Source organism: Mycobacterium sp. UM_WGJ, assembly GCF_000455125.1.
Taxonomy (GTDB): Bacteria; Actinomycetota; Actinomycetes; order Mycobacteriales; family Mycobacteriaceae; genus Mycobacterium.
The window spans coordinates 1-115,343 of sequence record NZ_AUWR01000002.1; the positions used below are offsets into that span (position 1 = coordinate 1).

Consider the following 115,343-nt stretch of genomic DNA (forward strand, 5'->3'; position numbering starts at 1 on the left):
TTTCGATGAGCGCGATCAGCCCCTGTTAGCGGCAGTGCTGAACTTCGCTGGTTCCCCGCTGAGCGGTATCGTCATCGGTCAGGTCGGCACCATGCTCAGCCCGGTGCTGCAGTTCCACGAGGACCTCGCCGACATCTCCACGGCGCTGACCGGTGGTGAACCGGACTGGGATGCGGCGCTGCAGAATGTGGCCGACATACCGGCCAACCTCGTCAATGCCTACCTCAACGGCTACGGCGAGGTCGACCTGATGCCGATCCTGGACCAGCTGGGGACCACCCTGCCGCTGCTCGACCTACCCACATACATCACCGAGCTGAATCTGAACGTGGGCGGGCTGCTCAGCGCGGGTGGCTCGATCTTCGATGCCATCGGCATGGGCACCGGAACCGATGCGCTGGGCGAGCCGATGGATCTTTTCGACCTGCCGGGAATCGCGGTCGGGCCGATCGCCTCCATGGTGGCGTTCTCCCAGTCCATCGCGATGGCCCTCGGCTGGGACGGCGCCAGCGACATCCTGAACGGGCTTCTCTGACATTCGCTCAACCGCACCGTGTGGCTCCGCCGGGGCCGCACGGTGCGGTTTTCTTTTCGCCAGCCGCTGCGGTCAGCGCCGCCGGGTCAGCGCCAGCCAATACCAATCGGTTCTCACAGAAGTATTACTGACTCCGCCCGGACGCCTTAAATATCGGCCTTACCTTGGGTTTCAACGGGTCGAAAGCAGTGACTCACACAGCACGTCACCGCCGCCGAATACTCACCCGACGAGCGAAAGGATGAACACGCAATGTTGATCGACTTTCGGTGGCTGCAGTTCATTTTCGACCACCGGGCCCACCAAGGTTCCCGGCACCTGCCGCAGACTCGCGGCGCCATCGCCGGCTGAGACAGCCGGGAACTATCCGCCGCAGGCGGCCAACACCAGTTCTCGCACCCGGGCGGCATCGGCCTGACCCTTGGTGGCCTTCATGACCGCACCGACGATGGCGCCGGCAGCCTGCACCTTGCCACCCCGAATCTTCTCGGCGACATCAGGATTGGCAGCCAGGGCTTCGTCGATCGCCGCCTGGATCACCGAGTCGTCACGCACCACGACCAGGCCTCGGTCGGCCATCACCTGGGCGGGCTCCCCCTCGCCGGCGAGCACCCCTTCGACCACCTGCCGGGCCAACTTGTTGGACAGCTCGCCGGATTCCACCAGCGCCACCACGGCAGCCACCTGCATGGGCGTGATAGCCAGCGCGTCGAGTTCGACACCGGCCTCGTTGGCCTTCTGCACCAGGAAGTTTCCCCACCAGGCCCGGGCCGCCTCGCTGGATGCTCCGGCCGACACGGTGGCGGCCACCAACTCAACCGCCCCCGCGTTGACCAGGTCGCGCATCACCTCGTCGGAGACGCCCCACTGCTCCTGGATCTTCTTGCGGGCCAGCCACGGCAGTTCCGGGATGGTCTCCCGTAGTTCGGCGACCAGCTCCACCGATGGCGCCACCGGCTCCAGATCGGGTTCAGGAAAGTAGCGGTAATCCTCCGCGGTCTCCTTGGCCCGGCCCGGGCTCGTGTAGCCGGCTTCGTGGAAGTGCCGGGTCTCCTGAACGACCGTGCCCCCTGCGGTCAACACCGCGCCCTGGCGTCGCATCTCGTAGCTCACCGCCACCTCGACACTCTTGAGGGAGTTGACGTTCTTGGTCTCGGTCCGGGTGCCGAATTCAGCTGCGCCGGTGGGCTTCAGCGATACGTTGGCGTCGCAGCGCATCGAACCCTGGTCCATCCGCACGTCAGAAACATCCAAGGCCCGCAGCAGATCCCGCAACGCGGTCACATAAGCCCGAGCGATCTGCGGTGCACGTTCCGCGGCACCGGTGATCGGTTTGGTGACGATCTCGATCAGCGGCACGCCGGCCCGGTTGTAGTCGACCAGAGATTCGCTGGCGCCCTCGATGCGACCGGTATCGCTGCCGACGTGGGTGAGCTTGCCGGTGTCCTCCTCCATGTGGGCGCGCTCGATGTCCACCCGCCACACCGACCCGTCCTCCAGCGGCACATCCAAGTAACCGTTGAATGCGATCGGTTCGTCGTACTGAGAGATCTGGTAGTTCTTCGGCTGGTCGGGATAGAAGTAGTTCTTGCGGGCGAACCGGCACCAGGAGGCGATGTCGCAGTTGAGCGCCAACCCGATCCGGATCGCCGATTCGACCGCGGTGGCATTGAGCACCGGCAGCGAGCCGGGCAGGCCCAGACACACCGGACACACTTGGGTGTTCGGCTCGGCGCCGAACGCCGTCGAGCATCCGCAGAACATCTTGGTGGCCGTGGACAGCTCGACGTGCACTTCCAGGCCCAGGACCGGGTCGAAGCGGGCGACGACGTCGTCGTAATCGAGCAGTTCAGCGACAGCAGCGGTCATGGCGCAAAGTCTAGGTGACCCCGTCAGCCGGTCCTTGATCACACCGGCCAGTCCTCCATCCGGTAGGCGGCGTCGAAGAACATCCATTCGTAGCGCGCGGCGGTGTGGAGATGCCGGCGCATCAGCTCCCACTCCGCAGCCGGCACATGTGCGCCGATCCGATCGGTAACGGCCAGTACGGCCTCGACCACCGCCTGGTACTCCTGGCCCGCGTAGCTGTCGATCCAGCGCTGGAACAGTGGCTCCGGCGAACCGTGGCGCTGCAGGTGCTCCCCCACCCGGGCATAGATCCAATAGCAGGGCAGCACGGCGGCGACGGCCTCGGCGTAGGAGCCTGATGCGGTGATCGCCAGCAGGTAGCTGGTGTAGGCCTGGGTCGTCGGGGCGATCGGCAGTGCCGCGGCAGCATCAACGTCGAGGCCCAGATCGGCCAGCAGCCCGGCATGCAGTTCCGCTTCGGCGGTGATCGCCGCGCCGGCGTGCTCGGCGAACATGGTCAGCTCCGATGCGATCGGCGCCTTGGCCGCACACCTCGCCAACGCCTGGGCGTACCCGCGCAGGTAGTGCCCGTCCTGCACGAGGTAGTAGCGAAACTGGTTGCGCCCCAGGGTCCCCTTGGTCAGCCCGGTGACGAACGGGTGCTCGCAGATCTGCCGGTAGATGCCGTCGATGTGCGCCCACAGCCGCTCACGGTTCCGCTCGGTCATACCTCACGGTAGGTGACACCGTCCTAGACTGAGCCACATGCCCGACCGCAACGTACTGGGCGGCCCGCTGGAGCCGTGCGGCAGCGACCCGATCACCGGCTTCTACCGCGACGGCTGCTGCTCGTCAGGTCCCGAGGACATTGGCCTGCATACGATTTGCGCCGTCGTCACCGGCGAGTTCCTGGAACACCAGCGCGCTATCGGCAACGACCTGTCCACACCGATGCCGGCCTACCGATTCCCGGGGCTGACGCCCGGAGATCGCTGGTGCGTCACCGCGTTGAACTGGCTGCGAGCCCACCGCGACGGCTGCGCCGCACCGGTGGTGCTGGCCGCGACCCACGAACGCACGCTGGACGTGGTCAGCCTCGAGGTACTGGCGGACTACGCCGTCGACGTGCCCGATGACCCCAGCGACCTGTGACCGCTACCGGCCACTTGACCGAGCCGGCGATCAGGGTCCCAGTGTTACGCCGACGCCGGAGTTGCTCTGTTCGCGATGTCTTTCGTACCAGACGAATTCGTCGACCAGCGGGCCATCCTCCGGGCAGTCGGCTATGACTGACCCGGCCAGCAGTCGCCCCGTCTGGTCTGCGGGCATGCCACTGGTCGCCAGAATGTGGCTGACCGCGTGCTTGACGCCCGCCAGATTCGGCTGGTCGTTGATGAAGGCGCACACATCGCCACCGTGATCGGTGATGTAATCGCCGATCAGGTCACCGCTGGCGTGGGCCGGTATCGACGGCACCAGCCCCATCGGCAGACCGCACAACACCGCAGCAGACAACACCATCGTTCTCATATCCCACCCCCAGCCTTGATCCATCAGGCAACACGAAGCACAACCTCACCATTGTGAAGCCCTTTCGCGACGTTGTCACGCCACGCGCGAGTCAGCCGAAGAACGCGGCCGCATCGTCGTAGCGGCTCTGCGGCACCACTTTGAGCTGTCGGACCGCGTCGGCCAACGCCACCCTGCCGATCTCCTGACCACGCAGCGACACCATCATTCCGTATTCGCCGGCGTGGGCGGCGTCAGCGGCGTTGACGCCGAAGCGCGTTGCCAGCACGCGGTCGTAAGCGGTCGGGGTGCCGCCACGCTGCACATGGCCCAGCACCGTAGTGCGGACTTCCTTCTTGACCCGCTTCTCGATTTCGACAGCCAGCTGGGCGGCGACACCGGTGAACCTCTCGTGGCCGAACTCGTCGACGCCGCCGGCCCGCAGCTCCATCGAACCGGCAGCCGGTTTGGCCCCTTCGGCGACAACACAGATGAAGTGCGACGACCCGTGCTGGAAGCGCTGCTTGACCAGCCGACAGACCTCTTCGACATCGAAGGGCTGTTCGGGAATCAATGTCATGTGCGCGCCGGTGGCCAGGCCGGCGTTGAGCGCGATCCAGCCGGCGTGACGGCCCATCACCTCGACCAGCATGACCCGCTGGTGAGATTCGGCGGTGGAGTGCAGCCGGTCGATTGCATCGGAGGCGACCTGCAGAGCGGTGTCGTGGCCGAAAGTGACGTCGGTGCAGTCGATGTCGTTGTCGATGGTCTTAGGCACCCCGACCACCGGGACGTTCTCCTGCGACAGCCAGTGCGCCGCAGTCAAGGTGCCCTCACCGCCAATAGGGATAAGGACATCGATGCCGTTGTCATCCAGGGTCTGCTTCACCTGAGCCAGGCCGGCGCGCAACTTGTCCGGGTTTACCCGGGCGGTCCCGAGCATGGTGCCGCCTTTGGCCAACAGGCGGTCGTTGCGGTCGTCGTTGGCCAACTGGACGCGCCGGTTCTCCAACAGGCCGCGCCAGCCGTCTTGGAACCCGACCACCGTGGAGCCGTAGCGGGAGTCGCAGGTGCGCACCACCGCCCTGATCACCGCGTTCAACCCGGGACAGTCACCGCCGCCGGTGAGTACTCCGATCCGCATGTCCCCATCTTGCCGGGTGCCACGTGCCGCCGGGGAGCGGACGCCGAATCGGACAGAACGCGCACGGCCCGCGCCAGGGGGCATGTTGGGGTCCCGTCGGCGCCGCCACCGGCGGCTACCAGCTCGACCTTGGCCGGCTGCTCAGCCAGGAAGGCTCACCGTTCAACTCGATCGGCTGGGACGACCTCGGTAACCAACTCGCGGATCTGGCCAGTCAGTTCTGACCAGCCCCGGCCGCCTAGATCGCGCTGGCAAGCACCCCGCGGGCGGCCTCGTAGGCCGCGCCCACCCGGTACAGCCGGTCATCGGCCAGCGCCGGCGCCATGATCTGCAGGCCCACCGGCAGCCCGTCGTCGCCGGAAAGCCCGGACGGCACCGACATCCCGCAGTGTCCGGCCAGGTTCAGCGGCAGCGTGCACAAGTCGAAGAGGTACATCGCCAACGGGTCGTCGACCTTCTCCCCAAGCCGGAACGCCGTGGTGGGCGTTGTCGGCGAGACCAGTACGTCCACGCTCTTGTACGCCTCGTCGAGATCGCGGGCGATCAGCGTGCGCACCTTCTGTGCCTGGTTGTAGTAGGCGTCGTAGTAGCCCGCCGACAGCGCATAGGTGCCGAGCATGATGCGGCGCTTGACCTCCGGGCCGAAGCCGGCCGCCCGGGTCAGCGCCATCACCTCCTCGGCGCTGTGCGTGCCGTCGTCGCCGACTCGCAACCCGAACCGCATCGCATCGAAGCGGGCCAGGTTGGATGACACCTCCGAGGGCAGGATCAGGTAGTAGGCGCTCAGCGAGTAGTCGAAGTGGGGACAGTCCACCTCGGAGATCTGCGCGCCCAGCGCTTTCAACTGTTCGACGGCGGCATTGAACGAGGCCAGCACGCCCGGCTGGTAGCCCTCGCCGCTGTGCAGCTGACGCACCACCCCGATCCGCACGCCCGCCAGATCACCGGTGGCCCCGGCGCGGGCGGCACCCACGACGTCGGGCACCGCTACATCCAGGGAGGTGGAGTCGCGCCGGTCATACCCGGCGATCACCGAGTGCAGCAGCGCGGTGTCGGCCACGGTGCGTGCACACGGTCCACCCTGGTCCAGCGAGGACGCGCACGCCACCAACCCGTAGCGACTCACGGTGCCGTAAGTGGGTTTGACGCCGACCGTCGCGGTCAGCGCGGCCGGCTGGCGGATCGAGCCGCCGGTGTCGGTGCCGATGGCCAATGGCGCCTGGAATGCGGCCAGTGCCGCGGCACTGCCGCCGCCGGAGCCGCCCGGCACCCGCTCGGCGTCCCACGGGTTGCGGGTCGGACCGTAGGCGGAGTTCTCCGTCGACGAGCCCATCGCGAACTCGTCCATGTTGGTCTTGCCCAGGATCGGGATTCCCGCTGCGCGCAGTCGCGCGGTGACGGTCGCGTCGTAGGGGGCCCGCCAGCCTTCCAGGATCTTCGATCCGCAGGTGGTGGGCGCGTCGACGGTGGTGAACACGTCTTTGAGTGCCAACGGGACTCCGGCCAGCGCCGACGGCGCCTCGCCGGCGGCGATCGCCTTGTCGGCGGCCTCCGCTGCGGCCAGGGCCTCCTCGGCGCCGACGTGCAGGAAGGCTCCGTACCGATCGTCGGTGGCCGCGATCTGGTCGAGGTGGGCGCGGGTGACCTCGACCGAGGACACCTCGCGGGCGGCGATCTTGGCCGCCAGGGTGGCCGCGTCGGACCGGATCAGCTCACTCACTGGCTCTCCCCCAGGATCTGCGGCACCGCAAAGCGGCCGTCTTCGGCGCGCGGTGCGGCGGCCAGCGCTTGGTCCTGGGTCAGCCCGTCGGCGATCTCGTCGGGCCGGGTGACGTTGACGGCCTTGAGCGGGTTGTCGGTCGCCTCGACGCCGGTGACGTCGACGGCCTGAATCGTGCTGACATGGGTCAGGATCGCATCAAGCTGGCCGGCAAATCCGTCCAACTCGGCGTCGGTCAGCGCCAGCCGGGCCAATCGGGCCAGGTGAGCTACATCGTCACGGGAGATCTGGGACACGGGTGAAAAGCCTAGCGTCGGTCGCAAGCGCGGCGAAGCCGGGCGCAGCGGGCCGGCGCCAACGGGACCTGTCGGCCATGCACGTCGACCGTAACGCCAGCGTGCGGTGGCGAACGTGAAGTCAGACTCACTGTCCGCGGGCCACGGGACGCTGTGGGAAGGTTTGCCCATGCCTTCCTATCTGCTGCGCGTCGAACTCGACGACCGCCCCGGCAGCCTGGGGTCGCTTGCCGTGGGTCTGGGCTCGGTGGGCGCCGACATCTTGTCGCTGGACGTTGTGGAACGCGGCAGCGGTTCGGCCATCGACGACCTGGTGGTCGAACTGCCACAGGGATCGATGCCCGATGTGCTGATCACCGCCGCCGAGCGGTTGCCCGGGGTTCGGGTGCACAGCATTCGTCCGCACACCGGACTGCTGGATGCGCACCGTGAGCTCGAGCTGATCGACCATGTCGCGGCCGCCGGTGACCGCAGCGCCAAACTGGCGAAGCTGGCCAACGAAACGCCCCGTGTGCTGCGGGTCAGCTGGTGTGCGGTGCTGCGCGCCGAGGGCGCCGACGGTGGGTTCCGCCGGCTCGCCGGCAGCCCGGGGACTCCGGAGACCCAGGTTGAGACGGTGCCGTGGTTGCCGCTCGAACGTGCCACCGCCCTGGACAACACCGCCACGTGGGTGCCCGCGATGTGGCGGGACATGGACGTCGCATTGGCCGCCGCACCGCTGGGCAACCCGCGCACCGCGATTGTGCTCGGACGCACCGGCGGACCGGACTTCCTGCCCGCCGAAGTGGTCCGTCTGGGCTATCTCGCCGGGATCGTGGCCACCCTGCTGCGCTGAGCAGTCGGCGCGCTGTCACCCGCGGCCCGGTTCACTCGGTGTCTTGCGTCGGGGCCCGCAACGCCTTATGCAGCAACAGTCGGGTCTGTGCGATCGCGTCGTCAGGCGCGACGCCACCGCGGGCGATCAACGTTGCAGCGCCCAGAATCTGGACGCCGAAGTTGGTGGCCGCGACGATGGGCGAAATCCGCTGGTCGACTTCGCCGGCCAACTGGGCCCGGTGCACGGCGCCAGCGAGTACCTCCACCGACTGCGCCTCGGCCACCAACCGGCTGGGATCGGCGATCGGGGCAAGAATCAAAACCCGGTAACGACTGGCGACTTCGATCGTCGGCCCGACCAACTCAATGAGGCTCGGCAACACCGGGGCAGACTTTGGCAACGAGTCATAGAGCTCGCGCATTTTCGTGACGGCGACTTGGTGAATGGCGACAACGAGTCGCTCACGGCTCGGGAAATGCCGGTAGAGGGTTCCGCGGTTGAGTTCGGCGGCGTCGGCGATCTCCTGCATGGACGCGTTCGGATCTCCCGCGAGCACTTGGGTAGCCGCCTCGAGAATCCGCAACCGATTCTCGACTACGTCCGATCGCAGGCGGGCCGTATCGACCAACGAACCCCCACGCGCCATGTTGACAGCCTAATCGACGCGTGCCACATTGCCAGCACCAAAATGCAACATATTGTTGCATTTTTTCTTGCGGGTTGGGCGCCGGGCAGATAGGCCAGATACAGCGTGAAAGCAGTTGTGTGCCAGAACGGCACCTTGTCGGTTTCCGACCTTCCGACGCCACGTCCAGGTCGCGGCCAGGTCCGGCTTAGGGTGCTGCGCTGCGGCATCTGCGGGTCTGACCTGCACGCACGGCACCACAGCGACGATCTCGCCGACGTCGCCGCCGAGATGGGGTACCTGGAGGCGATGCGCTCGCACGAGCGCACCGTGTTCGGACACGAATTCTGCGGGGAGATCCTCGAATACGGTCCGCGGTGCAAGAAGCGCGCTCCGATCGGCAGCCGCGTCGTCGCGTTTCCGTTGCGGCGCGCGGGTGAGGGCATACACCCGATCGGACTCTCGGCGTCGGCGCCGGGCGGCTACGCCGAAGAACTGCTCATCGAAGAGTCGCTGATGGTGCGCGTCCCCGATGAGCTCAGCACCGACGTCGCCGCGCTGACCGAACCGATGGCGGTGGGACTGCACGCGGTGCGACGGTCCAAGATCCGGCGCGGCCAGATCGCCGTCGTCGTCGGCGCGGGTCCCATCGGGCTGGCGGTCGTGCTCATGCTCAAGGCCAAGGGTGTTCGCACGGTGATCGCCAGCGACTACAGCGCGGCACGACGCGAGTTGGCCAGAAGATGCGGGGCCGACATCGTCGTCGATCCGGCCACCGAATCGCCCATCGACCACGTCCGGCAACGGCCCGGCTACTTCACCAGTTCCGCGGCCGCGATGCGCCTGCTGCTTCGCGCTAGCCAAGCGGCGAACACCCTGCCGGTTCCGCAGTGGCAGACCTGGCGGGCGCTCGAGACCATGGGTGTCGGCCCCAAAGCTCCGGTGATCTTCGAATGTGTTGGGGTCCCCGGGATGCTGAATTCGGTGATCACCTCCGCGCCGATCATGTCGCGCATCATCGCGGCCGGGGTCTGCATGGGCGAGGACCGGCTGCGGCCCGCGATGGCGATCAACAAGGAACTCGACATCCGTTTCGTCGTGGAATACACCCCGGTGGAATTCCGCCAGACCGTGAGAATGCTCGCCAAGAAGAAGGTGGACCCCACGCCGCTGATCACCGCGACGGTATCGCTGGCCGAGGTGGATGCGGCGTTCGAGGCACTGGCCTCCCCCGATGACCACGCGAAGATCCTCATCGACCCGACTTCGTGAGTCGTGGCTTCACAGACCTGCGGTCACCGACGGTGATCAACCCGCCGCGGCAGCCGGGGTCACGGTCACGCTGATGGTGGTGGCTCCGGCATCGGAGGCGATGACGAGCACCGGCGCGTTGGGCGCCGACACGACATGGCCGCCGGTGACGCTGACGTCGTAGCCGTCGGGGTAGATGACTTCCGGCACGGAGATGTTGGACTGCGCACCGGCAGCGAAGACGCCCCCGCCGGCCATGTCGGTCGAGTAACTCAGCTGGAACGTGCCGTTGTCGAACGTCCAGGCAGTCGGGATTCCAGCCACCGCCTGCGGGTAGGGCTCGGCCAACACCGCCAGCTTCGCGGCGTCGATGTTGTCGCCGGTCGGCGGCAGGCTGGTGTCATACACGATCGACTCGGCCTCGCGTGATGTGGCGGTGGTGGTGATGTCGTTCTGGCCGGTGTAGACCCAGGTGGCCCAGCCGTATTGATGTCGCTCGGCGGCATCCAGTACCGCGGTGTGCGCCGCGAGGACGTTGCTGGCGCCGAACCCACCGATATGAGCCGGGATGTTGTAGGTGTCCGGGTAGGTCGTCGCGTTGTTGATCGCGATGTCGGCGAAGACGTTGCAGAAGAAGTCGACGCCGAACAGGTCGACCGACGGGCAGAAGTGCTGGAACGAGTAGATGACCCTGTCGTCGTCCACCTCGCCCAGTCGGGTCTGAACACCCAAGTTGAAGAGCACATTCGGCTGTACGAATATCGGCGTATCGGGGTCCACCGACCGGATGGCCGCGACCGACTGGTTGTAAAAGGGTGTCAGCTGCTGGGAGTCGAAGTAGGGGCTGCCGAACAGGCTTGAGAGCCAGTGCGATCCGGCATGCGGTTCGGCGACCACACCGAAGGCGGCCACCGCGGGGTTGTCTTTGAAGTAGTTCGCCACCACCTGCAGCATCTGCGCGTGGTGGGTCTCCAACCCGATTCCATCAGGCGCCGTGGCGTTGCCCCAGAACGCATCCCAGGCGTGGTTCTGCGCGGGGTTGACGAAGTAGCTCCAGGGGAAGCCCACGTCGATATTGGGCAGCCCGCCGGTCTGCACCGCCCACTCCGGCGCCCCCTCGCCTCCGAACGACGTGCTGTAGAGGTCTTGATGCATGTAGATGTTGCTGGTGATGCCATGATTGGCCAGGGTCTGTACGGTCTGGGCGATGGAGGCCAGGTAGTCGTAGTCGAAGACCCCGGGCTCGGGCTCGACCGCGGCCCAGATCAAGCCCAGCTGAACGTTGTTGAATCCGTTAGCAGCTAGGAAGGCCGCGTCGTCGTCGCCGAATCCGTTGGCCGACAACTCGTATGGCGCAACCTTGTTCACGTGGTCGAAGCCGTGCAGGATCACGACGCGTCCGTCACTGTCGATCAACCAGGATCCCGCTGTCGAGAACCCACCGCTGCCACCGCCGCTCAGCGGCACACCGGTGCCGAATCGACCGACGTCGCCGTGGGCCCCGAGCAGCAGAGGGCTGCCGTTGCCGCCGGTGCCGCCCAGAGCGGGCAACCGGGTGGCCGCCCCGCCCACGCCACTATTACCGGCATCGCCCCCGTCACCGCCACTGCCGAACAGGCCGACGGCATTACCCCCGTCGCCACCGCGTCCCCCGTCACCTCCATCACCACCGGAACCGCCGGCACCACCGATGCCGAACAGCCAGCCACCTGCGCCGCCGGAGCCACCGACCCCGCCGATCTCTCCGTCACCGCCGCCGCCACCGGCACCGCCGACCCCCAGCAGCCAGCCGCCGGCCCCACCGGCACCACCGGCCGCACCCGCGCCCCCGGCGCCACCGGCCCCGCCGTCACCGAACCACCCCGCGCTCCCGCCCGCACCGCCGGCCACACCGTCCGCAGTGCTGGAGTAGCCGGCTCCACCGTCACCGAACAGCCACCCACCGGCCCCACCGTCAGGATTCTCAGCGGTGCCGTCCGCCCCATCACCGATGACGTAAGAGCCCAAGAGCTGATTGATCGCTCCGCCCACCTGCAGGCCCAGATCGCTGTTGATCACATTGCCGACGCCGGTGTGGATCGGGGTGTAGATCCACTGATCGAACAAGGTGGTCAGACCGATGGGTGCGGCCAATGCCGGTTGCGCGCTGCTCAGTCCGTCAAGGTCGGCCCATACGGCTTCCTAGTGCGCCGGGTCGAAGAAGGCTTCCCACGCCGTGGAGTCGGTGAACGCCTCCCAGTCGAGGGTGCCGGTAGCCGCGTCCGCAAAGGGCGAGAACAGCTGCTCGAACACGTCCTCGATGTCGGCCTGAGCTGCGGGCGCCGAGGCGAGCGGGAGCATGCCGAAGCACGCAAACGCCCCAATCGCGAGAGGGGTAGTGAGCATCCGCTTGCGGGTGTATCGCCCGATTCCACGCGAGCCGTGCGTGGCGGAGGACTGCCTGTCGGTGCCCCAGAAGGCGCTCTCACCAGTGGTCATCGTGTCCCCGCACTTCCCCAGCGGCCCCACCGAAAACGAACTGCAACATGCTGTTGCACTTCGCTGCGAAACGCTGCCATACTTCGATGACGCTGTCAATAAGCTGAGAGCAGGCTAATCCGGTGCGGTGTTCGGGCCCTCGGCCAGCAAGTTGACGAATCCGTCCTCGTCCAGGACCGGCACCCCGAGTTCGACAGCCTTGTCGTACTTCGAGCCGGGCGCATCGCCGGCCACCACGTAGGCGGTCTTCTTCGACACCGAACCGGCCGCCCGACCCCCCCGGGCGATGATCGCCTCTTTGGCCTCGTCGCGAGAGAAGCCGGTCAGCGAGCCCGTCACCACGATGCTCAGCCCCTCAAGCGTGCGTTCGATGCTCGCATCGCGTTCGTCGGCCATCCGCACCCCGGCGGCCCGCCATTTGTCGACGATCGCACGGTGCCAGTCGACGTCGAACCATTCGGTGACCGCGGCGGCGATGGTGGGGCCGACGCCCTCGACAGCGGCCAACTGCTCAGTGGACGCCGCGGTGATCGCGTCCAGGCTGCCGAACTCGGTGGCCAGCGCCCGCGCCGCGGTCGGGCCGACGTGCCGAATCGACAAGGCCACCAGCACCCGCCACAGCGGTTGAGCCTTGGCCTTGTCGAGATTGGCCAGCAGCTGCCGGCCATTCTTGGACAGCACACCACCCTTGGTGGTGAACAGCTCGGTACGCAGCAGGTCTTCTTCGGTGAGGGTGAACAGGTCGCCCTCGTCGGTGATGACCCCGGCGCTCAACAGGGCGGTCGCCGCCTCATACCCCAGAGCCTCGATGTCGAAGGCGCCGCGGCCGGCGACGTGGAAAACCCGCTCGCGCAGCTGCGCCGGGCAGGACCGCGAATTGGGGCAACGGATGTCGACGTCGGCTTCCTTGGCCGGCGCCAGCAGCGTTCCGCATTCCGGGCAGTGGGTCGGCATGACGAACTCGCGCTCGTTGCCGTCGCGCAGATCGACCACGGGCCCGAGCACCTCGGGAATCACGTCGCCGGCCTTGCGGATCACCACGGTGTCGCCGATCAGCACCCCTTTGCGCTTGACCTCCGAGGCGTTGTGCAAGGTGGCCAGGCTCACCGTGGAGCCGGCGACCTTGACCGGGGTCATGTAGGCGAACGGGGTCACCCGGCCGGTGCGCCCGACGCTGACCCGGATGTCGAGCAGCGTGGTCTGCGCCTCTTCGGGCGGATATTTGTAGGCCACCGCCCACCGCGGCACCCGGGAGGTGGCGCCGAGCCGACGCTGCAGGGTGCGGTCGTCGACTTTGACCACCACACCATCGATTTCGTGTTCGACGTCGTGCCGGTGTTCACCCCAGTAGGCGATACGTTCAGCTACCGCGGCCATGCCCTCGACGCGGGCGGTGTGTGTCGAGACCGGCAGCCCCCAGGCCTGCATCGCTCGGTAGGCGCCGTGCAAGGTGTCGGGGCTGAAGCCCTCGGCGTAGCCGAGGCCGTGGCAGACCATCCGCAGATTGCGCCGCGCGGTGATAGCCGGGTTCTTCTGCCGCAGGGAACCAGCCGCGCTGTTGCGGGGGTTGGCGAACGGCGGCTTGCCCTCGGCGACCAGTCCGGCGTTGAGGTTTTCGAAGTCCTCCAACCGGAAGTACACCTCGCCGCGCACCTCCAGCACCGCCGGGACCGGGAATTCGGTGTCGGTGTTGAGGAACTCGGGGATGTCGGCGATGGTGCGCGCATTGAGTGTCACGTCCTCACCGACCCGGCCGTCGCCACGGGTGGCCCCACTGCTCAACCGGCCGTTGCGGTACACCAGTCCGAGTGCCACGCCGTCGACCTTGAGTTCGCACAGGTAGGCGGTGTCACCGCCTATCTCACTGATCACCCGACCGGCCCAGGCCGTCAGTTCGTCGGTTGAGAACACGTCTTCGAGCGACAGCATTCGCTCCAGATGCTCAGCGGGGGCGAACTCCGTGGTGAACCCGGCGCCACCCACCAGCTGGGTCGGCGAGTCGGCGGTACGCAGCTCCGGGTGCGCCTCCTCCAGCGCGAGCAGCTGGTTGAACAGCTCGTCGAAGTCGCCGTCGGTGATGATCGGCGCGTCTTTGACGTAGTAGCGGAACTGGTGCTCGCGCACCTCTTCAGCCAGATCGTGCCACTGCCGCCGGAGGTCGGGGGGCACGCTGTCGGCCTCTGGACTCACCCCCGCAGGTTATCTGCTCTGACTACCCTGGCGGCATGCCGCACCCGATCATGTACCGCGACGACGACCCTGGTCTGGCGGAGCTGCGACGCATCGCGCTGGGCTTTCCCGAAGCCTTCGAGAAGATCTCCCATGGCCGTCCGGTGTTCTGCGCACCCAAGATGTTCGCGATCTACGGTGGCAACAGCAAAGCCACCGGCACGATGGTGCCCTACCCCCATGCGCTGCTGGTCAAGGTCGACGAGTCCGAGCGACGTGCGCTGGAGCAGGACCCGCGGTTCTTCCTGCCGATGTATCTGGGCCCGTCCGGTTGGCTGGGCCTGGATTTCACTGCAGCTGATGTGGATTGGGATGAGGTCGGCGAGCTGGTCGACACGTCGTTTCGGCTGACCGCGCCGGCGCGGTTGGTCCGGTCTCTGGACCAGGACCAGCGCTCGGCGAATGCCCGCAGCCGCTCAGTCGCGGCGTCCCGGCGGCGCGACAGCCCGGCGAGATAGTCGCTGGCGTCGGCTGCGGCTGCACCGCCCAGATGCGTTCGCGGCTCGATTGCAACCTTCTCGTTGCCTAGATCGCCTCGGGCTCGCTGCTCAGCGCCTCGCCCACCTTGCGCACCAGCCCGAGCGCGGCGCGCGCCCACGCGGCGTCGGCGCCGGCCATCCCGCAGACCGGGCTGATCCCGACCCGCTCGGCCAGCACCGAACGGGCGAATCCGATGCGGTCGGTGATCGCCGCCACCGCGGTCGCCAGCTCTTCGACGCCGGGCGCCCGCGCCGGAGCGAGCGCGGGAACCAGTCCCATCACCACGGTGCGGCCAGAGTCGACGAATGCGCCGATCTGATCGTAGTCAGCGGATTCCAACCCGGTGCAGTCCAGCGCCAGCGCAGCGATAGCGCTGCGCTGCAACACATTCCACGGAAGTCCCGCTGCACAACTGTGCACCAGCACCTCGCCGCCGATGGTGTCGGCGCAGCCGTCGAGCAGCGCCGTGGCCAGCGACTCGTCGATGGCGGCCACCGGGCTCAACGCGGTAACGCCGGCCAGCCGGCCGGTCACCGCGGCGCCCAGGGACGGCTCGTCGAGCTGCACGATCACCGGCGTGTCAAGCCGGCGAGACAGGTCGGCGCGATGCGCCTTGAGGCCCTCGGCCAGCGAGGCGGCAAGGTCCCGCACCGCACCGGGGTCGGTGATCGCCCGGTGCCCATTCGCCAGCTCCACTTCCGCGGCCACGGTCAGCGGGCCGGCCGCCTGCACCTTGACCGGATGACCGCTCCCGCGCAGGCCGGCGACTTCCCACGCCTCTTCCAGCGCGTCGGCGTCCTCACCGAGCAGGCTCACCGCGCGCCGGCTCACCGCTCCGGGTCGCGCGGCCAGCCGGTAGCCTCGCGGGGCGGTGTCGATGGCGATGTCGACCAGCAGCGCGCCGGTCCGACCGATCATGTCGGCGCCGACTCCGCGCCCCGGCAGCTCGACCAGGTGGGCCAGGCTGCCGCCCAACTCACCGACCACCACCTCGGCCGCCGCGCGCGCCGAGGTGCCCGGCCACGACCCCAGTCCGGTCCCAGTGGCGAAAGCACTCACCGGGCAACCGTATTGAAGTGACATGGCCACGGGCACGGCGGGCTAGCCTTCGATGGTGAGAATGTCGCGGCTGGTGCCGATCGGGGCGGTGTCCGCAGCGGTGGTGGGCTGCACCCGGATGGTCGACGGGACGGCGCTGCCACCCGCGGCGCTGCCGGCGCCCGCCGGCGTCGTGGATCTCGGCCGGATCATGCTCGGCACACCCCGGATGCGGGCCATCGTCGGCGCCGACGAGCAGCTGACCGTCATCCCCACCATGGATTCCAGCTCTCCCACCGACATCGACGAGCTGGCCGCCACCATCCCGCCGCCATGCCGTTTCATCTTCGCCGAGACCGCGGTGTTCGGATCCACGGCGACGCGTTTCCACAAAACCACCTACCAGTACCCGCCGAAGGCCGCGATCGTCTCCGAGGGCGCCGCCGTCTACCCCGACACCGAAGCCGCGCACCACGTTCTCGATGCGTTGGTGGCCACCGTCGCCGAGTGCGCCGACACCTCCGCCGGGCCGGGCCTGGTCAGCGACTGGACTTCCGACGACGCGTCGTTGCGTACCCACGCCGGCGACTGCGGACGGGCGTACCAGGTCAAGTCGGTGGTGCTGCTGGAGGTCACCTACTGCGGCTTCTCGGAATCCGACGCCGACCTGGTGGTGACGAACATGGCTTCGGCGGTGCCCGGTTAGACCCGGTTCCCCACGCCGAGCGTGCACTCACGCCGGCAAGCGCCGCGTCGTCGTGCCCAGTACACGTTCGGCGCAACTGGCCGAAGCTACGCGCCGGTGGCGGCGATAGTGGCGCTGGCGATCACTTCGTCGCCGTGCGCGTCCGGGCGGTAACAGGCCAGGGTCTGGCCGCGGGCCACACCGCGCAACGGCTCGCGCAGCCGCACCTGCAACATGTCACCGACCAATCCGGCCACCGCGCCAACCGTCTCGCCGTGGGCGCGCACCTGCACCTCGCACTCGACTAGGCCGCGCCACGGTTGCCCCGAGGTGAACACAGGCGCCCGCCCGGTCAGCTCCGTCACATTCAAGTCGGCGGCCGACCCTACGGTGACGGTGCCGGTCGCGGCATCGATACCGGTCACGTAGCGCGGCTGGCCGTCCGGGCCGGGCCCGGCGATGCCCAGGCCCTTGCGCTGGCCGATGGTGAAACCGTGCACCCCATCGTGTTCAGCCAGCACCGACCCGCCGGTGTCCACCACAGCGCCGGGCCGCACTCCGATGTGGCCGCCCAGGAAGGTGCGCGTGTCGCCGGTCGGGATGAAGCAGATGTCATGACTGTCGGGTTTGCTCGCCACCGCCAGGCCGCGTTCGGCGGCTTCGGCGCGGATCTGCGGCTTGGGGGTGTCCCCGATCGGGAACGCCGCATGACGGAGTTGCTCGGCGGACAGCACCGCGAGCACATAGGACTGGTCCTTGTCGGCATCCACCGCGCGGCGCAGTCGGCCGTCGGCGAGCCGCGCATAGTGACCGGTGGCCACCATGTCGAATCCCAGCGCGACGGCTCGAGCGGCCACCGCGGAGAACTTGATCTTCTCGTTGCACCGCATGCACGGGTTGGGGGTCTCGCCACGCGCGTAAGACTCGACGAAGTCGTCGATCACCTCGTCCTTGAACTGCTCGGAGAAGTCCCACACGTAGAACGGAATGCCCAGCACGTCAGCGACGCGCCGGGCGTCATCAGAGTCTTCCCGCGAGCAGCACCCACGCGAGCCGGTGCGCAGGGTGCCCGGGTTGCGCGACAGTGCCAGATGTACCCCGACCACCTCGTGCCCGGCATCGACCATGCGGGCCGCCGCCACCGAGGAGTCCACTCCGCCACTCATCGCGGCTACGACCTTCATCGCGGCACTCCCGCTGCCGCCAGCATGGCCTGACGAGCCCGGTCCACCGCACCGGGCAACACGGCAAGCACAGCGTCGACGTCACCGTCGACGCTGGTGTGGCCCAACGACAGTCGCAGCGATCCGCGGGCTGCGACCGGGTCGGCGCCCATCGCGGTCAGCACATGCGAAGGCTGCGGCACACCGGCGGTGCAGGCAGATCCGGTGGAGCATTCGATGCCGTTGGCGTCCAACAGCATCAGTAGCGAGTCGCCTTCGCAGCCGGCGAAGGTGAAGTGCGCGTTGCCGGGCAGCCGCTGGCTACGCGATCCGTTGACCCGGGTGTTGTCAATCCGGGCGAGCACTCCCTCGATGAGCCGGTCGCGCAGGCCCGCAACCCGGTCGGCGGTGGACTCCAGCGAGCCCACGGCGACCTGGAGTGCCGCAGCCATGCCGACCGCTCCGGCGACATCGGGTGTGCCCGAACGGATGTCACGTTCCTGGCCCCCGCCGTGTGTGAGCGGGACACAGGTCACGTCACGACGAATCAACAGCGCACCGGTCCCGCACGGCCCGCCGAACTTGTGCGCGGTCAGACTCAGCGCGGACAGCCCGCTGGCACCGAAATCGACCGGCAGCTGCCCGACGGCCTGGACCGCATCGGAGTGCATCGGCACCCCGAACTGCGCGGCGATCGCGGCCAGTTCGACGACCGGCAGGACCGTTCCGACTTCATTGTTGGCCCACATCACCGACACCAGGGCGACGTCGTCAGCGCGACCGCCGTCCAGCTCCTCGCGTAGCGCCTCCGGTGACACCGAACCGTCGGCGTCGGTGGGCAGCCGGGTGATCTCAGCGCCCTCGTGCTCGGCGAGCCAGTCCACCGCATCCAGCACGGCGTGGTGCTCGACCTCGGTGGTGATGATTCGGCGTCGCTGCGCATCGGCATCGCGCCGGGCCCAGTAGATGCCCTTGACGGCCAGGTTGTCGCCGTCGGTGCCGCCGGAGGTGAAGACCACCTCAGAGGGACGCGCGCCCAGCCGTGCCGCGATGGACTCCCGGGACTCCTCCATCCGGCGGCGCGCGGTGCGACCGGCGGCGTGCAACGATGAGGCGTTTCCGACGGTGCCCAAGACAGCTGTCATCGCCTCGATGGCTTGCGGGTGCATCGGGGTGGTGGCGGCGTGATCCAGATAGACCATGACCTGCCCAGGATACCGGGCACCTGCGGCCGCCCCGGCGCTGCGGCGGGCGGCCGTCCTGCTCAACAGGCGACGCGAGCTCGCCGGCGCCGCCGGACCCGCCAGCCCGCCGCCGCCTGGCAACGCGCTGCGAGCTCACGCCGATCGGTTCCCGGCAACTGCAACGCCGCGACATGCACCTGCGCGATGGTGCGGCGCGCGGTGATCAGACGACGAATCGAGGCCAACAGGGTGTCGTCGCCGACAAACGCCGGCACGGTCGACAGCGCACCGTCCCGGTGGTGGTAGGTGAGCTGCAGCGGCTGTACTGGCCGACCCGCGTCCACGGCGGCCTGGAACATCGCCGGATGGAAACGGCCACGGGCACGCCCACACCAGGTGGTGCCCTCCGGGAATGCCACGACCGTACGGCCGGCCCGCAATCGGGCCGCCACCATGTCGACGACCACCGGCAACCCACGCAGACTGTCGCGCTCGATGGGGATGATCCGCATCATGCGGGCCAGCGCACCGATTCCGGGCCAGCTGATCAGATCGGCGCGCGCCACGAACGTGCCCGGCGACACCGCACCGATCACGAACACGTCCAGCCAGGACACGTGCGGGCTGACCACCAATATGCCGCGCAGGTTGCGTACCGGCCCGCCGGTCGTCGTCACCCGCACTCCGAAGCAGCGCAACACCACCCGGCAGGCGCCGCGCTGCAGCCGAACGCGGCCCGGAATCGGTACCGCCAGCAGGGGCAGCAGCGGCGCCAGCAGCACCACCATCGCCAGCCGTAGCGCCACCACCGCCGGGAACGGCCGCTCACTCCCGCCCCGGACGCATCGCGGCGTGCAGACGGCGCGAGGCGCCCAGGCGTTCACGCCCGGCTGGTTCACGCGTGCGCAGCGGTGTCGGCAGCCTCTGGGCCCCCTGCCACCAGCGACGCCGCGGACACTGACCGCAGCCGGCGCAGGTAGCGGGTGTCGGCGTCGCTGCGGCGCAGCAGGGCCGGGAAGTCCCCCACCCCGAAGGCGGGGTCGTGGGCCGGCTCACCGCAGACCCGCGCGCCCAGGCGCAGGTAGCCCCGCAGCAGCGGCGGAATGGTCGGACGAGTCGGCGGCGCGATCTCGTCGAGGCCCTTGCCGTCGACCATCACCGGCCGATACGGGGTCACTCGGTACGTGGAGGCGTGCCGCCGCCGCACGAAGTCGCGGACGCCGCGGATCTGACTGGCCGGGGGGCCCTCGCCGCGCACCGGCACCGAGACGCAGCCGGTGATGTAGTCGTACTGGTAGCGGTCCAGGTAGGCCAGGATTCCGGCCCACATCAACAGCACGACCGCGCCGTTGCGGTGGCCCGGCCGGACCACCGCGCGGCCCATCTCGACCAGCGAGGGACGCAGCGAATCCAGCGCGGTGACATCGAATTCGCTTGCGCTGTAAAGGCCTCCGGCAGCGATAGCCCCGGTGGGAGGAAGCATTCGGTAGCAGCCGACCAGCTCGCCGGAGTCATCGTCGCGGACCAGCAGGTGGTCGCAGTATTGGTCGAAATGGTCGGCGTCCAAGCCGGTGCTGCCGGCGCCGGAGTCGGTCAGGCAGAAGCCCGGCTCGGTGCTGAAAACCTCAAATCGCATCCGCTGCGCGGCTTCGATCATGGTGGGGTCGGTGGACAGCAGCAACGAGTAACGGGGGTTGTCGGTCCCGGAAGCGGGAGAATCGGTGGCGGGCTCGGGGGCGATGAGAACAGAACCAGTGCTCACACTCGCCACGGTCGCGCAGTCAGGCAGCGACGAGGCAAGCACGGCATGACATGTCGGTGCACGCTTGGTGACGAATTGTGCGTGGCCCGCGCGGCGGTCAAGGTCGGTGCAATGGGCGTTCAGATTGCATCCAGGGTCGTGAATTCACGACATGCACAACCATCAGAGCAATCTCAACGCCCACCGCTGAAATAAACGCCCACCGCTGAAATAAGGGTGCGGGTCAGGCCGCGGCTCCGCCGCCGTCGGCGTGCAGCGTCGACCCGGTGATGAAGCTGGACCGTGGCGAGGCGAGGAACAACACGGCCTCGGCTATCTCGGTGGCGTGTGCGGTGCGCCCCAGCGGAAGCCCCCGCCCCAGTTCGTCATTGACGTCACCCCATTCGGCGACAACCCCCTCGGTGGCGGTCGGCCCGGGAGCAACACTGTTGACCCGTACCCCGTGCGGGCCGAACTCGGCGGCCCACGTGCGAGTCAGCGACTCCAACGCGGCTTTGGAGGCGCTGTAGCTCGACGCACCGGGAACACCCTTGAAGGCGACCATGCTGGTGACGTTGACGATGCTGCCGCGCCCGCGCCGCAGCATGCCCGGCGCCAAGGCGGCGACCAGGAAGTAGGCGCCGCGCACATTGGTGTCGAACGTCGACTCGAATGAACCCACATCCTGGTCCACGGTCAGCGCACCCGGGAAGCTGGCGGCGTTGTTCACCAGGATATCCACGCCGCCGTCGCCGCATTGGCGCACCAGAGATCTCACCGAATCGAGGTCGGACAGATCCGCGGCCACGAATCGCGCCGCGCCGTCGAGTTCGGCGACGGCGGCGGCACCCCGCTGCGCCGAGCGACCGGTGATGATCACCTCGGCGCCGTGACGCGCCAGCAGCCGCGCGGACTCGAGTCCGATGCCCGCCGTCCCGCCGGTCACCAGCGCGGTCTGACCCGCCAGCTCACTCATTGTGCCGCCTGCCAATCGGCCAGCCGGGTCACCGCCAACGTGGCGTCGTCGCCGGTGACCAGGCCGGTGTCGCCGATCTTGGTGCCGAAGTAGACCGCGGCCGGGTCGACGACGATCGGGAGGTTCTCGCCCCGATGGGCCAGCACCACGGCGGCCAGTTCAGCGAAGGTCAGCTTCTCCGGGCCACCGATATTGATGATTCCGTCGACCGGCGCGGCCTGAGCGGCCCGGGCCACCTCGGCGGCCACCTCGGCTCCGGCGATCGGCTGGATCAGACCTTCGGGCGCCCGCACCTCACCGTCGACGGTCAGCGATGCGATGATGCCGTCGGCGAACTCGTGGAACTGCGTGGCACGCACGATGGTGTAGGGCAACCCGGATTCGGCGATAATGCGCTCCTGGGCGACCTTGGCGCGCATGTAGCCGCTGTCGGGCAGCCCGTCGCAGTTCACGATGGACAGCGCCACGTAGTGGCCGACGTCAGCGGCTTTGGCTGCGTCCACCTGGTGGGTGGTGGACTTGGTGAAGAAGTCCAACACCGGGCCGTCGGCGAAGTCCGGCGAGTTGACAACGTCGACCAGCACGTCGGCGCCCGAGAGGGCCTCCGCCAGCCCGTCTCCGGTCAGCACGTCGACACCTGAGTTGCGGGCGGCTGCCACGGTGTCGTGGCCGGCGGCGCGCAGCAACTCGACAACCTTGGTGCCGATCTGTCCGCTGGCACCCATCACAGTGATCTTCATCTTGTTCACACCCTCCTGCTCAGCACGATCTCGGTACCTCGACCCTGGCACCGTGCGGCCGGTGGGGGAACCCCGGAAAGTCCGTAGTCTGCGTCTCGGCGGGCGGGGCCTGGAGCCCGGTCAGCGGCCGACAGCGAGGTCGCGCAGTTCCCGGCGGGAGCGGATTCCCAGCTTGGCGAAGACCTTGCGCAGATGCCATTCGACGGTGTGAGCGCTGATGAACAGCTGGGCCCCGATCTCGACATTGGTCAGCCCGGCACCCGCCAGCTCGGCGATCTGCTGCTCCTGCGGCGTCATCACGTCACCGCCGGGCGGGGCGTGGCCGCTGACTTTGTCTCCGATCGCCTGCAGTTCGCGCCGGCTGCGCTGCGCGAAGGCCTGCGCCCCGAACCCGGTGAACATCTCATGGGCGGTGCGCAGCTGCTTGCGCGCGTCACCGCGCCGCTTCTCCCGGCGAAGCCACTCCCCGTACACCAGATGTGCGCGCGCCAGGTCCACGGCGATCCGAGTGCGCTCCAGCCGCTCGACGGCCTCGACATAGTGGTCCTCGGCAGCGAGGCCGTCACACAGCAGCGCGCGCGAGCGGGCCAACACGCCCAGCCCCCAATCGGTCTCGCTGACGGTGGCGCGTTCGTGCAGCTGCGCCAGCGCCTCGGCGGCCAATGACAGTTCGCCGCCGCGCACCCCGGCCTCCACCAGTTCCGCCAGGTTCCACCCGTAGAGGCCGAGATCCTCGTAGTCCAGCACGCGGCGCAGCGCCTCGCAGGCCGACTGGTAGCGACCCAAGCCGTTGTAGAGCACCGCGGAGGCGTAGCCGATCAGTGCGATGATGCGGCCCTCGCCGCGGGCGGCCCCGCTGCGGGCCGCGGCGTCGATCAGCACGGTCGCCGCAGCTTCCTCCCCTGTCCAGGCCGCCAACGCCAGCGCGTGATAGCGCACCGGCGTCTGACCGGACGCCGCGGTCAGGGCGTCGGCGTCGGCGATCAGGGCGCGCGCCGTCGCGAACTCACCGGCCTGCACGTGCACGCCGGCCCGGGTGGTCAACGCGATCGGCAGCATGGCCAGCGCACCGGTGTCGGTCGCGACCCGCACGGCGTCGTTGGCGATCCGATACCAGGCTTCGTCGTCCCACACGTCGTGCACGGCGGCTTCGTATCCGATCGGAAACGCCTGCCATGACCAGGTGTTCGGGGTCAGGGCGGCAATCGCGGCACGCAACGGCTCCAGGCCGGCTTGGCAGCCGGCGCTGATGCGGGCGGTCAACGCCAGCAGCAGCAGATCGGCCGGCCGGTTCGTCCGCACGCCCGCGGCCAGCGCCGCCGCGGTGTGCTGGCGCACCTGCGCCCCGAACGCCCGGCCCGCATACATCGCCGCGCTGACCGCTTCCAACAGGGTTTCTTGCGCCATCACCGGATCAATCGACTCCAGATGGCTTGCCACGGTGAAGAATTGGTGAACTGAGTCAAGGATGGTGGCGGTGTGGCCGCTCCCGCGGCCGCGAGTGAATGCCAACTGCGCGCGCATCCGGGCCAACCGGGCACGCTGCAGCGCGTCCAGCGGCGCCAGCTCGGCGGTGCCCAACAGAATGGCGGCCGCGTCCATTTCAGCCACCGCCAGTTTGGCATCGGCGGCATCGAGCGCACGGGCTCCGCGCCGTCGCGGATCGGGGGTCAGTTCAGTGGCGCGGGCCAAAAATGCTGCCGCCGCCGCGGTCCCGCCGCGCAACGCCGCCCGGTCAGCGGAGCGTTCCAGCTCCGCGGCGACCGACTCGTCGGGGCCGGCTGCCGCATGGGCGCGATGCCACGCCCGCCGGTCGGGGTCGTGTGCCGGGTCGGTGGCCTCGGCCAGGGCACGGTGGGCATCTCGGCGGTCTTCGAGGATCGCCGCGCGGTAGATCGCCGAACGCACCAGTGGATGCCGGAACCGCACCCGCGCGCCGATCTCAATCAGGCCGGCCTCCTGGGCCGGGGCGATGGCCGCCGACGCCAGCCCCAACTCCCCTGCCGCCCGCAGCAACAGCGCCGCGTCCCCCACCGGCTCGGCGGCAGCCAGCAACAAGAGCCGTTGGGCGGCGTCGGGCAACGCCTGAACCCGGGCCAGGTAGTGGCGTTCGATCTGTCCCGCCACCGGCACCACGTCGGGGCGGTAATAGCCGCCGGCCAACTCGGCCGCGGACAGCCCCCGCGGCAGTTCCAGCAGCGCCAGCGGGTTGCCGTGGGTCTCGGCGACGATCCGTTCGGCGACCTGGGGATCGATCCGGCCCGGCAGCGCCGACTCCAGTACGGCATGCGCGTCGGAGTCCGTCAGGCCACGCAGCATCAACTTCGGCAGTCCGGTCAGGCCGTCTACCGGTTCACGCAGTGCGCACACCATCGCGACGGGCTCGGCCCGCAATCGGCGTGCCACGAACCCCAGCGTCTGAGCCGAAACCCGATCGAGCCACTGGGCGTCGTCGATCAGGCACAGCACCGGCCTGCGTGCCGCGATCCCGGCAAGCAGGCCCAACACCGCCAGCCCGACGAGAAATCGGTCGGGCGCCGGCCCGCTGCTCGTGCCGAACGCGATCGCCAGCGCCTCACGCTGCGGTTCGGGCAGGAGGTCGATCCCGTCGGCCACGGGTGCACACAGCTGCTGCAGGCCGGCGAACGCCAGCTCCATGTCGGACTCCACCCCGGCCGCCCGTATCACCTGAAACTCCGATGCGGCGTCGACCAGGTACTCCAGCAGAGCGGTCTTGCCGATTCCGGCCTCGCCGCGCAGCACTAGCACCTGACTATGGCCCTCGCTAGCGGCGGCGAGGGTTTGCCGTAGCTGCTCGCACTCGGTGTCGCGGCCACGCAAAGACGACAAAACCCCCGACACGCCGGGCGTGCGGGGGTTTTGACGACTTGCGGCCGGGCGGGCCCGGCGAACACCCATAGAGGTCTTCTTTAACCCTTGCGAGCCTTGATCGCCTCGGTCAGCTGCGGCGCGACCTTGAACAGGTCGCCGACGATGCCGAAGTCGGCGATCTCGAAGATCGGTGCTTCCTCGTCCTTGTTGACCACCACGATGGTCTTGGACGTCTGCATGCCGGCCCGGTGCTGGATCGCACCGGAGATGCCCAGGGCGATGTACAGCTGCGGCGACACGGTCTTGCCGGTCTGGCCGATCTGGAACTGACCCGGGTAGTAGCCCGAGTCCACCGCGGCACGCGAGGCGCCGACGGCCGCACCGAGAGAGTCGGCCAGCTCCTCGACCACCGAGAAGCTCTCCGCGCTGCCGACACCGCGACCACCGGACACCACGATGGGGGCCTCGGTGAGCTCCGGGCGGTCACCGGCCACGGCCGGCTGACGCGAGGTGATCTTGGTTGCGTTCTCCGCGGCGGCGGGCACCTCCACGGTGACCTGCTCGCCCGCACCAGCGACCGGCGCGGGCTCAACGGCACCCGCACGGACGGTGATGACCGGGAGCTCGCCGGTGGGCTCGGCCTCAACGGTGTAGGCACCACCGAAGATCGAGTGCACCACCTTGGCGCCGGCCTTGACCTCGACCACATCGACCAGCAGACCCGAACCGATGCGGGCCGCCAGCCGGCCGGCGATCTCTTTGCCGTCGGCGGTGGCCGCGATCAGCACCGCAGCCGGGGCAGCCGACTCGGCCAGCCCGGCCAGCACGTCGACAGTCGGGGTGACCAGGTAACCGTCCACCACGTCGGACTCGGCGACGTAGATCTTGGCGGCGCCGGCCTCTTTCAGGCCGTCCACCAACGGGGCGGCGGTGCCGGGGGCACCGACGACGACCGCGGACGGCTCGCCGAGCTCACGCGCGGCGGTGATCAGTTCGGAGCTGACCTTCTTCAGCGCTCCTTCGGCGTGCTCCACGAGCACAAGTACTTCAGCCATGTCTATTTTCTTCCGTCTTCGCTAGGTCCGGGGAGCGCTTAGATAATTTTCTGGGCAACCAGGTACCCGGCGATCTTGGTGCCGCCATCGCCCTCGTCGGTCACCTTCTCGCCAGCGGTCTTCGGCGGCTTCGGCGTCGAAGCAGTCACCTTGGTACCGGCGTTGGCCACACCGACCTCGTCGGCCTCGACGCCGATCTCGGCCAGGCTGAGCACGGTGACTTCCTTCTTCTTGGCGGCCATGATGCCCTTGAAGGAGGGGAAGCGCGGCTCGTTGATCTTCTCGTTGACGCTCACCACGGCCGGCAGCGAAGCCTCCAGGGTGAACACGCCCTCGTCGGTCTCCCGCTCACCGGTGACCTTGCCGTCCTCGACGGTCAGCTTGCGCAGGTGGGTCAGCTGCGGCAGACCCAGGTACTCGGCGATGATCGCCGGCACCGCGCCGCCGACACCATCGGTCGACTCGTTGCCGGCGATGACCAACTCGGTGCCCTCGATGGCGCCCAGCGCGCGCGCCAGCGCCCAACCGGTCTGGATGACGTCGGAGCCCTTCATGCCGTCGTCGAGGATGTGCACGGCCTTGTCGGCCCCCATCGACAGCGCCTTGCGGATCGCCTCGGTGGCCCGCTCCGGGCCGGCGGTCAGCACGGTGACGGTGCCTTCGGCGCCTTCCTTCTCCCGGATCTGCAGGGCCTCTTCGACGGCCCGCTCGTTGATCTCATCGAGCACGGCGTCGGCGGCGTCACGGTCAAGGGTCCAGTCACCGTCACTGAGCTTGCGCTCCGACCAGGTGTCCGGGACCTGTTTGATCAGGACCACGATGTTCGTCATGAGAGTGGTTCGTCCTCCTCAAAGGGGTCTTGCGGCGGCGGGCCACAAGACTGGGCAGCGATTCACGCAGCCGCACAAGCATGTTACTCATGGGTAACTTAATGCGGTTCGCCTGTACAGCGTAGCGGGTCGTGATAATGCCAGTGCGGGGTAGCCGGTTCGTAGAGTGCGCCCTTCGCGTTAGCCTGCCTGTGCAATGAAATTTACGAATGCCGCCGAAGACCCCACCGGCACGCCGGTCAGCGACAGCACGCTGACGCTGACCGGGGAACGCACCATCCCCGGACTCGACGTCGAGAACTACTGGTTCCGACGCCACGAGGTGGTCTACCAGCAACTGGCGCCCCGCTGTAGCGGACGCGTGGTCCTGGAGGCCGGGTTCGGCGAGGGCTACGGCGCCGACCTGATCGCGGGCGTGGCCCAGCGGGTGATCGGCGTGGATTACGACGACGCGGCGGTGGCCCACGTACGAGCCCGCTACCCGCGCGTCGAAGCGCTCCGGGGAAACCTCGCGGACTTGCCGCTGCCCGACGCGACCGTGGACGTGGTGGTCAACTTCCAAGTCATCGAGCACCTCTGGGATCAAGGCCAGTTCATCGCCGAATGTGCCCGCGTATTACGGCCCGGCGGGCTGCTGATGGTGTCCACGCCCAACCGGATCACCTTCTCCCCCGGCCGCGACACTCCGATCAACCCGTTCCACACCCGCGAACTCAATGCCGCCGAACTCACCGAGCTGCTGCTCGAGGGCGGATTCGAGATCGAGGGGGTTTACGGCGTCTTTCACGGGCCGGCACTGCGCGAGATGGACGCCCGGCACGGCGGTTCGATCATCGACGCCCAGATCGCGCGGGCGGTCGCCGACGCGCCCTGGCCGGCCGACTTGCTGGCCGATGTTGCCGGCGTGACCAGCGACGATTTCGACTTAATGGAAGCCGCTGAACGCGATATCGATGAAAGCCTGGACCTGGTGGCGATCGCGGTGCGCCGGTGACCGAAGAATCCAACGGCTCCGTACCGGGCCTGTTCACCCTGGTGCTGCACACCCACCTGCCGTGGCTGGCGCACCACGGCCGCTGGCCCGTCGGCGAGGAATGGCTCTATCAATCCTGGTCGGCGGCGTACCTGCCGCTGGTGCGGGTGCTGCGGACGCTGGCCGCCGAAGGCCGGCAGCACCTGCTCACGCTCGGGGTGACACCGGTGGTCGCCGCCCAGCTCGACGACCCGTACTGCCTGGACGGCATGCACCACTGGCTGGCGAACTGGCAGCTGCGCGCCGCCCAGGCCACCACCCTGCCCGACATCCGTCCGTTCGGGCTGCACGAATGCGCCGCGGCCGAACAGGCTCTCGACGAGTTCGCGCTGCTGTGGCGCCATGGCGCCAGCCCGCTGCTGCGGGAGCTGGTGCAGGCGCAGACGGTGGAACTGCTCGGCGGTCCGCTGGCTCACCCGTTTCAGCCTCTGCTGGCGCCCCGACTGCGCCAGTTCGCACTGCACGAGGGATTGGCCGATGCCCGGGCACGGCTGGCCCACACCCCCAGCGGAATCTGGGCCCCGGAATGCGCGTACACGCCGGGTCTGGAAACCGAGTACGCGGCCGCCGGAATTTCGCACTTCATGGTCGACGGTCCATCGCTGCACGGCGACACCACCCTCGGCCGGCCGGTCGGCGACACCGACGTGATCGCGTTCGGCCGTGACCTTGCCGTCAGCTACCGGGTGTGGTCGCCGAAGTCGGGTTATCCCGGGCATGACGCCTACCGGGATTTCCACACCTATGACCACCGCACCGGGCTCAAGCCGTCCCGGGTAACGGGCCGCAACGTCTCCCCCGAACAGAAGGCGCCGTACGACCCGCAGCGCGCCGACGCCGCGATCGATGCCCACGTCGCCGATTTCGTCGACGTGGTCCGGGGCAGGCTGCGGTCCGAGTCCGAGCGGATCGGCCGACCGGCCCACGTGGTCGCCGCGTTCGACACCGAGCTGTTCGGCCACTGGTGGTACGAGGGACCGACCTGGCTGGCTCGGGTGTTGCGGGCACTGCCCGAAGCGGGGGTTCGCGTCGGCACGCTCTCAGATGCCATCCACGCGGGCTTCGTCGGCGACGCCGTAGAACTGCCGCCCAGCTCGTGGGGGTCCGGCAAGGACTGGCGGGTGTGGTCCGGTGAGAAGGTCGCCGACCTGGTGCAGCTGAACGCCGAGGTGACCGAGACCGCTCTGGGCGCCGTCGACAAGGCCCTGGCCCAGACCGCGGCGCCGTCGGGCCCCACCCCGCGCGACCGGGTCGCCGACCAGATCCTGCGCGAGGCGCTGCTGACGGTCTCGAGCGACTGGCCCTTCATGGTCAGCAAGGACTCCGCCGCCGACTACGCCCGCTACCGCGCGCAGCTGCACGCGCACGCCACCCGGGAGATCGCCGACGCACTGGCCGGCGGCCACCGAGACACCGCACAGCGCCTGGCCGACGGCTGGAATAAGGCCGACGGCCTGTTCGGCGCCCTGGATGCCCGTAGGCTGCCACGGTGACCCCCCACCTCCGGACCTCGCACCACCACGGTGCGCGTCAGAACGGAACCGCCGCGTGAAGATCCTGATGGTGTCGTGGGAATACCCGCCGGTGGTGATCGGCGGGTTGGGTCGGCATGTCCACCACCTGTCGACCGCGCTGGCCGCTGCCGGGCACGACGTGGTTGTGCTGTGCCGGCGCCCCTATGGCACCGACCCGAGTACGCACCCGTCGTCCGACGAGATCAGCGAGGGCGTGCGGGTGGTCGCCGCGGCCCAAGACCCGCACGAGTTCTCCTTCGGCGAAGACATGATGGCCTGGACACTGGCGATGGGCCATTCCATGGTCCGCGCCGGACTGTCGCTGAAGGTCGACGGCGGCCAGAGCGTGTGGCGCCCCGATCTGGTGCATGCCCACGACTGGCTGGTTGCACACCCGGCGATCGCACTCGCTGAATTCTATGATGTGCCTTTGGTTTCCACGATCCACGCCACCGAGGCCGGGCGTCACTCCGGCTGGGTCTCGGGAGCGTTGAGTCGTCAGGTGCACGCGGTGGAGTCGTGGCTGGTCCGCGAATCCGATTCGCTGATCACCTGTTCGGCCTCAATGCGCGATGAGATCACCGACCTGTTCGGTCCCGGACTCGCCGAAACCACGGTGATCCGCAACGGCATCGACGCCGCACGGTGGCCGTTCGCCCCCCGACAGTCTCGTAGCGGCCCGCCGGAGATTCTGTTCGTCGGGCGACTCGAATACGAGAAGGGCGTGCACGACATCATCGCGGCCCTGCCGCGGATCCGGCGCGCCCACCCCGGAGCCACGCTGACCATCGCCGGTGACGGCACCCAGCAGGACTGGCTGGTCGAGTGCGCCCGAAAGAACCGGGTGTTCAAGGCAACCCGGTTCATCGGCCGGGTCGACCACGACGAACTCTTGGCACTGTTGCACCGGGCCGACGCCGCGGCGCTGCCGAGTCACTACGAACCGTTCGGCCTGGCGGCACTGGAAGCCGCTGCCGCCGGAACCCCACTGGTGGTCGCCAACGTGGGCGGTTTGGGCGAGGCGGTGATCAACGGCGAAACCGGTATGTCCTGCCCGCCGCGCGATGTGCCGGCCCTGGCCTCGGCGGTGTGTCACGTGCTCGACGACCCGGCTGCCGCCCAGCGCCGCGCCGTCGCCGCCCGCGAGCGGCTCAGCTCGGACTTCGATTGGCACACCGTCGCCGACGAGACCGCCCAGGTGTACCTGGCGGCCAAACGCCGCTTGCGGGAACCGCAGCCACGCCGGCCGATCATCGAGCACGCACTGCCCGACCGGTAGCCCTGGCCGGATGAAGAGTCGCGCCGCGATCCTGCGAACCTACGGTGGCCCCTGGTCGGTCGAGGAGTTCGAACTGGATCCGCCGCGCGCCGGGGAGGTCTTGGTCCGCATGGCCGCGGCGGGCCTGTGCCATTCCGACGAGCACATCCGGCAAGGTCACCTGGCCCCGCCGGGGCAGAGCGCTCCCGCTGCGCCGACCATCGGAGGACACGAGGGCTCCGGGACGGTCGTACAGGTCGGTGACGGCGTCACGGGGCTGTCCCCCGGCGATCACGTGGTGACCTCATTCGTCGCGGTCTGCGGTCAATGTCATTGGTGTTCTTCGGGCATGGAGTACGTCTGTGACGCCGGAGCGGGAACCATGCTGCCCGGAATGCCCACCGACGGCACCTTCCGCCACCATGGCGCCGACGGCCGGGATCTGGCTCATGTCTCCAAGATCGGCGCGTTCGCCGAACACACCGTGGTCTCGGCCGCCTCGCTGGTCAAGATCGATCCGCACTTGCCGCTGGTACCCGCGGCCCTGCTGGCGTGCGCGGTGCCGACGGGGTACGGCTCGGCGGCGTATCGCGCCGGTGTGCGCGGCGGCGACACCGTCGTGGTCATCGGAGTGGGCGGCATCGGCACCGCCGCCGTCCAGGGGGCCCGCATCAACGGGGCCGTTCGGATCGTCGCGGTGGATCCCGTTGCCTTCAAGCGGGAATCGGCCCGCACTTTCGGTGCCACCCACACCGCCTCCAGCACCGCCGAGGCCTTCGAGATGCTCCGCGACCTGACCCGCGGGGTAATGGCCGACGCTGTCGTGGTGTCCCCCGCTGTGGTCACCGATTCCGATGTCGAGGAGGCCCTGCGGCTGACCCGTAAGGCCGGGATCTGTGTGCTGACCGGAATGGCGGTGCAGGGCACGCGGACCAGCATCGATCCCCAGGACATGATGCTGATGAACAAGACGCTGTGCGGCACCGTGTTCGGCTCCTGCAACCCGCGGACCGACATCCCGCTGTTGGCCACACTCTACGATGCGGGTCACCTGCAACTCGACGAGATGGTCACCAAGCGTTACCGGCTCGACGAGGTCAACCAGGCCTATGAAGACCTGGCCGGCGGCGAATTGATCAGGGGCGTCATCGACTTCGGCCTCTAGCTTCGGCTATCGGGTGGCGATAAGCCCTTCCAGGGTGCCCGATTCTCGCCACGCGGCCAGGATGTCGGCGTACTCGGTGGGGCTGCCGAAGAAGAAACTGTCCTGGCGCAACCGGGCGTTCGCCTGGCCCTCACGGTTGTAGTAGCCCGGCGTGCACGTCTCGCGCCGCCCGGCGATGACGTCGGATCGCTGCACCACGGCATCGACCCAGCTCTGTTCGGCGTCCTCGGCGGCCTCCAGGGCGGGCAGATTCTGCTGCAACGCGTGCGCGATCACCCACGCCACGTGCCGCGACTGGGTGTCGATCAGGTAGGGAAAGTTCACCGTGAACCCGGATTGGGCAATGCTTTCGATGAAGCAGTTCGGGAAGCCATGGGCGTGCAGGCCATGGAAGGTGCGCACGCCGTCGGCCCATTTCCGGGTCAGGGTCACGCCGTCGCGCCCGATGACTTCGAAACCCGTGCGCCGGCAATAGTCGGTGCCCACCTCGAACCCGGTCGCGAAAATCAGGCATTCCAACGGGTATTCGATGCCGTCGACTACCGCCCCAGCCGGGGTGATCTGTTCGACACCGCGGCCCTTCGTGTCGACCAGGGTGACGTTGTCGCGGTTGAAGGCCGGTAGGTATTCGTCGTGGAAGCAGGGCCGCTTGCAGTAGTAGCCGTACCATGGCTTGAGCGCCTCGGCGGTGGCCGGATCATTCACCAACGCATCGACGCGGCCGCGGATCTGCTCCATTTTGGCGAAGTCGGCCATCTCGGCGCGCACCGATTGGTCGACGGGGCCGTCTCCGCTGACGATCGGCATCTGCTTGGTCAGGCTGGTCCAGGCGTCGTCGACCAGGTCTTCGTCGGCCTGGCCGCCCGCGGTCAGGATCTGGAAGTTCTCCATCCGGCGCTGCTGCCACCCCGGCTCCAGCTCCGCTGCCCACTGCGGGTCGGTCGGCCGGTTGCCCCGTACGTCCACCGTCGACGGCGTGCGCTGAAAGACATAGAGATGCCCCGCCGCCTCGGCCAGTCGCGGCACGCACTGGATGGCGGTGGCACCGGTGCCGATGATCCCGATCCGCTTGTCGGCCAGCCGGTCCAGCCCCTCACCGGTGTAGTCGTAGTCCCAGCGACTGGTGTGGAAGGTGCGCCCGGCGAACTCGCCGATGCCCGGGATGCCCGGCAGCTTCGGCTTCTGCAGGTAGCCATTGGCCATCGACACGAATCGGGCCCGAAATGCGTCCCCCCGATTGGTCGCGATTATCCAGCGTGATGCCGTTGTTTCCCAACGTATTTCGGTGACCTCGGTCTGCAGACAGGCATTGGAGTACAAGTCGTAGTGGTGGGCGATGCGCTGGCAGTGCGCGAAGATCTCCGGGCCCTTGGCGTATTTCTCGGTCGGCACGTAGCCAAGTTCCTCCAGCAACGGCATGTAGACGTAGGACTCGACGTCACAGGCGATACCGGGATACCGATTCCAGTACCAGGTGCCGCCGACGTCGGCGGCCTTGTCGATCAGCCGAATGCTTTCCACCCCGAGCTCGCGCAGCCGGGCACCGGTCAGCAGTCCGCCGAAGCCGGCTCCCACGATCGCGACGTCGACCTCATCGGACAGTGGTTCCCGGGTGAATCCGGCTTCAGCCCACGGGTCTTCGGCGAACCGGGCGAAGCGGCCCGCCACCTCGATGTACTGGTCGAGCCCGTCGCTTCGCAGGCGTCGTTGCCGTTCCCGGAGGTACTTGTCGCGCAAGGCATTCGGATCAAAGTCTGGCGACTGGAGATCCTGGATGTCGGTCACCGTCAGGCACCTCCGGAACGCCGCAAAGACAGCCCAGCAACCGGCTCAGCATATAATCAATCAGTTGATCATATCAATGGGCGACGAACAGCGTCCCCCGGATCAGGCGCTTCGCGGCGGCCAGCGCCGCCTGATAGGCCTCCGGAGATCCGGTCGCCGCCAATTCGGTCAGGCCGTAGACCAGGGCGTAGGTCACCTCGACCACCCGCCACCCCCCGCTGACGTCGCGCGTATCGCCGTCATCGACGATCCCGGTGATGATGTCGCGCAGCGCTTCCAGGCCCCCGCTTCCGGTGTCGCCCGGATACACGGTGACGGCGTTCTGAGCACGAATCGCCCATTCGAACGTGGCGAGATCGGGATGCTCGCGCATGAGGTTGCCGGACTCGTCCAGCACGGCCTCGATCCGGTCGACCACCGTGCCGGGCCGCTCGGCGGCGCGCCGCAGCCGCGGCAGCGCGATCTCGGCGCGCGCGACGATCGCGGCGGCCACCAGTTCGGCCTTGTTCGGAAAGTAGTTGTAGAGATTGGCGCTGGTAACACCTGCCGTGCGCGCGATCTGACGGATCGTGGTCCGTGCGTAGCCCAATTCGGCCACGCACGCAATGGTGGCGGCGATGATCCGCTGACGGGTCTGGCCGCCGTCGGCGCCGACCGGGCGGCCCAGCTGCGGTGTCGACATAGACCCATCCTCGCAGCCGTCGACACCGGCGTCGGGCAACCGGCGCAGTGTTGACCTGCCCGATCGCCGGCGGACTAACCTGAGGTGATCATGCCCCTGACGTCGACGCCGCGGGGTCGGCCGGCTGGAACCAGCAGCGAAAAGACCCGCCAGCGAATCATCAGCGCAGCGATCCGGCGTGTCGCAGAGGTGGGCCGTTCGGGTGCCACCATCCGCGAGATCGCCGCCGGCGCCGAGATGACCAGCGCCAGCCTGTACCACTACTTTCCGAACAAGGATGAGCTGATGGCGGCGACCGTGGCCGCCGCACGCGAGATCGCACTGCCCCGCTTACATGCCGCAGCACAGCACGGCGGCACCGTGGCGGATCGGCTTGCCGCAGTGCTTACCGAGGCCGACCGGCTGCGCCACGACCACCCCTATCTGGCCGCCTTCGAACGCGCTACCGGCGGGGTCTCGCCGTTGCGCGACGTCATCGGCGAGATCGTCGACGAAGCGCAGCGCGGCGGTTCGCTGGCGACCGGTATCGACGGCGACGGCGCCGCGGCTGCCGCGTACGTGTTGACGCGCGGGTTGATCGAGCAGGCAGCGCAACTGTCGCCGGACGCCTACCGTGCCACCCTGCGCTGCGCCGAAGATCTCATCCGCGGCACGCTGTTCTGAGCGGCTGCCGTGGGGCCGTTCAAGCGCTGGCCGCGGCAGCGATTCCGATATCCACCCATTCGGCGAGCTGATGCCGAGAACTGAGGTGTTCGCCGTCGACATGGACCCAGCCCCGCATGGTCCGTCCGCCCATCTCCATGGGCTGGGCGGCGGTGGTTCTCAGCAGGTGTTCGGCACGCGCGACACCCACGCGGACCAGCAGCCCGCCGGCCATCGCCGCGACGGCGATCTTGCCGGCGACCATGAATGCCAGCCCGCCGAACATCGCCTTCTCCAACACGGGTGGACCGTCGCCCGCGAATATCTCCCGCACGCGGGCCGCCAGCTGCGCGTCGTAGGCCACTACAACCCCACCAGATAGCGCACTCGGTGCGCGATAACCCGCCGCGACACCTCGGCATCGGGCACCAGCAGGTCGAACGCGTGCGGACACCCGGGGTACACATGCAGCTCGACGGGGACCCCCGCGGCAATCAGCCGGTGCGCGAAGGCGACATCCTCCGGCGCGAAGATGTCCAGCCCGCCGACATCGAGGTACGTTGGCGGCAGGCCGGCCAGGTCGCCGGCTCGGGCCGGCGCGGCGTAACCGTCGGCGCCGCCGTTGCCCAGCAGCGCTGTCCAGCCGGTGACGTTGTCGTCGTAGCTCCAGGTGAGCAGGGTCGCGCCCGCGTCACCGGCCTCGCGGGTGCGGTCGTCGAGCATGGGATAGATCAACAGCTGGGCTGCGATCGCCGGTCCGCCCCGGTCGCGGGCCAGCAGGCCCACGCCTGCGGCCAGTCCCCCGCCGGCGCTGTCGCCCATCACGGCCAGCCGGGACGCGTCGACCCCCAGCTCGCCCGCGTGCTCGCTGAGCCAGCACAATGCCGCGTAGCAGTCCTGAAGCGGAGCCGGATGCGGGAATTCCGGGGCGACACGGTAATCCACCACCAGCATCGGCACCCCGGAAGCAGCGACATAGGCGCGCACCGCCGCGTCGTAGAGCGAACCCACGTGTCGCCAGTCCAGGATCATTCCGCCGCCGTGCAGATACAGCGCAGCGCTGCCGGGCTGAGTGGCGCCGGTTCGCCGGTACCAGCGCAACGGAAGCGTGCCCCCGTCGTAGGTCAGCGAAAACTCGTGGGTTTCTACGCCGGTGACCGGCGGCAGCGACGCCAGTACCTGATTGAAGGTATGCCCCACGTTGCACCGACGTGCAGCGACATTGCCGACCGGCGGCGGCGGCGCATCGTCGGCACCGTCGCGCATCGCCAGCAACGCCGCCAGCACCTGCGGATCAGGAGCCCCGGCCATCAGCGCTGCGCCCCAGACACCGCGGTAGCCACCACCTTGGTCTCGAGGTATTCCTCGAAGCCTGCCAATCCCATCTCCCGGCCGACCCCGGACTGCTTGTAGCCGCCGAACGGCACGTCGGCGGCGTACCACATGCCGCCGTTGACGTTGACTGTCCCGACACGCAGTCGCGACGCCATCCGGGCGGCGCGGTCTTCGGACCCGAACACCGTGGCGGACAAACCATACGGCGAGTCGTTGGCGATCCTCAGCGCATCGTCATCACCGTCGTGGGCGAGCACCACCAGCACCGGGCCGAAAATCTCTTCGCGGGCCACGCGGGCCTCGTTGGACAGGCCGGCGATCACCGTCGGCTCGATGTAGAAGCCCCGATCCAGGTCATCCGGTCGGCCGCCGCCACAGGCAAACGTCCCGCCTTCGGCGATCGCCAGATCAAGATAGGACTGCACCCGATCTCGCTGCTTCGCCGAGATCAACGGTCCACACAACGTTTTCGGATCATTGGGGTCGCCGACCGCGACCCCAGAAATCGCGGCAGCCACCGCATCAAGCGCCTCGCCGTAGCGTGCGCGGGGCACCAGCAGCCGGGTGGTCAGTGCGCATCCCTGGCCGGCGTGGATCGCTACCGTCGACGCGGCCGCCGTGCAGGCGGCGGACAGGTCGGCGTCATCGAGGACTACAAAGGCCGACTTTCCGCCGAGTTCCAGAAAAACCTTCTTGATGTTCTGTGCGGCAGCAGTCATCACCGAGCGCCCGGTCGCCGTCGAGCCGGTGAAGGAGACCACATCCACCCGAGGGTCCTCGGCGAGCCGGGCACCGATGCGGTGGTCGGACGCCGTGACGATGTTGACCACTCCCGGCGGAAAGTCAGTCTTCTCGACGATGATCCGACCGACTTCGGCAGCGCACCAAGGGGTGTCGGGTGCCGGTTTGAGGACGACGGTGTTGCCCGCCGCCAGCGCCGGCCCGATCTTGGCGAACGTGACCTGGTGCGGGAAGTTCCACGGCGTGATCGCTCCGACCACGCCGAACGGCTCCCGCACGACGGTCCGCGCGGTGGTGATGCCCATCGGGGCCGCCACCCCGAGATCCACCTGCCAGGGGTAGCTCTCCGCGGTGGCGGCCGGGAAACCCAGGTCATCGACGGGGGTCTGCAGCTGGCCTCGGTAGGTCAGCGACCGGGGCGCCCCGGCCTCGGCGATGGTGATCTCACGCAGCGTCTCGATCTCGTCGTTGAGCGCGTCGCGCAGCTGGCGCAGACAGTGCACTCGTAATGCGGTGTCGCGGCCCCAGTCCGAGGTGTCGAACGCCGCCCGGGCGGCGGCGATAGCGCGGTCGAGGTCGGCGGCATCGCCGTCGGCGGCCGCACCGATGGCTTCCTCGGTGGCCGGGTTGATGGTGTCAAAGGTGCCCGCGCCACCGGCAACCAGCGCGCCGTCGATCAGCAGCTGGGTCAGCACACCGGTCACAGTGCCTAGGCTAACGGCGCCACATCGGCATAAACAATCGATTGATCATTTCGTCCGCTACGGTGGCGCCTCAGGAGGTGACCGGTCAATCCCATGACACTGCTGAGCGCCCTGCGCCTGAACATGACGAACACCCCCGGTGCCGGGCATGCCGAGCGGTACCGGGCCGCGTTGGAGATGGCGTCCTATGCCGACACCAACGGAGTCACCGCGATCGGCTGCGAAGAACATCATCTTGCGGCCACCGGCTGGCTGCCCGCGCCGCTGTTGATGGCCGCCGCCGTCGCCGGATGCACCAACGACATCCGCATCAGCGTCAACGCCCTGCTGGTACCGCTCTACGACCCGGTGCGCCTCGCCGAGGACATCGCGGTGCTCGATCATCTATCCGCCGGACGGGTCAGTTTCGTCGCCGGAATCGGTTACCGCCCAGAGGAATACCACGCTGTGGGTAAGGATTTCCGGCGGCGGGGCCGCCTGATGGACGAGTGCCTCGAGGTGCTGCTGAAGTCCTGGGGAGACGCGCCTTTCGAATACCGCGGCCAGCTGATCGAGGTGACACCCAAGCCGTACACCAAGCCGCATCCGGTGTTCTTCATCGGCGGGATGAGCACCGCCGCCGCCCGCCGAGCGGCCCGGTTCGGATTGCCGTTCTCACCGCCGATGCCCATGCCCGAGATCGAAGCCCGGTATCGGGAGGAACTGGCACGCCATGGAAAGCAGGGGTTCGTCTTCAGTCCCGAGAACGGCAATACCGTGACTCATCTGACCACCGACCCCGAAGCCGCATGGGCCCGATGTGGTGAGTATTTCCTGCACGAGGCAACCGAATACAGCTCATGGGCGGTGGCGCAGCTGCCTCGCCCCAACGAGAGTCGCACCGACACGGTCGACGAGCTGCGCGCGTCCGCCAAGATCGAGGTGCTGACCCCTGACGAGCTCGTCGAACAGTGTCGCGCCGGCCGCACCGGGGTGACACTGCACCCGCTGATCGGCGGGCTGCCGCTCGACGAGGGCTGGGAGAGCCTGCGACTGCTGGTCGAACGGGTACTGCCGGCATTGAATCCCTAGCTGGGACAACCCGGCCCGACGGCTCTCTCCGATAGTATGGGCGCGATGGACCGTCCAGCCGAATCCAAAGTCGACGCCCGTGCGCTGAATGGAGTTTCGGAGACCGCCCTGATGACGCTCAACGGGCGGGCGTATCAGGCCGCACACTCCAACGCCATCATCGATGACCCGGAGGCGATCCGACTCGTCGAATCCATCGCGTTCGACTTCGACAAGTTTGGACGCCGCGGCCAGGAGATGGCGCTACGGTCGCTGGCCGTTGATCGATGCGCGACGGCCTATCTGCAGGAGCACCCGGAGGCGACGGTGGTGGCGCTTGCCGAAGGCTTCCAAACCAGCTTCTGGCGGCTGGACAGTGCCATTCCTGACCCGCGATTCAATTGGGTGTCGGTGGATTTGGAGCCGGTGATGCGGCTTCGCGAACGGTTGCTGCCGACGTCACCACGCATCACCAACCTGGCGCAGTCAGCTTTGGACTACAGCTGGATGACGCAGGTCGATTCGAGCGCCGGCGTCTTCATCACCGCCGAAGGTCTGCTGATGTATCTGCAGCCGCGCCAGGCGATGGACCTCATCACGGCGTGCGCCGAGCGTTTCCCCGGCGGTCAGATGTTCTTCGATGTCCCACCGACCGTGGTCAGAAAGATCGCTCCGCGCGGGATGCGTTCATCCCGGCACTATCGCGTGCCCCCGATGCCGTTCAGCCTGTCGGCGCGTCAGCTCGCCGGGCTGGCCAAGACGGTGCCCGGTATCAGAGCCGTGCACGATGTACCTATGCCCAAAGGTCGCGGCCTGTTCTTCGGAACCGTGTTTCCGGCCTTCTGGCAGTGGGGTCCGATGAAGAACTTCCGGGGCGCCTACACGCTGCTCGAGTTCGCCTGAGAACTCGAGACGGATCAGGCGGCGGTGATCTCCAGGCCGATGTGCACTTTGTCTATCCCACCGCGCACCAGCGAGTGCGGGACGAACCACCAGGCGTGCCACCAGTACCGCTTGACCACGGCGTCGTAGACCCGCCGGGTCTCGGACTTGGGCAGGACCCGGGCCACCGCCTCAACGGGTTCCCCTTTGGGTTTACCCAGGACTCCGCATTTTTGGATGGTGACCCGCGGAGTGTTGTTGATGCGCTTGGTTTTCCACGACCCGTCGTCGGTGATGACCAACAACCGGTCCCCGGCGGGCGCACCCCACACCGGGGTCGGTTTGGGCTTGCCGTCCTTGGTGAACGTCGTCAGTAGCAAGTATTTTTCCCGGTACACATCGGAGAATGCGGGTGTCGTCATCAGTCGATTCTGGCAGTTTTCAGCGGATCGTTGGGGCGCACGCCGCGATAAATGCCCCGCCGGACGATCCACGGATACAGCACCCGCTCGATCGACCAGGCCGGGAACCGAAACGCGCGCCCGGACGGCGCAAACACCTCCAGGCCCTCGGGTTGAGGCCCCAGCACTGAGCCCCACCGCCTGGTGGGTGGCCGGTAGTGCCGTAGCGGCCTGCCGTCGAGGGCGGCCCGCACGTTGTGGGCCAGCAGTCCATCCGCGCGGTTGCGGGCCGAGCTGCGCAACGGGTCGGTCGCCGCGACGTCACCGATTGCGAACACCGTCGGATGTCCGGGAACCCGCAGATCGGCCGTCACCCGGACGAAGCCGGCCTCGTCGAGCAGCTCGGCCGGCAACCAGGCGGTGTTGGGTCGCACCTTGCCTATCGCCCACAGCACGGCATCGGCTGAGGCCGGGTCCTGACCGGTGCTCCACCGAACCGGGTCTTCGGTGATGCGGTCGCAGCCGAACCCGTGGGGCACGACGGCGCGGTGTTCGGCATGCAGGCCCACGCGCGCTTCGACCAATCTGCGCTTGACAGTGCGCCAGACCCGCGGGTGGTGCTCACGCAGCGGGCGCTGGCCGGGGAAATACAGATCGACCTGCTTGTCCGGCCAGGTGCGGGCGATGTTGGCGGCGCTGCTGACCGCCGCGGCACCGCCGCCCACGACGATGACCGAACCGGCGGTGGCCAGTCGGGAGTGTGCGGTGGTCAGCTCCGCGGCGACGTCGCCGGCAGACTGCGTGGTGGGCCGACGCCAGAAGCCGTTGCTGACTCCGGTCGCGATGATCAGGGCGTCATAGGGCTCATCGCGGGTGACGCCGTCGGCACACCTGACGGTCAGGGATCTGACGCTCAGATCGACACCGGCCACCTCGCCGTGCACGGTGCGCACCGCGTCCAGCCGCGGGAATCGGTCGAACGGCAGCCAGTAGTCGCGCGCCCACTGCTGCGGGCGGGACAGGCGCAGGCCCAGCTCCTGGCCGCTCACCAGGGCGGGTTTCACCGATATGCCGACCACGTCGGCGTGCTGGGCCAGCCGGATCGCGACGAGCACGCCGCTGTCGCCCAGGCCCGCTATGACCACCCGCGGTCGCGTCACGATGCGACTCAGCCCTGGGCGGCCTTCTTGCGTTCGATGTCGGCCAGCGCGGCGGCCAGCTCAGCCCGCTCGGCAGCCGAGGTCTCCCAGGCCAATTTGCGGTTCTTGACCACCTTGGCTGGCGCGCCGACCGCGATGGAGTAGTCGGGGATGACGCCCTTGACCACTGCGTGGGCGCCCAGGACACAGCCGCGGCCGATGCTGGTGTCCCGCAGGATGGTGACCTTCGCCGCGATCCAGGTGTCCGGTCCGATCCGCACCGGGCTCTTGATGATGCCCTGGTCCTTGATCGGAATGTTGATGTCGTCCATCTTGTGGTCGAAGTCGCAGACGTAGCACCAGTCGGCCATCAGCACGGAATCACCGAGCTCGATGTCGAGATAGGTGTTGATGACGTTGTCGCGTCCCAGCACCACTTTGTCGCCGAATCTCAGCGAGCCCTCGTGGGCCCGGATGGTGTTCTTGTCGCCGATGTGCACCCAGCGGCCGATCTCCATGTGCGACATCTCCGGGGTGGCCTGAATCTCCACGCCCTTGCCCAGAAAAACCATGCCGCGGGTGATGATGTGCGGGTTGGCCAGCTTGAACTTCAGCAGCCGCCAGTAGCGCACCAGGTACCACGGTGTGTAGGCCCGATTGGCCAGTACCCAGCGCAGCGAGGCCAGCGTAAGGAATTTGGCCTGGCGCGGGTCACGCAGGCGCGAACCCCGCCAGCGTTTGTGGATCGGAGCGCCCCACATCGTCGTCATGGCCGGAAAGCCTACGCGAGCGCCTTCGCGCCACGCGCTACCCTCACCTGGACTCGTTCACTGCCCGGCCGAGGATTGGGGATTGCCACTGTGTTGCGGCGACGTGGTGTCCTGGCCGGAATCGCGGTGGCGGCGTTGACAGGGCTTCTAGGCGGCTGCGCGAACACCGATTCGTGGGTGGATGCCGCGCCCGCGCCGGGCTGGCCCGCCCAGTACGCCGATGCCGCCAACAGCAGTCATACCGCCACCGCGGGCGCCACCGACCTGCAATTGGACTGGATCCGTTCGGTCAAGGGTGAGCTGGGAGCACAGCCCGCCCTGGGAGTCCACGGCTGGATGATGCTCAACGCCCAGACCGAGGCCGGCTGCTCGCTGATGCAGTGGGAGAACGCCGACCGCGGCCGGCAGCGCTGGTGTACGCGGTTGCATCAGGGCGGCGGGTTCTTCGGCGCACTCATGGACGGCTTCGACAACGTCTATGTGGGGCAGCCCGGCGCCATGCTGTCGTTTCCGCCCACCCAGTGGATCCGCTGGCGTGCACCGGTGATCGGAATGCCCTCCACGCCGCGCATCCTCGGTGACGGCCTGCTGCTGGTCGTGACCCATTTGGGCCAGGTGCTGATTTTCGACACCCATCGCGGCGCGGTCGTCGGCACGCCGCTGGACCTGGTGGACGGTGTCGATCCGACCGACTTCCGGCGCGGACTGTCCGACTGCGCCGACGCCCGACCGGACTGCCCGGTGTCCGCCGCACCCGCCTTCTCGCCACAGAGCAACATCGCGGTAGTGAGCCTGTGGCAGCCGGGCGCCAAGGAGTCCGGCTTGGTCGGTCTCAAATACCACCCGGGCGGCGTTCCGCTGCTCACCCTGGAGTGGAGCAGCGACGCGGTCGCGGCCGGCGTGTTGGCCAGCCCCGTGCTGTCCGCCGACGGTTCCACGGTCTACGTCAACGGACGCGACCAGCGCCTGTGGGCGATCAACGCCGCCGACGGCAAGGCGAAATGGTCAGTGCCGCTGAAGTTCCTGGCGCAAACACCGCCGGCGGTGACGCCCGGCGGACTGATCGTCTCGGGCGGCGGCCCCGACACCGAACTGACTGCCTATGCCGACCGCGGTGACTACGCCGAGCAGGTGTGGCGCCGCGAGGACGTCGTGCCGCTGTCCTCGTCGAGTCTGGCCGGCAAGGTCGGCTACACCGTGGTCGCCGGCACCAGTCTGGGTCCGGCGGGCTTGTCGCTGCTGGTGTTCGACCCGGCCGACGGCCACAGCCTCAACAACTATCCGTTGCCCGAAGCGCGCGGGTTTCCCGTCGGGGTGTCAGTCGGCAATGACCGGCGGGTGGCGGTTGCCACCAGCGCCGGTCAGGTGTTCAGCTTCGCCCCCGCCTGATCGCGGCTACTCCCCCGACATCACACCGCGACAGCCAGCGGCGGGAGCGCGGTGCGCGGCACCTTCACCGAAGTGGCACCGGAGCTCATCGGCAGCAGTTCGCCGGGCGCGAAGTAGAAGATCACCTCGTCATTGGTGATGGCGAAATTCTGGTAGTGCGCCGGGTCCAGCCCCGAGCCCGGCGAGATCAGGATCGCCGGTACCCCGGTCTGGCGTTCGAGGTCGCGCTGCACCACCGGGAAGATCGCGTCCAGCGGCTTGCTGTTGGGGGCGAACAGAGTGTCGAAGGTGATCGGCTTGCGGGTCGCCAGATCGTAGTTGAACGACTGGTACCAGGTGGACGGCTGCGGGCCGCCGAGGTCTTGGAAGATCTTCAGCACGACGCTCTGGGTGCCCTTGGGGGCCTGACCCGAACGGTGCTGCTCGGATGTGGCGTCCATTTCGTAGGGCATGTCGCGCGACCCGGGCGACTTGGCCACCGTCAAGAACCCGTCGCGGTTCTGCACCAGGTAGTCGGTCAGGGTCTGCTGGTCCGGGTAGTCGACCGGAAACCGCATGTCAAGGGTGTAGTTGGCGTTGGACGAGTGGACGTGGCACTGTCCGGACTCGACCGTGCCGCCCAGTTCGGCACAGGGCGAAACCGCGCCCGCCGAGGGTATCCCCGTCATGCCCAGCCAGCTGCCCACTGCACCGCCCGCCAACAGGACGGCCACCAGAATGCGCATTGTCGGTTTGTCTCGCTTTGTGTCGCCTTGCCGCAGCAAGCAGGAATGGCCTGAAGACGACAGCTTACCGGGCCGCTCAGCGCGACGGACGGCAGACGAAGGCAATCGCCCGCGCGGTTGCCCCCGTCCCGATGCGGGTGATCACCACCGACAGAGCCTGCGCACCGCGCAGACGCAGCCGGCGACGCAGACCGTCCGGGTCAGCCTGCACCTCGCGTACGCCGCGCACCAGGATTTCCAGGGCACCGCAGTCGTGGACCGACAACGCCTGCCGAAGGCGCTTTTCGCTGTAGGCCAGCGTTTCGAGCACCTCGAATCCGCGTAAGCCGTCCGGTAGTTCGTCGCCGGACAGATAGGCGATGTCGGGGTCGAGCTGCCAGAGCCCGTGCCGGGCGCCGTACTGGCGGACCAGACCGGCCCGCACCACCGCGCCGTCGGGGTCGATGATCCAGCGCCCCGCCGGCCGCACGTCGCAGTCATCGGACTCGGCGTCGGTGATCTGCTCGCCGCGGTCGAGGATCACCGCGCGGCGGCGCACCCCGGTTTCGGTCAGGCTGGGCGACCATAGGCAGGCCTCGCGAACCGAGGTGCGCCACGAGGTGACTTCGATCTCGCCGTGAAAGCCGAGCGTCCGAACTTTCTCGAAATCGATTCCGGGAGCGGCTTTTACGACCAGGTCACGACCCGCATAGCGCTCCACCAACAGGTCCAGGGCGGGTTGATAGTCGGCCGGGTCGAACCGACGCCGCCCACCGGCGCGCCGGCCGGGGTCGGCCAGTACCACGGTGCCGCGGCTGACCGGTGCCAGGGCATCAGCTCGCACGACGGCCCCGCCCACGTTGTGGCGAGCCATCGCCAGCCGTACCGGGTCGAGGTCGCTGCCCAGCACCCGATCGATCCGCTCGGACAGCGCTGCCAGCTCGGTGCCGACCGAGCAGGTCACGTCGTGTACGGCGGCACCCGGTGCCGCGGCCGCGATCCGGTACGCGCGGTGCCGTGCCACCGGCGCGGCACTGGCCTGCTGCAGCGCCTCGTCGGTGAACAGCCACCGTGAGATGCCCGGCAGCTCAACCAATTTGGCGGCGGCACGCCGGCGCAGCAGCACGGTCTCGACCAACGCCGATGTCCGGGTGCCGAAGCGGCCGCGCAGGGCGGCGATGTCGGCGACCCGGGTGGCGTCGGTGAGCGCAAAACCGGCGACCTCGCCCAGGGCGGTGGCCCCGGCCGGCGAGCTCAGATAGCCGACGTCGTCGACTTCAAATCTGAAGCCGGCAGTCAGGACGGTTTAACCCCGGTGATCATCAGGTTGTAGAACCAGCCTTTGGGCACCACCCGGCGCCAGATGTTGGCGTCCACCCAGCTCAAGGCCGTCCAGCTGCCGAAGGCGAACCGCGCCCAGCCCCAGCCGAGCTTGCCCGGCGGGACCGTCGACTCGAAGGTGCGAACCGGCCAGCCCAGCATCGCGGCGGTGAACTCTTCGCTGGCGGTCTGCACCTCGACCGCGCCGGCGTTGGTCGCCATCCGCTCCAGGTCGCGCGGCTCGAAGGTGTGCAGGTCCACGATCCACTCGAGGGCGGCGGCGCGGGAGTTCTCGTCGAGCTCTTCCTGCGGTCGGCGCCAGGATCCCATTCCGGGCAGCTTCATCGCCGCGACCGTGGTCTTCCAGGTCAGGTCGGCTAGCCGGCGCGCGTAGAAGTTGCCGACCGTGGTGGGCTCCCCGGCGAAGATGAAGCGCCCACCCGGCTTGAGCACTCGCACCACCTCACGCAGCGACAGTTCGACGTCGGGAATGTGATGCAGCACCGCGTGGCCGACCACCAGATCAAACGTGTTGTCCTCATAAGGGATGCCCTCGGCGTCAGCGACCCGGCCGTCGACGTCCAGACCGAGGGCCTGACCGTTGCGAGTGGCGACCTTGACCATGCCCGGCGAGAGGTCGGTGACCGAGCCGCGCCGCGCGACGCCGGACTGCATCAGGTTGAGCAGGAAGAATCCCGTGCCGCAGCCCAGTTCCAGCGCCCGGTCATACAGCGGCGCTTCGCCGGTCCGCTCGGCAGCGGGCACGATTGCGTCGAAGCGGCCCCGGGCGTAGTCGATACAGCGCTCGTCGTAGGAGATAGACCACTTCTCGTCGTACTGCTCAGCCTCCCAGTCGTGGTAGAGCACCTGGGCGAGCTTGCTGTCGTGCCGGGCGGCCTCCACCTGCTCGGCGGTGGCGTGCGGGTTCGGCGTGGGGTCCGTACTGGTCATGGTAGGTCAGCCTAATAGGTGATATCTGCACGGCGAAGCCGGGCGGAACCAGGTCACCGCTGGCGCGACCGCGACTCAGATCGCGCCCACCAAGCCATCTGCCAAGGAGTCGGCCGCTGAGCCGGTGCTGTCGCTCAGCGCGCCGGTGAGGGTGTCGATCACGGCCTGCGGGAACGCGGTGACTGCGGCGAGCACGTCGTTGAAGCCCGTCTGCAGCGCCGCGGTGATGTCGGCGGTATCGCCACCCTGGATGGCCTCCCAGATGTTCCAGGCGGCGATCTGCGGCGCGGTGATCAGATCGCGGAAGTCGACGAACAACCCGGTAAACAGGTCCGGGGTTGCCGAGACGGGTATGCCGTCCCAGCTGACCAGCGTCCAACCGTCGGTGGGGTTGCCTTCGAGGATGGCCTGACCCCCGTTGGGGGGCGGGCCGCCGTTTTCGAGCACTGTCTGGATGATCGGCCAGATATCGGGGTTCTTGACGTTCATCAGTATCCAGATGGCGATAACCCCGCCGCTGGAGGACGCCACCGCGGTCGTGGCGCCGTCTCCGGCGATGGTGTTGTCGTACATCGTCTGGACGGCTTGGTCGACCTGCTCGTCGAAGACCACCCCGTTGTAGTTGGTGCCCGGCTCGGAGACAAACAGGTTGCCCAGGATCCACGAAGCCATCGGCAAGAAGAAGGACGCTTCGGTGAGCAGGTTGCGGGGCTGTTCTTCGAAAAGCCCGGCGGGGATCTCGTTGAGGTCCGTCAGAACCTGCACAGCCGGCATGCCGGGCAGTTGGGCCAGCGCTGCCATGGTCTGCTGGGTCCGGATAAGTTCCGAGGCGTAGATGCCGGCGATACCGTCGGGGAACTGCTGCTGGATGTCAGCGGCCACATCTTGCGCCTGCTGCTCGCCCAGCGCCGTCAGGGGAGCACCGGGCGGCAGCGTGCCAAGAATGTTGTTGACGTCGTCCGTCGATTGCCCGTGCCGCACCAGATCCAGCGTGATGTCCTCGGCAGTCAGCGCGATGTCGGCCACCTGCACCGCGGCCGACACCGGCGCCGCTACCGGCGTGACGACTCCGACGGCAACCAGCGTTATCCCGGCACTTACGCAGGTACGGCTGATGATTGGCAGCATGTCTATCCCCCCAGATAGGACACAATGTGGCCGATATCACAGCTTATCTATGTTATGGAGAGCTGGGCAATACCCAGCCTTCAGGAAATCGCAGGTTCGTCGGACTCCACGAAGCCGGGTGCGGCAAGCTAGCGCCACACCCGGCTTCGTTGCTGCTGGTCAGGGGTCAGATAGCCAGGGCCCCCAGCAGGTCGCCCCACGCCTCGGCGGAGCCGCTGCCCGCGGCATCGCCGAACGCACCGGCGATGGTGTCGATCACTGCCTGCGGGAACTCCACCAGCGCCGAGAACACGTCGTTGAAGCCGGTCTGCAGCGCAGCCAAGATGTCGGAGGGGTCCCCACCCAGGATTGCCTCCCAGATGTGCCAGCCGGCCATCTGCGGCGCGGTGATCAGGTCCCGCCAGTCGACGAACAATCCGGTGAGCAGATCCGGGTTCTCGGCGACCTCGGTGCCGTTCCAGCTGACCAGCGTCCAGCCGTCGGTGGGGTTGCCCTCCACCACGACCTGTCCGGTGTTGGGCAGCCCGCGGTCATTGACCAGGGTGTCCAAGTACAGCCCCCAATCGGGGTTCTGGACGTTCATCATCGTCCAGGCCATGATCGCGGCACCGTGCGAAAACGCCACGCCCGAGCTGTCCGGGTCTGCCGTAGTGGCGTCGTAGATCGTCTGGATGGCGCCACCGAAGTTGTCCTGGAACGCCATCCCGTTGGGGTTGATGTCCGAGCCCAGCATCGGCACCCAGTACGCCCCGGTCATCCACGCGATCGTGGGCAACAGATAGAGGAGGCCGGAGATGGTTCCGCTCTGTCCTTCCAGCCACCCCGCGTTGATCTCGCCGAGCCCGGACAGGATCTGCTCGGGCGCGAGCAGCGGCGGCGGCCCGTCCGGAAAGTTGGCTGGATCGACAGGTTGCCCGGCCAGCAACTGGACCAACGGCCACGCCGTCTGCTGGGCGCGCAGGAAGTCCGAGGCGTACACCCCGCCAATGTTGTTGTCACCCCCGTTGTAGAGGCCGTTACCGACGTCGATGGCCTGTTGCTCACCGAGCTCGGTGAGCGGTGCACCCGGGGGCGTCGTTCCGACGTAGTCCGAGACGTTCTCGGTCGACTGGCCGTGACGGACCAGGTCAAGCACCATGTCGACGGCGGTCAGCGTGATATCGGGCCGAGCGATGCCGGGCAGCGGCGCGGCTATCGGAGCCACCGGGGCAACGGCCACGAGGCCGGCGCCGACAAGGGCGACCCCGGCGGTGATCCACGGGCGAGTGTGCTGCATGACCTTCTCCTTCAGCGAGTCCGTAGCTTCCGTTACGCTCCGACGCGTAGCGCAATACTTCGCTGAAAATATCCCCCCATTTTTCCTATGTCAATGCTTAATCCGCGAATTCCGATGCAACGGTCCCAGCTTCGCCTCTCCTACGTCGAGACTCGCTGAACCGCGGGGTTGATGGGGCGGCCCCAGCTTCGCCTCTCCTACGTCGAGACTCGCTGAACCGCCCGGTTCATGCGGCGGCGGCTTAGCCGTCCAGCGCGCCCGTGATGGTCTCGAACACCGCCTGCGGGAACGCGGTGATAGCTCCGAGCACCTGGTCGAAACCGGTCTGCAGCGCTGCGGCGATCTCGGCCTGGTCCCCGCCCTGCAACGCCTCCAGGATGTGCCACGTCGCGATCTGCGGCGCGACGTTCAGGTCCCGCCAGTCGACGAACAGCCCGGTCAACAGGTCCGGAGTCGCCGACACCTCCTGCCCGCCCCAGCTGACCAGCGTCCAGCCGTCGGTGGGGTTGCCCTCGATGATGACCTGACCGGTGTTGTCCAGCGGGGTGTGCGTGTCGAGCAGTTGGGACAGGACCAGCCCGAAGTCGGGGTTTTTGACGTTCATCAACGTCCAGATCGCGATCGTTCCGGCGTGCGCGAACGCCACGTCGTTGAGCGAGCTTTCCGGGTCGGAGACGCTATTGCTGTAGATGGCCGCGATCGCATCGGTGACGCGATCGTTGAACGCCACTCCGTTCGGGTCGATCGTGGAGCCCAACATGGGCACCCAGTAGTGGCCCAGAGCCCACATGAAAGTCGGCAGAGCGTAGGCGACCTGGGTGAGGAGGTTGAGTTCGTGGCCCTCGAACCATCCGGCATTGATCTCGTTGAGTCCGGCCAGGATCGTCAGCGGTGTGTCCGGCGCGCCTGCGGCGCTCAGCCACCCGCCGGCCGTTTCCTGCGAGCGGAGGAACTCGGAAACGTAAATCCCGCTGTAGAAGTCGGGGTCGGCAAGGTGCAGCGGGTTGGCGGGATTGGCAAGGTAGGCGGCCTCCTGCTCCCCGAGCGCGGTCAGCGCGGCGCCCGGCGGGATGGTGCCCAGGATTCCCTCGAAGTTGTCCACCGACTGCCCGTGGCGCACCAGGTCCAAAGTGATGTCCTGAGCGGTCAGCAGGAAGTCCACTGCCACGGCTCCGGCCTGCGGCATCACGACCGGACCGGCCGCAACGGCGCCCGCGCCCAGCAGTGCGACGGCCGCGGTGGTCCAGGGGCGGATGGCAGATGACTGCATGGTGGGTTCCTAACGCCGGGCTCGAGGCGGCTCTGGCCGCTGACTGGACGTTAGCTGATAAAAACGTGAAAAGAAACCGTCATGGCCCCAAGCCCCCGGGGGCCGTGGCGCCTAAGAGCCTTCCCCAGCGGTGCGGGCGGCGAACAGCTCGCCGTAGCGGCGTTGGTCGGCGGCGGCTCGGTCGGCAAAAGGCTCGGTCTCGACGGAGTCGATCGAGGCCTTGGCCGCGGCCAGCGCCTGTGCCGGGGTGTGGGTGAAGCGGCGGGCCCAGACGATCGCGGCGTCGTAGACGCCGTCGGGCGCGACCATGTCGTCGATCAGGCCCAGGGCCAGCGCCTCTTCAGCATCGAAGAACCGGCCGCTGTACGCCAATTCTTTGGCGCGGCTGGCACCGATGGTTCGGGCCAGCCGGGCCAGCCCGCCACCGTCGGGAGCGAGGCCGGCCAGAATTTCAGTTGCCCCGAACTTGACGTTGTCGCCGCTGATTCGCCAATCCGCGGCCAGCGCCAGCGCCAAACCACTGCCCAGCGCGTAGCCGGTGATGGCCGCCACCGTCGGCTTTGCGATTGCCGCTACCGCCTGCACGGCTTCGTGGCGCACCCGGGCAAAGACCTGCGCCTCCGCCGCGATCAGCGTGCGCAGTTCGGGTACATCGTCGCCGGCGCAAAAGATCTCGTGGCCCCCGTACAACACCACAGCTGCGACGTCGTCGCGGGCCGACACCTCGGCCGCGGCCGAAGCGATCTCCCGGTAGACCTGCCGGGTCATAGCGTTGGTCGGCGTCCGCGAGACCACCAGCGTGGCCACCCCGGGCTCGTCGGCTGAGGTGTGCACCGATACGAATTCGCTCATCCGAGCCAACGCTTTCCGCGTGCTGCGTTGTAACGGTCGGAGTTGAAGAACTCGATCTCCCAGTTGTCGCCGCGGCGCGCCAGGTCCGGCTGCACCACCACGATCTGGCGTTCCACCGCCATCACGGCTTCGATGCTGCGGCCGATAAGCGAATCCAGCTGGGTCCAGGTCGGCGGTAGCAAGAAGCTGTTCCCGGCAGCGAAATCCTCGATCGCCGCCTCCGGCGTGAGCCAGCCGGCGCGGTCGGATTCGGTGTTCTCGCCGTCCGCGCGCTGCCCGACCGGCAGTGCACCCACGAAGAAGTAGGTGTCGTAGCGGCGGGTGCGCTCAGCCTCCGGAGTCACCCAGTTGGCCCAGGGCCGCAGCAACTCGGCATGCAGCACCAGATGCTCGGTGCGCAGAAAGTCGGCGAACGACAGCTCGCCGGCGTTCAGCGCTCGCCGGGACTCGGCGTACACCGACGCATCGGAGACAACCCGGTCCGGATCATCAGCGGGCCCGGCGAACAGCACCCCGGATTCCTCGAACGTCTCGCGTGCGGCCGCGCAGACCAGTGCCGCGGCCAGTTCCACGTCCACGCCGAAACGCTGCGCCCACCACGTCGGCTCGGGCCCGTGCCAGGCGATCTCGGTGCTGCGGTCACGGTCATCGACGCCCCCGCCGGGAAAAACCATCACGCCGGCGGCGAACTCCATCGCGGCATGGCGGCGCATCAGGAATACGTCCAGGCCCTGCCCGCCGGGGGCGTCCTCGCGTACCAGCATCACCGTCGCGGCAGGTCTCGTCGGCAGCGGTGGCGGCTGGGGTTCGTTCATGCGCGCCTCCGGTGGGCTGCTCGACTACGGGTTCGGCGCGCGAAGTAGCGCCCGTCGATGACATCCAGTGAGATCGACTGGCCGAACGTGGCCGACAGGTTCTCGGCCGTGAGCACGTCCTCGAGCAGGCCGGCGGCCACCGCGCGACCCTCGGCCAGCAGCAGGCAGTGGCTGAATCCGACCGGAATCTCCTCAACGTGGTGAGTGACCAGCACGATCGCCGGTGCATCCGGGTCGGCGGCCAGATCCCCCAGGCGCGCCACCAGCTCCTCGCGCCCGCCCAAGTCCAAGCCGGCCGCCGGCTCGTCGAGCAGTAGCAGCTCCGGGTCGGTCATCAGTGCGCGGGCGATGAGCACGCGCTTGCGCTCGCCTTCGCTCAGCGTGCCGTAGGTGCGGTCGGCCAGATGCTCGGCGCCCAGGCTCTCCAACAAGTCGACCGCCCGCTCGTAGTCGACGGCGTCGTAGCGTTCGCGCCACCGTCCCAACACCGCGTAGCCGGCCGAGATGACCAGGTCGCTGACCGTTTCCCCGTCTGGGATCCGCTGCGCCAGCGACGAAGAGCTCAGCCCGACGCGGGCCCGCAGCTCGGTGGTGTCGACCCGGCCCAGCTGTTCGCCCAAGACGTAGGCCACGCCCGAGGACGGGTGCTCGGTGGCTGCGGCGATCCGCAGCAACGACGTCTTGCCGGCACCGTTGGGTCCGATGATCACCCAGCGTTCGTCGAGTTCGACCGACCAGTCCAACGGCCCCACCAGAGAACGCCCGTCACGGCACAGCGAAATGCCTTCGAAGTGGATCAACAGATCCTGATCGGCCCCGGTTGCGGGACCGGAACGTCCGGTATCGGGCACGGCCCTATCGTGCCGCATCCCGGCTCCGCGACGACCGACCGGGGTGGCGCTAGCCGGGGCACGTTCCGGGCTGAACTACTTCACCCCGCCGCGGCGTTGGGCTGTTGTAATGTTTGCCAAGGTCAGCCCACACCGGTTCTTAGGCTTAGGCTTAGGGGGCTTGGATGATTCGTCTTCCCAGTGCGCTCGCAGTCTGCCTCGTCGGCGCCGGCCTCATCACGTCCCCCACTGCCGCGGATCCCGGATTCCCCGCGGTGCAGCTCACCGGCATCGGCGCACCCACCCCGCCACTGGGCGGTGGAACGGCTCTGATCATGGGCGGCAGCGGTATGCCCACCCCGAGTCAGACCTACGCCGACACCGTCAACGAGCTCTACCTGGCCCCACTGGGTTTCACCGGCACCACCCAGATCCTCAGCACCCCCGAGGCGCTGTATCCCTTCCTGGGCCCGTTCACCGGAACCTTCGACGAGTCGGCCGCCGAGGGCAGCCAGATCCTGGAGCTCGCGATCTTGCGACAGATCGTCGGAGGTCAGGCCGACGCCGACAATCCCGTGGTGGTGTTCGGGTGGTCGCAGAGCGCGGTGATCTCCTCGTTGCTGATGCAGCAACTCGCCGACGAGGGGGTGCCCAGCGACTACGTGCACTTCGTGCTGATCGGTGACGAGGCACTGCCCAACGGGGGATTGTTGACCCGCTTCGATCTGCCGGCCGGTGCCCATCAGGAGATACCGAGCCTCGGGCTGACCTTCAGCGGCCCCCAACCCAGCGACCTGTTCCCCACCACCGTCTACACCCACGAATACGACGGCTTCGCCGACTTCCCGCAGTATCCGATCGACTTCTTGTCCACCCTCAACGCCGTGTTTGGCATCTTCTTCGAGCACGTGACCTACCTGGGCCTCAGCCCCGAGGAGATCGCGAATGCGGTGCCGCTGCCGACGTCATCCGATGACATCCTGACCGACTATTACATGCTGCCGGTCAGCACTCTGCCGCTGCTTGCACCGCTGCAACTGCTGCCGTTCATCGGCAATCCACTGGTCGATCTGTTACAGCCGGCCCTGCGGGTGCTGGTGAATCTGGGCTACGGCAACCTGGAGCACGGCTGGAGTCCCGGATTCGCCGACGTCCCCACCGGGATCGGCTTCCTGCCGGATCTCAGTGTCCTGCAACAGGTTCCGCAAGCCCTGTTCGACGGTGTGCAGAAGGGCATCACGGATGCCTTCAACACGTTGTTGGACCCGGCCAACTACGTCTACTCGTTGCCGGACTGGGCCGAACAGCTGCTCAATACCGCACTGGCCGTCCAAGGAGGCGACAGCTCGCTGCTGGCCTTCGTGCCCACCACCTGGCAGGACCTCTTCGAAACGTTCCCGCCACACACCGGTTTCCCGCCGCTCGACGTGCTCAGCGCGTTGCTGATCACCCTGCCCCAGTACAACTACGACGTGTTCATGTCCGAGCTCGCCGACGGCAACCTGCTGGATGCGATCGGCATCCCACTGGCAGCCGATATCGGGCTACTGCCATTGGCCGTGATCGGCGCCCTGTTCTAAACCGGCGGAATCTCTACCCGGCGCAGCACGCCGTCGTGCGCGTCGGCAGCCTCGATCTCGGCCCGGGTGACCCCGAGCAGGAACAGCACCGTGTCCAGATACGGGTAGCTCAGCGAGGCATCGGCCACCTCGCGCAACGCCGGCTTGGCGTTGAACGCCACACCCAGGCCCGCCGTGGACAGCATGTCGATGTCATTGGCGCCGTCTCCGACAGCCACGGTCTGCTCCAGCGGCACCCCCGCCTGAGCGGCGAACTCCCGCAACGAGTCGGCCTTGCCGGCCCGGTCGACCACGGGACCGATCACCCGCCCGGTGAGTTTGCCGTCGACGATCTCCAGCTCGTTGGCCGCCACGAAGTCGAGCTGCAGCTCGGCCGCCAGTGGCTCGATCACCTGCCGGAAGCCGCCGGACACCACACCGCATTTGAAGCCGAGGCGGCGCAGCGTGCGCACCGTGGTGCGGGCACCGGGGGTCAGCTCGATCTGTTCGGCGACCTCGTCGACGACACTGGCGGGTAGACCGGACAGCGTGGACACCCGGTGGTGCAGCGATTCGGCGAAGTCGAGTTCGCCGCGCATCGCGGCCTCGGTGATCGCGGCGACCGCGTCCCCGGCACCGGCCCGGTCGGCGAGCATCTCGATGACCTCGCCCTGAATCAGGGTGGAGTCGACGTCGAACACGATCAGGCGCTTGGTCCGGCGTGACAGGCTGGCATCCTGGAAAGCCACGTCGACCTGCTGCTCCGCGGCGACTTTGCTCAGCGCGGACTGCAACCGGCCGGCGGCACCGACCGGCACCGAGACCCGCAGTTCCAGCCCGGTCACCGGGTAGTCGGAAACGCCGCGGATCATGTCGATGTTGGCGTCGATCTCGGCGATCTCGTGAGCCATTGCCCCCAGGGCCGTAGCGGCCACCGGCCGCCCCAAGACCACGATCCGGTGCGTGGAGGGTGCCGCGATGATCGGCGCGTCATCGCTGCGTTCGATCGTGACGTCGAGTCCCACACCGCGAATCGCGGTAGTGACCTCGTCGGCGAACGCCGGCCCGTCGGCCACCTCCGGCTCCGCGGACACCAGCACGCCCAGCGTGAGGCGACCGCGGACCACGACCTGTTCGACGTTGAGCAACTCCACTTCGTAGCGCGACAGCACCTCGAAGAGGGCCGACGTCACGCCCGGCTGATCGACACCGGTGACAGTGATCAACACCGCCACCTTGGGCGTGCTCACCCCTGGCGGGCGCCCGGCTCGACCGGGCGCCGCCTCTCCCCCAGCGGGCTCATCAAGCGTTTGCGGGTTCGTACAGCTCGTCACCGGGGTGACGGCCGACGTGCGCCTCAGCCCGCAACCGGTCGACCATGTGCGGGTAGTGCAGCTCGAAAGCCGGACGCTCCGAACGGATCCGGGGCAGCTCGGTGAAGTTGTGCCGCGGCGGCGGGCAGCTGGTGGCCCACTCCAGGGAGTTGCCGTAGCCCCACGGGTCGTCCACGGTGACGACCTCGCCGTAACGCCAGCTCTTGAAGACGTTCCAGGTGAAGGCGATCATCGACGAGCCCAGAATGAACGCCCCGACGGTCGACACGATGTTGAACGCGGTGAAGCCGTCAGTGGGCAGGTAGTCGGCGTACCGACGCGGCATACCCATGTTGCCCAGCCAGTGCTGGATCAGGAACGTGGTGTGGAACCCGATGAAGGTCAGCCAGAAGTGCAACTTCCCGAGCCGCTCGTCGAGCAGCCGGCCGGTCATCTTCGGGAACCAGAAGTAGATCCCGGAGAACGTCGCGAACACGATGGTGCCGAACAGCACGTAGTGGAAGTGCGCGATCAGGAAGTAGCTGTCGCTGACGTGGAAGTCCAGCGGCGGGCTGGCCAGCATCACGCCGGTCAGGCCACCGGCCAGGAAGGTGACGATGAAGCCGAGCCCGAACAGCATCGGTGTCTCGAAGGTCAGCTGACCCCGCCACAGGGTTCCGATCCAGTTGAAGAACTTCAGACCGGTCGGGATGGCGATCATCAGGGTCAGCAGCGAGAAGAACGGCAGCAGCACCGCGCCGGTGGCGAACATGTGGTGCGCCCATACCGCGGTCGACAGCCCGGCGATGGCCAGCGTCGCGTACACCAAGGTGACGTAGCCGAAGATCGGCTTGCGGGCGAAGACCGGGAACACTTCGCTGACGATGCCGAAGAACGGCAGCGCGATGATGTACACCTCGGGGTGGCCGAAGAACCAGAACAAGTGCTGCCACAGCAGTACGCCACCGTTGGCGGAGTCGTAGACGTGTCCACCCAGGTGACGGTCGACGGCCAGACCGAACAGCGCCGCGGTCAGCAACGGGAAGACGATCAGCACCAGGATCGAGGTGACCAGAATGTTCCAGGTGAAGATCGGCATCCGGAACATGGTCATGCCGGGGGCGCGCATGCAGGCCACCGTGGTGATCATGTTCACCGCGCCCAGAATGGTTCCCAGACCACCGACGGCGAGGCCCATGATCCACAGGTCGCCGCCGGCACCCGGGGAGTGCACCGCGTCGCTCAGCGGGGTGTAGGCGGTCCAGCCGAAGTCGGCAGCACCCCCGGGGGTGATGAAGCCGGCCAAGGCGATGGTCGCGCCGAACAGGAACAGCCAGAACGAGAACGCGTTGAGGCGGGGGAAAGCCACGTCCGGGGCGCCGATCTGCAGCGGCAGCACCAGGTTGGAGAACCCGAACACGATCGGCGTGGCGTAGAAGAGCAGCATCACCGTGCCGTGCATGGTGAACAGCTGGTTGAACTGCTCGTTGGACAGGAACTGCAGGCCCGGCACCGCCAGCTCAGTACGCATCAACAGCGCGAGCAGGCCACCGATGAAGAAGAAGGCCATACACGCGACGCAGTACATGATGCCGATCAGCTTGTGATCGGTGGTGGTGATCAGCTTGTAGATCAGGCTGCCCTTGGGGCCCATCAACGCAGGGAAGGGCCGACTGGCCTCGAGTTCTGCGCGTGGGGGTGCTTCGGCGGTCAAGATTCCTCCAAACATGGGCATCCCGGGAAACTTGGTCGAATCCTAACCCCGAGCGTCGCCCCGTCGGTATAGGCCTCCTACAAACTGTCGTATTCGTCTCCTCGAGGGGCGCTCCGCCGTGGGTGTTAACGTCACCGCGTGACCAGGGTGGACCGGCGGGCGGCGTCCGCAGTAGCGCTTGCCGTGACCTTGCTCACGACGGCCGGATGCGCGGGCGATGCGGCAGAAACCGCCCCAACCTCGATCTCCACCACGACCACGATGGTCGCCGGGGCGGGTGTGCTCGGCAATGACCGGCGTCCCGACGATTCCTGCGCGGCCGAGCCCGCACAGCCCGACCCCGGGCCGGCGATGCGCTGGGTCCACAACGCGGCCGAGGTGCAGCCGGCCAGTGTCGAGGTTCCCGAGCAGGCCGAGCGCATCGTGGTGCTCTCCGGCGACCAGCTCGACACGCTGTGCGCGCTGGGCCTGCAGTCCCGTGTGGTCGGCGCCGCGCTGCCGGACGGAGCAGACAAGCAACCCTCCTACCTGGGCGCGGTAATACACGGTGTCGCGGCTGTGGGCTCGCGCAGCAACCCCGATATCGGCGCCATCGCCGAGCTGCATCCGGATCTGATCCTGGGCGCCCATGGCCTGACACCCGGCTATGCGGAGCTGGCCGCGATCGCGCCCACCGTTTTCACCGGGGCGCCGGGTTCGGGGTGGGAGGACAACGTGCGCGGTGTCGGCGCCGCGACAGCACGCACCGGCGCTGCCGACGAGGTGCTCGAGCGGTTCAGCGCGTACGCAGCCGAAACCCGCGAGGTCAGCGACGCCACCCACTTCCAGGTGTCGGTGGTGGAGCTCACCGACGACAGCGTGCGGGTGTACGGGGCCTCCGGCTTCGCCGCCAGCGTGCTCAAGGCGGTTGGGGTGGACCGCCCCCCGTTGCAGCGGTTCACCGATCGGCCTTACCTCGAGATCCCAGCTAACGATGGCGATCTGGCCGGGCGGGCGGATTTCTCGGCAGCCGATGGCGACATCGTGTACGTCTCTTTCGTCTCCCCGGCAGTGAAGGCGCGGGCGGCCACCGTGTTCGACAGCGTCGCCTGGCGACGGCTTGCGGCCAACCGTGACAGCCGGGTTTTCGTCGTCAACAACGAGGTGTGGCAGACCGGGCAGGGACCGGTCGCCGCACGCGGCGTGGCCGAAGACCTACGCTGGGTCAACGCGCCGATCAACTAAGCCGGAGCCCCTGTTCCCGCGCCGGCGGTGACCGATCTCACGCCATCGGGACAAGCTTGACAGCAAATAACTTTGCTAAGCTATCTTTTTACGTGTCGACGCATATCTGAAGAGGAATCTCCACTATGAGCACCGTTTCCGCTTACGCCGCCACGTCGGCAACCGACCCGCTGAGCAGGACCACCATCACCCGCCGGGAACCCGGTCCGCACGACGTGGCGTTCGACATTCATTTCGCCGGCATCTGCCATTCCGACATCCACACCGTCAGAGCCGAGTGGGGCGCTCCGCAGTATCCCCTGGTTCCCGGCCACGAGATCGCCGGCGTGGTGACCGCGGTCGGATCTGAGGTCACCAAGCACAAGGTCGGCGACCGGGTCGGCGTCGGCTGCTTCGTCGACTCCTGCCGCGAGTGCCCGAGCTGCCTGGCCGGCCATGAGCAGTACTGCACCGGCGGCGGCATGATCGGCACCTACGCCGGTGTCGGCCGCGACGGCCAGCCGACGCAGGGCGGCTACAGCGGCGCGATCGTCGTCGACGAGAACTACGTCTTGAGCATCCCCGACGAGATTCCCCTGGACGCCGCCGCTCCCCTGCTCTGTGCCGGAGTGACCACCTATTCACCGCTGCGTCACTGGAATGTCGGTGTTGGCAAGCGGATGGCGGTCGTCGGCCTCGGCGGCCTCGGCCACATGGCCGTCAAGCTCGGGGTCGCGATGGGCGCTGAGGTAACGGTGCTGTCGCAGTCGCTGAAGAAGATGGAGGACGGCCTGCGGTTGGGGGCCGAGCACTACCACGCGACCAGCGATCGGCAGACGTTCAAAGATCTGCGCGGCAAGTTCGACGTCATCTTGAACACCGTCTCGGCCAGCCTGGATCTGGGCGCATATCTGAACCTGCTCACCCTGGACGGCACCCTGGTCGAGTTGGGCATGCCCGAGCACGCCCTGACGGTGCCGCCGAGTGCGCTGGTGCGGATGCGGCGCAGCGTCACGGGCTCGTTGATCGGTGGGATCGCCGAGACCCAGGAGATGCTGAACTTCTGCGCCGAGCACGGCGTGCGTCCCGAGATCGAGGTCATCGAACCCGATTACATCAACACCGCGTACGAGCGTGTGCTGGCATCAGACGTGCGCTACCGCTTCGTCATCGACACCGCGTCGTTGCGGCAGCCCTAGGACCCAACAATCACCGAACGTGCACACAGGCTGACGGCATCGCGAAATCCCCGGTCTCAGTGCACGTTTGGCGAGCGCTGCTCAGACATAGCGGTTGCGCCCCGCCAGTGCGCCCGCCGCTGTCTGCACCACGTACACGGTGAGCATCATCAGCCACGGCACGGTCCATCCACCACTCACCTGGTGCAACAGACCAAACGTGAACGGGCCGACCCCGGCGAGCAGGTAGCCGAAGCCCTGCGCCATCCCCGACAGGCTTGCGGTGTCTTGTGCGTCGCGGGCTCGCAGCGCAATCACGGTGAGGGCCAACGAGAACACGCTCATCCCCAGACCCACCAGCACGCTCCACAGCAGTGGCGCGGCCGCGGGCGCGATCAGCAGACCGAGCATGCCGGCCATGCCAAGCACTCCCAGTCCGACGATCCATCCGCTTTGACTGTCCCGGCGGGCGGCCAGCGGCGAGACGATCAGGCTGATCGGCACCGCGATCAACGAGATCAGGCCGAGCAGTAGGCCCGCGCGGGTTTCGGTTGTTCCGTTCTCGATGAGCACCTCGGGCAGCCAGCCCATCACCACGTAGGCGAGGAAGGACTGGGTGCCGAAGAACAGCGTGACAGTCCAGGCCAGCTTGCTGCGCAGCAGCGACCGGCCTTTCGTGGTGGCCGCGGGCGCGGTGGTGTCGGGCCGGTCGAATCCGCGGGCCCCCACCACCCAGGCCGCCAGCGCCAGCAGCGCCAGTGCGCTCCACGCGCCCAGGGCTGAGCGCCAACCGCCCAGCGCGTTGTCGAGCACCGGGGTGACCGCGGAGCCCAACGCTCCTCCCCCTTGCAGCGCCGCGGTGTAGATCCCGGTCATCAGGCCGACCTGGGCGGGGAAGGATCCCCGGATGATCACCGGGATCAGCACGTTGATCAACGCGATTCCGGCGGTTGCCACCAACGTTCCGCCGAGCACGACGAGAGGCCCATCGCAGACCCGAATCAGCAGTCCGGCAACGAGTATCAGTAGCGCCGCCGAAACCGTGCGCCCCAGCCCGATCCGCCGTGACAACCACGGCGCGGCCAGCCCGGCGGCAGCGAAGCACAGACCGGGCAACGTGGTCAGGACCCCGGCCCAGGTGTCTGAGGCGCCCAGCGCGCCCCTCATTTCCGGAAGCAGCGGACCCACGCTGGTGATCGCCGGGCGCAGGTTCAGTGCGGTCAAGACCACCGCGACGGTCAGCAATACACCGCCGGCCGCCATCGTCGCCGGCCGGAACTCGGCGGCACCCTCGATTTCCAGTTCAAGGTCGTGCTCGTACTGGCCGAGTGTTTCGTTGCGGGCGGTGCAGGTCACCTGAAGTAGGATCGCATACATCCTATGACTGGATGAAGGGAGGATACTGTGCCGTTGGTCACCACCCGTCGCACCGGCTTGGTCGATCAGGTGATTGAGCAGCTTCGCGCCTCAGTGACCGGCGGGGAATGGCCGGTCGATTCGCGAATCCCCACCGAACCCGAGCTCGCCGACGCGCTTGGTGTCGGCCGCAACACCGTGCGTGAGGCGGTCCGGGCGCTGGCCCACAGCGGCATCCTGGAGGTCCGCCAGGGCGACGGCACCTACGTGCGCGCCACCAGTGAGGTGTCCGGCGCGGTGCGCCGACTGTGCGGCCCGCAGCTGCGCGACGTACTACAGGTCCGACGTTGCCTGGAGGTGGAAGGGGCACGCCTGGCTGCCGCCGCCCGCACCGATGCGGACTTGGCTGAGCTGCGCGCACTGTTGGATCGCCGCGACAGCCACCAGCAGGAGGGCAGACACGACGAGTTCGTCCGGGCCGACACCGATTTTCATCTCGCGGTGGTCCGCTGCTCGCACAATCCAGTGTTGACCGAGCTGTACTGCGGGCTCACCGAGGTACTGATGGCCAGTGTGGCCACCACCAGCGCAAAACCGGTGCAGGCGGACCAGATCCGGCACCGGGGCCTGGTGGACGCGATCGCCGCGGCCGACGTGGAGGCCGCCGGGCGTGAGGCGGGCGGATTCCTCGACGAGCTGTTGGAGCAGCTGCCGCCGCGCTGAGCTCTCAGCCGCGCCGAAGTCCCAACACTCGTAACAGTTCCGGGCGTCGCAGGATGAGGCCGATCCACACCAGTACCCCGACATACACCCCGGACAGCACGAAGCCCGCCAGCGGCTTGTCAGCGTGCAGGTTGATCGTCACCGCACCACCCAGGTAGGCGGTCAGGCCCAGCGCACCCAGCACGGCGGTGCGCGGGACCAGGAAGACGACGAGACATACCAGTAGTACCCAGCCGATCATCGCCGTTTTGTCGGGGGAAAAGCCGAGCCCTTCGGTGGCTTCGCGGGCGAAGGCCAACCCCAGGATCTTCGGAATGGCGTCGAACGCAAAGAACAGCCCCAGCATGGCGGTGATCGCGGCTCCGGTGATCCATGCCCGCGAACGTCGCGGCGTGGCCGGATCGGCGGTTGTCGTCATGATGTCTCCTTCACCTCGACGGTACTAGTGCAGTGTTCGGTTCCTGCGCGCGCAGGAATACTGCGGTGTAGCCGAACAGGATCACCGCGGTGGCTACCAGCAGCAGGAGCCCCACGGCGTAGCTGTTGCGCACGGGATCGTAGGTAGCACCCATCACCAGCGGCGGGAAGTAGCCGCCCAGCCCGCCCACCGCGGCGACGATCCCGGTGACCGAGCCGACCGAACCAGCCGGAGCCCGGTGGGATACCCAAGCGAACACTCCGCCGGTGCCGATGCCGAGCGCGACAGCAAGCGGCAGAAACGTCAGGCCGGACCAGATGTCGGCCGGCGGCTTGAACACCGAGATCAGCGTCTGCACCGCGATACCTGCCAGCGAGGCCAAGACGACGTACTTGGGCGCGATGTGATCAGCCAGCGATCCACCGAGTAGCCGGGCCAGCACCGCCGCCAGCGCGAACGCCGCGGTGCGCTCCCCCGCGCCTACCGCGGAGAAGTCATAGACCGTCTTGATGTAGATGGGCAGGTAGCTGCAGAACGCCACGAAGCCGCCGAATACCAGTCCGTACAGCAGCGACATCTCCCACGTCACCCGCAACCGTGCGGCGGACTTGAGTTTCGGCAGCACCGGCGTGGTGTTGGGCACGAAGCGCGGGCCGTTGCGCATCAACACCACACACAGCAGCACCGAAATCGCCAGGGCCGCTGCGACTATGAGATGGGTGGTGAACAGCCCCACCCACTTCACCAGCCGCGGAGTGAAGAACGCCGAGACCGCGGTACCGGCCATGCCCATGCCGAACACTCCGGTGGCGAAGCCGCGGCGCTGCGGGGCAAACCAGTTGTTGGCGAACGGAATTCCAATCGCAAAGACGGTCCCGGCCACGCCGAGGAAGAATCCCGCCGCCAGCATCAGCGGATAGGAACCGATCTTTGCCGCGTACCCGACCGCCAGCACCGGAAGAATCGAGGCCAACGAGACGCCGATGAACATCGTGCGGCCACCGAAGCGGTCGGTCATCAAGCCGGTGGCGATCCGGCCCAGCGCTCCGACCAGGATCGGGGTGGCCACCAGCAGCGCCTGGGCGGTGGTGCTCAGCTTCATCGCGGCGGTGTACTGCGTCGAGAGCGGGCCGATCAACGTCCATGCCCAAAAACAGATGACCGAGACCCAGGTGGCCAACAACAGGTTGACGCCCGGGCCGGCGCCGCTACCGCGTCGATCAGCGCTCATCACGAAAATCATGCAAGCACCCCAAAGCGCGATCGGCTCGTCATTCGCCCAAAATGCCGGCCCGCTTCCCCACCCGTAGCAGCGATCCTGTCGCAATCTGTGGCTTTAACGGCTCGTTCTCCGCGGTTCACCGACACGCAGCGGACGCAGGCTGGTCAGCAACCGACCGAGCAAGGAGACTGGCCATGGCAACTCGACGAACGGAGCGCATCGCGGACGTCGTCGTACCCGACACGCAGCTCGCCCGCGAAGCAACCGAGTTCGTCCGCAGCGCCGAGGACGACGTGCTCTTCCACCACTCCCGGCGAGTGTTCCTGTTCGGTGCCCTGCACGGCCGGCGGGCGGGGCTACCAACAGACCTGGAGCTGCTCTACGTGGCGGCGATGTTTCACGACTTCGGCCTCACCACCCGCTACCGCACGTCGACCCAGCGTTTCGAGATCGACGGAGCAGATGCCGCACGCGAGTTCCTGACGGAGCGCGGCGTAGCACAGGCCGACGTCGACAAGGTGTGGCTCGGCATCGCGCTGCACACGACGCCGGAGATCACCGGACGGCTCGACACCGAAACCGCTTTGCTCGCAGCGGGTGTCAAGACTGATGTGGTCGGCGTGGGCCACGCGGATCTGGATGCGGCGGACATCGACGCAGTGGTCGCCGCTCATCCGCGGCCCGACTTCAAGAACCGCATCCTGGCGGCCTTCAATGACGGTATGAAACATCGTCCGCAGACCACGTTCGGGACGATGAACGATGACGTGCTGGCCCACTTCGATCCCACGTTCCAGCGCGGCAACCTAGTCGACAGCATTCTCAACAGCCCATGGCCCGAGTAGCGGAAAGGAGCAGGCACATGGAGATCCACGAAGCGCTGTACACCACCAGGATGATGCGACGGCTGCGGCCCGACCCGATTCCGCTGGACACCCAGGCCCGCATCCTGGATGCGGCGGTGCGCGCCCCAAACGGGGGCAACACCCAACGCTGGCACTTTCTCGCCGTCGACGACCCAGAACTCAAACACGAGCTGGCCCAGTTGTTCCGCCAAGGCCGCGCCGTCGAGTACCAGAAGTTCGCGACGGGTACGGGGCCGATGGCCACCCCGGCTCCCGGCGCGGATCCGACCCAACATATCGAGACGATGCGCCGCATGAAGGGCTCCGGAGATTACCTGGCCGACCATTTCGAGGACATCCCGCTGCTGCTTTTCGTCTTCGCCATCGACGATCTCGGTGGGGCCAACATCTATCCGGCGATCTGGAGCGCACTGCTTGCGGCCCGCGCCGAGGGCATCGGCGGCGTCATGACGATGGTGCTGCGCAACTTCGAGGACCGCGTCAACGAGCTCTTAGGCGTGCCTGTCGCGGAGGGCTGGACGATGTCGGCGATGCTCGCGCTCGGCTACCCACGAGGAAAATGGGGAGTGGCAGCCAACCGACGGCCCGTCCAGGAGGTTTCATCACGCAACCGCTGGGGTGCACCGTTCGGCGTCGAAGTCCCGCAGCCGCTGTGGCCACGCGACCACGTGACGCCCAGCCTGGCCACGGCGGGTTGAGACATCCGGGCCGCTGCAGAATGTGCGACGGCCCAGACACTTTAGAACTCCCAGTCCTCGTCTTCGGTGACGACGGCCTTACCGATCACGTACGACGATCCCGAACCGGAGAAGAAGTCGTGGTTCTCGTCGGCGTTGGGCGACAGCGCCGACAGGATCGCCGGGTTCACGTCGGTCTCTTCGCGCGGGAACAACGCCTCGTAGCCGAGGTTCATCAGCGCCTTGTTGGCGTTGTAGCGCAAGAACTTCTTCACGTCCTCGGTCAGGCCGACATTGTCGTACAGATCCTGGGTGTACTCGACCTCGTTCTCGTAGAGCTCATAGAGCAGGTCGTAGGTGTACTCCTTGAGTTCGCCCTGCTTCGCCTCGTCGACGAGGGCCAGCCCGCGCTGATACTTGTAGCCGATGTAGTAGCCGTGCACCGCCTCGTCGCGGATGATCAGCCGGATCATGTCCGCGGTGTTGGTCAGCTTGGCCCGGCTCGACCAGTACATCGGCAGGTAGAAGCCGGAGTAGAACAAGAAGCTCTCCAGCAGCGTGGATGCCACCTTCCGCTTGAGCGGCTCGTCACCCCGGTAGTACTGCATGACGATCTCGGCCTTGCGCTGCAGGTTGGGGTTCTCCTCCGACCAGCGGAACGCGTCGTCGATCTCACTGGTCGAACACAGCGTGGAGAAGATCTGGCTGTAGCTCTTGGCGTGCACCGACTCCATGAAGGCGATGTTGGTGTAGACCGCCTGCTCGTGCGGGGTCAGTGAGTCGGGAATGAGGCTGACCGCCCCGACCGTGCCCTGGATGGTGTCCAGCAACGTCAGACCGGTGAACACCCGCATCGTGAGCTGCTTCTCACTGTCGGTCAGGGTCCCCCACGACGGCAGGTCGTTGGAGACCGGCACTTTCTCCGGAAGCCAGAAATTGCCGGTCAGGCGGTCCCAGACCTCGGCGTCTTTGTCGTCTTGCACCCGGTTCCAGTTGATGGCCGAGGTGCGGTCGATCAGCTTCACATTTTCGGACACCAGAACCCCATTTCACCCGCCGAAATCTAGGCCTCTGACACTACCCCTGGGGGCCGACAACCCGCGCCAACACAAGAAGTTGTGTTCTGCGTGTCGGGTCACCCGACGCCCGAAAAACGGTACTCACCCGCCCGCAACGTGCGAGTGGACTGCCAGTACTGCCAGGTCATACCGCTCCACAGGGTCCGGTTGACACCGTGCTCGTCCAGATACCAACTGTTGCAGCCGCCGGTGATCCACACCGAGCCGGCGAGCTTGTCCTGCAACTCGGCGTTGTAGCGGTCCTGTGCGGCCCGGCTGGGCGCCAACGCCTGCGCACCGAGCTTGTCGACGGCGGCGATCGCCTGTGCGACGTAGCGGATCTGCGACTCGATCATGAACACCACCGAGGTGTGACCGAGCGCGGTGTTGGGGCCGAGCAGGAAGAACAGATTGGGCATGTCGGCCACCGCGATCCCGTGATGCGCCACCACCCCCTCACGGTTCCAACGATCCACCAGGTCTTCGCCGTGCGGGCCCTTCACGTCGACGTAGGTGTAGGAGTCGGTGACGTGAAAACCGGTGGCGCCCACGATGACGTCGCACGCGTGCTCGACGCCGTCCGCGGTGACGATCCCGGTCGAAGTGATCCGGGCGATCCGTTCGGTGATCAGCGTCGTCTTCGGGTCGGCTACCGCCTGGTAGTAGTTGGGCGAGTACAAGATTCGTTTGCAGCCGGCGCGGTAGTTCGGTGTGAGCCGGCGACGCAGCTCCTTGTCGCGCACGTTGCGTCGGATGTTCCATTTCGCTACCAGTTCGACGGCACGCAGCAGGCTGGGGCGTTTGGTCATCGCGTAGCCCAGGCCTTCCAGCCACCAATAGATCCCCCAGCGCACCGCCAGCCGGAGCCCCGGCACACTCGCGAAGGCTTTGAGCAGCGCCCGCGGGAAGGGCGAGTTGGGCCGCGGTACCACCCACGGCGGGGTGCGCTGATACAGCTGTACCTGCGCGACATCGGCATTGCGCACCAGCTCCGGAACGATCTGGATGGCACTGGCGCCGGTGCCGATCACCGCGACCTTCTTACCGGCCAATTCGACACTGTGATCCCACTGGGCGGAGTGGAACATCGCACCCTCGAACTGCTCGATGCCCTCGATCTCGGGCAGCCGCGGGATATGCAATCCGCCGGCACCGGAGATGACGAACTGCGCGATGTATTCCTGCCCGGTATCGGTGAACACGTGCCAGCGGTACTCGCCGTCGTCCCAATGCGCACGTTCGACGCGCTCACCGAATCGGATATGGCGGCGCAGCCCGTACTTGTCGGTGACGCCCTTGAGGTAGTCGAAGATCTCCGGCTGCGGCGAAAACAGCTTGCTCCAGGTGGCCTTCGGCTCGAAGGAGAACGAGTAGAGGTGCGACGGCACGTCGCAGGCGCAGCCCGGGTAGGTGTTGTCCCGCCACGTCCCGCCGACTTCGTCGGCCTTTTCCAGGATGAGGAACTCCACACCCTGCTTCTGCAGCGCAATCGCCATACCCAGGCCGGAAAAACCGGTCCCGATGATGAGTGCCCGCGTGCGGATCGCTGCACGTTGGCCGGCGTCCTCGGCGGTGTGATGGGTCAGCGTCATCGCGCATCCCTCCCTTTCGGGGTCTCGATGTTCAGTGTCTTTTGCGGGCCTGTGTCCGTCAACGCCCGTGCCGCCTGCCCGCAGGAGGTCCGCGGGCAGGCGGCACGGCGCGTGATTAGTCCCGGATCAGCCCATCATGGCCGCTATGACCTGTTGGTTCAGGTCGACCAGTGACTCCATCAGCGGCGAGTACGGACTCAGGTCGAAGCTGTTGCCGGCGTTGAGGATTCCGGTCGCCATGTCGTCGCGGCCATTGAGCAGGCCCGCGATAATGCCGGTGGTCGGGTCGTCCCAGGCCATGTCGAAGACCGTCCCCAGCCTTTCCAGACCACCGGTCAGCGTGCTCCAGGCCTGCGTCCAGTCACCGGAATTGATGTCGCCCTGCAATCCCTCCCAGGTCTGGTCCGCGACCGCCTTCGAACTCATCATGGCCAGCAGCAGCGGCATCTCGATGTCTTTGAACGCCAACGGCATATTGCCGATGAATGCCGCCATGGCACCAGCCGGGTTGGTCAGGAACTCCGAGGCGACGGCGTCCAGGTGTGGCATCAGCGCGGGGTCGCTCATCCGGTCCCAGACCGTCGGCGCGTCAGCCTGGCTGCCGAAGATCTTCTCGAAGTTCTCCTCGCCCATCGCGGCGACAACCTGGTAGCGCAGGAGGTTGGCCCCCAGCCAGGAGATGTCGTGGTCCTGGTTCTGGTTGTAGTTCCAATTGAACAGGCGCTCGTGCAGCAGCGCCGCCTGCTCTTCGGGGCTGACCAGGGGGTGATCGGCCGGCAGGTAATCCTTGACGTCGGCAACGTTGACCACCTGGGAGAACGTCTGGGAGCCCGTCGGGTTGCCCTCCACACCCTGCCAGCGGATCCCGAGCATTCCGTTGGCGAGGCCGCCGGTGTCGATCCAGTTGGCGACCCCGGGGTCTTTGCCGCTGATGACGTAGTAGGTGTAGCCGTCGGGATCCTCGAACGTCTGGGTGCTGTTCAGGCTGCCCTGCGCGGTCACGATCGGGACGTTCTGTCCCCACGCATTGGCCAGCTCAAGGCCCGAGTACCTTGCGTCGAGGTTGGGCACCTTGACGATCAATGCCTCGTCGTCATCGAGGCGGAAGTGTCCCATTGTGCTGTATTGACCGGGCATGAGTCCGTTGATCGCGGTGGTGGACGATGCGACCGGCGTCATCCAGTTGACCGGGAGCTTGTTCGGGATTGCGGTCTGGTCGTAGTAGACGGCGTCGGCGTTGGTGGTGGGAATGTCCCTGGCGACGTTGCTCAACAGCGTCGTCAGCTGGTCATCCGAGAGGAAGGGCAGGTGGTAGGTCGGCGCGACGCCCTCCTGTTGGAGCGAGAAGAAGTCGTGCGGCAGTCCGGCGTCACCGATGGAGTTGCGAATAAGCATGGTTTCGGCACCGGTGGTGTCGATCCAGTTCCCGTCGTGCGGCGTCGGGCTGAAGGTGATCGTGTAGCTGCCGTCCGCGTTCGGCGTGGCCCCGGACAGGCTGAGCACATGGCCGGTCGGCAGGTAGCCCTGCTCAGAGCCGATCGTGCCGGACAGGGTAGTGAACGACACGTCGAGGCTGCCAGGGCCGGGGTGGACCGTCATGGTGTACGTGCCGTCCGCGCTGATCGGGATGACGCCGTACTGGTTGTCCGGGTTCACCAGGATGTAGAACTGTCCCGGGTCGGCCGAGTTTGCGTCCCACGGAAACCCGAGCAACCACTGGATTCCGGTGTTGGGGTTGTACATCTCGCCGTATTGCAACACCAGCTCGGTGGCCGCCAGCCCCTGGATGTACTGCGGCAGCGAGTCAAGGTCCGACGGGATGATGAACGGGTACTGGCTGTTCGTGTCGTACACCTGCTGCTGCGCGTCGAGCAGTTGGTCGATGATCGATTGCATGGCCGCCGTCGGCCCCGTCGCGGCGACCGCGTGCGGAGTCGCCAACGTCATGGCCAGCGCCCCGGCCACAACTCCCGGAGCGGTGGCGGCGAGGACGCGCAGCCGCTGCCGCACCCGACGCCGGTGAACGGCCTTTTCGTTGGCGCGCTCGACGGCTGCGCGTTGTAGGGATCCGGTGCGCGACATGTGGTCCTCCAGTGTGGTCAAGGTGCGCTGTGACGGCTGTCACCTGATAGCGACCTGATTGTTCGGGGAACCGAGGCAGACACGAAAGAGCATTTATCACCTAATCGGCGCACCTACCGGTGCATAATGCACCACCGACATATGCTGTGCCCATGGACTGGGCACGGCCATCCGAGCCGGTACGCGAGCTGATCCGGCACGGCGCCCAGCTGATGCTCAGCGCTCCCCCAGAGTCACTCGACGAACTCCACCAGGCCACCCTTTCGGCCGTATACACCCAAGCCATAGCTTCTGATCCGGTTCTCGCCGAAGGCATCCGCCGCAGCAACCGCGCCAACCTGCTGCACTGGGCGGCCGCCAATGTCAGCCACCCCGGCGAACCGGTACCGGCCAACCTCGCGACGGAGTCACTGCTCATCGTCCGCGACGGATTTCGCCGGGGCCTGGATGAATCGGCCGTCCTCGATGCCTACCGAGTGGGAACGAATGTGGCGTGGCGGTCGTGGATGCACACCGCGTTCACGCTCACGAACGACCCCGACGAACTGCGCGAACTACTCGACGTCACGGCCCGGTCGTTGACCTCGTTCATCGATGCCACCATCGCCGGAATCGGCGAGCAGATGCAGCGGGAACGTGAAGCCCTCACCAGGGGCACCCACGCCGAGCGCCGGGAGACCGTCGCACTGATCCTCGACGGGGCGGCGATCACCAAGCAGCGCGCCGAGAGCCGGCTCGGCTACCGCCTCGACCAAAGCCATACCGCGGCAGTGATCTGGGGAGACGAGTCGACCACCAACCTGTCCGATCTCGATGCCGCCGCGGAGGCCTTGATACGTACCGACGACGGCCAGCGCGCCCTGTCAGTGCTCGCCAGCGCAGCGACCCGCTGGGTGTGGGTGCCCGGCCCGGCAGGCCCGGACCTGGCCGCCGTCTCTACCGCGGTGAGCAACCTGCCGGGGGTGCAGATCGCTATCGGGACGACTGCCCACGGTCTCGACGGCTTTCGACGCAGCCACCTGGACGCCATCACGGCACAGCGCATGATGGTGCGACTGAAGTCCACCCAGCGGGTGGCCAGGTTCGCCGATATCGAGCTCGTCGCCTTGATCAGTGCCGAGCCGGAATGGGCGGACCGGTACATCACCCGAACGCTCGGCGACTTCGCGTCGGCCGACGCCGAACTGCAGCAGACCGTCCTGACCTTCGTCCATCAGCAGTGCAACGCCTCGCGCGCGGCCGCCCACCTGTTTATTCATCGAAATACGTTGCTGCGTCGGATTGCTCGGGCCGAGGAGCTGTTACCGAAGCCGTTGGAAGACAGCAGCCTGTATGTCGCGGTCGCGTTGGAAGCGCTGCACTGGCGCGGCGGCGCGGGTTAACCGCGACGAATACCGCACCTGAGAGTGTCTTCAGCGTGACCTGAAATTTGTCTCGGACCGGCGCTACGCTCAACCCACCATCACTGTCGAGGCGGTCCCGTTGATCACTGTGCGTCGCATCCACACGGCACTCGCCGCGGCCATCCTGGCCGTCGCAACTCTGACCGGCGCCGCCAGCATTCCCACGGCCCACCCCGGCACCGCCCCGCCGGTCGCGGCACCGCAGGTAATCCACCTCGAGACGATCACCCTGGTCAACACCGAGACCAGCGATGTCAGCAGCCAGGTTTTCGGGGTGGCCGACTCCGAGCTGTACAACCTGAACCAAGCCGACCTCGTCGCCCAGCTCAGCGAGATCCGCGATCTCGGGGTCACCGATCTGCGCCTGGGGGTGCCGTGGCTCTACATCCAGCCCACGGCCACCACCTACGACTGGGCCCAAATGGACAACGTGATCAACACGGCGCATTCGATGGGCTTCACGATCACTGCTGCCATCACCGGCACGCCCGCCTGGGACGGTCCCGTCATCTCTGGCGCACCACACCCGACCGCCTATGCGAATTTCGCCGCCGAGGTCGCCGAACGCTATAGCGGCGAGATCTCGTCCTATGAGATCTGGAACGAGCCCAATGGAGTGATCTTCTACTCCCCGGTCAGCGCCGAGTCCTACACCAGCGTGCTGCAGGCGGCCTATACCGCGATCAAAGAGGTCGACCCCGACGCCATCGTGCTGGCGGGAGCGTTGGGCGCGACCACCACCATCGCGGGGCTCAGCGTCAGTCCCCAAGAGTTCCTGGAGCAGATGTACGCCAGTGGGGCCCACGGCTATTTCGACGCGGTGAGCTACCACCCCTACCACTACACGCTGCCGTTCTCCGCCGGACTGGGCGTGACCAACTCGCCTTTGGACCAAGTCTTGGCCCTGAATGCGATCATGGCCGCCAACGGTGACGGCGCTCTGAAAATCTGGGCCACCGAGTACGGCCATCCCACCACCCCGGTGTTCGGTGTGAGCGAGACCGTGCAGGCCAGCTTCCTCGAAGACTTCCTGATCGCCTGGTCCAAGCTCCCGTTCGCCGGCCCGGCGTTTGTCTACAGCGCCCAAGACGTGGCGACCGGAATGCTTAACCACGAGGCCAATTTCGGCCTGTTCACCGACGACGGCACGCCCAAACCAGCCGCCGAGGTGCTGGCCAACCTGATCGCCGCCAGCGCCAACGGCGCCCTGCCGGACTACACCGCCCCACCGCTGCCCGAAGCCGAGGTGGTATACATCCAGCTGGCCTCGCTGGTCTCCGGCGTGATCAATCAGAGTCTGATCATCCCCAACGCCCTCATGGGGGCGCTCTACCAAGTGCTGCCGGAGCCCCTGCAGCAGGCATTCACCGCGTTGTCCGACTTCATCACCGCAGCCACCACCCAATTTCTGGAGGCCACCAAACCACTGGTCGTGGACACCATCAGCCTCTTGCTCGACCTCGGGTTCTAAAGACCCGCTCGGATCAGCCGAACAGGCAGTCAGGCGACCGGCTGGCTGCGAACCGCCGACTGAATCGGTTGGTCGGGGTCCATCACGATGCCGAGGTTCTGAGCGGTGCCGCTGACGACGCTGATCATGATGGTCGTCAGGTAGGCCACGAAGGTGTCGCGCGGCATGCGCCGGGGGCTGTCCAGTTCCGGGCCCAGCCACCAGTCGGTGGCCGAGGTCGCGCTTCCGAAAGCCGCAAACGCGGCCAGATCCAGCGCGCCGCGGTTGAGATCCAGGTCCTGCAGTTCGTTGTTGATCATCTCGGCCATGGCCAGGGTGATGGTCCGGCCTTCGTTGAGTGCCCGCATCCGCGACTCGGCCTGCGCACGCGCCCGCCCCTGGATGAAGAACCGCAGCACATTGGGGTGCTCGTCGACCAAGGCGACGTACTCTTCCACGCTGCGCTGGACGATGTCGCGCAGCGAATTGGTGGCGACATCGATGGAGGCGAAGATCGCTGTCCACAGGTCGTCGCGCAGCCGAGCCCCGACCGCCTCGAACAGGTCGTCCTTGTCGGCGAAATGCCGGTAGATCTTGGGCTTGGCGGTGCCGGCTTCTTCGGCGATCTCACGCACGCTGACTTCAGGGCCGAGCCGGTCGATGGACCGGAATGCGGCGTCGACGATCTCGCGGCGGACCTTCTTGCGATGCTCGCGCCAACGCTCGCTGCGCGCGTCAACCTTCTGCCCGCCGTTTTCGGTCGGCTTGGGTCTCGTCGTTCCGCGCACGTCAAGCACCTTACCGCGTTGCCGCCGCTGACCTGGGCAGACCGGCCGTCGGCTAACATCGCCGCTGTGGTGCAGCGATTCGACCTTGCAGTTGTCGGCGGAGGTCCAGCAGGGTCGGCGGCCGCCTGGCAGGCCAGGCAGGCCGGCGCGAGCGTCGTCGTCTTGGACAAGGCGGAGTTCCCGCGGGACAAGCCGTGCGGCGACGGACTGACCGCACGCGCGGTCAGCTACCTGCAGAAAATGGGCCTGGCCGAGCAGGTAGAAAAGTTCCACCGGGTCAACCGTGTGAAGGTGTACAGCCCCAGCGAGTGGGAACTGTCGTTCCCACGCCGACCCGGCATGCCCGACCATGGCTACGTCGCACGCCGGCCAGACCTGGACACGTTGCTGCTCAAGCACGCCGAATCCGCCGGTGCCGAGATTCGGCAGTCCGCCGAGGCCGCCGGCCCGGTCCTCGACGACACCGGCCGCGTGACCGGGGTGCTGCTCAAGAGCGGGGAAAAGGTGCTGGCGGATGCGGTGATCGCCGCCGACGGTGCCTACTCGCCGATCAAGCGGGCACTGAATCTCGACTCGGACTACAACGGCTACTCCGCGATCGCGATCCGCGCCGAGATGCCGGCCGTCCGGCCCGACGTCGACTCCCTCGACATCTACTTGAAGCTGGTGTTTCAGGGCGACCAACTGCCCGGCTACGGGTGGGTGTTCCCGCTGGGTGATGGCCGGGTCAACATCGGCTTGGGCTACGTCAACAGCTACAAGAACTGGCAGGCCATCAACGCCACGCACTTCCTCGGCGACTTCCTCGAGACCCTGCCCCGGGAGTGGGAACTCCCGTCGATCACCGAGCTCAAGCAGTCCAAGACCGTGCGCGCCTGGCGCCTGCCGATGGGCTTCACCGCGTGGCCACCGTGGCGGCCCGGGGTGCTGTTCACCGGGGACTCCCTGGGTGCGGGCCGGCCGACCTCGGGTGCCGGGATCTCCAAGGCGCTGGAGTCGGGGCTGGCCGCCGGCGAGTGTGCGGTGGCGGCGCTGCTCAACGGCGGGCCCGACGATTTCACCAACTACGCGCAGCGGATGGAAGCTGCCTGGGGCCGGGAGTACAGGCGCGGCCGGTTCTTTCACAAACTTGCCGGCAGGCCCGCGCTGGCCAACGCCGGACTCAAACTGCTCGACAATGCCCGATTCCGCGATATGCTGCTCGCCCGGCTGTACAAGGGCCAGGAAGGGCCGGCGCACTCCCACTGAACCGCGCGGCGGGCTGTCTCAGCGTCGACCGCGACCGGCTCCGCCCGGCTTGCGCGCGGTGTTGCCGGCAGCCGCTCGGGCGGCCTGCTTGGCAAGGGTCTTCTCGCGCGCGGTGCGTTTGGGTGCCGGCTGGGACTGTCCCCGCGACGAACCGGGTTTGCGACCCCGCACAATGCCGACGAACTCTTCAACCAGCGCCGTCTGCGGTCCTTCTGCGAAGGCGAGCGACACCGGGCAGGTGGGCGCATCGCTGATCGGACGGTAGGTGAGGTCCTTGCGGTGATACAGCCGCGCCAACGACTGCGGAACGATCAGCGCGCCCAGCCCGGCTGCGACGAGTTCTATGGCGTCCTTAGTAGTTTCAGGGCGATGATCGATCGGCTTGCCGGGCGCGTCCGCCCAGGCGACGACGTCATCGAGTGGGAGCAGCAGCGGCTCGCCGTCGAGGTCCGCCGAGGTGATCTCATCGACGGCATTGAAGACGTGGTCCTTGGGCACCACAGCCACCGTCGTCTCCTCGTAGAGCGGAATGACAGCCAGCCCTGAGGTGTCGGACATTGGCCGCAGCAGCGCCACATCGACGGTGCCGGCCCGCACCGCAGCGGCCGCGTCTGCGGCTTCAACGGTATGCAGCAGCAACGGAACGTCCGGATGCCGCTCCGCCCAGACTCGTCCCCACTTTGCGGGCGTCCCGCCAGGGACGTAGCCGAGCGTGAGGGAAGGCGGGTTCACCGCATCAGGCTACCGATAGGCTGGCGCCATGAGCAGGCCGAACGCACAGTCCATGAAACCCGCCACGGCGGCCAAAAAGCTGGACGTATACCTGCCCGCCACACCCGCGGAGTTCCAGGAGAACGCGATCACCCGCACCGAGCTCGCCGCCTTGCAGGCCGAACCGCCCCAGTGGCTCAAAGACCTGCGTAAGAACGGGCCGCACCCGAAGAACCTGGTGGCCGCCAAGCTGGGCATCTCGATCTCCGGTCTGACCCGTAGCGGCGTGGACAATGTGCTGACCACCGAGCAGATCGCTGCGCTGCTCGAAGAGAAGCCGGAGTGGCTGGTCGCCGAGCGCGAGAGCTACCAGGAAGTCCTGCGCGAGCAGCGGCGCATCAAGGCGCTGCATGCCGACCAAGCCCGCGAAGACTGATCCAGCACTGCAGCGCAGTCATCGGCCGATGCTCCCAAACCATCAAGTCACGAGAGGCGTTGCGGCGCTGGGGACTCCGCGCATAAGCAAGGAGAACAGTGGTTGGACATCACCGAGACCAGGGGAACCGATCTCCCCGGTAGCATCATCGGCGTGAATTTGGCTGTCCTCGGCCCGATCCGCATCCTGCGGGACGACGCGCCGGTTGACCTGGGGACACCCCGGCAGCGCGCCGTGATCGGAGCGCTCGCCCTGGCACAGGGCAAGCGGGTCTCGGTCGAGGCACTCGCCAATCGGGTGTGGGGCGAGTCAGCGCCCGCCTCTGCGACGGCCACCCTGCACAGCTACATCGGCAAGTTGCGCCGCATTCTGGAACCGGGGCGCGGTCCTCGCCAGACGGCCACGGTACTGGTTCGGGAGCACGCCGGCTACGCGCTGCGCATCCCGGCGAACGAACGTGACGATGTCGCCCTGCAGCAGACGGTGACCGAGGCGCGCGCCACATTGACCGAACTCACCGACTTCGATCGTCCGGCCGCGGCTGGGCATGCCGCCGACCGGATCGCGCGGGTTGCGATGGCGCTCGATGACCGACTGTCGTGCTGGCGCGGCGAACCCTATCCGGAACTCGGCGACGACCCGGCCGCGGTCGCAGAGCGGGTGCGGCTCGCCGACTTACGGGCCGCCGCCCGGGAACTGCGGATCGTCGCCGGTCTGGCGATCGGCGAACACGACGAGGTGGTGGGTGAACTCGCTGCCCTGTGCGCCGAGAATCCGCTGCACGAACGTTGGTGGTCGCTGTGGGCGGTCGCCCTCTTCCGCTGCGGGCGACTGCCCGACTCGCTCGCCGCGCTGCAGACCCTACGGGCCGAACTGGCCGATGAGCTGGGACTCGATCCCAGCGAGGCGGTCCGTACCCTACAGAGCGCGATCCTGCGCCGTGATCCTGCGCTCGGGTGGCCGGCGCCGTCGACCGGCTCGCCGGCTTCGGTCATCACAACGCTCAGCGCCGAGGACACACCACGCCCGGCCCCCTTCGCCCGACCACGCTGGCCGCTGGTGGGACGCGCCCCGGAACAACGCCGTCTCCGGGCCGAGGCGGAGGCCACCGCAGCGGGCACACCAGGCGTCACCGTCGTCGTGGGCGAACCCGGCGCCGGGAAGACCCGCCTGCTGGCCGCGTTCGCGGAGGACGCGGCCACGCTTGGCTTCCGGATCGGGGTGGGGCGCTGCCGGGACACCGACCAGCCGGAACTGTGGCCGCTGGCGGAGGCGCTGGCCGGGATTTCTGGCCGCCCGACGACAATCCTCTACGAGGAGCTGACCTCCGGTTCCGAATTCGCGCTGCGCGATCTGGCCGTGCGGCTGACTGCGGAATCCGCCGCGAGGGTGCCGACGGCCCTGGTCGTCGAGGACTTGCATTGGGCCGGTCCGATAGTGATTCGGGCGCTCACGGCTCTGATCGAGAGGCTCACCGATCAACGGCTCCTGCTGATCACGACCACGCGGCCGGACCCCGCAGAAGGCTCCGAACTTCAACGATTCCTGCGCGCCACCGCCCGCGGGCAGGGCAGCCGGATCGAGTTGGGTCCGCTTCCGGTCGACGCGGTGGAGCCGCTGGCGGAAGCGGTAGCCGGATCCGCCATCGGCAATGACCGAGCGCACGCGCTGTGGAACCGGACCGGTGGCAACGCGCTGTACCTGGTGGAACTGCTGCAGAGTGCGGGCGCGCCCAGCGGCACCCTCGCGGACGTGGTGCTGGAGCGAGTCGGGGCTCTCCCCGCCGAGACGGTCGAGGCGCTCCGCGCGGCCAGTGTGCTCGGAACAACGTTTCAGACCGCGGATCTCGCCGGGATGACGGTCACGGACCCCGGGCGCACGATCGAACTCCTGGAGCCCGCGCGCCGGGCCGGGATCGTGGCTGACACGGGTGCCGGATTCCGGTTCGGCCACGTGATCGTGCAGGAGGTGATCCATCGGTCATTGGCCGGGGATGCCCGCGCCGACCTGCACCGCCGCGCTGCGGAGGTCGCCGCGAACGGCGACCTGAATCGGGCTGATGTGCGGGCATCGGTTCAGCACCATCTGCGCGGCGCCGCGCCGACGGACCCCGCTACCGGCTGGCGCATGCTGGTCGAGACCGCGCAGTACGCGCGGGCCGGCGCCCACTACGACGAAGAGGCGGCGCACCTGGTCTTGGCATTGGATCTGCAACGGGCCGACCGCACGGCTTCGGCCCGGGAACGCTACGAACTGCTCATGCTGGCCACCGACGCGCACCGGTGGTCAGGTGATTGGCAAGGAGTCTCGGACTGCGTGGATGCCGCGACGCTGCTGGTCGGCCGGCTCGGCGACCCGGCCGACCAGAGCGCCACCGCGGAGTTGGCGGCACGAACCCTGTCCGCCAACCTCGACGGGGCGCTGTGGCAGGTCAGGTCCTACGGCGAGGTGCACGCCCCGGTGGTCGACGCGCTCACCGAGGTGCTGCCGCAGCTGCCGCCCCATAGGACTGCGGTGCGCAGTCGGGCGCTGCTGACGCTGGCTATGGAGCTGTTCTATTCCGGTGACGTGAATCGGATCGACGCCCTGGTCGCCGAGGCACTGGACGTGGCGCGCCCGATCGACGACCCGCGGGTCCGGGCGTCGGTGCAGCTGGGCGCGTACGTGGCGCGGTTCCGCCCGGATGCGGCGGCGCACCGGGCCGAGTATCTGCGGCTCGCCCGGGCGGACGCCGAGCTGCTGGGTGACCCGCGCTTGGAGATGATGGTCGCGACGCTGGCCACCGGCTTGGCCAACGAGCTCGGCGACGCGGACGCGGTGTGGTCCGGTATCCGGGCGCTCACCAGCCGGCTGCGCTCGGCCGGGCTTGGCACCGCCGAGGTGGTACTGCACACCGTCGCCGCGCCCTGGCACGCGATGGCCGGCGACGACGATGCCGCGGTCGCGTCTGTGCTGCGGCTGCAGGAGCTGGCGGTCGAAGTGCGGACCCCCAACGTCTTCGAGGCGGCCCAGGTGGCGGGCGCGCTGGCGTGCCTGCACGCGGACCGCGCGGCCGAGTTGTTGCCCACCCTGGACGGGTTCCTCCAGGACAGCCGGATTCCGGCCGCCTCGACGGTGGCGTTGCTGCTGCTGCGCGCCGGCGAGCGGGAACGCGCGGCTGCCTTCGTGGAGGCTCATCCGCTGCCCGCCGAACGCCACACCTTCCTCGGATCCGTGTTTGCCGCGATGAGTTGCGAGATCGCGTTGGAACTCGACCGCCCGGATCTCGCGGTGGACGCCTTTAGTTACCTGCGGGACTACTCGGGGCGGATGGCGAGCGCGGGGACCGCCGCGGCGATCGGCCCCGTGGACCTGTTCCTGGCCTACGGGGCCGCGGTCACCGGGGATACCGTGGCGGCCGCCGCGTATGCGGACGCGGCGGCCGACCAGGCCGGCCGCTGGCGGTTGTCGCGCATCGGGGCGCGGATCGGCGAGATGCGGCGCCGGCACGGCTTCTGATCGACGGTGTTATGCGGTGGTCCAGCCTTCGCTTCCCCTGCGGCGAGCCTCGCTGAACTGCCGGTTCAGCGCACCAAACTCGTGCCCACGGTCGTGCCCGCCGGCACCGCGACGAACGCGGCGTCGTCGAGCCGCTGGAAACGACGCCGCCCGATCCGCAGCATCGCCTTCAGGGGTAGCGGAGCCTCGGCGAGCAGCTCGGAGGCCGTCGGATCCGGGAGGTCTTTGAAGGCCCAGGGCAGCATCTGGGTGAGCTCGCGGACGCTCATGCCGCCCCGCAACTTGGTCCGCTCGAGATGGTCCCACTCGTCGCCGCCGATCCGTGCCTGCAGCACCACGTTCGCATCGCGCTCCTCGTGTGAGAGGTGACCGGTGAGGCAGGCGTAGGCCTCGTCGACGCCTGAGGTCAGCGCCTCCCGATCGGGCGTGCCGACGCCGATCGTCATCGCCTCGAGACCGGCTCGCACCCGCAGCAGCAGCGGGTCGATCTGATCGTGTTCGGTGTCCATGGCGTCCAGGACGGTGAGTGCGTGGGCGTCGCCATCGACCTCGGCGCGCATCCGCAGCAGCGGCCAGAGCACCACGTCCTCCTTGTGATGGTGATCGTGCAGCACGGTGGACAGCAGGTCCCACCGCGCCAACAGGGCGCGCCAGGTGCGCCCGTCGGTGAACGGTGTGCGGCGCACCGCGATGCAGAAGTGCGTGAGGTCACGCCGGAATCCGTGGTGCATCACGTACATCATCCGCAGGTCAGCGGGTCCTTCGGGGGCGGCGGCCTGGCCGGGCAACAACACGGTCACAAAGACTCCTCTGCATCAGGGATGCCCATTCGGGCGTCCTCGTCGCGAACGATGGCAGAGTGCACTGGTAGTCCACTGGTGGCTGACTTGCGCGCGAATGCGCTGACGCTCGCGAGCGGCTGATCCAGGAAGCCTCCGAGTCACCAGCCGGCCGGAATCAGGACTTGCCCGCAGTCAGCAACAGGTATTCCCAGTCCATGGACCCGCGCCGCAGCGCGCGATCGGCCAGCGCCGCGATGTCGGCGTCGAGTGCAGCCACGCGATCCGGGTCCTCGGCGATCCCCCGGTAGGCCGCGATCGTCGGCCCGTAGTTCGCCTTGAAGTACTCGCGCAACGCGACGCCGTCACCGAAGGCGGAGACCGTGAGCACCCGGCGTTCGGTCGCAACATCGCCAACCGCCTCGCCCAGTAGCGCACGCACGTAAGGCTCGCTGCCCCACAGCGGTGGCACGGACGCTCCCACCGGTGGAGGCGGCACGTACGGCTTCATGGCCGTGAACAGCTGGCCGATGAAACCCTCTGGCGTCCAACTGATCACACCGATGCGGCCACCGGGCCGGCAGACTCGGATCAATTCGTCGGCAGCCGATTGATGGTGTGGTGCGAACATCACGCCGATACAGGACATCACCACGTCGAACTCATCGTCATCGAACGGCAGCGTCTCGGCGTTGGCCTCGCGCCAGTCCAGCACGACACCCTGTTCGGCGGCCTTCGTGCGGCCCTGCTGCAGCAGCTGCGGGCAGAGGTCGCTGGCCACCACGTGAGCGCCGGTGGCCGCCGCGGGGATCGCGGCATTGCCGGTTCCGGCAGCGACGTCGAGCACTCGGTCCTGCCGCCGGATTCCGCAGGCCGTCACGAGTACCGGCCCCAACGGTGAAACCACGTCGGTGGCTATCGCCGCATAGTCACCTAGCGCCCACAGCGCACGGTGCTTGTCCTCGATGTCGTTCACTACCGCGTTCATCGGTTCTTCCTCTCGCCCCGGTGAACCCATCGTCGGTCCGGCCGGCGAACGCATCCAGTTCTAGATCTGTACTGGGCAGGCCTGCTGCGAGACCATAGATTCGGGCGATCCACGAAAGGAACGCAGATGTCGGGATACGACCAGTTCTGTCCGATGGCCAAGGCCATGGAGCTGCTCGACGAACGCTGGACCTTGCTGGTGGTGCGTGAACTGTTGCTCGGCAGCACCCACTTCAACGATCTACGTCGCGGTGTGCCCAAGATGTCACCGGCGCTGCTGTCCAAGCGACTCAAGTCACTTGTCCGCGCCGGCGTCGTGGAGCGCACCGAAATCGACGGCCGTGCAACGTATTCGCTGACCCCGTGCGGCCAGGATCTGGCCGGCGCAGTGGAAGCGCTCACCGCGTGGGGGGTGCGCTGGATCAGCGACCTCGGCGACGCCGACCTCGACCCGCACCTGTTGTTCTGGGACATCCGCCGCACCATCCCAGTCGGCGCCTGGCCGCGGTCACGCACGACGCTGCAGTTCGTTCTCGACGGAGTGGCCGCCAAGGCGTCGCGGTGGTGGCTGGTGGTTGCCGACGGCAAAGCCGAGGTGTGTGACTTCGACCCCGGCTACGAGGTGACCGGCACCGTCGAGACCAGCCTGCGGGTCCTGACCCGGATCTGGCGCGGCGACGTCGGCTGGTCACACGCCATGCACGACGGCAGTGTTGCCTTGTCGGGAACTACTGATGTCCGTCGCGCCATTCCCAGCTGGCTCGGGCAGGGCAGATCGGCCGCGGTCCCCCGGCCGGCCTGAGTATCGCTCAGGGCAGGTTGAGCTGCCAGGACACCCCGAATCGGTCGCTGACCCAGGCGAACGCGGTGGAGAAGCCGTAATCACCGAGCGGCATCAAAGTGGCGCCGCCCTCCCCTAGCTCGGCCACCAGCCGTTCCAGCTCCGCGCGGTCGGCGACGTCCACGAACAGTGAGCTCGACGGGGTGAAGTCGAAGCCGTGCTTGACCGCGCTGTCGCTGACCAGCACCCGCAGCCCGGCCAGGTCGAGCTCGGCCAGCATGATGCCGGTGGCCGGTTCGGGATGCGGCGTCGAGGACACCACCGAGGCTCCCGGGAACGCGGCCAGGTACATCTCGATCGCGACGGCGGCGGTGCCGCCCTGAAACATGAGAAACGGTCTGATCCGGGTCACGCAGCCCACCCTATCCACGCAGTCAGGGCCAGGCTCGGAAAAAGAAGCGGGCCGGGGAGCAATATTCCCTGGCCTGCAATCGTTTCGAAGTGCCCTGCCGACCTTTCACTGCTGGTTCCCCGCCCGATCAAGATAATTCGGCTGGCCGATCAACACAGGTAGCGTTCGGCGGAATCGACCAGACGGCTGACGCTTCCACGATCCAGGCCGTCGTGGCGGTTCACACCCAGCTTGCGTGCTGCCCTGCTGACGACTTGAGCGGCCTCACCGCGCGACTCGGGGATTGTCCGTCCATCCGGCCCCTTGCGCAGGACGTGACATGCTTCATGACCCAATTGCAGCGCCTGGTTATCCCGTAACCGGACCCTCACCGTGTTGTGCACCTCCCGGAGGTAGCTGTTGGCGTCGGCGTGTGCGGTACCAACTGCCAGTGAAGGGAGAGTCGAGAGAAGGACTGCTGCCAGCATGATCCGCGAGCACCGCGCTTTGACCTGGGCCATATGCCGCCTTTCCTCGGTTTACCCGCAAAGAAGTGAACGTTGAAACTGATTCACACAGGAACTTCACGCCAAGCATAAACACTTGGTCGCGGCACCCGAAAGTGCCATCTACGTCAAGACTGTTCAGGCAGGCAAGCAGTCGATCGACCGAGGGACTTCAGACCTCCATCAAAAGCAGACGGGCCAGGGGATGTCTCCCCTGGCCCGCGTGTCGTCGGAAAATTGTCACAACATGCAGCTGACGCAATTTTCCACCTGCGTGCCTTCCAGCGCCATCTGCCGCAGGCGGATGTAGTACAGCGTCTTGATTCCCTTGCGCCAGGCGTAGATCTGCGCCCGGTTGACGTCGCGAGTGGTCGCGGTGTCCTTGAAGAACAGCGTCAGGCTCAGCCCCTGGTCCACATGCTGGGTGGCCGCGGCGTAGGTGTCGATGATCTTCTCGTAGCCGATCTCGTAGGCGTCCTGGTAGTACTCCAGGTTGTCGTTGGTCATGTAGGGCGCCGGGTAGTAGACCCGGCCGATCTTGCCTTCCTTGCGGATCTCGACCCGCGCCACGATCGGGTGGATCGACGACGTCGAGTGGTTGATGTAGGAGATCGATCCGGTCGGGGGGACGGCCTGCAGGTTCTGGTTGTAGATCCCGTGGGTCTGCACCGATTCCTTGAGCCGGCGCCAATCGTCCTGTCCCGGGATCCGGATGCCCGCCTCGGCGAACAGCTCACGCACCCGCTCCGTCTTGGGCTCCCACACCTGCTCGGTGTACTTGTCGAAGAACTCGCCGGAGGCGTACTTGGAATCCTCAAAGCCCACGAATGACGTACCCCGTTCCAGGGCAAGGCGATTCGACGCGCGCAGTGCGTGATACAGCACCGTGTAGAAGTAGATGTTGGTGAAGTCGATGCCCTCTTCGGAACCGTAGAAGATCCGCTCCCGGGCCAGGTACCCGTGCAGGTTCATCTGGCCCAGTCCGATGGCGTGCGACTGGTTGTTGCCCTGCTCGATCGACGGCACCGACCAGATGTGGGTCTGATCCGACACCGCGGTCAGCGCCCGGATGGCGACCTCAATGGTCTGGCCGAAGTCGGGCGAGTCCATCGCCTTGGCGATGTTGAGCGAACCCAGGTTGCAGGAGATGTCCTTGCCCACCTTGGAGTAGGACAGGTCGTCGTTGAACTCCGACGGAGTGGAGACCTGCAGGATCTCCGAGCACAGGTTGGAGTGGGTGATCTTGCCCGCGATGGGGTTAGCCCGATTGACGGTATCTTCGAACATGACGTACGGGTAACCGGATTCGAACTGCAGCTCGGCCAGGGTCTGGAAGAACTCGCGCGCCTTGATCTTGGTCTTGCGGATCGCGGCGTTGTCGACCATCTCGTAGTACTTCTCGCTGACGGAGATGTCGGCGAACGGCACCCCGTAGAACTTCTCGACGTCGTAGGGCGAGAACAGGTACATGTCCTCGTTCTTCTTCGCCAGCTCGAAGGTGATGTCGGGGATCACCACGCCCAGGCTCAGCGTCTTGATCCGGATCTTCTCGTCGGCGTTCTCCCGCTTGGTGTCCAGGAAGCGGTAGATGTCGGGGTGGTGGGCATGCAGGTACACCGCACCGGCTCCCTGACGGGCGCCGAGCTGGTTGGCGTAGGAGAACGAGTCCTCCAGCAGCTTCATGATCGGGATGACCCCGGAAGACTGGTTCTCGATGTTCTTGATCGGGGCGCCATGCTCGCGAATGTTGCTGAGCAGCAATGCCACTCCACCACCACGCTTGGACAGCTGCAGGGCGGAGTTGATCGATCGGCCGATCGACTCCATGTTGTCTTCGATGCGAAGCAAAAAGCAGCTGACCGCCTCGCCGCGCTGCTTCTTGCCGGAGTTCAAAAACGTCGGGGTGGCGGGCTGGAAGCGGCCGTCGATGATCTCCTCGACGAGTTGCTCGGCCAGCTTGGTGTCACCGGCGGCCAGAGTCAGCGCCACCATGCACACCCGGTCCTCGAACCGCTCCAGGTAGCGCTTGCCGTCGAAGGTCTTCAGCGTGTAGGAGGTGTAGTACTTGAACGCCCCCAGAAAGGTCGGGAACCGAAACTTCTTGGCGTAGGCCCGATCCAGCAGCGACTTGACGAAGTTGCGCGAGTACTGGTCGAGCACCTCGCGCTCGTAGTACTCCTTCTGGATCAGGTAGTCGAGCTTCTCGTCCTGATTGTGGAAGAAGACCGTGTTCTGGTTGACGTGCTCCAAGAAGTACTGACGGGCGGCCAGCACATCCATGTCGAACTGGATCTTGCCGTCGGCGTCATACAGATTGAGCATCGCGTTGAGGGCGTGGAAGTCCAGCTCGCCCACCGGAACGCTGCGGGTGGTCGGGGTTACCTGCTCTGCAGTTGCAGCGGTTGGTGGCATGCTTCGTCCTTCCAGAAATCAGCCAAGCCCGCGCGGACGGCTTGTACGTCCTCGTCGGTTCCCATCAATTCGAATCGGTACAGGTACGGCACTCCGCACTTGCGGGACACCACGTTGCCCGCGTAGCAGAACTCCGCGCCGAAGTTGGTGTTGCCGGCCGCGATCACGCCACGCAGTAGCCGCCGGTTGTGTTCGTTGTTCAAAAAAGCGATGACCTGCTTCGGCACGTAGCCGCCCTGGTCCATATCGGGCTGGTGACGTCCTCCGCCGTAGGTCGGCAGGACCAATACATAGGGGTGGTCGATCTCGATGCGTCCGTGCAGCGGGATCCGGATCGCCGGCAGGTCGAGCTTCTGCACGAAGCGGTGGGTGTTCTCCGACACCGAAGAGAAATACACCAGGCTGCATTCCGACTCCGCAGACATGGCGACCCCCTTCAGCTCTCAGTCAGACTCCACCCGTACCCGACCCGACGTCCGGCCGCTACGCGCTCAGCGCGGTCTGCGACAGCGCCTTGATGCGGTCCGGCCGAAACCCCGACCAGTGCTCGTCGCCGGCGACCACGACCGGGGCCTGCAGGTAGCCCAGCGCCATGACGTAGTCACGGGCGTCGGGGTCCAGCGAGATGTCGACCTTCTCGTAGGCGATGCCCTGTTTGTCCAACGCCTTGTAGGTGGCGTTGCACTGCACGCACGCGGGCTTGGTGTAGACAGTGATGCTCATGGCGGCAGACTCCTCAGCGAATCGTCGACAACGAACGGGTGACGGATCGGGCACTACGTTTCAGCGGGCCGTCAGGACTTTCCGTTCTCCAGCTCCGCAGCCGTGGCAGAGCACCCAATAGGTGCCGGTTGCCGCGGCCCGGATAACTGGAAGATCCCGGGCCTGTCGGTCCCCCGAACACTACACCTAGTGGTCATCCCTCGGGGTTAATACTAGATGTTCTGAACGACATTGTTGAAATTCGCTGGTCGTAAGCTTGCGACGCCATCCGCGTCGGCGTGTCGCATCTCACATTCTGACGTCTTTCTCCTCATAACCGCAGGTTTACCACTCGGCACCGACACGTGAGCGGGGCAAGCCGCCGACAACCACCGACCAGCAAACCCTTCTGCCGCGCGGGTCAGCGCATACCGGCAGGTACCGACTCCGGCGGATTCTCGGCATCTACCTGAGCCGGACGCGTGCTGTCCCGCCGCAGACGACCGCCCACGACACCCAGCAACACCGGGACCAGCGAGACTGCGATGACCGCCAGCAGAACCAGGTCGAGGTGGGCCCGGACGAACCCGATGCCGCCCAGCAGATACCCCAGCAAAGGAACGCCCGCACCCCAGGCCACGGACCCCGCGATGCTATAGGCGGTGAAGGTGCGGTGGCGCATTCCAGACGCCCCGGCCAGGACCGGGGTGAGGGCCCGCGCCACCGCCACGAAGCGCGCCAGAAAGACCGTGGCCTTGCCGTGGACGGCGAAGTAGCGCTGGGCCCGTTCCACCTGTCGATGGCCGAGCCGTCGGGCCGCCCGCGTCTCCAGGACCGCCGGTCCCGCCTTGGCACCGAGGAGATAGCCGCACTGGTCGCCGGCGATCGAGGCGGCCGGCACGCTCAGGACCAGCAGCCAGATCGGAACCGCCGGGTGAACTTGAGCGGCCAGCACTCCCGCGGTGAACAGCAGCGAGTCGCCGGGCAGGAAGAAACCCACCAAGAGGCCTGTCTCGACGAACACGACCGCCAGCACACCCAACAGACCGAACGTGGCGATCAAGGTGTCGGGGTTGGTAGTAATTCCGGTCATGGCCCCAGCTTGTCCGCGAGGCGCTGTGGGACCGCTGAGAAGGCAGCTGGTCACGTGGTCGACCTCTGCTGTACTGGTGTCGTGCGGATATTGCTGGTCGAAGACGAGGCGCGACTGGCTGAGACCGTGCGTCGCGGACTGGCGGCCGAGGGCTTCGTCGTCGATGTCGAACACGACGGTGCAGAGGGCCTGGCCGCCGCCACCACCGGCGACTACGACGTAGTGGTGCTGGACATCATGTTGCCCGGCCTCAGCGGCTACCAGGTGGTCCGCGAGCTGCGGGCGCAGCAGGTGTGGACGCCGGTGCTGATGTTGTCGGCCAAGGACGGCGAGTACGACATGGCCGATGCCTTCGACATCGGCGCCGACGACTATCTGACCAAGCCGTTCTCGTTCGTCGTCCTGGTGGCGCGGCTGCGCGCATTGCTGCGCCGAGGCGCCCCGGCACGTCCGACATTGCTGACCGCGGGCACCCTGTCGCTGGATCCGGCGCGTCGCCGGGTGGCCCGCGGCGACACGGTGATCATGTTGACGCCGCGAGAATTCGGTCTGCTGCAGTTCTTGATGCGACACCAGGATGACGTCGTCACCAAGGCCGACATCTTGCGATCGGTATGGGACACGCACTACACCGGCGACGAGAACGTCGTCGAGGTCTACATCGGGTATCTGCGGCGCAAGATCGACGCACCGTTCGGGCTCGCCACCATCGAGACGGTGCGCGGCGCCGGTTACCGGCTGCGCTCGGACCTCGACTCTTGATCGGGGAAACCCCGCTGCGGCAGTGAGACGGTGAACACCGCACCACCGGCGGCAGCATCGTCCACGGCAACGGTTCCGCGGTGGGCACGCACCACCTCTGCGACGATCGCCAGGCCGAGTCCGGTGCCACCCGAGGTCCGGGCACGGGCCGCGTCGAGCCGGACGAACCGTTCGAAGATCCGGCTCCGGTCGCCCACCGGGATCCCCGGGCCGTCGTCGGCAATCGTGATGACCACGCCGTCGGAGGCCGGACGGCAGCTCAGCGTCACCGTGCTGCACGCGTACCGTGCCGCGTTGTCGACCAGGTTGCGAATCACGCGGGTCAGGGCGGCGCGGTCGCCGGTGACCCGGCAGGCCCGGATATCGGTCACGACGCTGACCGACCCGCTGCCGTCGAGTCGGTTCGCTTCGGCCACCATCAGGTCGTCGACGTCGACGTCCTCCCCGCGCAATCCCAGTGCCCCTTCGTCGGAGCGGGCCAGCAGCAACAGGTCCTCGAGAAGTCGGCTCATCCGGTGTGACTCCGGAAGCAGCGATTCGTCGATCAGTGCCCGGTCCATCAGCTCGGGCCGGGCACTGGCCAGCTCCAGCGCGGTGGTGATCGTGGCCAGCGGACTGCGCAGTTCATGCGAGACATCGCTGACCAGACGCAGCTGCGCGGCCCTGCCGTGTTCCAGGCGAGACAGCATGGCGTTCATCGTCGTCGCCAGTTCGGCGATCTCGTCATGAGTTCGGGGAACCGGCACCCGCTCGGTCAGATCGGCGCTCGAGATCGTCGCCACCCGGGTGCGGATCGCTTCCACGGGCCGTAGCGCGGCGCCGACCAGGCGGAAGGTCCCCGCCGCCACCAGCGCGATCAGAATCGGTGCACCCACCGCCAGCAGCACACCCACCACGGTCACGATCTCCTCGACCGGTTCACGGTCCACCCCCACCAGCACGGTGACGGGTGCTCCGTCGGCGGCAGCACCGCGAGCCGAGACCCAATACTCTTCGCCGGTAGCGGATTCGACGCGGCCGACATAGCGCGCTTGACCGTCGGCGAGGGCTACCGCGGCCAGCGGCGATCGGGGCGCGCCGTTGGAGGCGGCCCGGACGGCGCCCGACGCGCCGACGACCTGCACGACGGCGATGTGCCCATCGGTGGCCAATAACGCCGACTCCATGTCGTCGAGGTCACCGGAGCGCAGCTGGGCGGCGATGTGTTCGGCACGCAGGCCGGCCGCGCTCTCGGCGGTCGATTCCAGCGACCGATACAGCACCAATAGCAGCAGCCCGCCCGCGATGGCGAGGCAGACGGTCATCACCGCGGCGGCGGCAAGCGCCGATCGGGTCCGAACACCGCTGTACAGCGAGCGAACCCGCTTGATGGCGGCCCGCATCCGGTGCGTGTTGCCTCTCACCCCGCCTCCCGGTTCATCGCATATCGACCCAGCATGCCCGTCATCGTCGCCCGCCGCGGCTGTGATGGCACTGAGGCCGCGGGCTTGCTCATGACGCCCATCCCGTCGCAGGCACCCGCTAACGTCCCGGGCATGCTGTCGACGCTGGCCGTACGGGGTTACCGCTCGCTGCGCGAGCTGGTGCTGCCGTTGAGTCCTCTCACGGTCGTGACCGGGGCCAACGGCACCGGCAAGTCGTCGCTGTACCGGGCGTTACGACTGTTGGCCGACTGCGGGCGCGGGGAGGTGATCGGCTCGCTGGCCCGCGAGGGCGGCCTGGAGTCGGTGCTGTGGGCCGGCCCCGAACAGCTCGGCGAGGCGCGCCGCAGCGGCGCCGCCGAGGGCAGCGTGCGCACTCGGCCGGTCTCGCTGGAGATGGGTTTCGCCTCTGACGATTTCGGCTACCTGGTCGATCTGGGATTGCCGCAGTCCCCCGGTGTCAACTCGGCGTTCGCTCACGATCCGGAGATCAAGCGGGAAGTGATCTTCGCCGGGCCGGTACCGCGGCGCGGCGCCACGTTGGTGAGCCGCACCCGGGCTTTCGCGCAGGCCAGCGTCGACGCCGGCGTCGAGGAACTGTCCCGGACGCTGCCGAGCTATCGGAGCGTGCTTGCCGAATTCGCCCACCCCGGTGCCCATCCGGAGCTGGCCGCGGTCCGCGACCGGCTGCGCGACTGGCGCTTCTACGACGGCTTCCGGGTGGATGCCGACGCACCGGTGCGACGGCCCCAGGTCGGTACACGCACGCCGGTACTCGCCGGCGACGGCGTCGACCTGGCCGCGGCGGTGCAGACCATCATCGAGTCCGGCGATGACGAGCTGGACCGTGCGGTCGCAGCCGCATTCGACGGGGCGACGCTGTCGGTCAGCGCGCACGACGGCATGTTCGATCTGCAGCTGCGCCAGCGGGGCATGCTGCGCCCGTTGCGTGCCGCCGAACTGTCCGACGGCACCCTGCGCTTCCTGTTGTGGGCCGCCGCTCTGCTGAGCCCGCAGCCACCGTCGCTGATGGTTCTCAACGAGCCGGAGACGTCACTGCATCCCGACTTGGTGGCGCCGCTGACCGAGCTCATCAGGGCCGCTGCCCCCCGAACCCAGCTCGTGGTGGTCACCCACACGCGCACCATGCCCGAACTGCTCGCCGCCGTGCCGGTTGCCGAAGCCGACGGCGACGACGCCGCGGAGATCGAGGTCTACAAGGACTTCGGCGAGACGCGGGTCGCCGGCCTGGGCCTGCTCAACACCCCGCCGTGGGACTGGGGCAGCCGTTGAGTGGTGTGGCGGCTCAGGAGCCGGGCAGCGACGCCTGCGAGGGGCGCAGCGCCCGGCTGAACAGCACGTTGGCCTGACGCATGGCCACGCTGTAGGGCAGCCAGGCCAGCCGCTTGAACGCGTACAGCGCCCGGATGTCACCGGAGGTGTAGACCAGGTAGCGGTTGCGCGCCACCCCGGCCAGGATCTTGTCGGCGGCCTTCTCCGGGGAGACGGCATGGCCGGCGAACCGGCCCACCCATTTCTCCACCTGCGGGTCCTCGCGGTCCACACCGGCGATCTCGACGGTGTGCACCAGCCCGGTCTTGACCGCACCGGGAACCACCACCGACACCCCGATCTTGTGCCGAGCCAGGTCGAAGCGCAGCACCTCGGACACGCCGCGCAGGCCGTACTTGCTGGCGGAATAGGCCGCGTGCCAGGGCAGGGCGACGATTCCGGCTGCCGAGGACACATTCACCAGGTGCCCGCCGCGGCCGGCGGCCAGCATCGGCGGAATGAAGCTCTCGATGACGTGGATCGGGCCCATGAGGTTGATGTCGACCAGCTTCCGCCACTGTTCATGGCTGAGGCGGTCGACGGTCCCCCACGCCGAGATACCGGCGATGTTCATCACGACGTCCATGGGCTCATGGCGCGCATGGATTTCGGCGGCGAACGCGGCGACCTCGTCGTAGTCAGCGATGTTGAGGGCCCGATGCTCGGGTACCAACGCACCCAAGGCGCGCGCATCGGCCACAGTTTCGGCCAAACCTTCGGCGTTGCGGTCGGTCAGGTACAGCTCGGCACCGAACTCAGCCAGCCGCAACGCGGTAGCCCGTCCGATCCCGCTCGCCGCTCCGGTGATGAAGCACCGCTTGCCCCGGTAGTACTGCGCTACGCGTGTCATGGGTGCAGACGATACCGGCGGTACCGCGCACCGCTGATGCAATCCCCAATCAAGCCGATCGCGCCACCCGGTGACTCGCCGGCTAGCTGTTGCGACCGCCCCACAGCGCGGTGCGCCACAACGCCTCGAGCACCTGCACGCCACGACCCACATCACCAGCGGGCCCCACGAAAGCGCCGTCTCCGGAAAGCATGTAGGCGGTGGTCGCGCCCAGGGTCCGCACCAGCGCGGGGACGTCGTCGCTGATCGGGTTCGCGGTCCCCGCGGCAATCTCGTCGTTGACCACGGCGACGATCTGGTCGATCACCGCGTCGATCTGGGCGTCGAGCAGCTCCCGGATCTCGGCGTCACTGTTGCGCGCCAAGTTGCACGCCGACATCACCGGATCGTTGTGGGCGTAGACCGCAGCCGCGCTACCCACCATGCGCTGGGCGAATGCCTCCGTCGATTCGTCGGCGCCGCGCGGCGCGAAATAGTGCGTCAGTTCTTCGAGCTCGTGCGTGGCCTCGGCCAGGATGTGGGCGAGCACAGCGTATTTGGAGTCGAAGTAGAAATAGAACCCCGAGCGGGCCACCCCTGCCCGGTCGCTGATGGTGCTGACCGACAGTTCCGCGAAGGGCTTTTCCTCCAGCAGCTCCCGCACCGCCTGAACAATCGCCTGGCGTTGCTTGTCGCCCCGGCGCACGGGCAGATCGTCGGGAGACCGCCCGCCTGCGCTGTCCTCAGTGTTCACCTTTGCACCTTGCACCACGCCGGGCTGGATTCAAACTTGACAGGCGTCAAATTTGATCCAAGTATTAGTGACCAAGTGACGGCTACCACAGCCTATCGGGCCGCTAAGGAGCGTTCGTGACCACCATCAGTACCCCGCGTTACCTGCTGGACCAGGCCAAGCGCCGGTTCACCCCGACCGTGAACACCATCCCCGGCATGGGTTTGCTCGAGAAGCGGCTGATGAACGTCGACTGGCCGCAGCGTACTTTGGCGACCCCGCCGGCGGGCAGCGGCCTCAAGCCGGTCGTGGGCGACTCCGGTCTGCCGCTGCTGGGACATATCGTTGAGATGTTCCGTCAGGGCCCCGATTTCCCGCTGCACCTGTACAACACCCGCGGCCCGGTCACGTTCGCCGACTCGCCGATCCTGCCCTCGATCGTCGCGTTGGGACCCGACGCCACCCAGACGATCTTCACCAACAAGAACAAGGACTTCTCGCAGAAGGGCTGGCTTCCGGTTATCGGGCCGTTCTTCAACCGCGGCTTGATGATGCTGGAGTTCGACGAGCACATGGCGCACCGGCGGATCATGCAGTCGGCCTTCACGCGGCCCCGGCTGGCCAGCTACGTCGAGGACATCGACCGGGTGGCTTCGGCGATCGTGGCCGACTGGCCCACCGACGACGGCCGCTTCTTGGTGTACCCGGCGATGAAGGAGCTGACTCTCGACGTCGCCTCGGTGGTGTTCATGGGCCACGAGCCGGGCAGTGACCACCAGCTGGTCACCAAGGTCAACCGTGCCTTCGAGCAGACCACCCGGGCCGGCGGCGCCATCATCCGCACCGGCCTGCCCCCGTTCAAGTGGTGGCAGGGCCTGCAGGGCCGCAAGCTGCTCGAGGACTACTTCGTGGAGCGAGTCAAGGAGCGTCGCAAGGTCGAGGGCACCGACATGCTCACCGTGCTCTGTCACACCTCCGACGAGGACGGCAACAGCTTCTCCGATGCCGACATCGTCAACCACATGATCTTTTTGATGATGGCCGCCCACGACACCACCACCTCGACGGTGACCACGATGATCTACCACCTGGCCGCACACCCCGAGTGGCAGGACCGCGCCCGCGACGAGTCGACGCGGCTCGGCGACAGCCCCTTGGACATCGAGTCGCTGGAGAAGCTGGAGACCCTCGACCTGGTCATGGACGAGTCCTTGCGGCTGGTGACTCCCCTGCCGTTCAATATGCGCCAGACCGTGCGCGACACCGATCTGTTGGGCCATTACGTACCGGCCGGTACCAACGTCGTGACGTGGCCAGGGATGAACCACTGGCTGCCCGAGCTGTACACCAATCCCCGTCAGTTCGACCCGGAGCGATTCCTCGAGCCGCGGTCGGAGCACAAGAAGCACCGCTACGCCTGGGCCCCGTTCGGTGGCGGCGCGCACAAGTGCATCGGGATGGTGTTCGGACGCCTCGAGATCAAGACGGTGCTGCACCGGTTGCTGCGCCAGTACCGGATCGAGCTGTCGCATCCCGGCTACAAGCCGCGCTGGGACTACGGCGGCATGCCCATCCCGATGGACGGCATGCCGATAGTCCTGCGCCGGCTGTAGCCCCCGCGCGCCTGACACATCACCTCCTGACACGCCGGCGCCACTCGACCCGGAACTTCGCGGCGCGCCACGCTGGAGTCGGCCTTGACAGTCGTCAAGTTTGATCGAAGGATGGCGGGCAAGTGACGGGCGCCACAGCCCGTCGGGCGCCGTAAAGGAGCGTCGGTGACGACGATCAGCACGCCGCAGTACCTGATCGACCAGGCCAAGCGCCGGTTCACCCCGTCGTTCAACAACTTCCCCGGTATGGGGGCGCTGGAGAAACGGCTGTTGAACATGGAGTTCCCGGAGAAGAAGCTCGCCGAGCCGCCCCCGGGCAGTGGCCTCAAACCGGTCCTCGGCGACTCCGGGCTGCCCATCCTGGGGCACATGATCGAGATGCTGCGCGGCGGCCCTGACTACCTGATGCGCATCTATCACACGCACGGGCCACTGTTGTTCGGCGATTCGCCCGTCTTGCCCGCCGTCGCAGCACTGGGACCCGATGCGACGCAGGTCATCTACTCCAACCGCAACAAGGACTATTCGCAACAGGGCTGGGTGCCGGTAATCGGGCCGTTCTTCAACCGGGGCCTGATGCTGCTGGACTTCGAGGAACACATGTTCCATCGCCGGATCATGCAGGAGGCGTTCGTACGACCCCGCCTGGTCGGCTATGTCGAACAGATCGACCTGGTCGCCTCCCAGGTGATCGCCAACGACTGGGTCACCGACGACCCGCGCTTCCTGCTGTACCCCGCGATGAAGGAACTCACCCTCGACATCGCCGCGCTGGTGTTCATGGGGCACCAGCCCGGCACCGACCGCGAGCTGGTCACCAAGGTCAATAAGGCGTTCACCACGACGACCCGGGCCGGCAACGCAGTGATCCGAACCAGCGTGCCGCCCTTCACCTGGTGGCGTGGCCTCAAGGCGCGCGAACTCCTGGAGGCCTACTTCACCGCCCGGGTCCAGGAACACCGCGGCAAGGAAGGCAACGACCTGCTCACCGCGCTGTGCTCGGCCGAGGACGAAGACGGCAACCGGTTCTCCGACATCGACATCGTCAACCACATGATCTTTTTGATGATGGCCGCCCACGACACGTCGACGTCGACGGCCACCTCAATGGTCTATAATCTCGCGGGAAACCCGGAATGGCAGCAACGCTGCCGTGACGAATCGGATCGACTGGGCGACGGACCGCTCGACATCGAATCTCTGGAGAAGCTGGAATCGCTCGATTTGGTGATGGACGAATCGATCCGCCTGGTGACACCGGTGCAGTGGGCGATGCGCCAGGCAGTCCGCGACACCGAGCTACTGGGCTACTTCATCCCCCAGGGCACCAACGTCATCGCATACCCCGGCGTGAACCACCGTCTCCCCGAGCTATGGACGGAGCCGATGAAGTTCGACCCGGAACGGTTCACCGAGCCGCGCAGCGAGCACAAGCGGCACCGCTACGCGTTCAATCCGTTCGGCGGCGGTGCGCACAAGTGCATCGGCATGACATTCGGCCGCCTCGAAGTCAAGGCGATCTTGCACCGGCTGCTGCGACGGTACCGGCTGGAGTTGCCGCGCCCCGGATATCGGACACGCTGGGACTACGGCGGCATGCCCATTCCGGCGGACGGGATGCCGATCGTCTTGCGCCAGCTCTAGTTTGCGCCGTCGCCTTCCACTCACCGCGCAGACGTATCGCACTCCGCCGTGAGAAGCCGGTTGACGCAAGTGACAACAGCGTCCACGGCTGAGCGTCCAGCCTCGGGGGCAAACCCCACCGCCCAGGCCGTCTCGCGACCGTTGGAACCGTGGATGAACGTCGCCGTCTCGGTGCCGCAGCGGAGCTGATGGAATCCGAGGATTTCCAGCGTGATACCCCGCTCGTACAGCATCTCGGTCAGTGCGGCCAGCGGACCGTGCGCCGCTGCGGTGCACGTGCCGGTCCGATCTCCGATGGCGATTGTCGCCTGGTAAGTGCGGCCCTGGAGCCCCAGCCGTGCCGCGGGGCGATCGACGTCCAGGCAACGCCAGCGGCCCAGCCGCAGCGGTCCGGCACAACGCCCGTAGTTGGCCACAAAGCCTTCCCACGTGAGCTGTTCGCCCGGGTCGCGCAGTTCACGCGGTAGTCGGGTGTCGAATCGGTCTGCGAAGGATGTGCTGGCCATAGTGCGGTCTTTTCTGCTCGAAGAGAGCGACCGACGGGAGTAGCTTCCGACCCACAGCGGGGGGTCGGTCTGGATCAGACCCCGCTGCGGGTGCCGGCTACTACGACTGGATAACGCATGGTGTCACTCAGGCTAATCGCGCGGCCGCCGGACGCGCAACGCATTTATCGACTGGCGTCGAGATCGATATCAATTCAAGATGCGGCGGGCCACGTTGGTGGTCACCAGGTCCAGCAGTTCGTCGCTGCGACCGGCCAGGATCGTCCGGATCGCGTAGAGCGAGAAGCCTTTGGCCTGTTCAGCGGTGATCGCCGGCGGAATCGACAGTTCCTGGCGTGCGGTGACGACGTCGACGACCGCTGGTCCGTCGTAGGCGAACGCCTCGGTCAGCGCCGCTTCCAAATCGGCCGGCCGCTCCACCCGCCTACCGAACATGCCCAGCGCGGTGGCGACGGCGCCGAAGTCCGGATTCTCCAGCTCGGTACCGAAGTTGACGATGCCGGCGGCCTTCATCTCCAGTTCGACGAAGTTCAGCGACGAATTGTTGAACACGATCACCTTGACCGGCAAGCGATTCTGCGTCAAGGTCAGCAGCTCGCCGAACAGCATCGCCAGGCCACCGTCGCCGGCCAACGCGACAACCTGCCGCTTCCGATCGAAGGACTGAGCGCCGATCGCGTGCGGCAGCGCGCACGCCATGGTGCCGTGGTTGAACGATCCGATCAGTCGCCGTCGCCCGTTCATGGTCACGTACCGGGCCGCCCATACCACCGGGGACCCGACGTCGACGGTGAAAACCGCGTCAGCTGAGGCCAACCGATTAGCCACCGCGGCAACATATTCGGGACGTATCGGCGTGCGGTCTCGATCGTTGGACGCCAGCGAGTCGAGTCGCTGTCGGGTCTTGCGGTAGTGCTTGAGCGACCTTTCCAGGTGACTGCGGTCATTCTTGGGTGCCAGCAATGGCTGTAACGCGGCGACGGTGTCGGTAACCGTGCCGAGCAGCCCGAGATCGATCGGGGTGCGCCGGCCGAGGTTTCGACCGCGAATGTCGACTTGAATGATCTGCGCACGATCGGGATAGAACTGCTGGTAGGGAAAGTCGGTGCCCAGCATCAGCAACACATCGGCTTCGCGGATCGCCTTGTACCCGGACGCGAAACCCAGCAGTCCTGTCATACCGACGTCGTAGGGATTGTCGTACTCGATGTACTCCTTGCCGCGTAACGCGTGCACGATAGGCGCTGCCAAGGTGTGCGCCAACTCCATCACCTGGCCATGGGCGCCGGCAACTCCGGCACCGGCCAAAATGGTGACGTTGGCGGCCGAGTTGAGCATGGCCGCGGCCGCCCGCAACCCCTGCTCGTCGGGGTGGCATACCGATCCGGTGGGCCGCACCGGACGCGCCCCCCAGGCGGTCTCGTCGAGACGGTGACCGAAGATCTCGCCCGGCACCACCACGACGGCGACGCCGTTCTCCTCCACCGCCGCACGCATGGCCAGCTCCAAGATGCGCGGCGCCTGCTCGGGGGTGCTGACCAACTCGCAGTAGACACTGCACTCACGAAATAGGTTCTGCGGGTGGGTTTCTTGGAAATACTCGGAGCCGACCTCGGCGAGCGGGATGTGGGCAGCGATCGCCAGCACCGGCACCCGGCTGCGCTGCGCATCGAACAGGCCGTTGATCAGGTGCAGGTTGCCGGGTCCGCAACTACCGGCGCATACCGCCAAACCACCGCGCAAAGCCGCCTCCGCGGCGGCCGCGAACGCAGCGGTCTCCTCGTGGCGCACCTGTTCCCAGCCGAAGTCGCCGGCCCGGCGGATCGCATCGGTGAGCCCGTTGAGGCTGTCACCGGGTATCCCGAAGATGCGCCGCACCCCGCTGCGCTGGAGAACGGTAATGACATGGTCGGCGACGGTTGCCACTACGCGTCCTCCTCCTTCTGGACGAGTGTGCGGAGTTGTCCGGCGTCACCAAGGACTTTGGCGGACAACTCTGCACGCTCGTGCAAAGGTCAGGGCAAACGCTACTTGATCAGCGGGTCACGGGGCATCCCCAGAATTCGCTCGGCGATCTGGTTGCGCGTCACCTCCGAGGTGCCGCCGGCGATTGCGATACCGCGCGCCCCCATCACCATCCGGCCCGCCATTGCGCCCGGCCCGTCATCTAGGGCGACGTCGGGACCCAGCAGCGCGGCTCCGATGGCCGCACCATCACCCATGTGCTCGGCCAGCTTGAGCTTGGTGACGTTGCCCTCGGGTCCGGGACCGGCGCCGGCGATGCTGCGCGCCACCCGGCGCAGGTTCAGCAGCCGCAGCGCGTGCTCGTCGGCGACGAACCGGCCGATCCGGGCCGCGGCGTCGGCCACCGAATTCCGGTGCTGCTGAGCCAGGGCGATCAGTCTCTGGTCCACCCCGGCGGTGAAGGAACCACCACCGCCGATGCTGACCCGCTCGTTGCCCAAGGTGGCGCGGGCGACCTTCCAGCCCTCGTTGACCTCCCCGACGACGTCCTCGTCGGGAACGAACACATCGTTGAAGAACACCTCGTTGAACTCCGAGCCGCCGGTGATCTGGCGCAGCGGCCGCACTTCGACGCCGGGCGCCTTCATGTCGATGATCACCATGGTGATACCGGCGTGCTTGGGGACGTCGAAGTCGGTGCGCACCGTGGCCAGGCCACGCCGGCACAGATGCGCACCGGAGGTCCACACCTTCTGGCCGTTGATCTTCCAGCCACCCTCGACCCGGGTTGCCTTGGTCTTGACCGCGGCGGCATCCGAACCGGCGGCGGGTTCGGAGAACAGCTGGCACCAGATCTCCTCCTGGCGCAGCGCCTTCTCCACGAAGCGCTCGATCTGCCAGTCGGTGCCCTGCTGAATGAGCGTCAGGATCACCCAGCCGGTGATCGAGTAGTCGGGCCGTTGGATGCCCGCGGCGCTGAACTCCTGCTCGATCACCAACTGCTCGACGGCGTCGGCGGCCCGGCCCCACGGCTTGGGCCAGTGCGGCATGACATAGCCGGTCGCGATCAGCTTGTCCAGCTGGTCTTCGGCGCCCAACTCCGCGATCTCGGCCGCGTCGGCATGGATTCGGGTGCGCAACTCCTCTGCCTCGGGCGGCAGGTCCAGGCTGTTGGCCCGGGTGATGCCGGCCGCGGCGCTCTCGAAGACCGCCAGCGCCGGCGCGTCGCCGCCGAACAGCGCCTGCACCGTCAAGGCCCGGCGCAGCTGCAGGTGGGCGTCGTGCTCCCAGGTGTAGCCGATACCGCCGTGCACCTGGATGTTGAGCTCGGCGTTGCGCACGTAGGCGGGGAAGGCCAGCGTGGCGGCCACCGCGGCGGCCAACCGGAAGGCGTACTCGTCCTCTCCGTCAGCCCGGGCGGCATCCCAGACCGCGGCGACCGCCGACTCGGCAGCGACCAGCATGTTGGCGCAGTGGTGCTTGATGGCCTGGAAGGTGGCGATGGTGCGGCCGAACTGTTCGCGCACCTTGGCGTACTCGACCGCCGAATCGGTGCAATCGGCCGCACCGCCGACTGCTTCGGCGGCCAGCAGCACCCGGGCGCGCGCCAGCGCGGACTCACGCCCTCCGGCCAGGACGTCGTCGGCGCTGACTCCGACACCGGTCAGCGTCACGCGCCCGGACCGGCGGGTGGGGTCGAGGTTGCCGGGCACGTCGACGTTGACCCCGGCACGGTCGCGCTCGAGCACCAGGACGTCCTCGCCGGCGGCCACCAGCAGCAGATCGGCCAGGCCCGCGCCCAGCACCACCCCGGCGTCACCGGAGGCCACACCGCCGTCCAGGACGATGTCGCCGGCCAGGCCCACTCCGGCGGTGACCGAACCGTCGATTAGGCCGGGCAGCAGGCGGGCCTGCTGCTCGGGGGTGCCGGCCGCGGCGATCACCGCGGAGGCGATGACGGTCGGGACGAACGGACCCGGGGCCACTGCGCGGCCCAGCTCCTCGATCACCACCACCAACTCGGGCAGGCCGAAACCGGAGCCGCCGTGCTCCTCGCCGATATGCAGGCCCAGCCAGCCCAGGGACGCCAGTTCGGTCCAGAACGGGGGCCGAGTCTCCTCGGCGGCGTCCAGCAGCGCACGGGCCTCCGAGCGGGCCTTCTGTGCGGTCAAGAATCCGCGGGCCACCTCGGCAAGTTCGCGGTGGTCGTCGGTCAATCCAATGCCCATGGGGAATCTCCTGGCTTTCGTTTACTTGGGGGCGAACCGCTGCCCGGCGTCGAGCCGCAGGCATTGTCCGTTGAGCATCGGGTTGTCGACGACAGCGGCAACCAACTTGGCGAACTCCTCGGGCCGGCCCAGGCGCTTGGGGAACGCAGCGTCGCGGGTCAAGGCACTGGCGAACTCCTCGGGAATGCCCTTGGTCAGGCCGGTGGCGAACAGGCTCGGCGCGATCGCCAACGCCCGGATGCCCACCGAACCGAGGTCGCGAGCCATGGTCAGGGCCATACCGGCCACACCCGCCTTGGCGGCGGTGTAGGCGACCTGGCCGATCTGGCCCTCGAAGGCCGCGATCGACGCCGTGTTGATGATGACACCGCGTTCTTCGTCTTCGGGCTCGTTGGTGCTCATGTGCGCGGCGGCCAGCCGGTTGATGTTGAACGTGGCGATCAGGTTCAGGTCGATCACCGCACGGAAGGACTCCAGGTCGTGCGGGCCGGACTTGCTCAAAGTGCGTTTGGCGATACCCCCGCCGGCCGTGGTGACGATGACGTGCAGCCCGCCCAGGCCCTCGACCGCCGCGGCCAGAGTCTTCTCGGTGGCGTCGAAGTCGGTGATGTCCACCGGATAGAAGGCACCGCCGAAGCCGTCTGCGACTTGCTTGCCCTCCGAGCCTTCCCGGTCGAGCACCGCGACATCTGCCCCGCCGGCGGCCAGCAGCTCCGCGGTGGCGCGGCCCATCCCAGAGGCCCCGCCGACGATGATGACCTTCTTACCGTTGATATCCATGCAGACCCCTTCGCCGCCGTTACTGGAAATCTAGTAGTTGAGAATCTAGGACAAGTTATCGTTCCGCTCGGAAACCGCTGCCCCTCGGGCATCGGAGAAGGCCCCCGAGGAGGTACTTGTGGCCGCACCGACGGCGACAGAGGTAGTCGAGCGACACGACGGACCGGTGACCTATGTGCACACCGACCCCGAGCTGCCCGCAGTGGCGGTCATCGATCGCTCGCCGATCTCCGCACGGCACAAGGTCGTGTTCGGTGCGCTTGCGGTCGCGGGGGCGGTGGCGTGGGCGTCGATCGCGTTCGCCCGCGGCGAGTCGGTGAACGCGGTGTGGTTCGTGATCGCCGCGGTCTGCACCTACACCATCGGATTTCGTTTCTACGCAAGGTTTATCGAGCGCAAGATCGTGCGCCCCCGCGATGACCACGCCACGCCGGCGGAGATCTTCGAGGACGGTACCGACTATCTGCCGACCGATCGGCGGGTGCTGTTCGGCCACCACTTCGCGGCGATCGCCGGCGCAGGTCCGCTGGTCGGCCCGGTGCTGGCCACTCAGATGGGCTACCTGCCGGGGACCATCTGGATCATCATCGGCGCGGTGGTGGCCGGTTGTGTACAGGACTACCTGGTGTTGTGGTGCTCGGTGCGCCGACGGGGCCGCTCCTTGGGACAGATGGCCCGCGAGGAACTGGGCGTCGTCGGCGGTGCGGCCGCGATCATCGGCGTGCTGGTCATCATGGTGATCCTGATCGCGGTGCTTGCGCTGATCGTGGTGCGGGCGTTGGCGGTCAGTCCCTGGGGCGTGTTCTCCATCGCGATGACCATTCCGATCGCCCTGTTCATGGGGTTCTACCTGCGATTCTTGCGGCCGGGCCGGGTGTCCGAGGTGTCCCTGATCGGCATCGTGGCTCTGCTGGGCGCCGTCGCATCGGGCAAGTGGGTCGCCGAAACCTCTTGGGGTGTCGCATGGTTCACGCTGTCCCCGGTGACGTTGTCCTGGTGCATCATCGGCTACGGCTTCGCCGCCTCGGTGCTGCCGGTGTGGCTGCTGCTGGCACCGCGTGACTACCTGTCCACGTTCATGAAGGTCGGCACCATCATCCTGCTGGCCGTCGGCATCCTGATCGCCCGGCCGCTGATGGCGGCGCCTGCCGTCTCGGAGTTCGCCCGCACCGGCGAAGGACCGGTGTTCGCGGGGTCGCTGTTCCCGTTCCTGTTCATCACGATCGCCTGCGGCGCGCTGTCGGGATTCCATTCGCTGATCGCCTCCGGTACCACCCCGAAACTGCTCGAAAAAGAGAGCCAGATGCGCCTGATCGGCTACGGGGGGATGCTCACCGAGTCTTTCGTGGCGGTGATGGCGCTGATCACCGCGTCGATTCTGGACCAGCACCTGTTCTTCACCCTCAACGCCCCGGTCGCCGCGACCGGCGGTACCGCCGAGAGCGCCGCCGCTTACGTCAACGGGCTCGGGCTCGGCGGGCCCCCGGCGACCGCCGACCAGATCACCGAGGCCGCCACGTCGGTCGGCGAACAGTCGATCGTGTCGCGTACCGGCGGGGCCCCCACCCTGGCGCTGGGCATGGCCGATGTGTTGGGGCGGGTGTTCGGCGGACCGGGCCTGAAGGCCTTCTGGTACCACTTCGCGATCATGTTCGAGGCGCTGTTCATCCTGACCACCGTGGACGCCGGCACCCGGGTGGCCCGATTCATGCTCGGCGACGCGTTGAGCAACCTGGGCGGACCGCTGCGCCGGCTGTCCAACCCGAGTTGGCGGATCGGGGCGTGGGTTTGCAGTCTGGCCGTGGTCGCCGGGTGGGGTTCGATCCTGTTGATGGGCGTCACCGATCCGCTCGGCGGAATCAACACCCTTTTCCCGCTGTTCGGTATCGCCAACCAGTTGCTGGCCGCGATCGCGCTGACCGTGGTGACGGTGATCGTGATCAAGAAGGGACAGGGGAAATCAGGCCTGAAATGGGCGCTGATTCCGGGCATTCCGCTGCTGTGGGATCTGGCCGTCACCATGACGGCCTCGTGGCAGAAGATCTTCTCGGGCGATCCTCGGGTGGGCTACTGGACGCAGCACTTCGCCTATCGGGCCGCCGAACGGGCCGGCGAGACGTCGTTCGGATCTGCGGCCAACGCGGCGCAGCTGCACGATGTCGTCCGCAACACTTTCATCCAGGGCACCTTGTCGATCGTGTTCGCCTCGGTGGTGGCGGTGGTGGTGGTGGCCGGAATCATGGTGTCGATTCGGGCCGTTCGCGGAACAGCGTCGACCTCCGAGCCGCCACCGGTGCCGTCGAAGCGATTCGCGCCTGCCGGGCTGACCCCCACGGCGGCCGAACGAAAGGTGCAGGCGCAATGGGACGCCCGCTGCACGGGTTAGCGCGCGCCGCTCGCCACATCGGCTGGTACTGGGCATCACTGTTGGGCGACAACCACTACCACCGCTACCTGGAGTACCGCCGCCGCGCTCATCCCGGCGAACCGGTGCTCTCCGAGCGCGACTACTGGCGGCACCGTCACGACGGCGATCCGGGGGCGCGCTGCTGTTGACAGCGGCGCCGGGCCGTGTCCAAACCTTAATGAAGCCTTGACCGACTCGTGGGCATGTACGAGCGGCTTATCGACGCGAATCTCCCTACCATCAACGGCAACAGCCCAAGGTAGGAAGATCGGGAAGGTATGCCGACGATGTGGACATCGGTGCGCTCAGCAATGGTGGTGATCGGGGTCGCGGTCACAACGCTCGTGACGCCGCCCGGAACAAGTTCGGCCGCGGCCAGCCAGCCGCCCGGCGCGGGGATCGCATCGATCCAGCCGGCGTCGGGTGCTGTCGTCGGCGTGGCGCACCCGGTCGTGGTGACCTTCTCCGCACCGGTGATCGACCGCCGGGCCGCCGAGCGCACCATCGCGGTGCGGTCCAACCCGCCGATGACCGGAACGTTCGACTGGGTCGACGACACCGAAGTGCAGTGGGTCCCCGACCACTACTGGCCGGCACACAGTGCGGTGGCACTGTCGGTGGGCAAGCTCTCTGTCGATTTCAGCACGGGCGCAAAGGTTGTCGGCGTCGCCAGCATCTCCGCGCACACCTTTACCGTGACGGTTGACGGCGACGAGGCCGGCCCGTTGCCCACGCCGCACCACCGCCCGCACTGGGGCGAAGACGGCGTCATGCCCGCCACCATGGGCAAGACCGAATACGAGACGCCGACGGGCAACTACACCGTGCTGGGTAAGGACCGCAAGGTCCTGATGGACTCCAGCAGCGTGGGGATCCCGATCGACTCCGCAGAGGGCTACCGCTTCGAGGTCGAACAGGCGGTACGCATCACCCGACGCGGGCTCTACATCCACGCCGCACCCTGGGCGCTGCGCTCCCTGGGCCTGGAGAACGTCAGCCACGGCTGTGTCGGCCTGAGCCCCACCGATGCGGAGTGGTACTTCGACCGGGTCAACATCGGCGACCCGGTGATCATCAAGGAGTGACGCGGGCCGCTGGGCGTCCGCTAGGACGTCCCAGCGCTGCCGAATTCCACTGGCATGGCGTCGATACCGTTGATCCAGGGCAGCACCGACCGTGACGGGCGATCCAGCTGGTGGATGTCGGGAATGATGTCTGCCAGCGCACCGAAGATCAGGTTGATCTGCATCCGGGCGAGATTGGCCCCTATGCAGTAGTGCGCTCCCGGGGCACCGAAACCCAAGTGCGGGTTGGGGCTTCGCCGGATGTCGAACCTGAACGGGTCGTCGAATACCTCGTCGTCGTAGTTGGCCGAGCCGTAGAACATGCCGACCCGCTGGCCTTTGCGGATCTGCACTCCGCCGAGTTCGACGTCGCGTAACGCCGTGCGCTGGAAGGAGATGATCGGCGTCGCCCAGCGCACCACTTCTTCGGCCATGGTGGTGGGGCGTTCCTCGACGAACAACCGCCACTGATCGGGGTGGTCGAAAAACGCCAGCATCCCCTGCGAGGTGGCATTGCGGGTGGTCTCGTTGCCGGCCACCATCAACATCATCACGTAGTAGCCGAATTCCAGCGCAGTCAGCTCCTCACCGTCGATGGTCGCGGTCACCAGGGCCGTCGCGATGTCGTCGCGCGGGTGCGCCTTGCGGTCTTCGGCCATCTGATAGGCATAGCCCAACAGTTCGGCGGAGGCTTGGATTCCGTCGGCTCCGGCTTCCGGTTCACCGTTGCCCCCGCCCACCAGCCGGTTGCTCCAGTCGAAGACCTGCTGGCGCTCGTCTGCGGGGACACCGATCAACTCGCAGATGGTCGCCAACGGCAGCTGCGAGGCCACCTCGGTGACGAAGTCACCGGTGTTGTGCTCGGCGGCGGCGGTGACGATCTCTCTGGCTTGGCGGTCAAGCGAATCTCGCATGCCGGCCACCACTCGGGGCGTGAAACCCCGGGAGACGATCCGGCGCAGCTTGGCGTGCTTGGGCCCGTCGAGAAACAGCATGATGTTGTCGCGGCTGGCGTCGTGGAGTTCTTGATTGTTGGTGGTGTTCGTCCGGATAAGCGAGGTGTTCTCGTGCGAGGAGAACACCTCGTCCTGCAACGAGACCGCCCGTACGTCGGCGTGCTTGGTCACGACCCAGTAGCCCTCATCCGGGTAGCCGGACGCGCCGAAGGGTTGTGCGTTCCACCAGATCGGCCGTGTTTTGCGCAGCAGGGCGAATTCCTCGTGCGGGATCCGCTCGCCGATGAGGGCGGGGTCGGTGAAGTCGAACCCCTCCGGCAGCAGGTGCTGTGTCTCGGTCATCGTGCTCCCTCTCGCTCTACCAGCGGTTGCCACGCCAAACGCTCCCCGGTGCTGTTGATGTAGCCGCCCGACGGGGCAGCGAAATGCGATCCGAGCAGCAGCGCCCGCTCGTCGGCGACGCGGCGCAGCAGGTCCAGCCGGCTGGCGCGTGCGGCACTCGGGTCGGCGTCGGGCCGGGCACCGATCTCGGGGTCGCCGATCTGGACCGGATGGTGCACGACGTCGCCGCTGATGTAGGCCACCGCTCCGGCGGATTCGATGCGCACCGACACGTGACCAGGGGTGTGGCCCGCGGTGGCGACGAGCCGGACCGTCTCGGTCAGCTGATGATCCGGCCCGACCAGCCGAAGCTTGCCGTGCTGCGCCAGCGGCGCAACGCATTCCGGCGCCACCCGGTCCTCACCGGTGCATGCGCTCCAGTGCGCGTGCTCGGCCGCGGTCACCAGGTAGTCGGCACCGGCGAATCTCGGCACCCACTGCCCACCCTGCTCCACGGTGTTGCCACCGGCGTGGTCGCGGTGCAGATGCGTGCACACCACCGCGGTGATGTCGCCGGGAGCGAATCCGGTAGCCGCCAGCGAGTCCTCGAAGAGGTCCGCAATGTTGCGGGTCCGCAGGAAGCTTTCGGCGAAGCAGGTGTCGACCAGCACGCACGATGACTCAGCCGCGATCAGATAGGACTGGATCGCCATCAAGATGTTGCCCGCGGCGTCGCAGTAGTCCGCCAGCGAACCTTCTAGGAAACGCTCGGATGCCGCCGTGAACAACACGGAAGGTGGGATCGGTATGACCGCCTGCAGGACCGCATGGATGTCAACGTCGCCGACAGTCCAGTGCTGCACGCCATGGTCCCCTTCTCGCAGCGCGATCGTATGCCACGAATCATTTGGAAGTGAGCGATTCGAGCAAGCCGGGACAGGGGCTTGGTCTGGCACACTCGACGCGTGGCAGCTCCCACCGTTCGCTTCCGGCGGCTCGCCGAACAGGTCGCCGACGAGCTTCGCCGGCGCATCCTGGCCGGCGAGCTGACCGACGATCACGTACTCCCCAAAGAGGACGAACTCCTGGTCGAGTTCGCCATCAGCAAGCCGTCTCTGCGCGAGGCCATGCGCATCCTCGAAGCCGAGGGACTGCTCACCGTGCGCCGCGGCAAACGGGGCGGCGCGGTGATCCATCGACCCACTCCAGCAAATGTCGCCTACACCATGGGCCTGGTATTGGGATCGCAACAGGTCACTCTCGCCGACGTCGGGACCGCGCTCCTCCAGGTCGAACCGGCCTGCGCGGCACTGTGCGCGGGGCGGCCGGACCGCAAGAGCACGGTGGTGCCCATTCTGCGCCGGTTGCACGAGGAATCGGTGGCCGCGGTCGACGACCTGCAGAAGGCCACCTCTGCCAGCCGCCGCTACCACGAAGCCCTGGTCACCCACTGCGGCAATGCCACCATGCTCGTCATGGCGGGCGCGCTCGAAGCCCTGTGGTCGGCTCACGAGCAAAGCTGGTCCAGCCAGGTCACCGACCATTCAACGGTGCCCGTTCCCGAGCGGCGCGCCGTCTTGGAGGACCACCGTCAGGTGATCGACGCCATCGATGTCGGCGATGCCCAGCGCGCCCGAGACCTCGCCGCAGCACACCTGCTGCACGCCCAGCACTACCCCGGTCGCTCCGGGATCGTCGATCCCGCCATGGTCCGGCCCCGGGGGCTTCCCAGCGCCGGGGACCCGCAGTTCTGAGGAACTTACCGACTCCGTTGACGGGGCCCCTTATTTCCATATGATTTGTCCATGACGGAGTCCGTCGACCTCGAGTGCGCCCGTCCCGGCGGCTCGGCGGTCTGGTCGCCGTCGGTGGTTCCGCCGATCGGCGTCGAGCTGAGCAACACCCAGGCGCTGGCCATCGCGTTTCGCCATCTCGCCGATATCGGCTTCGCCGAGAACCTGGCCGGCCACATCACCTGGCAGCCCCCTGGCCAGACCGACATGCTGGTCAATCCGTGGGGCCTGTGGTGGGCCGAACTCACCGCCTCCGACATCTGCACCGTCGATGAGAACGGCGGAATCCTCACGGGCCGCTGGGATGTCACGCCCGCCATTCATATCCACACCGAACTGCACCGCTCCCGCCCCGACGCACGTGTGGTGGTCCACAACCACCCCTACTACGTGAGCCTGTTGGCGTCGCTGCAGACGCTGCCCGACCTGGTCCACCAGACCGGCTCGCTATTCCTCGATGACCTGTGCTTCGTCGAGGACTACGACGGCGAGGTGGACACCGTTTCGCGGGCCCGGGATCTGGCCGAGCGCATCGGCAACGCGAACCTGGCGATCCTGGCTTCGCACGGAGTGATCGCCACCGGACGGACCCTGGCAGAGGCGGTCTACCGGTCGGCCACCATCGAGCGGGTGTGCAAGCTGGCCTATCACGTCATGTTGACCGGCCGGACGCCCACGCCGATGAAGCGATCCGACATGGCCGGGATGCAGGCGTCGTTGATCGAACGCGCCGCCGACGTGTACTGGGCCGGCGCGGCCCGCATGACCATCAAGGCCGACCGGCATGTGCTCGACTGAGCCCCCACGGCGACCCGCTTCGCCCGACTCCACCGCGCTTGCGATCGCCTGGCCCGAAAACGAGGTTCATGGGTGAAATCGATCGACGAGCTCAGCTCTGACCTGAGCTTCACCACCGCCAAGGCCGGGGCGGAACGCACCGTGACCTTCCTGCCCGAACCGCCACGCGCACAACGGCGCTACACGGTGATCTCAGTGGACGACCACATCGTCGAACCGCCGGACACCTTCCTCGGCCGAGTGCCGCGCAAGCTGGCAGACCGGGCGCCGCGGGTGGTCGAGACCGACACCGGCGGCCAGACCTGGATGTATGACGGCCAATCGCTGCCCAACGTCGGGTTCAACGCCGTCGTGGGGCGTCCGGTGTCGGAGTACGGCTTCGAGCCGGCCAGATTCGACGAGATGCGCCGCGGCGCCTGGGATATTCACGCACGCATCAAGGACATGGACCTCAACGGCGTCTACGCCTCACTGAACTTTCCCTCCTTCCTACCCGGGTTCGCCGGCCAGCGCCTGCAGTTGACCACCGGCGACCGGGACCTGGCGCTGGCCTCGGTGCGGGCATGGAACGACTGGCACCATGAGGTGTGGGCCGGCTCCTACCCCGCCCGCATCATCGGCTGTCAGCTGCCCTGGCTGCTGGATCCCGAGGTCGGCGCTGCCATGATCTACGAGAACGCCGAACGAGGCTTTCGCGCCGTCACCTTCAGCGAGAATCCGGCCATGTTGGGGCTGCCGACCATTCACTCCGGGCATTGGGATCCGATGATCGCCGCCTGCGCGGAAACCGGCACCGTGATCAATCTGCACATCGGTTCGTCGGGTACCTCGCCGTCGACCACCGATGACGCGCCGCCCGACGTGGCGGGCGTCCTGTTCTTCGCCTACGCCATCTCCGCGGCGGTCGACTGGCTGTACTCCGGGTTGCCCAGCCGCTTCCCCGAATTGAAGATCTGTCTGTCCGAGGGCGGGATCGGCTGGGTCGCAGGGTTGTTGGACCGTCTCGACCACATGCTGAGCTACCACGACATGTACGGAACGTGGAAGGCGCTGGGCGAGAAGCTCTCCCCCGCCGAGGTGCTGCAGCGCAACTTCTGGTTCTGCGCGGTCGAGGATCAGTCGTCGTTCTGCCAGCACGAGCGCATCGGGACCGACCACATCCTGCTGGAAGCCGACTACCCGCACTGCGACTCGACATGGCCGAACACCCAGCGGGTGATCCACGAGGAGATCGGCACCCTGCCACCCGACGTAATCCGGAAGTTGACCTGGGAGAACGCCTCTCGCCTCTATCAACATCCGGTTCCCGAGGCGGTCCAGCACAACCCGGACGCGTTCTGAAGGTGGCCGCCTCCACGTCACCCCTGCGTATCGCGGTACTCGACGACTACCAGGGCATCGCCGACACGGTGGACTGGTCGCCCATCCCCCGGCCCGTGGATCTGCGGGCGATCCGCGAACACCACGCTCCCGGTGACGAACTGGTGGCCCACCTAGCCGACTGCGAGGTGGTGGTGGCGATGCGCGAACGCACGCCGATCGGCGCCGATCTGCTGTCCCGGCTGCCGGCGTTGAAGTTGCTGGTCACCACCGGGCCGTTCAACGCCGCCATCGACGTGGCCGCGGCCCACCGGCTCGGCATCACGGTGTGTGGGACGGGCGGCGCCATCACGCCGACTGTCGAACTCACCTGGGCGTTGATCCACGCCCTGCAACGTCATCTGCTCGTCGAGGACGCGGCGCTGCGGGCCGGGCGGTGGCAGCTGACCGTCGGCGCTGATCTGGCCGGTGCGACGCTCGGACTGGTGGGGCTGGGCCGCATCGGCCGGCTGGTCGCATCGGTGGGCCACGCCTACGGCATGCGGGTGACGGCGTGGAGCCCACACCTGACCCCAGCGCGGGCCGCCGAGGCGCAGGCGCAGTTGGTGGACCGGCGCCGTCTGTTCGAGAGCGCCGACGTGGTATCGATCCACATGGTGCTCTCCGAGACGACCCGCGGCCTCGTCGGCCGCGCCGAGCTGGCGGCGATGAAATCCAGCGCGATCCTGGTCAACACCTCACGCGGCGGGTTGATCGATGAGGCGGCACTGATCGACGCACTGCGCACCCACCGGATCCGGGGGGCGGGCCTCGACGTCTACGACCAGGAGCCGCTGCCGGCCGGGCACCCGCTGACCACGCTGGACAACACCGTGCTGACCCCGCACCTGGGCTACGTGACCGAGAACTGCATGAACGTGTTTTATCGCGATATCGTCGACGACATCGCCGCTTACTGCGCCGGTACGCCACGTCGGCTGGTGAAACCGTAATCGCACCGTTCACACCGTTTCGAATAACAGCCTTTCGTAACAGTCCAGTCGCATTGAAATAACGGTTCTACAAATAAATTATCGTCGCACGATTTCGCAATGCCGCCGCAACAGAAAAGGTCCGCGAACACAAAGTTCGCGGACCCTTTTCTGGCACGTGCTATTTAGTGCCGCCAGCCAGACCGATCGGGGCGCTGATGGCGTCTGTCATCAATCCCGCGATCGGACTCGCCGCAGCGGCTCCGGCCGGCCCCGGCGCCACCAGCGGTACGGGCGGTGGCAATCCGGGGACCACCGGAATCGGGGCGATCGGGATCGGAGCCACCGGTCCAGGCAACCCCATCGGCACAGGACCAGCAAGAGTGGTCAGGTCAGCCGCAGCTGGCCCACAAGGCACCCCGGCCGCAGCCGCCAATGTCGCGTCGGCCGGCGCGGCAACCGGCGCGGCACCAGGCGCCGCCCCCTCGGCGGAGGAGAGAGCGACCACGCCACCCGCACACACCGGCCCCCCAAGGGGCAGGTGCACGACGGGAACAGCGCCCGCCTGACCGCTGAGAATCAACCCGCTTGCATAAAAGCCGATACCGGCGAATATCGCTTTACCGAGTCTCCCGAGGCTCTTCACGTAAACTCCGATGATTAGTAACCAGCCCCCCCGGACACGCAATCTTCTGACTGCAAAAGAACCGTATCACAGGCTTGTAAGTTACCGCGCCGACCAATTGACTCGTTAGCGTAACGATGCGGATCAGGCTTTGTGACTCTATGTTCACCAGGCGATCCGGTCCCCATTCTGCGCGATCAGCACAGAGTGAACCGGACACCCATCGAAATGAGTGGAGCTAAGGGGACTCGAACCCCTGACCCCCACACTGCCAGTGTGGTGCGCTACCAGCTGCGCCATAGCCCCGCGTTGTCGTGCTCATCGAAGCTACACCACAGCCGCACCAAGGTTCAAAACAGCTACTCAGTTGGCCTGCGTTCAGGCCGGATGCTGGGTCTGATGCAGTCCGTAGGGCACCGCGTCGAGCAGCGTCACCGTCACGTGGGCCCCGCTGGGCACCTGGTAACTGCGCTCCTCTCCCGGCCGGGCTCCGGTGATCGCCATGCCCAGCGGCGACTGCGGCGAGTAGACCTCCAACCCGCTCTGGTCGTCATCGCGCACCCCGAGCAGGAAGGTCTCGGTGTCTCCGTCGCTGTAGCGCACGGTGAGCACCATGCCGGGCTCGGCGACCCCGTCGTCCGGCGGGTCCTCTCCGACGACCGCGACCGCCAGCAGGTCGTGTATCTGGTGGATACGAGCTTGGCGAGCCTTTTGATCATTGATATCTTCACCGCCCGAAACATCCTGCGGTGCAGACAGTTCCGCCAGCTCCGCCAGCAGCCGGTCCTTGGCCTGCTGGGTCATCCAGACACCGTTCGTATCAGTCATCGACAGTTCTCCTTCACAACAGCACTTGGTTCGAAAAATTCACCGACCCGAGCGGGTCAGCGCAAGGGATCGAGTTCACGCAGCACGGCGGACTGCTTGCCGGTGGTGATCTGCTCGGCCAACAATCGGCCCGTCACCGGACCGTGCGTCATGCCCCACATGCCATGCCCACCGGCGACGTAAACGGTGCGCGAACACACCTCCCCCACCAGGGGCCGCCCGTCGGGGCTGACCGGGCGGGGACCCACCCACACGTCGGAGCGCTCATCCCAGCGGACACCGTCGAGCAGGGGGCGGGTGGCGGCGACGATGGCTTCGACGCGGGCCGGGACGACCGGGGCGTCGGGGTCGCCGAACTCCATGGTTCCGGCGACCCGAAGCCTGGCATTCAACGGCGTGCAGGCCACCCGGGCATCGGGCAGGTAGATCGGCCCGGTGACCGGCCCGTCGACCGGCACGGAGAAGGAGTAGCCCCGCCCGGCCCGCACCGGCACGCGGACCCAGCGCGCTGCCAGCCGCGACAGCCAGGCACCGCTGGCTATCACCGCCGCATCGGCTGTCAAAGTGGTGCCGTCGCTGCTGGTCACGGCCACCCCATCACCGCGGGGCGACACGTCGGCGACGTCGAGAACATGCAGGACGGCGCCGCGCTGCACCACCGTGCGCCCCAGCGCGGTCACGAACCGGCCGGGGTCGAGGAAGCGCTGGCCGTCGATCTGCACCCCGGCAGCGACCGCCGAGGACGCCAGCGGCACCCGCTCGGCCAGTGCGGCACCGGTCAGTTCGGTGCCGAACACCGGCTGGCCGGCCTCGGAGAACCGGCGCAACTCGTCGAGCAGTCGCTCGGCGTCAGCCGAGGTACGGAAGATCGCGGTGATGGGCGCATCGGTGACCGGGGCGTCTACCCCGTTGGCGAGCAGAACGTCATAGGCCTCAATGCATTCCGCGCTCAGAGGCGCGTTGGCCTGCACTGCGCGGCGCCAGGCCGCGGGACGACTGTTCGCCGCGAAGCGCGCCAAGAACGCCCACAGTGCCGGGCCGGCGTTGAGTGGCACCTGCAGCGGTGCGGACCGGCTCAGCAGGGACCTCAGCCCGAAACGCAGGTTGGCGGGTTCGTTAAGCGGAATCGCCAGTGCGGGGGAGATCCAGCCGGCGTTGCCCCACGAGGATCCGGCCGCCACCCCGACACGGTCGACCACCGTGACTTCAACACCGCGCTCCTGCAGAAACCAGGCGGTGGACAACCCGACGACGCCGGCGCCCACCACGATCACCGATCGTGGTGCGCCGTCGATTCGGTCGGGTGCACCCATCACTCCATGATGCGACTGTCCTCAGACACCCGGTTTAACCGAATCGCACAACAGCAGCGTCACTGTTTGTCGAGTTCCGACATGTCACCCGCCGCGAGCTCGATCATCGCCGCGAATCGGGTCCGCGGATCCTCCAACCCCAGTGGCGTCACCTCGGCCATCTTGCGCAGCCGGTAGCGGACTGTGTTCTCGTGCACGCCCAGCTGCTCAGCGGCCCGGGCCAAGTCGCCTTGGGCGTCGAGCCAAGCGCGCAGCGTGGACACATAGGGCGTGTGGTGGGCCGCGTCGTGGTGACGTAGCTCTGCGACCGGCCCGCGGGTGGGCACCCGCCCGGCTCGCGCCGCGGTGTGCAGCCGGCGCAGCACGACCTCGTCCCAGGACTCGTCGTAGGCCGGCGGAACGCTCCCGGGCGGGCCGGCTTCGTGCAGCGTGAGGCATTCCTCGGCCTCGCGGCGCGCGGCGGCCAGCTCGGTGACCGTGGCGACCGCACTGATCCCGGCCCACACGCTGGCGTGCGGTGGCAGGGCGCCGGCCAGGACTCGCAGCCACTGCCGAGCCGCGGCGGCGTCCGCAGCGGGCAGCAAGGTGTAGACAGTGTTGGCGGCCAGGGCGCTGCGACCTGGGCGTGACCACCCGAAGCCCGTGGTGACGGCCTCGAAAGCCAGCAGCAGCCCGGCGTGCGGTTGCGTGGCGATCCGGGTGTGCACGGCGATCACCCGCAACGAAGCCTGCGGCAGGCCCAGCCTGGCGACCAGGGCGACAGCATCGTCCGGCTCCGTCTGCTCATCCAAAAGTCTGGTTACCCAGTCGGATTCGACTTGCCGCTCCAGATCAGCACTGGCCCGTGACCGCAGCACGTGCAATGCCACCGTGCGAGCACCGTCGCCCAGTGCGGTCAGCTGGTCACCTTTCAACGGGCCCGGGCAGGCCACCCATACCGCGCCCAGCGTCTCCCGGCCGGCACGCACCGCCACCACCATGCGGCCGGTCAAGCCGTACTCGGGATCGGCCGCGACGAACAGCGGCTCGTCCTTGATATCCAAATGCGCTAATACGCCTTGCTTTTCGAACAACTCGCGAAGCGGCTCGGACTCCTGCCGGTTCAGGATTGTCGCCGACCGCGCCGGGTCGGCGTGCCGCTGTCCACGCGAGTAGGCCAGCACCCTGCCCAGCTGATCCTCGATGGTGACCGCACCGCCCACCGCTTCGGCGAGACTGTCGGCCACAGCGAAAAGATCCGTTGGCCCACGGCCCGACTCGGTCTCACGACCTTCGAGCACCAGTCCGTAGACCACCGCGGCCAACTCGCTCCAGGACACCGCTGCGTCCACCACCAGCACGGCAAGCGACTCACCCTCGCCCACGAACGAGGTCTTGTCGTCGACGTCGCGCACCAGAACCGCGACGGCCTTGGCGGCCACCGCCCAGCGCACCGCCTCCTTTACCGAGCGGGCGCCGACCGCCAACAGGACGTCGCCGACAACGACGCGCTCACCGGTCACCTCGTGCATCACGACACTGCTCAGCCGCGTCGTCCTCGGGATGGAGCAGAACCTCAGCCGAACCCCGTAGCTGCCCACCACGTTGACCAGCCGGTCCAGTGTCACCATCAACCGAGCCTAGCCAGGTCGCGTCGGCCAGCCCGCCGATCGGGTCGCTGTCCCTGGTCTCCGGTGCCCACAGCCACGTGAGCGCCGCCACCAGCAACACCGCACCGCTGACCGCAAAACCCCACTCGAAAGACATCCGCTCGGCGATCTGGCCGACCACAAACGAACCCACGATCGACCCGAAATCGGCCATCATCTGATAGGTCGCCACCGCCGTGCCCGCCCGGGCCTGGTTGCCGACCAAGTCGGAGATGACGGCTTGCTGCGGCGACCCGTAGATACCCGATGCCACCCCGGTCAGATACGCCACCACCAAGAACACCACCAGCGATGCGCTCGCGCCCAGCAAGACTGTCGTTACGCCCGACGCGGCCAGCCCGGCGATCAGCAGCCCCTTGCGACCGATCCGGTCGGAGAGCTGACCGCTGGGCAGTACCGCGCAGACGTTGCCGACCCCTACCACCGCCAGCGTCAGGCCGGCGAAGGCGGCACCGCGGCCCAGGACTTCGGTGACGAACAACGGCACCAACGCGACCCGCAGACCGAAGACCGACCAGCCGGTGGCG

General features: G+C 67.4%; 105 protein-coding genes, 1 tRNA gene and 1 pseudogene (1 of these 107 running past the window's edge). 38 read left to right on the forward strand and 69 right to left on the reverse strand.

Annotation, left to right across the window (positions count from 1 at the left end; translation table 11 throughout):
• Nucleotides 1-535 (forward strand): annotated as a pseudogene (locus tag N416_RS23435) (hypothetical protein); the annotation flags it as partial.
• A 363-nt stretch (nt 536-898) separates the two neighbouring features.
• On the opposite strand, the gene gatB reads toward N416_RS23435, so the two are convergent.
• Together gatB and tenA are read right to left on the reverse strand one after the other, a co-directional pair.
• A complete protein-coding gene (gene gatB / locus N416_RS0100480) occupies nt 899-2,404 on the reverse strand; it encodes an Asp-tRNA(Asn)/Glu-tRNA(Gln) amidotransferase subunit GatB (protein WP_024440175.1) in 1,506 nt (501 codons plus the stop codon).
• Nucleotides 2,405-2,442: 38 nt separating this feature from the next.
• A complete protein-coding gene (tenA, locus tag N416_RS0100485; protein ID WP_024440176.1) occupies nt 2,443-3,111 on the reverse strand; it encodes a thiaminase II in 669 nt (222 codons plus the stop codon).
• 37 nt (nt 3,112-3,148) lie between these two features.
• Between tenA and N416_RS0100490 the strand changes: the two genes are divergently transcribed.
• Nucleotides 3,149-3,535: a DUF2237 family protein gene (locus tag N416_RS0100490; RefSeq protein ID WP_024440177.1), complete on the forward strand. Its 387-nt coding sequence runs from the start codon at nt 3,149-3,151 to the stop codon at nt 3,533-3,535.
• Nucleotides 3,536-3,565: 30 nt separating this feature from the next.
• Here N416_RS0100490 and N416_RS0100495 read toward each other — a convergent pair whose 3' ends face one another.
• Both N416_RS0100495 and N416_RS0100500 read right to left on the reverse strand, forming a co-directional pair.
• Complete coding sequence (locus N416_RS0100495; RefSeq protein WP_024440178.1) at nt 3,566-3,913, reverse strand: hypothetical protein; 348 nt, start codon at nt 3,911-3,913, stop codon at nt 3,566-3,568.
• 91 nt (nt 3,914-4,004) lie between these two features.
• A complete protein-coding gene (locus N416_RS0100500) occupies nt 4,005-5,036 on the reverse strand; it encodes an ATP-dependent 6-phosphofructokinase (protein ID WP_024440179.1) in 1,032 nt (343 codons plus the stop codon).
• A 23-nt stretch (nt 5,037-5,059) separates the two neighbouring features.
• Here N416_RS0100500 and N416_RS0100505 point away from each other — a divergent pair, with 23 nt between their 5' ends.
• Nucleotides 5,060-5,260: a hypothetical protein gene (locus N416_RS0100505; RefSeq protein WP_024440180.1), complete on the forward strand. Its 201-nt coding sequence runs from the start codon at nt 5,060-5,062 to the stop codon at nt 5,258-5,260.
• Nucleotides 5,261-5,274: 14 nt separating this feature from the next.
• Here N416_RS0100505 and gatA read toward each other — a convergent pair whose 3' ends face one another.
• Nucleotides 5,275-6,756, reverse strand: a complete 1,482-nt coding sequence (gatA, locus tag N416_RS0100510) for an Asp-tRNA(Asn)/Glu-tRNA(Gln) amidotransferase subunit GatA (protein WP_024440181.1) — start codon at nt 6,754-6,756, stop codon at nt 5,275-5,277.
• The gene (gene gatC / locus N416_RS0100515; RefSeq protein ID WP_024440182.1) at nt 6,753-7,052 is read right to left on the reverse strand and encodes an Asp-tRNA(Asn)/Glu-tRNA(Gln) amidotransferase subunit GatC; all 300 of its coding nucleotides are present in this window, start codon (nt 7,050-7,052) and stop codon (nt 6,753-6,755) included. Before gatC ends, gatA begins: the two co-directional genes overlap by 4 nt.
• Before the next feature lie 169 nt (nt 7,053-7,221).
• On the opposite strand from gatC, the gene N416_RS0100520 reads away from it, so the two are divergent.
• A complete protein-coding gene (locus tag N416_RS0100520) occupies nt 7,222-7,887 on the forward strand; it encodes an amino acid-binding protein (protein WP_036456886.1) in 666 nt (221 codons plus the stop codon).
• 31 nt (nt 7,888-7,918) lie between these two features.
• Here N416_RS0100520 and N416_RS22060 read toward each other — a convergent pair whose 3' ends face one another.
• Nucleotides 7,919-8,515 carry a TetR/AcrR family transcriptional regulator gene (locus N416_RS22060; protein ID WP_024440184.1) on the reverse strand — a complete coding sequence of 199 codons (597 nt, stop codon included), beginning with the start codon at nt 8,513-8,515 and terminating at the stop codon, nt 7,919-7,921.
• A gap of 105 nt (nt 8,516-8,620) precedes the next feature.
• Here N416_RS22060 and N416_RS21155 point away from each other — a divergent pair, with 105 nt between their 5' ends.
• Complete coding sequence (locus N416_RS21155; protein WP_036456859.1) at nt 8,621-9,766, forward strand: zinc-binding dehydrogenase; 1,146 nt, start codon at nt 8,621-8,623, stop codon at nt 9,764-9,766.
• Between the two features lie 36 nt (nt 9,767-9,802).
• Here the strand turns inward: N416_RS21155 and N416_RS24200 are convergent, their stop codons facing one another.
• The 3 genes from N416_RS24200 to ligA all read right to left on the reverse strand — a co-directional run bounded on the left by N416_RS24200 (nt 9,803) and on the right by ligA (nt 14,413).
• A complete protein-coding gene (locus N416_RS24200) occupies nt 9,803-11,878 on the reverse strand; it encodes a PGRS repeat-containing protein (protein WP_081654414.1) in 2,076 nt (691 codons plus the stop codon).
• Between the two features lie 48 nt (nt 11,879-11,926).
• On the reverse strand, nt 11,927-12,085 hold the full coding sequence (locus N416_RS23045) for a hypothetical protein (protein ID WP_155943295.1): 159 nt from the start codon (nt 12,083-12,085) through the stop codon (nt 11,927-11,929).
• Between the two features lie 252 nt (nt 12,086-12,337).
• Nucleotides 12,338-14,413, reverse strand: a complete 2,076-nt coding sequence (gene ligA, locus N416_RS0100540) for an NAD-dependent DNA ligase LigA (protein ID WP_024440185.1) — start codon at nt 14,411-14,413, stop codon at nt 12,338-12,340.
• A 35-nt stretch (nt 14,414-14,448) separates the two neighbouring features.
• On the opposite strand from ligA, the gene N416_RS0100545 reads away from it, so the two are divergent.
• Entirely contained in the window at nt 14,449-14,910 is a 462-nt protein-coding gene (locus N416_RS0100545; protein ID WP_024440186.1) for an MmcQ/YjbR family DNA-binding protein, read from the forward strand.
• Between the two features lie 67 nt (nt 14,911-14,977).
• Here the strand turns inward: N416_RS0100545 and N416_RS0100550 are convergent, their stop codons facing one another.
• Complete coding sequence (locus N416_RS0100550) at nt 14,978-15,991, reverse strand: methionine synthase (RefSeq protein ID WP_024440187.1); 1,014 nt, start codon at nt 15,989-15,991, stop codon at nt 14,978-14,980.
• Between the two features lie 52 nt (nt 15,992-16,043).
• Between N416_RS0100550 and N416_RS0100555 the strand changes: the two genes are divergently transcribed.
• The gene (locus tag N416_RS0100555) at nt 16,044-16,676 is read left to right on the forward strand and encodes a sensor domain-containing protein (RefSeq protein WP_024440188.1); all 633 of its coding nucleotides are present in this window, start codon (nt 16,044-16,046) and stop codon (nt 16,674-16,676) included.
• A gap of 86 nt (nt 16,677-16,762) precedes the next feature.
• On the opposite strand, the gene mnmA is transcribed toward N416_RS0100555, so the two are convergent.
• From mnmA to N416_RS0100600, 9 genes are all read right to left on the reverse strand, one after another.
• Nucleotides 16,763-17,839: a tRNA 2-thiouridine(34) synthase MnmA gene (gene mnmA / locus N416_RS0100560; RefSeq protein WP_024440189.1), complete on the reverse strand. Its 1,077-nt coding sequence runs from the start codon at nt 17,837-17,839 to the stop codon at nt 16,763-16,765.
• Entirely contained in the window at nt 17,836-19,020 is a 1,185-nt protein-coding gene (locus tag N416_RS0100565; protein WP_024440190.1) for a cysteine desulfurase family protein, read from the reverse strand. The genes mnmA and N416_RS0100565 overlap by 4 nt, the downstream gene beginning before the upstream one ends.
• A gap of 62 nt (nt 19,021-19,082) precedes the next feature.
• Nucleotides 19,083-19,901 carry a lysophospholipid acyltransferase family protein gene (locus N416_RS0100570; RefSeq protein ID WP_024440191.1) on the reverse strand — a complete coding sequence of 273 codons (819 nt, stop codon included), beginning with the start codon at nt 19,899-19,901 and terminating at the stop codon, nt 19,083-19,085.
• Nucleotides 19,898-20,764: a GNAT family N-acetyltransferase gene (locus N416_RS0100575; RefSeq protein ID WP_024440192.1), complete on the reverse strand. Its 867-nt coding sequence runs from the start codon at nt 20,762-20,764 to the stop codon at nt 19,898-19,900. The genes N416_RS0100570 and N416_RS0100575 overlap by 4 nt, the downstream gene beginning before the upstream one ends.
• 223 nt (nt 20,765-20,987) lie before the next feature.
• Entirely contained in the window at nt 20,988-21,719 is a 732-nt protein-coding gene (locus tag N416_RS0100580) for an SDR family NAD(P)-dependent oxidoreductase (RefSeq protein ID WP_024440193.1), read from the reverse strand.
• A complete protein-coding gene (locus tag N416_RS0100585) occupies nt 21,716-22,459 on the reverse strand; it encodes an SDR family oxidoreductase (RefSeq protein WP_024440194.1) in 744 nt (247 codons plus the stop codon). The genes N416_RS0100580 and N416_RS0100585 overlap by 4 nt, the downstream gene beginning before the upstream one ends.
• 120 nt (nt 22,460-22,579) lie before the next feature.
• Nucleotides 22,580-25,378 (reverse strand): LuxR family transcriptional regulator, encoded by a 2,799-nt coding sequence (locus tag N416_RS0100590; RefSeq protein ID WP_081654415.1) that lies wholly within the window; start codon nt 25,376-25,378, stop codon nt 22,580-22,582.
• Nucleotides 25,379-25,389: 11 nt separating this feature from the next.
• On the reverse strand, nt 25,390-26,346 hold the full coding sequence (locus N416_RS0100595; protein WP_024440196.1) for an electron transfer flavoprotein subunit alpha/FixB family protein: 957 nt from the start codon (nt 26,344-26,346) through the stop codon (nt 25,390-25,392).
• A 38-nt stretch (nt 26,347-26,384) separates the two neighbouring features.
• Nucleotides 26,385-27,176, reverse strand: a complete 792-nt coding sequence (locus tag N416_RS0100600; RefSeq protein ID WP_024440197.1) for an electron transfer flavoprotein subunit beta/FixA family protein — start codon at nt 27,174-27,176, stop codon at nt 26,385-26,387.
• 196 nt (nt 27,177-27,372) lie between these two features.
• On the opposite strand from N416_RS0100600, the gene N416_RS0100605 reads away from it, so the two are divergent.
• The 4 genes from N416_RS0100605 to N416_RS0100620 are packed head-to-tail and all read left to right on the forward strand — an operon-like array spanning nt 27,373 to nt 32,146.
• The gene (locus N416_RS0100605) at nt 27,373-28,170 is read left to right on the forward strand and encodes a bifunctional 2-polyprenyl-6-hydroxyphenol methylase/3-demethylubiquinol 3-O-methyltransferase UbiG (RefSeq protein WP_024440198.1); all 798 of its coding nucleotides are present in this window, start codon (nt 27,373-27,375) and stop codon (nt 28,168-28,170) included.
• On the forward strand, nt 28,167-29,702 hold the full coding sequence (locus tag N416_RS0100610; RefSeq protein ID WP_024440199.1) for a glycoside hydrolase family 57 protein: 1,536 nt from the start codon (nt 28,167-28,169) through the stop codon (nt 29,700-29,702). The genes N416_RS0100605 and N416_RS0100610 overlap by 4 nt, the downstream gene beginning before the upstream one ends.
• Nucleotides 29,703-29,757: 55 nt before the next feature.
• A complete protein-coding gene (locus tag N416_RS0100615) occupies nt 29,758-31,002 on the forward strand; it encodes a glycosyltransferase family 4 protein (RefSeq protein ID WP_024440200.1) in 1,245 nt (414 codons plus the stop codon).
• 10 nt (nt 31,003-31,012) lie between these two features.
• Nucleotides 31,013-32,146 (forward strand): Zn-dependent alcohol dehydrogenase, encoded by a 1,134-nt coding sequence (locus N416_RS0100620; RefSeq protein WP_024440201.1) that lies wholly within the window; start codon nt 31,013-31,015, stop codon nt 32,144-32,146.
• Nucleotides 32,147-32,152: 6 nt separating this feature from the next.
• Here N416_RS0100620 and N416_RS0100625 read toward each other — a convergent pair whose 3' ends face one another.
• Both N416_RS0100625 and N416_RS0100630 read right to left on the reverse strand, forming a co-directional pair.
• Nucleotides 32,153-33,922: an NAD(P)/FAD-dependent oxidoreductase gene (locus N416_RS0100625; RefSeq protein WP_036456896.1), complete on the reverse strand. Its 1,770-nt coding sequence runs from the start codon at nt 33,920-33,922 to the stop codon at nt 32,153-32,155.
• Between the two features lie 82 nt (nt 33,923-34,004).
• Nucleotides 34,005-34,613 carry a TetR/AcrR family transcriptional regulator gene (locus N416_RS0100630; protein ID WP_024440203.1) on the reverse strand — a complete coding sequence of 203 codons (609 nt, stop codon included), beginning with the start codon at nt 34,611-34,613 and terminating at the stop codon, nt 34,005-34,007.
• Between the two features lie 90 nt (nt 34,614-34,703).
• Between N416_RS0100630 and N416_RS0100635 the strand changes: the two genes are divergently transcribed.
• Nucleotides 34,704-35,276: a TetR/AcrR family transcriptional regulator gene (locus N416_RS0100635; RefSeq protein WP_155943296.1), complete on the forward strand. Its 573-nt coding sequence runs from the start codon at nt 34,704-34,706 to the stop codon at nt 35,274-35,276.
• A gap of 19 nt (nt 35,277-35,295) precedes the next feature.
• Here the strand turns inward: N416_RS0100635 and N416_RS0100640 are convergent, their stop codons facing one another.
• Genes N416_RS0100640 through N416_RS0100650 form a run of 3 tightly spaced genes read right to left on the reverse strand, consistent with a single transcriptional unit; the run spans nt 35,296 to nt 38,035 of the window.
• On the reverse strand, nt 35,296-35,619 hold the full coding sequence (locus N416_RS0100640) for a TfoX/Sxy family protein (protein WP_024440205.1): 324 nt from the start codon (nt 35,617-35,619) through the stop codon (nt 35,296-35,298).
• On the reverse strand, nt 35,619-36,566 hold the full coding sequence (locus N416_RS0100645) for an alpha/beta hydrolase (protein WP_024440206.1): 948 nt from the start codon (nt 36,564-36,566) through the stop codon (nt 35,619-35,621). Before N416_RS0100645 ends, N416_RS0100640 begins: the two co-directional genes overlap by 1 nt.
• Nucleotides 36,566-38,035 carry an aldehyde dehydrogenase gene (locus tag N416_RS0100650; RefSeq protein WP_024440207.1) on the reverse strand — a complete coding sequence of 490 codons (1,470 nt, stop codon included), beginning with the start codon at nt 38,033-38,035 and terminating at the stop codon, nt 36,566-36,568. The genes N416_RS0100645 and N416_RS0100650 overlap by 1 nt, the downstream gene beginning before the upstream one ends.
• 93 nt (nt 38,036-38,128) lie before the next feature.
• On the opposite strand from N416_RS0100650, the gene N416_RS0100655 reads away from it, so the two are divergent.
• Together N416_RS0100655 and N416_RS0100660 are read left to right on the forward strand one after the other, a co-directional pair.
• Nucleotides 38,129-39,106: an LLM class flavin-dependent oxidoreductase gene (locus N416_RS0100655; protein ID WP_024440208.1), complete on the forward strand. Its 978-nt coding sequence runs from the start codon at nt 38,129-38,131 to the stop codon at nt 39,104-39,106.
• Nucleotides 39,107-39,142: 36 nt separating this feature from the next.
• Nucleotides 39,143-39,988 carry a class I SAM-dependent methyltransferase gene (locus N416_RS0100660; protein ID WP_024440209.1) on the forward strand — a complete coding sequence of 282 codons (846 nt, stop codon included), beginning with the start codon at nt 39,143-39,145 and terminating at the stop codon, nt 39,986-39,988.
• Nucleotides 39,989-40,002: 14 nt separating this feature from the next.
• Here the strand turns inward: N416_RS0100660 and N416_RS0100665 are convergent, their stop codons facing one another.
• The 3 genes from N416_RS0100665 to N416_RS0100675 are packed head-to-tail and all read right to left on the reverse strand — an operon-like array spanning nt 40,003 to nt 42,277.
• Nucleotides 40,003-40,389 (reverse strand): PPOX class F420-dependent oxidoreductase, encoded by a 387-nt coding sequence (locus N416_RS0100665; protein WP_024440210.1) that lies wholly within the window; start codon nt 40,387-40,389, stop codon nt 40,003-40,005.
• Entirely contained in the window at nt 40,389-41,528 is a 1,140-nt protein-coding gene (locus N416_RS0100670; RefSeq protein ID WP_024440211.1) for an FAD-dependent oxidoreductase, read from the reverse strand. Before N416_RS0100670 ends, N416_RS0100665 begins: the two co-directional genes overlap by 1 nt.
• 8 nt (nt 41,529-41,536) lie before the next feature.
• The gene (locus tag N416_RS0100675; RefSeq protein ID WP_024440212.1) at nt 41,537-42,277 is read right to left on the reverse strand and encodes an acyltransferase; all 741 of its coding nucleotides are present in this window, start codon (nt 42,275-42,277) and stop codon (nt 41,537-41,539) included.
• A gap of 90 nt (nt 42,278-42,367) precedes the next feature.
• Between N416_RS0100675 and N416_RS0100680 the strand changes: the two genes are divergently transcribed.
• Nucleotides 42,368-43,666, forward strand: coding sequence for a PQQ-binding-like beta-propeller repeat protein (locus N416_RS0100680; RefSeq protein ID WP_046302062.1), 1,299 nt, complete (start codon nt 42,368-42,370; stop codon nt 43,664-43,666).
• Nucleotides 43,667-43,686: 20 nt separating this feature from the next.
• Here N416_RS0100680 and N416_RS0100685 read toward each other — a convergent pair whose 3' ends face one another.
• From N416_RS0100685 to N416_RS0100725, 9 genes are all read right to left on the reverse strand, one after another.
• The gene (locus tag N416_RS0100685) at nt 43,687-44,391 is read right to left on the reverse strand and encodes an esterase (RefSeq protein ID WP_024440214.1); all 705 of its coding nucleotides are present in this window, start codon (nt 44,389-44,391) and stop codon (nt 43,687-43,689) included.
• 76 nt (nt 44,392-44,467) lie between these two features.
• On the reverse strand, nt 44,468-45,670 hold the full coding sequence (locus N416_RS0100690; protein ID WP_081654416.1) for an SAM-dependent methyltransferase: 1,203 nt from the start codon (nt 45,668-45,670) through the stop codon (nt 44,468-44,470).
• Nucleotides 45,667-46,641, reverse strand: a complete 975-nt coding sequence (locus tag N416_RS0100695) for a class I SAM-dependent methyltransferase (RefSeq protein WP_024440216.1) — start codon at nt 46,639-46,641, stop codon at nt 45,667-45,669. The genes N416_RS0100690 and N416_RS0100695 overlap by 4 nt, the downstream gene beginning before the upstream one ends.
• A 75-nt stretch (nt 46,642-46,716) precedes the next feature.
• A complete protein-coding gene (locus N416_RS0100700; RefSeq protein ID WP_024440217.1) occupies nt 46,717-47,769 on the reverse strand; it encodes a histidine phosphatase family protein in 1,053 nt (350 codons plus the stop codon).
• A 166-nt stretch (nt 47,770-47,935) separates the two neighbouring features.
• Nucleotides 47,936-49,045, reverse strand: coding sequence for a histidine phosphatase family protein (locus N416_RS0100705; protein WP_024440218.1), 1,110 nt, complete (start codon nt 49,043-49,045; stop codon nt 47,936-47,938).
• Nucleotides 49,046-49,286: 241 nt separating this feature from the next.
• Nucleotides 49,287-50,315 (reverse strand): histidine phosphatase family protein, encoded by a 1,029-nt coding sequence (locus N416_RS0100710; RefSeq protein ID WP_024440219.1) that lies wholly within the window; start codon nt 50,313-50,315, stop codon nt 49,287-49,289.
• 111 nt (nt 50,316-50,426) lie between these two features.
• Entirely contained in the window at nt 50,427-51,167 is a 741-nt protein-coding gene (locus N416_RS0100715) for an enoyl-CoA hydratase (RefSeq protein ID WP_024440220.1), read from the reverse strand.
• Nucleotides 51,164-51,982 (reverse strand): NUDIX hydrolase, encoded by an 819-nt coding sequence (locus N416_RS0100720; RefSeq protein WP_024440221.1) that lies wholly within the window; start codon nt 51,980-51,982, stop codon nt 51,164-51,166. Before N416_RS0100720 ends, N416_RS0100715 begins: the two co-directional genes overlap by 4 nt.
• The gene (locus tag N416_RS0100725) at nt 51,979-52,851 is read right to left on the reverse strand and encodes an ABC transporter ATP-binding protein (protein ID WP_051190135.1); all 873 of its coding nucleotides are present in this window, start codon (nt 52,849-52,851) and stop codon (nt 51,979-51,981) included. Before N416_RS0100725 ends, N416_RS0100720 begins: the two co-directional genes overlap by 4 nt.
• Nucleotides 52,852-52,997: 146 nt before the next feature.
• On the opposite strand from N416_RS0100725, the gene N416_RS0100730 reads away from it, so the two are divergent.
• Nucleotides 52,998-54,392: a PE-PPE domain-containing protein gene (locus tag N416_RS0100730; protein ID WP_024440223.1), complete on the forward strand. Its 1,395-nt coding sequence runs from the start codon at nt 52,998-53,000 to the stop codon at nt 54,390-54,392.
• Here the strand turns inward: N416_RS0100730 and serB are convergent.
• On the reverse strand, nt 54,389-55,621 hold the full coding sequence (gene serB, locus N416_RS0100735) for a phosphoserine phosphatase SerB (RefSeq protein WP_024440224.1): 1,233 nt from the start codon (nt 55,619-55,621) through the stop codon (nt 54,389-54,391). The genes N416_RS0100730 and serB overlap by 4 nt on opposite strands.
• Before the next feature lie 52 nt (nt 55,622-55,673).
• Complete coding sequence (ctaD, locus tag N416_RS0100740) at nt 55,674-57,398, reverse strand: cytochrome c oxidase subunit I (protein ID WP_024440225.1); 1,725 nt, start codon at nt 57,396-57,398, stop codon at nt 55,674-55,676.
• Between the two features lie 138 nt (nt 57,399-57,536).
• On the opposite strand from ctaD, the gene N416_RS0100745 reads away from it, so the two are divergent.
• Both N416_RS0100745 and N416_RS0100750 read left to right on the forward strand, forming a co-directional pair.
• Complete coding sequence (locus N416_RS0100745; RefSeq protein ID WP_024440226.1) at nt 57,537-58,622, forward strand: ABC transporter substrate-binding protein; 1,086 nt, start codon at nt 57,537-57,539, stop codon at nt 58,620-58,622.
• 125 nt (nt 58,623-58,747) lie between these two features.
• On the forward strand, nt 58,748-59,800 hold the full coding sequence (locus N416_RS0100750) for an NAD(P)-dependent alcohol dehydrogenase (RefSeq protein ID WP_024440227.1): 1,053 nt from the start codon (nt 58,748-58,750) through the stop codon (nt 59,798-59,800).
• Nucleotides 59,801-59,881: 81 nt separating this feature from the next.
• Here the strand turns inward: N416_RS0100750 and N416_RS0100755 are convergent, their stop codons facing one another.
• Nucleotides 59,882-61,042, reverse strand: coding sequence for an MFS transporter (locus N416_RS0100755; RefSeq protein WP_046301877.1), 1,161 nt, complete (start codon nt 61,040-61,042; stop codon nt 59,882-59,884).
• Between the two features lie 141 nt (nt 61,043-61,183).
• Here N416_RS0100755 and N416_RS0100760 point away from each other — a divergent pair, with 141 nt between their 5' ends.
• On the forward strand, nt 61,184-61,858 hold the full coding sequence (locus N416_RS0100760) for a FadR/GntR family transcriptional regulator (RefSeq protein ID WP_024440229.1): 675 nt from the start codon (nt 61,184-61,186) through the stop codon (nt 61,856-61,858).
• A 4-nt stretch (nt 61,859-61,862) separates the two neighbouring features.
• Here the strand turns inward: N416_RS0100760 and N416_RS0100765 are convergent, their stop codons facing one another.
• On the reverse strand, nt 61,863-62,276 hold the full coding sequence (locus N416_RS0100765; protein WP_024440230.1) for a DoxX family protein: 414 nt from the start codon (nt 62,274-62,276) through the stop codon (nt 61,863-61,865).
• Nucleotides 62,277-62,286: 10 nt separating this feature from the next.
• Nucleotides 62,287-63,507, reverse strand: coding sequence for an MFS transporter (locus N416_RS0100770; protein WP_036456901.1), 1,221 nt, complete (start codon nt 63,505-63,507; stop codon nt 62,287-62,289).
• 185 nt (nt 63,508-63,692) lie between these two features.
• Between N416_RS0100770 and N416_RS0100775 the strand changes: the two genes are divergently transcribed.
• Nucleotides 63,693-64,343 carry an HD domain-containing protein gene (locus tag N416_RS0100775; RefSeq protein ID WP_024440232.1) on the forward strand — a complete coding sequence of 217 codons (651 nt, stop codon included), beginning with the start codon at nt 63,693-63,695 and terminating at the stop codon, nt 64,341-64,343.
• Nucleotides 64,344-64,360: 17 nt separating this feature from the next.
• Nucleotides 64,361-65,062 carry a nitroreductase family protein gene (locus N416_RS0100780; RefSeq protein WP_024440233.1) on the forward strand — a complete coding sequence of 234 codons (702 nt, stop codon included), beginning with the start codon at nt 64,361-64,363 and terminating at the stop codon, nt 65,060-65,062.
• 41 nt (nt 65,063-65,103) lie between these two features.
• Here the strand turns inward: N416_RS0100780 and nrdF are convergent, their stop codons facing one another.
• The 3 genes from nrdF to N416_RS0100795 all read right to left on the reverse strand — a co-directional run bounded on the left by nrdF (nt 65,104) and on the right by N416_RS0100795 (nt 69,773).
• Nucleotides 65,104-66,078 (reverse strand): class 1b ribonucleoside-diphosphate reductase subunit beta, encoded by a 975-nt coding sequence (gene nrdF / locus N416_RS0100785; protein WP_024440234.1) that lies wholly within the window; start codon nt 66,076-66,078, stop codon nt 65,104-65,106.
• A 98-nt stretch (nt 66,079-66,176) separates the two neighbouring features.
• Entirely contained in the window at nt 66,177-67,691 is a 1,515-nt protein-coding gene (locus N416_RS0100790) for an NAD(P)/FAD-dependent oxidoreductase (RefSeq protein ID WP_024440235.1), read from the reverse strand.
• A gap of 126 nt (nt 67,692-67,817) precedes the next feature.
• Complete coding sequence (locus N416_RS0100795; RefSeq protein ID WP_125078198.1) at nt 67,818-69,773, reverse strand: hypothetical protein; 1,956 nt, start codon at nt 69,771-69,773, stop codon at nt 67,818-67,820.
• A gap of 152 nt (nt 69,774-69,925) precedes the next feature.
• Between N416_RS0100795 and N416_RS0100800 the strand changes: the two genes are divergently transcribed.
• Together N416_RS0100800 and N416_RS21170 are read left to right on the forward strand one after the other, a co-directional pair.
• Nucleotides 69,926-71,155 (forward strand): CdaR family transcriptional regulator, encoded by a 1,230-nt coding sequence (locus tag N416_RS0100800; protein ID WP_024440237.1) that lies wholly within the window; start codon nt 69,926-69,928, stop codon nt 71,153-71,155.
• 109 nt (nt 71,156-71,264) lie between these two features.
• Nucleotides 71,265-72,647, forward strand: coding sequence for a cellulase family glycosylhydrolase (locus tag N416_RS21170; RefSeq protein ID WP_051190136.1), 1,383 nt, complete (start codon nt 71,265-71,267; stop codon nt 72,645-72,647).
• Nucleotides 72,648-72,676: 29 nt separating this feature from the next.
• On the opposite strand, the gene N416_RS0100810 is transcribed toward N416_RS21170, so the two are convergent.
• Nucleotides 72,677-73,423 (reverse strand): TetR/AcrR family transcriptional regulator, encoded by a 747-nt coding sequence (locus N416_RS0100810; RefSeq protein ID WP_369797553.1) that lies wholly within the window; start codon nt 73,421-73,423, stop codon nt 72,677-72,679.
• Nucleotides 73,424-73,480: 57 nt separating this feature from the next.
• Here N416_RS0100810 and N416_RS0100815 point away from each other — a divergent pair, with 57 nt between their 5' ends.
• Nucleotides 73,481-74,662, forward strand: coding sequence for an NAD(P)/FAD-dependent oxidoreductase (locus N416_RS0100815; protein ID WP_024440240.1), 1,182 nt, complete (start codon nt 73,481-73,483; stop codon nt 74,660-74,662).
• An 18-nt stretch (nt 74,663-74,680) separates the two neighbouring features.
• Here the strand turns inward: N416_RS0100815 and N416_RS0100820 are convergent, their stop codons facing one another.
• Complete coding sequence (locus N416_RS0100820) at nt 74,681-75,394, reverse strand: LysR family substrate-binding domain-containing protein (RefSeq protein ID WP_024440241.1); 714 nt, start codon at nt 75,392-75,394, stop codon at nt 74,681-74,683.
• 28 nt (nt 75,395-75,422) lie between these two features.
• Between N416_RS0100820 and N416_RS0100825 the strand changes: the two genes are divergently transcribed.
• The gene (locus tag N416_RS0100825; protein ID WP_024440242.1) at nt 75,423-75,809 is read left to right on the forward strand and encodes a DUF5997 family protein; all 387 of its coding nucleotides are present in this window, start codon (nt 75,423-75,425) and stop codon (nt 75,807-75,809) included.
• Between the two features lie 153 nt (nt 75,810-75,962).
• Nucleotides 75,963-79,307, forward strand: a complete 3,345-nt coding sequence (locus tag N416_RS0100830; protein WP_024440243.1) for a BTAD domain-containing putative transcriptional regulator — start codon at nt 75,963-75,965, stop codon at nt 79,305-79,307.
• A gap of 65 nt (nt 79,308-79,372) precedes the next feature.
• Here the strand turns inward: N416_RS0100830 and N416_RS0100835 are convergent, their stop codons facing one another.
• Together N416_RS0100835 and N416_RS0100840 are read right to left on the reverse strand one after the other, a co-directional pair.
• Nucleotides 79,373-80,107, reverse strand: a complete 735-nt coding sequence (locus tag N416_RS0100835; protein WP_024440244.1) for a hemerythrin domain-containing protein — start codon at nt 80,105-80,107, stop codon at nt 79,373-79,375.
• A 157-nt stretch (nt 80,108-80,264) separates the two neighbouring features.
• Nucleotides 80,265-81,074, reverse strand: a complete 810-nt coding sequence (locus tag N416_RS0100840; RefSeq protein WP_024440245.1) for a class I SAM-dependent methyltransferase — start codon at nt 81,072-81,074, stop codon at nt 80,265-80,267.
• A 126-nt stretch (nt 81,075-81,200) separates the two neighbouring features.
• On the opposite strand from N416_RS0100840, the gene N416_RS0100845 reads away from it, so the two are divergent.
• Nucleotides 81,201-81,875, forward strand: coding sequence for a helix-turn-helix domain-containing protein (locus N416_RS0100845; RefSeq protein WP_024440246.1), 675 nt, complete (start codon nt 81,201-81,203; stop codon nt 81,873-81,875).
• A gap of 7 nt (nt 81,876-81,882) precedes the next feature.
• Here N416_RS0100845 and N416_RS0100850 read toward each other — a convergent pair whose 3' ends face one another.
• The 6 genes from N416_RS0100850 to N416_RS0100875 form a co-directional block, all read right to left on the reverse strand.
• The gene (locus N416_RS0100850) at nt 81,883-82,266 is read right to left on the reverse strand and encodes a VOC family protein (protein WP_024440247.1); all 384 of its coding nucleotides are present in this window, start codon (nt 82,264-82,266) and stop codon (nt 81,883-81,885) included.
• A gap of 149 nt (nt 82,267-82,415) precedes the next feature.
• A complete protein-coding gene (locus N416_RS23050) occupies nt 82,416-82,766 on the reverse strand; it encodes a DUF732 domain-containing protein (RefSeq protein WP_155943298.1) in 351 nt (116 codons plus the stop codon).
• Nucleotides 82,767-82,991: 225 nt separating this feature from the next.
• Complete coding sequence (gene nrdE / locus N416_RS0100860) at nt 82,992-85,163, reverse strand: class 1b ribonucleoside-diphosphate reductase subunit alpha (RefSeq protein ID WP_024440248.1); 2,172 nt, start codon at nt 85,161-85,163, stop codon at nt 82,992-82,994.
• Nucleotides 85,130-85,588, reverse strand: coding sequence for a class Ib ribonucleoside-diphosphate reductase assembly flavoprotein NrdI (gene nrdI / locus N416_RS0100865; RefSeq protein WP_024440249.1), 459 nt, complete (start codon nt 85,586-85,588; stop codon nt 85,130-85,132). Before nrdI ends, nrdE begins: the two co-directional genes overlap by 34 nt.
• A gap of 58 nt (nt 85,589-85,646) precedes the next feature.
• Complete coding sequence (locus N416_RS0100870) at nt 85,647-85,886, reverse strand: redoxin NrdH (RefSeq protein ID WP_024440250.1); 240 nt, start codon at nt 85,884-85,886, stop codon at nt 85,647-85,649.
• Nucleotides 85,887-86,286: 400 nt separating this feature from the next.
• The gene (locus N416_RS0100875; protein ID WP_024440251.1) at nt 86,287-86,958 is read right to left on the reverse strand and encodes a DedA family protein; all 672 of its coding nucleotides are present in this window, start codon (nt 86,956-86,958) and stop codon (nt 86,287-86,289) included.
• A gap of 81 nt (nt 86,959-87,039) precedes the next feature.
• On the opposite strand from N416_RS0100875, the gene N416_RS0100880 reads away from it, so the two are divergent.
• On the forward strand, nt 87,040-87,720 hold the full coding sequence (locus N416_RS0100880) for a response regulator transcription factor (protein WP_024440252.1): 681 nt from the start codon (nt 87,040-87,042) through the stop codon (nt 87,718-87,720).
• On the opposite strand, the gene N416_RS0100885 is transcribed toward N416_RS0100880, so the two are convergent.
• The gene (locus N416_RS0100885; RefSeq protein WP_369797554.1) at nt 87,690-89,123 is read right to left on the reverse strand and encodes a sensor histidine kinase; all 1,434 of its coding nucleotides are present in this window, start codon (nt 89,121-89,123) and stop codon (nt 87,690-87,692) included. The two genes, N416_RS0100880 and N416_RS0100885, sit on opposite strands and share 31 nt — an antisense overlap.
• 132 nt (nt 89,124-89,255) lie before the next feature.
• On the opposite strand from N416_RS0100885, the gene N416_RS0100890 reads away from it, so the two are divergent.
• Entirely contained in the window at nt 89,256-90,434 is a 1,179-nt protein-coding gene (locus tag N416_RS0100890; protein WP_024440254.1) for an AAA family ATPase, read from the forward strand.
• 13 nt (nt 90,435-90,447) lie between these two features.
• On the opposite strand, the gene N416_RS0100895 is transcribed toward N416_RS0100890, so the two are convergent.
• Nucleotides 90,448-91,323: an SDR family oxidoreductase gene (locus N416_RS0100895; protein ID WP_024440255.1), complete on the reverse strand. Its 876-nt coding sequence runs from the start codon at nt 91,321-91,323 to the stop codon at nt 90,448-90,450.
• A gap of 82 nt (nt 91,324-91,405) precedes the next feature.
• Nucleotides 91,406-92,056 carry a TetR/AcrR family transcriptional regulator gene (locus tag N416_RS0100900; protein ID WP_036456910.1) on the reverse strand — a complete coding sequence of 217 codons (651 nt, stop codon included), beginning with the start codon at nt 92,054-92,056 and terminating at the stop codon, nt 91,406-91,408.
• A 116-nt stretch (nt 92,057-92,172) separates the two neighbouring features.
• Between N416_RS0100900 and N416_RS0100905 the strand changes: the two genes are divergently transcribed.
• A complete protein-coding gene (locus N416_RS0100905) occupies nt 92,173-93,648 on the forward strand; it encodes a cytochrome P450 (RefSeq protein WP_024440257.1) in 1,476 nt (491 codons plus the stop codon).
• 165 nt (nt 93,649-93,813) lie between these two features.
• Complete coding sequence (locus N416_RS0100910; RefSeq protein WP_024440258.1) at nt 93,814-95,292, forward strand: cytochrome P450; 1,479 nt, start codon at nt 93,814-93,816, stop codon at nt 95,290-95,292.
• 20 nt (nt 95,293-95,312) lie between these two features.
• Here N416_RS0100910 and N416_RS0100915 read toward each other — a convergent pair whose 3' ends face one another.
• The 4 genes from N416_RS0100915 to N416_RS0100930 all read right to left on the reverse strand — a co-directional run bounded on the left by N416_RS0100915 (nt 95,313) and on the right by N416_RS0100930 (nt 100,771).
• A complete protein-coding gene (locus N416_RS0100915) occupies nt 95,313-95,798 on the reverse strand; it encodes a homocitrate synthase (RefSeq protein WP_024440259.1) in 486 nt (161 codons plus the stop codon).
• 189 nt (nt 95,799-95,987) lie between these two features.
• The gene (gene poxB / locus N416_RS0100920; protein ID WP_024440260.1) at nt 95,988-97,724 is read right to left on the reverse strand and encodes a ubiquinone-dependent pyruvate dehydrogenase; all 1,737 of its coding nucleotides are present in this window, start codon (nt 97,722-97,724) and stop codon (nt 95,988-95,990) included.
• Between the two features lie 101 nt (nt 97,725-97,825).
• The gene (locus N416_RS0100925) at nt 97,826-99,991 is read right to left on the reverse strand and encodes an acyl-CoA dehydrogenase (protein ID WP_024440261.1); all 2,166 of its coding nucleotides are present in this window, start codon (nt 99,989-99,991) and stop codon (nt 97,826-97,828) included.
• A 21-nt stretch (nt 99,992-100,012) separates the two neighbouring features.
• Nucleotides 100,013-100,771, reverse strand: coding sequence for an SDR family NAD(P)-dependent oxidoreductase (locus N416_RS0100930; protein ID WP_024440262.1), 759 nt, complete (start codon nt 100,769-100,771; stop codon nt 100,013-100,015).
• A gap of 118 nt (nt 100,772-100,889) precedes the next feature.
• On the opposite strand from N416_RS0100930, the gene N416_RS0100935 reads away from it, so the two are divergent.
• The 3 genes from N416_RS0100935 to N416_RS0100945 all read left to right on the forward strand — a co-directional run bounded on the left by N416_RS0100935 (nt 100,890) and on the right by N416_RS0100945 (nt 104,263).
• Complete coding sequence (locus N416_RS0100935) at nt 100,890-103,157, forward strand: carbon starvation CstA family protein (RefSeq protein ID WP_024440263.1); 2,268 nt, start codon at nt 100,890-100,892, stop codon at nt 103,155-103,157.
• Entirely contained in the window at nt 103,133-103,327 is a 195-nt protein-coding gene (locus tag N416_RS0100940) for a YbdD/YjiX family protein (RefSeq protein WP_024440264.1), read from the forward strand. The genes N416_RS0100935 and N416_RS0100940 overlap by 25 nt, the downstream gene beginning before the upstream one ends.
• 138 nt (nt 103,328-103,465) lie before the next feature.
• The gene (locus N416_RS0100945; RefSeq protein WP_024440265.1) at nt 103,466-104,263 is read left to right on the forward strand and encodes a L,D-transpeptidase; all 798 of its coding nucleotides are present in this window, start codon (nt 103,466-103,468) and stop codon (nt 104,261-104,263) included.
• A gap of 20 nt (nt 104,264-104,283) precedes the next feature.
• Here the strand turns inward: N416_RS0100945 and N416_RS0100950 are convergent, their stop codons facing one another.
• Nucleotides 104,284-105,540, reverse strand: coding sequence for a cytochrome P450 (locus N416_RS0100950; RefSeq protein WP_024440266.1), 1,257 nt, complete (start codon nt 105,538-105,540; stop codon nt 104,284-104,286).
• Nucleotides 105,537-106,382, reverse strand: coding sequence for an MBL fold metallo-hydrolase (locus N416_RS0100955; RefSeq protein ID WP_024440267.1), 846 nt, complete (start codon nt 106,380-106,382; stop codon nt 105,537-105,539). The genes N416_RS0100950 and N416_RS0100955 overlap by 4 nt, the downstream gene beginning before the upstream one ends.
• A gap of 102 nt (nt 106,383-106,484) precedes the next feature.
• Here N416_RS0100955 and N416_RS0100960 point away from each other — a divergent pair, with 102 nt between their 5' ends.
• The 4 genes from N416_RS0100960 (at nt 106,485) to N416_RS0100975 (ending at nt 110,422) form a co-directional block, all read left to right on the forward strand.
• Nucleotides 106,485-107,273 (forward strand): FadR/GntR family transcriptional regulator, encoded by a 789-nt coding sequence (locus N416_RS0100960; RefSeq protein WP_024440268.1) that lies wholly within the window; start codon nt 106,485-106,487, stop codon nt 107,271-107,273.
• 51 nt (nt 107,274-107,324) lie between these two features.
• The gene (locus tag N416_RS0100965; RefSeq protein WP_024440269.1) at nt 107,325-108,110 is read left to right on the forward strand and encodes a class II aldolase/adducin family protein; all 786 of its coding nucleotides are present in this window, start codon (nt 107,325-107,327) and stop codon (nt 108,108-108,110) included.
• Between the two features lie 72 nt (nt 108,111-108,182).
• Nucleotides 108,183-109,451: an amidohydrolase family protein gene (locus tag N416_RS0100970; protein WP_024440270.1), complete on the forward strand. Its 1,269-nt coding sequence runs from the start codon at nt 108,183-108,185 to the stop codon at nt 109,449-109,451.
• Between the two features lie 2 nt (nt 109,452-109,453).
• On the forward strand, nt 109,454-110,422 hold the full coding sequence (locus N416_RS0100975) for a D-2-hydroxyacid dehydrogenase family protein (RefSeq protein WP_196805086.1): 969 nt from the start codon (nt 109,454-109,456) through the stop codon (nt 110,420-110,422).
• A gap of 837 nt (nt 110,423-111,259) precedes the next feature.
• Here N416_RS0100975 and N416_RS0100985 read toward each other — a convergent pair.
• The 5 genes from N416_RS0100985 to N416_RS0101005 form a co-directional block, all read right to left on the reverse strand.
• Nucleotides 111,260-111,332, reverse strand: a tRNA-Ala gene (locus N416_RS0100985).
• 72 nt (nt 111,333-111,404) lie between these two features.
• Nucleotides 111,405-111,854, reverse strand: coding sequence for a GreA/GreB family elongation factor (locus N416_RS0100990; protein ID WP_024440272.1), 450 nt, complete (start codon nt 111,852-111,854; stop codon nt 111,405-111,407).
• A 56-nt stretch (nt 111,855-111,910) separates the two neighbouring features.
• Complete coding sequence (locus N416_RS0100995; protein ID WP_024440273.1) at nt 111,911-113,167, reverse strand: FAD-binding oxidoreductase; 1,257 nt, start codon at nt 113,165-113,167, stop codon at nt 111,911-111,913.
• Nucleotides 113,168-113,226: 59 nt separating this feature from the next.
• A complete protein-coding gene (locus tag N416_RS0101000) occupies nt 113,227-114,777 on the reverse strand; it encodes a CdaR family transcriptional regulator (protein ID WP_024440274.1) in 1,551 nt (516 codons plus the stop codon).
• Nucleotides 114,659-115,343, reverse strand: partial view of an MFS transporter gene (locus N416_RS0101005; RefSeq protein ID WP_024440275.1) — the 3' portion only. The gene runs 668 nt beyond the window's last position; 685 of the gene's 1,353 nt are visible here — the last part of the coding sequence; the start codon falls outside the window, past its right edge; the stop codon is at nt 114,659-114,661. The genes N416_RS0101000 and N416_RS0101005 overlap by 119 nt, the downstream gene beginning before the upstream one ends.

Bases quoted from the DNA above. Each gene is read 5' to 3' on its own strand.
- N416_RS0100840 (WP_024440245.1), bottom strand. From the start codon at position 81,074: ATGAACGCGGTAGTGAACGACATCGAGGACAAGCACCGTGCGCTGTGG.
- N416_RS0100875 (WP_024440251.1), bottom strand. From the start codon at position 86,958: ATGACCGGAATTACTACCAACCCCGACACCTTGATCGCCACGTTCGGT.
- N416_RS0100630 (WP_024440203.1), bottom strand. From the start codon at position 34,613: ATGTCGACACCGCAGCTGGGCCGCCCGGTCGGCGCCGACGGCGGCCAG.
- N416_RS0100660 (WP_024440209.1), top strand. From the start codon at position 39,143: ATGGGCGCGATGGACCGTCCAGCCGAATCCAAAGTCGACGCCCGTGCG.
- N416_RS0100950 (WP_024440266.1), bottom strand. From the start codon at position 105,540: ATGACCGAGACACAGCACCTGCTGCCGGAGGGGTTCGACTTCACCGAC.
- mnmA (WP_024440189.1), bottom strand. From the start codon at position 17,839: ATGAAGGTCGTAGCCGCGATGAGTGGCGGAGTGGACTCCTCGGTGGCG.
- N416_RS0100580 (WP_024440193.1), bottom strand. From the start codon at position 21,719: ATGAGTGAGCTGGCGGGTCAGACCGCGCTGGTGACCGGCGGGACGGCG.
- N416_RS0100895 (WP_024440255.1), bottom strand. From the start codon at position 91,323: ATGACACGCGTAGCGCAGTACTACCGGGGCAAGCGGTGCTTCATCACC.
- N416_RS0100765 (WP_024440230.1), bottom strand. From the start codon at position 62,276: ATGACGACAACCGCCGATCCGGCCACGCCGCGACGTTCGCGGGCATGG.
- N416_RS0100490 (WP_024440177.1), top strand. From the start codon at position 3,149: ATGCCCGACCGCAACGTACTGGGCGGCCCGCTGGAGCCGTGCGGCAGC.
- N416_RS0100990 (WP_024440272.1), bottom strand. From the start codon at position 111,854: ATGACTGATACGAACGGTGTCTGGATGACCCAGCAGGCCAAGGACCGG.
- N416_RS0100565 (WP_024440190.1), bottom strand. From the start codon at position 19,020: ATGGTCTATCTGGATCACGCCGCCACCACCCCGATGCACCCGCAAGCC.
- N416_RS0100665 (WP_024440210.1), bottom strand. From the start codon at position 40,389: ATGACGACACCCGCATTCTCCGATGTGTACCGGGAAAAATACTTGCTA.
- N416_RS0101000 (WP_024440274.1), bottom strand. From the start codon at position 114,777: ATGGTGACACTGGACCGGCTGGTCAACGTGGTGGGCAGCTACGGGGTT.
- N416_RS0100775 (WP_024440232.1), top strand. From the start codon at position 63,693: ATGGCAACTCGACGAACGGAGCGCATCGCGGACGTCGTCGTACCCGAC.
- gatB (WP_024440175.1), bottom strand. From the start codon at position 2,404: ATGACCGCTGCTGTCGCTGAACTGCTCGATTACGACGACGTCGTCGCC.
- N416_RS0100845 (WP_024440246.1), top strand. From the start codon at position 81,201: ATGTCGGGATACGACCAGTTCTGTCCGATGGCCAAGGCCATGGAGCTG.
- N416_RS0100635 (WP_155943296.1), top strand. From the start codon at position 34,704: ATGCCCCTGACGTCGACGCCGCGGGGTCGGCCGGCTGGAACCAGCAGC.
- N416_RS0100800 (WP_024440237.1), top strand. From the start codon at position 69,926: ATGGACTGGGCACGGCCATCCGAGCCGGTACGCGAGCTGATCCGGCAC.
- N416_RS0100700 (WP_024440217.1), bottom strand. From the start codon at position 47,769: ATGCTGCCAATCATCAGCCGTACCTGCGTAAGTGCCGGGATAACGCTG.
- N416_RS0100915 (WP_024440259.1), bottom strand. From the start codon at position 95,798: ATGGCCAGCACATCCTTCGCAGACCGATTCGACACCCGACTACCGCGT.
- N416_RS0100720 (WP_024440221.1), bottom strand. From the start codon at position 51,982: ATGAACGAACCCCAGCCGCCACCGCTGCCGACGAGACCTGCCGCGACG.
- N416_RS0100645 (WP_024440206.1), bottom strand. From the start codon at position 36,566: ATGGCCGGGGCTCCTGATCCGCAGGTGCTGGCGGCGTTGCTGGCGATG.
- N416_RS0100940 (WP_024440264.1), top strand. From the start codon at position 103,133: ATGGGACGCCCGCTGCACGGGTTAGCGCGCGCCGCTCGCCACATCGGC.
- N416_RS0100870 (WP_024440250.1), bottom strand. From the start codon at position 85,886: ATGAGCATCACTGTCTACACCAAGCCCGCGTGCGTGCAGTGCAACGCC.
- N416_RS0100825 (WP_024440242.1), top strand. From the start codon at position 75,423: ATGAGCAGGCCGAACGCACAGTCCATGAAACCCGCCACGGCGGCCAAA.
- N416_RS0100520 (WP_036456886.1), top strand. From the start codon at position 7,222: ATGCCTTCCTATCTGCTGCGCGTCGAACTCGACGACCGCCCCGGCAGC.
- N416_RS0100710 (WP_024440219.1), bottom strand. From the start codon at position 50,315: ATGCAGTCATCTGCCATCCGCCCCTGGACCACCGCGGCCGTCGCACTG.
- N416_RS0100705 (WP_024440218.1), bottom strand. From the start codon at position 49,045: ATGCAGCACACTCGCCCGTGGATCACCGCCGGGGTCGCCCTTGTCGGC.
- N416_RS0100790 (WP_024440235.1), bottom strand. From the start codon at position 67,691: ATGACGCTGACCCATCACACCGCCGAGGACGCCGGCCAACGTGCAGCG.
- N416_RS0100595 (WP_024440196.1), bottom strand. From the start codon at position 26,346: ATGGCTGAAGTACTTGTGCTCGTGGAGCACGCCGAAGGAGCGCTGAAG.
- nrdI (WP_024440249.1), bottom strand. From the start codon at position 85,588: ATGTCTGCGGAGTCGGAATGCAGCCTGGTGTATTTCTCTTCGGTGTCG.
- N416_RS0100655 (WP_024440208.1), top strand. From the start codon at position 38,129: ATGACACTGCTGAGCGCCCTGCGCCTGAACATGACGAACACCCCCGGT.
- N416_RS0100620 (WP_024440201.1), top strand. From the start codon at position 31,013: ATGAAGAGTCGCGCCGCGATCCTGCGAACCTACGGTGGCCCCTGGTCG.
- N416_RS0100675 (WP_024440212.1), bottom strand. From the start codon at position 42,277: ATGACGACGATGTGGGGCGCTCCGATCCACAAACGCTGGCGGGGTTCG.
- N416_RS0100965 (WP_024440269.1), top strand. From the start codon at position 107,325: ATGACGGAGTCCGTCGACCTCGAGTGCGCCCGTCCCGGCGGCTCGGCG.
- N416_RS0100585 (WP_024440194.1), bottom strand. From the start codon at position 22,459: ATGAAGATCACTGTGATGGGTGCCAGCGGACAGATCGGCACCAAGGTT.
- N416_RS0100715 (WP_024440220.1), bottom strand. From the start codon at position 51,167: ATGAGCGAATTCGTATCGGTGCACACCTCAGCCGACGAGCCCGGGGTG.
- N416_RS0100695 (WP_024440216.1), bottom strand. From the start codon at position 46,641: ATGACCAGTACGGACCCCACGCCGAACCCGCACGCCACCGCCGAGCAG.
- N416_RS23050 (WP_155943298.1), bottom strand. From the start codon at position 82,766: ATGGCCCAGGTCAAAGCGCGGTGCTCGCGGATCATGCTGGCAGCAGTC.
- N416_RS0100730 (WP_024440223.1), top strand. From the start codon at position 52,998: ATGATTCGTCTTCCCAGTGCGCTCGCAGTCTGCCTCGTCGGCGCCGGC.
- N416_RS0100930 (WP_024440262.1), bottom strand. From the start codon at position 100,771: ATGGATATCAACGGTAAGAAGGTCATCATCGTCGGCGGGGCCTCTGGG.
- N416_RS0100925 (WP_024440261.1), bottom strand. From the start codon at position 99,991: ATGGGCATTGGATTGACCGACGACCACCGCGAACTTGCCGAGGTGGCC.
- N416_RS0100770 (WP_036456901.1), bottom strand. From the start codon at position 63,507: ATGAGCGCTGATCGACGCGGTAGCGGCGCCGGCCCGGGCGTCAACCTG.
- N416_RS0100750 (WP_024440227.1), top strand. From the start codon at position 58,748: ATGAGCACCGTTTCCGCTTACGCCGCCACGTCGGCAACCGACCCGCTG.
- N416_RS0100545 (WP_024440186.1), top strand. From the start codon at position 14,449: ATGCCGCACCCGATCATGTACCGCGACGACGACCCTGGTCTGGCGGAG.
- N416_RS0100945 (WP_024440265.1), top strand. From the start codon at position 103,466: ATGTGGACATCGGTGCGCTCAGCAATGGTGGTGATCGGGGTCGCGGTC.
- N416_RS0100500 (WP_024440179.1), bottom strand. From the start codon at position 5,036: ATGCGGATCGGAGTACTCACCGGCGGCGGTGACTGTCCCGGGTTGAAC.
- N416_RS0100600 (WP_024440197.1), bottom strand. From the start codon at position 27,176: ATGACGAACATCGTGGTCCTGATCAAACAGGTCCCGGACACCTGGTCG.
- N416_RS0100725 (WP_051190135.1), bottom strand. From the start codon at position 52,851: ATGCGGCACGATAGGGCCGTGCCCGATACCGGACGTTCCGGTCCCGCA.
- nrdE (WP_024440248.1), bottom strand. From the start codon at position 85,163: ATGCCACCAACCGCTGCAACTGCAGAGCAGGTAACCCCGACCACCCGC.
- N416_RS0100590 (WP_081654415.1), bottom strand. From the start codon at position 25,378: ATGGGTGTTCGCCGGGCCCGCCCGGCCGCAAGTCGTCAAAACCCCCGC.
- tenA (WP_024440176.1), bottom strand. From the start codon at position 3,111: ATGACCGAGCGGAACCGTGAGCGGCTGTGGGCGCACATCGACGGCATC.
- N416_RS0100780 (WP_024440233.1), top strand. From the start codon at position 64,361: ATGGAGATCCACGAAGCGCTGTACACCACCAGGATGATGCGACGGCTG.
- N416_RS0100555 (WP_024440188.1), top strand. From the start codon at position 16,044: ATGGTGAGAATGTCGCGGCTGGTGCCGATCGGGGCGGTGTCCGCAGCG.
- N416_RS0100995 (WP_024440273.1), bottom strand. From the start codon at position 113,167: ATGGGTGCACCCGACCGAATCGACGGCGCACCACGATCGGTGATCGTG.
- N416_RS0100685 (WP_024440214.1), bottom strand. From the start codon at position 44,391: ATGCGCATTCTGGTGGCCGTCCTGTTGGCGGGCGGTGCAGTGGGCAGC.
- N416_RS0100495 (WP_024440178.1), bottom strand. From the start codon at position 3,913: ATGAGAACGATGGTGTTGTCTGCTGCGGTGTTGTGCGGTCTGCCGATG.
- N416_RS23045 (WP_155943295.1), bottom strand. From the start codon at position 12,085: ATGCTCCCGCTCGCCTCGGCGCCCGCAGCTCAGGCCGACATCGAGGAC.
- N416_RS0100890 (WP_024440254.1), top strand. From the start codon at position 89,256: ATGCTGTCGACGCTGGCCGTACGGGGTTACCGCTCGCTGCGCGAGCTG.
- N416_RS0100755 (WP_046301877.1), bottom strand. From the start codon at position 61,042: ATGGCGGCCGGCGGTGTATTGCTGACCGTCGCGGTGGTCTTGACCGCA.
- N416_RS22060 (WP_024440184.1), bottom strand. From the start codon at position 8,515: ATGGCGCGTGGGGGTTCGTTGGTCGATACGGCCCGCCTGCGATCGGAC.
- N416_RS0100605 (WP_024440198.1), top strand. From the start codon at position 27,373: ATGAAATTTACGAATGCCGCCGAAGACCCCACCGGCACGCCGGTCAGC.
- N416_RS0100795 (WP_125078198.1), bottom strand. From the start codon at position 69,773: ATGTCGCGCACCGGATCCCTACAACGCGCAGCCGTCGAGCGCGCCAAC.